The 112,140-nt window shown below is 61.1% G+C and carries 108 protein-coding genes, 14 tRNA genes and 3 pseudogenes (2 of these 125 only partly in view); 40 read left to right on the forward strand and 85 right to left on the reverse strand.

The window, feature by feature from the left end; translation table 11 throughout:
* The 5 genes and pseudogenes from ACN9MY_RS20890 to ACN9MY_RS20910 form a co-directional block, all read left to right on the forward strand.
* Positions 1-212, forward strand: partial view of a sensor histidine kinase gene (locus tag ACN9MY_RS20890; RefSeq protein WP_426336083.1) — the final stretch only. 919 nt of this gene lie to the left of the window's left edge; 212 of the gene's 1,131 nt are visible here — the last part of the coding sequence; the start codon falls outside the window, past its left edge; it ends in the stop codon at positions 210-212.
* 563 nt (positions 213-775) lie between these two features.
* Positions 776-1,831, forward strand: a pseudogene (locus ACN9MY_RS20895) (S49 family peptidase); the annotation flags it as partial.
* Positions 1,832-2,205: 374 nt separating this feature from the next.
* Entirely contained in the window at positions 2,206-2,391 is a 186-nt protein-coding gene (locus tag ACN9MY_RS20900; protein WP_426162447.1) for a transposase, read from the forward strand.
* A 78-nt stretch (positions 2,392-2,469) separates the two neighbouring features.
* Positions 2,470-2,736: pseudogene (tnpB, locus tag ACN9MY_RS20905) on the forward strand (IS66 family insertion sequence element accessory protein TnpB); the annotation flags it as partial.
* A 29-nt stretch (positions 2,737-2,765) separates the two neighbouring features.
* Complete coding sequence (locus tag ACN9MY_RS20910; RefSeq protein WP_426318512.1) at positions 2,766-2,945, forward strand: hypothetical protein; 180 nt, start codon at positions 2,766-2,768, stop codon at positions 2,943-2,945.
* 150 nt (positions 2,946-3,095) lie between these two features.
* Here the strand turns inward: ACN9MY_RS20910 and ACN9MY_RS20915 are convergent, their stop codons facing one another.
* From ACN9MY_RS20915 to ACN9MY_RS20940, 6 genes are all read right to left on the reverse strand, one after another.
* Positions 3,096-3,416, reverse strand: a complete 321-nt coding sequence (locus ACN9MY_RS20915) for a hypothetical protein (RefSeq protein ID WP_426318513.1) — start codon at positions 3,414-3,416, stop codon at positions 3,096-3,098.
* 492 nt (positions 3,417-3,908) lie between these two features.
* Entirely contained in the window at positions 3,909-5,093 is a 1,185-nt protein-coding gene (locus tag ACN9MY_RS20920) for a DesA family fatty acid desaturase (RefSeq protein WP_426162449.1), read from the reverse strand.
* A gap of 26 nt (positions 5,094-5,119) precedes the next feature.
* Positions 5,120-5,758 carry a hypothetical protein gene (locus tag ACN9MY_RS20925; protein WP_426318514.1) on the reverse strand — a complete coding sequence of 213 codons (639 nt, stop codon included), beginning with the start codon at positions 5,756-5,758 and terminating at the stop codon, positions 5,120-5,122.
* Between the two features lie 367 nt (positions 5,759-6,125).
* Positions 6,126-6,443 carry a hypothetical protein gene (locus ACN9MY_RS20930; protein WP_426162451.1) on the reverse strand — a complete coding sequence of 106 codons (318 nt, stop codon included), beginning with the start codon at positions 6,441-6,443 and terminating at the stop codon, positions 6,126-6,128.
* Between the two features lie 22 nt (positions 6,444-6,465).
* Complete coding sequence (locus ACN9MY_RS20935; RefSeq protein ID WP_426162452.1) at positions 6,466-6,642, reverse strand: hypothetical protein; 177 nt, start codon at positions 6,640-6,642, stop codon at positions 6,466-6,468.
* 137 nt (positions 6,643-6,779) lie between these two features.
* Positions 6,780-7,205 (reverse strand): SET domain-containing protein-lysine N-methyltransferase, encoded by a 426-nt coding sequence (locus tag ACN9MY_RS20940; RefSeq protein WP_426162453.1) that lies wholly within the window; start codon positions 7,203-7,205, stop codon positions 6,780-6,782.
* Positions 7,206-7,931: 726 nt separating this feature from the next.
* Between ACN9MY_RS20940 and ACN9MY_RS20945 the strand changes: the two are divergent.
* Positions 7,932-8,809: pseudogene (locus ACN9MY_RS20945) on the forward strand (slipin family protein).
* Positions 8,810-10,077: 1,268 nt separating this feature from the next.
* Here ACN9MY_RS20945 and ACN9MY_RS20950 read toward each other — a convergent pair.
* Positions 10,078-10,611: a DUF1003 domain-containing protein gene (locus tag ACN9MY_RS20950; protein WP_426162454.1), complete on the reverse strand. Its 534-nt coding sequence runs from the start codon at positions 10,609-10,611 to the stop codon at positions 10,078-10,080.
* 238 nt (positions 10,612-10,849) lie between these two features.
* Here ACN9MY_RS20950 and ACN9MY_RS20955 point away from each other — a divergent pair, with 238 nt between their 5' ends.
* From ACN9MY_RS20955 to ACN9MY_RS20975, 5 genes are all read left to right on the forward strand, one after another.
* Positions 10,850-11,005: a hypothetical protein gene (locus ACN9MY_RS20955; protein ID WP_426162455.1), complete on the forward strand. Its 156-nt coding sequence runs from the start codon at positions 10,850-10,852 to the stop codon at positions 11,003-11,005.
* A gap of 569 nt (positions 11,006-11,574) precedes the next feature.
* Entirely contained in the window at positions 11,575-11,808 is a 234-nt protein-coding gene (locus ACN9MY_RS20960; RefSeq protein WP_426162456.1) for a hypothetical protein, read from the forward strand.
* A gap of 202 nt (positions 11,809-12,010) precedes the next feature.
* Positions 12,011-12,361: a hypothetical protein gene (locus ACN9MY_RS20965; RefSeq protein WP_426336084.1), complete on the forward strand. Its 351-nt coding sequence runs from the start codon at positions 12,011-12,013 to the stop codon at positions 12,359-12,361.
* 31 nt (positions 12,362-12,392) lie between these two features.
* A complete protein-coding gene (locus ACN9MY_RS20970) occupies positions 12,393-12,884 on the forward strand; it encodes a hypothetical protein (protein WP_426336085.1) in 492 nt (163 codons plus the stop codon).
* A gap of 700 nt (positions 12,885-13,584) precedes the next feature.
* Positions 13,585-14,829: an IS256 family transposase gene (locus tag ACN9MY_RS20975; protein ID WP_426337652.1), complete on the forward strand. Its 1,245-nt coding sequence runs from the start codon at positions 13,585-13,587 to the stop codon at positions 14,827-14,829.
* A gap of 480 nt (positions 14,830-15,309) precedes the next feature.
* Here the strand turns inward: ACN9MY_RS20975 and ACN9MY_RS20980 are convergent, their stop codons facing one another.
* The 3 genes from ACN9MY_RS20980 to ACN9MY_RS20990 form a co-directional block, all read right to left on the reverse strand.
* Positions 15,310-15,495 carry a hypothetical protein gene (locus tag ACN9MY_RS20980; protein ID WP_426162459.1) on the reverse strand — a complete coding sequence of 62 codons (186 nt, stop codon included), beginning with the start codon at positions 15,493-15,495 and terminating at the stop codon, positions 15,310-15,312.
* A gap of 218 nt (positions 15,496-15,713) precedes the next feature.
* Complete coding sequence (locus tag ACN9MY_RS20985) at positions 15,714-17,924, reverse strand: ATP-binding protein (protein WP_426162460.1); 2,211 nt, start codon at positions 17,922-17,924, stop codon at positions 15,714-15,716.
* A 346-nt stretch (positions 17,925-18,270) separates the two neighbouring features.
* Positions 18,271-18,621, reverse strand: coding sequence for a PEP-CTERM sorting domain-containing protein (locus tag ACN9MY_RS20990; protein ID WP_426162461.1), 351 nt, complete (start codon positions 18,619-18,621; stop codon positions 18,271-18,273).
* 21 nt (positions 18,622-18,642) lie between these two features.
* Here ACN9MY_RS20990 and ACN9MY_RS20995 point away from each other — a divergent pair, with 21 nt between their 5' ends.
* Positions 18,643-18,909, forward strand: a complete 267-nt coding sequence (locus ACN9MY_RS20995; protein ID WP_426162462.1) for a hypothetical protein — start codon at positions 18,643-18,645, stop codon at positions 18,907-18,909.
* Positions 18,910-19,353: 444 nt separating this feature from the next.
* Here ACN9MY_RS20995 and ACN9MY_RS21000 read toward each other — a convergent pair.
* From ACN9MY_RS21000 to ACN9MY_RS21150, 31 genes are all read right to left on the reverse strand, one after another.
* Positions 19,354-20,921 (reverse strand): IS3 family transposase gene (locus ACN9MY_RS21000; protein WP_426336086.1). Its coding sequence is split into 2 segments (ribosomal slippage): positions 19,354-20,483 and positions 20,483-20,921, totalling 1,569 coding nucleotides; the frame shifts between segments, so codons are not numbered across the junction.
* A 378-nt stretch (positions 20,922-21,299) separates the two neighbouring features.
* Positions 21,300-22,430: a site-specific integrase gene (locus ACN9MY_RS21005; protein ID WP_426336087.1), complete on the reverse strand. Its 1,131-nt coding sequence runs from the start codon at positions 22,428-22,430 to the stop codon at positions 21,300-21,302.
* Between the two features lie 196 nt (positions 22,431-22,626).
* Positions 22,627-22,700 (reverse strand) — tRNA-Cys (locus ACN9MY_RS21010).
* Positions 22,701-22,749: 49 nt separating this feature from the next.
* Positions 22,750-22,825: transfer RNA gene (locus ACN9MY_RS21015), tRNA-Gly, on the reverse strand.
* A gap of 16 nt (positions 22,826-22,841) precedes the next feature.
* Positions 22,842-22,917, reverse strand: a tRNA-Gly gene (locus ACN9MY_RS21020).
* A gap of 39 nt (positions 22,918-22,956) precedes the next feature.
* A tRNA-Gly gene (locus ACN9MY_RS21025) sits at positions 22,957-23,032 on the reverse strand.
* A 91-nt stretch (positions 23,033-23,123) separates the two neighbouring features.
* Positions 23,124-23,199: transfer RNA gene (locus ACN9MY_RS21030), tRNA-Gly, on the reverse strand.
* Between the two features lie 80 nt (positions 23,200-23,279).
* Complete coding sequence (pgsA, locus tag ACN9MY_RS21035) at positions 23,280-23,870, reverse strand: CDP-diacylglycerol--glycerol-3-phosphate 3-phosphatidyltransferase (RefSeq protein WP_426336088.1); 591 nt, start codon at positions 23,868-23,870, stop codon at positions 23,280-23,282.
* 258 nt (positions 23,871-24,128) lie between these two features.
* Positions 24,129-25,982 carry an excinuclease ABC subunit UvrC gene (gene uvrC, locus ACN9MY_RS21040; protein ID WP_426162465.1) on the reverse strand — a complete coding sequence of 618 codons (1,854 nt, stop codon included), beginning with the start codon at positions 25,980-25,982 and terminating at the stop codon, positions 24,129-24,131.
* A complete protein-coding gene (gene acpS / locus ACN9MY_RS21045; protein ID WP_426336089.1) occupies positions 25,975-26,373 on the reverse strand; it encodes a holo-ACP synthase in 399 nt (132 codons plus the stop codon). Before acpS ends, uvrC begins: the two co-directional genes overlap by 8 nt.
* The gene (pdxJ, locus tag ACN9MY_RS21050) at positions 26,370-27,128 is read right to left on the reverse strand and encodes a pyridoxine 5'-phosphate synthase (RefSeq protein WP_426336090.1); all 759 of its coding nucleotides are present in this window, start codon (positions 27,126-27,128) and stop codon (positions 26,370-26,372) included. The genes acpS and pdxJ overlap by 4 nt, the downstream gene beginning before the upstream one ends.
* A gap of 9 nt (positions 27,129-27,137) precedes the next feature.
* On the reverse strand, positions 27,138-27,971 hold the full coding sequence (gene recO / locus ACN9MY_RS21055; RefSeq protein ID WP_426162468.1) for a DNA repair protein RecO: 834 nt from the start codon (positions 27,969-27,971) through the stop codon (positions 27,138-27,140).
* Positions 27,971-28,873, reverse strand: a complete 903-nt coding sequence (era, locus tag ACN9MY_RS21060; RefSeq protein ID WP_426162469.1) for a GTPase Era — start codon at positions 28,871-28,873, stop codon at positions 27,971-27,973. The genes recO and era overlap by 1 nt, the downstream gene beginning before the upstream one ends.
* Before the next feature lie 18 nt (positions 28,874-28,891).
* The gene (rnc, locus tag ACN9MY_RS21065; RefSeq protein WP_426162470.1) at positions 28,892-29,680 is read right to left on the reverse strand and encodes a ribonuclease III; all 789 of its coding nucleotides are present in this window, start codon (positions 29,678-29,680) and stop codon (positions 28,892-28,894) included.
* Positions 29,681-29,686: 6 nt separating this feature from the next.
* The gene (locus ACN9MY_RS21070; protein WP_426162471.1) at positions 29,687-30,064 is read right to left on the reverse strand and encodes a DUF4845 domain-containing protein; all 378 of its coding nucleotides are present in this window, start codon (positions 30,062-30,064) and stop codon (positions 29,687-29,689) included.
* A 21-nt stretch (positions 30,065-30,085) separates the two neighbouring features.
* Positions 30,086-31,015 (reverse strand): signal peptidase I, encoded by a 930-nt coding sequence (lepB, locus tag ACN9MY_RS21075; RefSeq protein WP_426162472.1) that lies wholly within the window; start codon positions 31,013-31,015, stop codon positions 30,086-30,088.
* Positions 31,012-32,805, reverse strand: coding sequence for a translation elongation factor 4 (gene lepA, locus ACN9MY_RS21080; protein ID WP_426162473.1), 1,794 nt, complete (start codon positions 32,803-32,805; stop codon positions 31,012-31,014). The genes lepB and lepA overlap by 4 nt, the downstream gene beginning before the upstream one ends.
* A gap of 148 nt (positions 32,806-32,953) precedes the next feature.
* Positions 32,954-33,208 (reverse strand): glutaredoxin family protein, encoded by a 255-nt coding sequence (locus ACN9MY_RS21085; RefSeq protein WP_426162474.1) that lies wholly within the window; start codon positions 33,206-33,208, stop codon positions 32,954-32,956.
* Positions 33,209-33,595 (reverse strand): hypothetical protein, encoded by a 387-nt coding sequence (locus ACN9MY_RS21090; protein ID WP_426336091.1) that lies wholly within the window; start codon positions 33,593-33,595, stop codon positions 33,209-33,211.
* A gap of 103 nt (positions 33,596-33,698) precedes the next feature.
* Complete coding sequence (locus ACN9MY_RS21095; RefSeq protein WP_426318523.1) at positions 33,699-35,180, reverse strand: DegQ family serine endoprotease; 1,482 nt, start codon at positions 35,178-35,180, stop codon at positions 33,699-33,701.
* Between the two features lie 106 nt (positions 35,181-35,286).
* Entirely contained in the window at positions 35,287-35,571 is a 285-nt protein-coding gene (locus ACN9MY_RS21100; protein WP_426318524.1) for a hypothetical protein, read from the reverse strand.
* Positions 35,572-35,580: 9 nt separating this feature from the next.
* A complete protein-coding gene (locus tag ACN9MY_RS21105) occupies positions 35,581-36,159 on the reverse strand; it encodes a sigma-70 family RNA polymerase sigma factor (RefSeq protein WP_426162478.1) in 579 nt (192 codons plus the stop codon).
* A gap of 24 nt (positions 36,160-36,183) precedes the next feature.
* Positions 36,184-36,567: a protein YgfX gene (locus ACN9MY_RS21110; RefSeq protein WP_426336092.1), complete on the reverse strand. Its 384-nt coding sequence runs from the start codon at positions 36,565-36,567 to the stop codon at positions 36,184-36,186.
* A 75-nt stretch (positions 36,568-36,642) separates the two neighbouring features.
* Complete coding sequence (gene fabF, locus ACN9MY_RS21115) at positions 36,643-37,887, reverse strand: beta-ketoacyl-ACP synthase II (RefSeq protein WP_426162480.1); 1,245 nt, start codon at positions 37,885-37,887, stop codon at positions 36,643-36,645.
* Positions 37,888-37,926: 39 nt separating this feature from the next.
* The gene (gene acpP, locus ACN9MY_RS21120) at positions 37,927-38,166 is read right to left on the reverse strand and encodes an acyl carrier protein (protein WP_028104092.1); all 240 of its coding nucleotides are present in this window, start codon (positions 38,164-38,166) and stop codon (positions 37,927-37,929) included.
* A 143-nt stretch (positions 38,167-38,309) separates the two neighbouring features.
* A complete protein-coding gene (fabG, locus tag ACN9MY_RS21125; protein WP_426336093.1) occupies positions 38,310-39,062 on the reverse strand; it encodes a 3-oxoacyl-ACP reductase FabG in 753 nt (250 codons plus the stop codon).
* Between the two features lie 6 nt (positions 39,063-39,068).
* Entirely contained in the window at positions 39,069-40,010 is a 942-nt protein-coding gene (gene fabD, locus ACN9MY_RS21130) for an ACP S-malonyltransferase (RefSeq protein ID WP_426318527.1), read from the reverse strand.
* 44 nt (positions 40,011-40,054) lie between these two features.
* Positions 40,055-41,041, reverse strand: a complete 987-nt coding sequence (locus tag ACN9MY_RS21135; protein ID WP_426162483.1) for a beta-ketoacyl-ACP synthase III — start codon at positions 41,039-41,041, stop codon at positions 40,055-40,057.
* Positions 40,995-42,095 (reverse strand): phosphate acyltransferase PlsX, encoded by a 1,101-nt coding sequence (gene plsX, locus ACN9MY_RS21140; protein ID WP_426318528.1) that lies wholly within the window; start codon positions 42,093-42,095, stop codon positions 40,995-40,997. Before plsX ends, ACN9MY_RS21135 begins: the two co-directional genes overlap by 47 nt.
* A gap of 83 nt (positions 42,096-42,178) precedes the next feature.
* The gene (rpmF, locus tag ACN9MY_RS21145) at positions 42,179-42,361 is read right to left on the reverse strand and encodes a 50S ribosomal protein L32 (RefSeq protein ID WP_028104096.1); all 183 of its coding nucleotides are present in this window, start codon (positions 42,359-42,361) and stop codon (positions 42,179-42,181) included.
* A gap of 133 nt (positions 42,362-42,494) precedes the next feature.
* A complete protein-coding gene (locus ACN9MY_RS21150) occupies positions 42,495-42,992 on the reverse strand; it encodes a YceD family protein (protein WP_426318529.1) in 498 nt (165 codons plus the stop codon).
* Positions 42,993-43,108: 116 nt separating this feature from the next.
* On the opposite strand from ACN9MY_RS21150, the gene ACN9MY_RS21155 reads away from it, so the two are divergent.
* Together ACN9MY_RS21155 and ACN9MY_RS21160 are read left to right on the forward strand one after the other, a co-directional pair.
* Positions 43,109-43,702, forward strand: coding sequence for a Maf-like protein (locus ACN9MY_RS21155; RefSeq protein ID WP_426323821.1), 594 nt, complete (start codon positions 43,109-43,111; stop codon positions 43,700-43,702).
* Positions 43,703-43,810: 108 nt separating this feature from the next.
* Entirely contained in the window at positions 43,811-44,536 is a 726-nt protein-coding gene (locus ACN9MY_RS21160; protein ID WP_426162487.1) for an SAM-dependent methyltransferase, read from the forward strand.
* 1 nt (position 44,537) lies between these two features.
* Here the strand turns inward: ACN9MY_RS21160 and ACN9MY_RS21165 are convergent, their stop codons facing one another.
* Positions 44,538-45,806 (reverse strand): EAL and HDOD domain-containing protein, encoded by a 1,269-nt coding sequence (locus tag ACN9MY_RS21165; RefSeq protein ID WP_426162489.1) that lies wholly within the window; start codon positions 45,804-45,806, stop codon positions 44,538-44,540.
* A 67-nt stretch (positions 45,807-45,873) separates the two neighbouring features.
* Positions 45,874-46,794 carry a 23S rRNA (adenine(2030)-N(6))-methyltransferase RlmJ gene (locus ACN9MY_RS21170; RefSeq protein WP_426336094.1) on the reverse strand — a complete coding sequence of 307 codons (921 nt, stop codon included), beginning with the start codon at positions 46,792-46,794 and terminating at the stop codon, positions 45,874-45,876.
* Positions 46,795-46,864: 70 nt separating this feature from the next.
* Between ACN9MY_RS21170 and ACN9MY_RS21175 the strand changes: the two genes are divergently transcribed.
* Positions 46,865-47,323, forward strand: a complete 459-nt coding sequence (locus tag ACN9MY_RS21175; protein ID WP_426318531.1) for a GNAT family N-acetyltransferase — start codon at positions 46,865-46,867, stop codon at positions 47,321-47,323.
* On the opposite strand, the gene aceA is transcribed toward ACN9MY_RS21175, so the two are convergent.
* From aceA to ACN9MY_RS21190, 3 genes are all read right to left on the reverse strand, one after another.
* Complete coding sequence (gene aceA / locus ACN9MY_RS21180) at positions 47,320-48,621, reverse strand: isocitrate lyase (RefSeq protein WP_426318532.1); 1,302 nt, start codon at positions 48,619-48,621, stop codon at positions 47,320-47,322. The two genes, ACN9MY_RS21175 and aceA, sit on opposite strands and share 4 nt — an antisense overlap.
* Positions 48,622-48,868: 247 nt before the next feature.
* On the reverse strand, positions 48,869-49,363 hold the full coding sequence (gene rraA / locus ACN9MY_RS21185; RefSeq protein ID WP_426336095.1) for a ribonuclease E activity regulator RraA: 495 nt from the start codon (positions 49,361-49,363) through the stop codon (positions 48,869-48,871).
* Positions 49,364-49,400: 37 nt separating this feature from the next.
* Positions 49,401-50,609: an MFS transporter gene (locus ACN9MY_RS21190; RefSeq protein WP_426162495.1), complete on the reverse strand. Its 1,209-nt coding sequence runs from the start codon at positions 50,607-50,609 to the stop codon at positions 49,401-49,403.
* Between the two features lie 99 nt (positions 50,610-50,708).
* Here ACN9MY_RS21190 and ACN9MY_RS21195 point away from each other — a divergent pair, with 99 nt between their 5' ends.
* Positions 50,709-51,503, forward strand: coding sequence for an AraC family transcriptional regulator (locus ACN9MY_RS21195; protein ID WP_426162496.1), 795 nt, complete (start codon positions 50,709-50,711; stop codon positions 51,501-51,503).
* Positions 51,504-51,571: 68 nt separating this feature from the next.
* Here the strand turns inward: ACN9MY_RS21195 and ACN9MY_RS21200 are convergent, their stop codons facing one another.
* Positions 51,572-52,150: an HD domain-containing protein gene (locus tag ACN9MY_RS21200; RefSeq protein ID WP_426318533.1), complete on the reverse strand. Its 579-nt coding sequence runs from the start codon at positions 52,148-52,150 to the stop codon at positions 51,572-51,574.
* Between the two features lie 46 nt (positions 52,151-52,196).
* Between ACN9MY_RS21200 and ACN9MY_RS21205 the strand changes: the two genes are divergently transcribed.
* The gene (locus tag ACN9MY_RS21205; RefSeq protein ID WP_426336096.1) at positions 52,197-52,712 is read left to right on the forward strand and encodes a hypothetical protein; all 516 of its coding nucleotides are present in this window, start codon (positions 52,197-52,199) and stop codon (positions 52,710-52,712) included.
* Between the two features lie 2 nt (positions 52,713-52,714).
* On the opposite strand, the gene clpB is transcribed toward ACN9MY_RS21205, so the two are convergent.
* The 7 genes from clpB to ACN9MY_RS21240 all read right to left on the reverse strand — a co-directional run bounded on the left by clpB (position 52,715) and on the right by ACN9MY_RS21240 (position 63,853).
* Positions 52,715-55,297, reverse strand: coding sequence for an ATP-dependent chaperone ClpB (gene clpB, locus ACN9MY_RS21210; protein WP_426162500.1), 2,583 nt, complete (start codon positions 55,295-55,297; stop codon positions 52,715-52,717).
* A gap of 54 nt (positions 55,298-55,351) precedes the next feature.
* Positions 55,352-55,804, reverse strand: coding sequence for a molybdenum cofactor biosynthesis protein MoaE (locus ACN9MY_RS21215; RefSeq protein WP_426318535.1), 453 nt, complete (start codon positions 55,802-55,804; stop codon positions 55,352-55,354).
* Entirely contained in the window at positions 55,801-58,398 is a 2,598-nt protein-coding gene (locus ACN9MY_RS21220) for a DUF349 domain-containing protein (protein WP_426336097.1), read from the reverse strand. The genes ACN9MY_RS21215 and ACN9MY_RS21220 overlap by 4 nt, the downstream gene beginning before the upstream one ends.
* Before the next feature lie 80 nt (positions 58,399-58,478).
* On the reverse strand, positions 58,479-59,150 hold the full coding sequence (locus ACN9MY_RS21225) for a hemerythrin domain-containing protein (protein ID WP_426162504.1): 672 nt from the start codon (positions 59,148-59,150) through the stop codon (positions 58,479-58,481).
* A 105-nt stretch (positions 59,151-59,255) separates the two neighbouring features.
* Positions 59,256-61,619 (reverse strand): bifunctional acetate--CoA ligase family protein/GNAT family N-acetyltransferase, encoded by a 2,364-nt coding sequence (locus ACN9MY_RS21230; protein ID WP_426318537.1) that lies wholly within the window; start codon positions 61,617-61,619, stop codon positions 59,256-59,258.
* A gap of 12 nt (positions 61,620-61,631) precedes the next feature.
* The gene (locus tag ACN9MY_RS21235) at positions 61,632-62,624 is read right to left on the reverse strand and encodes a DUF2804 domain-containing protein (RefSeq protein ID WP_426318538.1); all 993 of its coding nucleotides are present in this window, start codon (positions 62,622-62,624) and stop codon (positions 61,632-61,634) included.
* Positions 62,621-63,853 (reverse strand): winged helix-turn-helix domain-containing protein, encoded by a 1,233-nt coding sequence (locus ACN9MY_RS21240; RefSeq protein WP_426318539.1) that lies wholly within the window; start codon positions 63,851-63,853, stop codon positions 62,621-62,623. The genes ACN9MY_RS21235 and ACN9MY_RS21240 overlap by 4 nt, the downstream gene beginning before the upstream one ends.
* 144 nt (positions 63,854-63,997) lie before the next feature.
* Between ACN9MY_RS21240 and ACN9MY_RS21245 the strand changes: the two genes are divergently transcribed.
* From ACN9MY_RS21245 to ACN9MY_RS21255, 3 genes are all read left to right on the forward strand, one after another.
* Positions 63,998-66,643: a diguanylate cyclase domain-containing protein gene (locus tag ACN9MY_RS21245; protein ID WP_426336098.1), complete on the forward strand. Its 2,646-nt coding sequence runs from the start codon at positions 63,998-64,000 to the stop codon at positions 66,641-66,643.
* 67 nt (positions 66,644-66,710) lie between these two features.
* Complete coding sequence (locus ACN9MY_RS21250) at positions 66,711-67,961, forward strand: exonuclease SbcCD subunit D C-terminal domain-containing protein (RefSeq protein WP_426318541.1); 1,251 nt, start codon at positions 66,711-66,713, stop codon at positions 67,959-67,961.
* A complete protein-coding gene (locus ACN9MY_RS21255; RefSeq protein ID WP_426318542.1) occupies positions 67,958-71,695 on the forward strand; it encodes an AAA family ATPase in 3,738 nt (1,245 codons plus the stop codon). The genes ACN9MY_RS21250 and ACN9MY_RS21255 overlap by 4 nt, the downstream gene beginning before the upstream one ends.
* Here ACN9MY_RS21255 and ACN9MY_RS21260 read toward each other — a convergent pair.
* Positions 71,684-71,848: a hypothetical protein gene (locus tag ACN9MY_RS21260; RefSeq protein ID WP_426318543.1), complete on the reverse strand. Its 165-nt coding sequence runs from the start codon at positions 71,846-71,848 to the stop codon at positions 71,684-71,686. The two genes, ACN9MY_RS21255 and ACN9MY_RS21260, sit on opposite strands and share 12 nt — an antisense overlap.
* Positions 71,849-71,941: 93 nt before the next feature.
* Here ACN9MY_RS21260 and ACN9MY_RS21265 point away from each other — a divergent pair, with 93 nt between their 5' ends.
* From ACN9MY_RS21265 to dbpA, 8 genes are all read left to right on the forward strand, one after another.
* Complete coding sequence (locus ACN9MY_RS21265; RefSeq protein ID WP_426162513.1) at positions 71,942-72,439, forward strand: putative metalloprotease CJM1_0395 family protein; 498 nt, start codon at positions 71,942-71,944, stop codon at positions 72,437-72,439.
* A 307-nt stretch (positions 72,440-72,746) separates the two neighbouring features.
* Positions 72,747-73,754, forward strand: coding sequence for a hypothetical protein (locus ACN9MY_RS21270; protein ID WP_426318544.1), 1,008 nt, complete (start codon positions 72,747-72,749; stop codon positions 73,752-73,754).
* A 109-nt stretch (positions 73,755-73,863) separates the two neighbouring features.
* On the forward strand, positions 73,864-75,015 hold the full coding sequence (locus tag ACN9MY_RS21275) for a methyltransferase (protein WP_426318545.1): 1,152 nt from the start codon (positions 73,864-73,866) through the stop codon (positions 75,013-75,015).
* 48 nt (positions 75,016-75,063) lie between these two features.
* Positions 75,064-75,140, forward strand: a tRNA-Met gene (locus ACN9MY_RS21280).
* A 95-nt stretch (positions 75,141-75,235) separates the two neighbouring features.
* Positions 75,236-75,748 carry a hypothetical protein gene (locus ACN9MY_RS21285; protein ID WP_426336099.1) on the forward strand — a complete coding sequence of 171 codons (513 nt, stop codon included), beginning with the start codon at positions 75,236-75,238 and terminating at the stop codon, positions 75,746-75,748.
* A gap of 45 nt (positions 75,749-75,793) precedes the next feature.
* On the forward strand, positions 75,794-77,449 hold the full coding sequence (locus ACN9MY_RS21290) for an acid phosphatase (RefSeq protein ID WP_426336100.1): 1,656 nt from the start codon (positions 75,794-75,796) through the stop codon (positions 77,447-77,449).
* Positions 77,450-77,531: 82 nt separating this feature from the next.
* Positions 77,532-77,765 (forward strand): hypothetical protein, encoded by a 234-nt coding sequence (locus ACN9MY_RS21295; protein WP_426162519.1) that lies wholly within the window; start codon positions 77,532-77,534, stop codon positions 77,763-77,765.
* Between the two features lie 3 nt (positions 77,766-77,768).
* Positions 77,769-79,178 (forward strand): ATP-dependent RNA helicase DbpA, encoded by a 1,410-nt coding sequence (gene dbpA / locus ACN9MY_RS21300; protein ID WP_426318546.1) that lies wholly within the window; start codon positions 77,769-77,771, stop codon positions 79,176-79,178.
* Here dbpA and ACN9MY_RS21305 read toward each other — a convergent pair.
* The 21 genes from ACN9MY_RS21305 to apbC all read right to left on the reverse strand — a co-directional run bounded on the left by ACN9MY_RS21305 (position 79,175) and on the right by apbC (position 92,977).
* A complete protein-coding gene (locus ACN9MY_RS21305) occupies positions 79,175-80,752 on the reverse strand; it encodes an amidase (RefSeq protein WP_426336101.1) in 1,578 nt (525 codons plus the stop codon). The genes dbpA and ACN9MY_RS21305 overlap by 4 nt on opposite strands.
* 133 nt (positions 80,753-80,885) lie before the next feature.
* Positions 80,886-81,461: an elongation factor P gene (locus ACN9MY_RS21310; protein WP_130311408.1), complete on the reverse strand. Its 576-nt coding sequence runs from the start codon at positions 81,459-81,461 to the stop codon at positions 80,886-80,888.
* Positions 81,462-81,526: 65 nt separating this feature from the next.
* A complete protein-coding gene (gene earP, locus ACN9MY_RS21315; RefSeq protein ID WP_426318548.1) occupies positions 81,527-82,666 on the reverse strand; it encodes an elongation factor P maturation arginine rhamnosyltransferase EarP in 1,140 nt (379 codons plus the stop codon).
* 47 nt (positions 82,667-82,713) lie between these two features.
* A tRNA-Glu gene (locus ACN9MY_RS21320) sits at positions 82,714-82,789 on the reverse strand.
* Between the two features lie 29 nt (positions 82,790-82,818).
* Positions 82,819-82,894 (reverse strand) — tRNA-Glu (locus tag ACN9MY_RS21325).
* Between the two features lie 39 nt (positions 82,895-82,933).
* Positions 82,934-83,269, reverse strand: coding sequence for a cytochrome C oxidase subunit IV family protein (locus ACN9MY_RS21330; protein ID WP_426162523.1), 336 nt, complete (start codon positions 83,267-83,269; stop codon positions 82,934-82,936).
* Between the two features lie 9 nt (positions 83,270-83,278).
* Positions 83,279-83,935, reverse strand: coding sequence for a heme-copper oxidase subunit III family protein (locus ACN9MY_RS21335; RefSeq protein ID WP_426162524.1), 657 nt, complete (start codon positions 83,933-83,935; stop codon positions 83,279-83,281).
* A gap of 3 nt (positions 83,936-83,938) precedes the next feature.
* The gene (locus tag ACN9MY_RS21340) at positions 83,939-84,598 is read right to left on the reverse strand and encodes a cytochrome c oxidase subunit 3 (RefSeq protein ID WP_426336102.1); all 660 of its coding nucleotides are present in this window, start codon (positions 84,596-84,598) and stop codon (positions 83,939-83,941) included.
* Positions 84,595-86,406: a cytochrome c oxidase subunit I gene (gene ctaD / locus ACN9MY_RS21345; RefSeq protein WP_426318550.1), complete on the reverse strand. Its 1,812-nt coding sequence runs from the start codon at positions 86,404-86,406 to the stop codon at positions 84,595-84,597. The genes ACN9MY_RS21340 and ctaD overlap by 4 nt, the downstream gene beginning before the upstream one ends.
* A gap of 11 nt (positions 86,407-86,417) precedes the next feature.
* Positions 86,418-87,515: a c-type cytochrome gene (locus ACN9MY_RS21350; RefSeq protein ID WP_426318551.1), complete on the reverse strand. Its 1,098-nt coding sequence runs from the start codon at positions 87,513-87,515 to the stop codon at positions 86,418-86,420.
* Between the two features lie 81 nt (positions 87,516-87,596).
* On the reverse strand, positions 87,597-88,100 hold the full coding sequence (locus ACN9MY_RS21355) for a hypothetical protein (protein WP_057259100.1): 504 nt from the start codon (positions 88,098-88,100) through the stop codon (positions 87,597-87,599).
* Positions 88,101-88,214: 114 nt separating this feature from the next.
* Positions 88,215-88,290: transfer RNA gene (locus ACN9MY_RS21360), tRNA-Glu, on the reverse strand.
* A gap of 30 nt (positions 88,291-88,320) precedes the next feature.
* Positions 88,321-88,396: transfer RNA gene (locus ACN9MY_RS21365), tRNA-Ala, on the reverse strand.
* A gap of 26 nt (positions 88,397-88,422) precedes the next feature.
* Positions 88,423-88,498, reverse strand: a tRNA-Glu gene (locus ACN9MY_RS21370).
* A gap of 40 nt (positions 88,499-88,538) precedes the next feature.
* Positions 88,539-88,614 (reverse strand) — tRNA-Ala (locus ACN9MY_RS21375).
* A 26-nt stretch (positions 88,615-88,640) separates the two neighbouring features.
* Positions 88,641-88,716: transfer RNA gene (locus ACN9MY_RS21380), tRNA-Glu, on the reverse strand.
* A 46-nt stretch (positions 88,717-88,762) separates the two neighbouring features.
* Positions 88,763-88,838: transfer RNA gene (locus ACN9MY_RS21385), tRNA-Ala, on the reverse strand.
* A 75-nt stretch (positions 88,839-88,913) separates the two neighbouring features.
* Positions 88,914-90,308, reverse strand: coding sequence for a glutamate--tRNA ligase (gene gltX / locus ACN9MY_RS21390; protein WP_426336103.1), 1,395 nt, complete (start codon positions 90,306-90,308; stop codon positions 88,914-88,916).
* A 116-nt stretch (positions 90,309-90,424) separates the two neighbouring features.
* Positions 90,425-90,811, reverse strand: coding sequence for a DUF4399 domain-containing protein (locus ACN9MY_RS21395; RefSeq protein WP_426162529.1), 387 nt, complete (start codon positions 90,809-90,811; stop codon positions 90,425-90,427).
* A 10-nt stretch (positions 90,812-90,821) separates the two neighbouring features.
* Positions 90,822-91,895: a WD40/YVTN/BNR-like repeat-containing protein gene (locus ACN9MY_RS21400; protein WP_426336104.1), complete on the reverse strand. Its 1,074-nt coding sequence runs from the start codon at positions 91,893-91,895 to the stop codon at positions 90,822-90,824.
* A complete protein-coding gene (apbC, locus tag ACN9MY_RS21405; protein WP_426336105.1) occupies positions 91,895-92,977 on the reverse strand; it encodes an iron-sulfur cluster carrier protein ApbC in 1,083 nt (360 codons plus the stop codon). The genes ACN9MY_RS21400 and apbC overlap by 1 nt, the downstream gene beginning before the upstream one ends.
* An 82-nt stretch (positions 92,978-93,059) precedes the next feature.
* Here apbC and metG point away from each other — a divergent pair, with 82 nt between their 5' ends.
* Positions 93,060-95,225, forward strand: a complete 2,166-nt coding sequence (gene metG, locus ACN9MY_RS21410) for a methionine--tRNA ligase (protein ID WP_426336106.1) — start codon at positions 93,060-93,062, stop codon at positions 95,223-95,225.
* Between the two features lie 2 nt (positions 95,226-95,227).
* Positions 95,228-95,707, forward strand: a complete 480-nt coding sequence (locus ACN9MY_RS21415; RefSeq protein WP_426162534.1) for a GNAT family N-acetyltransferase — start codon at positions 95,228-95,230, stop codon at positions 95,705-95,707.
* A gap of 250 nt (positions 95,708-95,957) precedes the next feature.
* On the opposite strand, the gene ACN9MY_RS21420 is transcribed toward ACN9MY_RS21415, so the two are convergent.
* Positions 95,958-96,350 carry a TonB-dependent receptor domain-containing protein gene (locus ACN9MY_RS21420; RefSeq protein ID WP_426336107.1) on the reverse strand — a complete coding sequence of 131 codons (393 nt, stop codon included), beginning with the start codon at positions 96,348-96,350 and terminating at the stop codon, positions 95,958-95,960.
* A 178-nt stretch (positions 96,351-96,528) separates the two neighbouring features.
* A complete protein-coding gene (locus ACN9MY_RS21425) occupies positions 96,529-97,704 on the reverse strand; it encodes an RNA-guided endonuclease InsQ/TnpB family protein (protein WP_426318556.1) in 1,176 nt (391 codons plus the stop codon).
* A 21-nt stretch (positions 97,705-97,725) separates the two neighbouring features.
* On the opposite strand from ACN9MY_RS21425, the gene tnpA reads away from it, so the two are divergent.
* Positions 97,726-98,142: an IS200/IS605 family transposase gene (gene tnpA, locus ACN9MY_RS21430; RefSeq protein ID WP_426336108.1), complete on the forward strand. Its 417-nt coding sequence runs from the start codon at positions 97,726-97,728 to the stop codon at positions 98,140-98,142.
* An 80-nt stretch (positions 98,143-98,222) separates the two neighbouring features.
* Here tnpA and ACN9MY_RS21435 read toward each other — a convergent pair whose 3' ends face one another.
* Positions 98,223-98,384 (reverse strand): hypothetical protein, encoded by a 162-nt coding sequence (locus tag ACN9MY_RS21435; protein ID WP_426162538.1) that lies wholly within the window; start codon positions 98,382-98,384, stop codon positions 98,223-98,225.
* Positions 98,381-99,538, reverse strand: coding sequence for a PepSY-associated TM helix domain-containing protein (locus ACN9MY_RS21440; RefSeq protein WP_426336109.1), 1,158 nt, complete (start codon positions 99,536-99,538; stop codon positions 98,381-98,383). The genes ACN9MY_RS21435 and ACN9MY_RS21440 overlap by 4 nt, the downstream gene beginning before the upstream one ends.
* Before the next feature lie 87 nt (positions 99,539-99,625).
* Between ACN9MY_RS21440 and ACN9MY_RS21445 the strand changes: the two genes are divergently transcribed.
* Positions 99,626-101,773, forward strand: coding sequence for a TonB-dependent receptor (locus tag ACN9MY_RS21445; RefSeq protein WP_426336110.1), 2,148 nt, complete (start codon positions 99,626-99,628; stop codon positions 101,771-101,773).
* A 10-nt stretch (positions 101,774-101,783) separates the two neighbouring features.
* Here ACN9MY_RS21445 and ACN9MY_RS21450 read toward each other — a convergent pair whose 3' ends face one another.
* Genes ACN9MY_RS21450 through ACN9MY_RS21460 form a run of 3 tightly spaced genes read right to left on the reverse strand, consistent with a single transcriptional unit; the run spans position 101,784 to position 103,068 of the window.
* Complete coding sequence (locus tag ACN9MY_RS21450) at positions 101,784-101,921, reverse strand: hypothetical protein (RefSeq protein WP_426162541.1); 138 nt, start codon at positions 101,919-101,921, stop codon at positions 101,784-101,786.
* A gap of 35 nt (positions 101,922-101,956) precedes the next feature.
* Positions 101,957-102,859, reverse strand: coding sequence for a DMT family transporter (locus ACN9MY_RS21455; RefSeq protein ID WP_426318559.1), 903 nt, complete (start codon positions 102,857-102,859; stop codon positions 101,957-101,959).
* Positions 102,860-102,888: 29 nt separating this feature from the next.
* Entirely contained in the window at positions 102,889-103,068 is a 180-nt protein-coding gene (locus ACN9MY_RS21460; protein WP_426162543.1) for a hypothetical protein, read from the reverse strand.
* Between the two features lie 184 nt (positions 103,069-103,252).
* Here ACN9MY_RS21460 and ACN9MY_RS21465 point away from each other — a divergent pair, with 184 nt between their 5' ends.
* From ACN9MY_RS21465 to panC, 4 genes are read left to right on the forward strand one after another with little or no spacing between them, the layout of a single operon-like run.
* Positions 103,253-104,260, forward strand: coding sequence for a porin (locus ACN9MY_RS21465; RefSeq protein WP_426162544.1), 1,008 nt, complete (start codon positions 103,253-103,255; stop codon positions 104,258-104,260).
* Between the two features lie 50 nt (positions 104,261-104,310).
* Positions 104,311-104,520, forward strand: coding sequence for a DUF3460 family protein (locus ACN9MY_RS21470; RefSeq protein WP_426162545.1), 210 nt, complete (start codon positions 104,311-104,313; stop codon positions 104,518-104,520).
* Between the two features lie 20 nt (positions 104,521-104,540).
* The gene (locus ACN9MY_RS21475; RefSeq protein WP_426162546.1) at positions 104,541-105,461 is read left to right on the forward strand and encodes a segregation and condensation protein A; all 921 of its coding nucleotides are present in this window, start codon (positions 104,541-104,543) and stop codon (positions 105,459-105,461) included.
* A gap of 8 nt (positions 105,462-105,469) precedes the next feature.
* Positions 105,470-106,309 carry a pantoate--beta-alanine ligase gene (gene panC / locus ACN9MY_RS21480; protein ID WP_426162547.1) on the forward strand — a complete coding sequence of 280 codons (840 nt, stop codon included), beginning with the start codon at positions 105,470-105,472 and terminating at the stop codon, positions 106,307-106,309.
* A 14-nt stretch (positions 106,310-106,323) separates the two neighbouring features.
* Here the strand turns inward: panC and ACN9MY_RS21485 are convergent, their stop codons facing one another.
* On the reverse strand, positions 106,324-106,578 hold the full coding sequence (locus ACN9MY_RS21485; protein ID WP_426318560.1) for a hypothetical protein: 255 nt from the start codon (positions 106,576-106,578) through the stop codon (positions 106,324-106,326).
* Positions 106,579-106,785: 207 nt separating this feature from the next.
* On the opposite strand from ACN9MY_RS21485, the gene ACN9MY_RS21490 reads away from it, so the two are divergent.
* From ACN9MY_RS21490 to ACN9MY_RS21505, 4 genes are read left to right on the forward strand one after another with little or no spacing between them, the layout of a single operon-like run.
* The gene (locus tag ACN9MY_RS21490; RefSeq protein WP_426318561.1) at positions 106,786-107,985 is read left to right on the forward strand and encodes an exo-alpha-sialidase; all 1,200 of its coding nucleotides are present in this window, start codon (positions 106,786-106,788) and stop codon (positions 107,983-107,985) included.
* Positions 107,982-108,641 (forward strand): hypothetical protein, encoded by a 660-nt coding sequence (locus ACN9MY_RS21495; protein WP_426318562.1) that lies wholly within the window; start codon positions 107,982-107,984, stop codon positions 108,639-108,641. The genes ACN9MY_RS21490 and ACN9MY_RS21495 overlap by 4 nt, the downstream gene beginning before the upstream one ends.
* Positions 108,628-109,431, forward strand: a complete 804-nt coding sequence (locus tag ACN9MY_RS21500) for a hypothetical protein (RefSeq protein WP_426318563.1) — start codon at positions 108,628-108,630, stop codon at positions 109,429-109,431. Before ACN9MY_RS21495 ends, ACN9MY_RS21500 begins: the two co-directional genes overlap by 14 nt.
* 4 nt (positions 109,432-109,435) lie before the next feature.
* Positions 109,436-111,400 carry an LTA synthase family protein gene (locus ACN9MY_RS21505; RefSeq protein ID WP_426162552.1) on the forward strand — a complete coding sequence of 655 codons (1,965 nt, stop codon included), beginning with the start codon at positions 109,436-109,438 and terminating at the stop codon, positions 111,398-111,400.
* A gap of 103 nt (positions 111,401-111,503) precedes the next feature.
* Here the strand turns inward: ACN9MY_RS21505 and ACN9MY_RS21510 are convergent, their stop codons facing one another.
* A protein-coding gene (locus tag ACN9MY_RS21510; protein ID WP_426162553.1) for an EAL and HDOD domain-containing protein crosses the window boundary here: on the reverse strand, positions 111,504-112,140 show its 3' portion. The gene runs 575 nt beyond the window's last position; only the last 637 of its 1,212 coding nucleotides appear in the window; the start codon falls outside the window, past its right edge; its stop codon occupies positions 111,504-111,506.

Here is a 112,140-nt window from a genome sequence, read left to right on the forward strand (position 1 = left end):
GCGGCGGGCTAGGTGCCGAATTGGCCGAACGCATGTTCCAACCCTTTGAACAAGGCGGCGCCGATCGCTCGGGGCTCGGGTTAGGCCTGACGATCGCCAGGCAGTTCGTCGTGGCGAACGGTGGGCGCCTGAGCGTCCGCGATCTGCCCAATGTTGGCTGCGTGTTCACTGTCACACTGCCACGCCATACCATAACTGACAGCGTTAAGTAAGCGATGATCCAACTCGTGGACCCGGTTTCCCCTCGGACGTAAAACACTACATTCGCCTAGAAAATCCCCATGGCAGACACCGTGGCCAAACGGTGAATGATGTGCTCGCCACGAAGGCGCCATGACTCCGCTGACACACGCCAACACGCTCTATGTTCGTGCCACGGGATTCCAACTTCTAAGTTCCGCTTCGGGGCAACTGTCAGCTGAACGCGGTACTAAGGCGCTCGGCAATCGCTCGCTTTCCGACACAACGCAATGCAAAAATCGCCTGCTGATATTTCAGACGCGGAACGGCGCTCCGTGCACAGATGGAATCTGGCCTTGAAATCAGTTCTGATCATCGGACCGCTAGCGGGCGCCGCTATGTATTTCGCAACGGCGACCGGCTTTTCGTTCCCCCGTTTGCTGATGTCATCGGCGTTGTAGAAAGCTGCGTTTAAGAACACTCGCATAAAGCAGGTCGTTCTAAAAATCGACAGCCCTGGCGGAGCACCGGTCGAAGCAGAGCGGATTGTCAGCGCGTTCGTCACTTACAAACAGAAGTACCCAAACCAGTTACCGCGGTCATCGGGAATCTGGGCCCATCCGCAGCGTACATGGCGACCATGCACGCTGATCGTATTGTCGCGGGAAAGTACAGCCTGGTTGGCTCGATCGGTGCGATCCTCGCTCCATGGCAGCTTGATAAGGCGATCGCTCAACTGAAGGTATCGCACCGTGTCTATAGTTCGGGTCGCCTGAAGGCATTCTTGAATCCATTTACTCCGTTGACCAATGATTCGGACGCGAAGGCCACAGAGCTCGTAAACAAGGTCGGCGGCGCGTTTGTCCAGGATGTGCAGCAGCAAAGAGGGCGACATCTGAAGGCGGGGATAGACTTCGGTACCGGTGAAGTATGGAGCGGGATGGAAGCGAAGGCGCTTGGCCTCGTCGACGAGATCGGAACGATGGAGACGGTCGTTGGTGCACAGACAAACCTCAAGGAGTTCAACTTTGGCCCACGTGGTGAAGGGTTCGCTAGCCTCGGCAGCCGGTTCGTGGGAGCGATCTTTTCAGCCGTCAGCGACGCTCGAGTAGGCGCTGCCGCAGCCACAGAAGTCGTTGGCCCCAACGTTCTTGTGGCGCGACTTACGTGCAAGGAACTCATGGGCCTTGGAGGTACGGCCATGTTCGTGCCAATAGCCGGCGGATCCATGATTGGCCTGGCATATTGGCTGCAGGCTGGGAGGGCTGGCGTGCGCTTGTTCCCCAAGGATAAGGTAGTGTATGGTGGTCGACAAGTGCCGCGTACTGCGATTCACGAATGGGGCCCGAACAGGTGCTTCTTTGAGTACGATTTGTACACCACCCATTTCGGCTCGATCGTCAACGGCGAAGTGGAGAAGTTTTTGTTTGGTACCATTGACGACCAGGGGGCGAAAGCAGTCCGCGCGTTCGTGCGCGGGGATCACGCCGATGTACACGATTCGTTCCAGGAATTCTTTGAATACATGGCAGCGCAGAAGCTGCGCGCGCCCAAAGGCCTTGACTGGATCCGCTCATGCTACGGCTCTTTGGGCCAAGTCGACCTGATGGTCGAGATGCAGGCTTTGCGCCTGATGCATTGCACAATGTGAGTCGAGGGTGTGCGGGAGATCGTGTCGGCACATGACTCGGATGTGAAATTCATATTGACGGACCACCCCGTGACGGTCTACAACGCGGCGGTGGATCCCGCGTCTGAGCAGGGCACCTACCCACAAGATCCGCTGACAGCCGCCGTGGGCACCCAGACCGCGTTCGCGCTGCAAGCGTCTTGCCAGCACCGTCTGGACGCATCAATCACGCCCGACCATGATCCAATTTTGGCACAGCATTTGTGCCCACAAATTTGATCATGGACACAAATTTTCAACCAGTCATTCAGCGCGGGCCACGCGGCAAATATCGCCAGCACACCCTGGAGTTCAAGCGCGCACTCGTGGAGATGACCTTATAACCCGGCGTGTCGGTGCCGCGGCTGGCGCGTGAGCATGGCGTCAATGCGAACCAGGTGTTCACTTGGAGGAAGCTGTACGAAGCAGGCGCAGCTTGTAGCAGCTGCGCCTGCGCAGTCCAGCGAATTGCTGCCGGTGGTCGTAGCGACGCAGGAACGGGTGCCGGAATCGGAAGCTGCGACCGGAACAATCACTCTTGAAATTGGACGTGTGCGCTTGCGCATCGAAGGCCAATCCAACGCCGCCACACTGATACAAGTATTGAAGCGTGTGCTGCGATGATCGGCCTGCCAGCGGGTACGAAGGTCTGGCTCGCAGCAGGCGTCACCGACATGCGCAGCGGTTTCAACGGTTTGGCGGCGAAAATGCAAACGGCCCTGGAAGAAGACCCGTTCAGTGGCCACGTGTTTGTGTTCCGTGGCAGGCGCGGCGACTTGATCAAGCTGCTGTGGTGGACCGGCGACGGCTTATGCTTACTGGCGAAGCGTCTGGAGCGCGGTCGCTTCATCTGGCCGCAAGCGTGTTCCTCGACATTCAAATGCCTGACATGGACGGCTGTGAAACCGCGACTGCCATGCATGCCCTTCCTCAATGCGCAGAACTACCCATTGTTGCATGGACCGGTTGGGATGGCCCCGGTAGTCGAGAAGCCATGGCACACGCACGCATGGTATCCCGCCTGACGAAGCCCGTAGCACTGGAAGAGTTGCTAGCGATGTTGTCGCGCTTTGGCAGCAGAGACTCGCCCCGATAGAAATCGCATGCCGACACCTCCCGACGCACGTCTTTCGTCCGCAAACAGCGTTACGTCACGCCCCCTCTTCGCGCGATCGGTAACACCGGCAGGCCCGGAACACAGTGCTACCGCACTTCGCATTGACCAGGGCTGCGCCCTACAACCTGGTCACTGAACACGGGGAGGATCCCAAGCAGGCAATTCGATTCCGAGCGCATCGTCGATGCGTTCCTTCGCACGATGCAGGCCGAGCACACTCGCCGAGCGCATGGTCCAGGCAATCACTGTAACCTGGTATCGCGTCGGAATTGGATCACCGACTTTCCTGATGCTCAATCGGCAGTACCATTTTGCGCTAGGCTTGCCCAAAGTCGCCCTGACGGTCGAACAGTCAATTTCGTAACCACGATAGCGTTGCATATCCGGCTCCTTCGTGACGTCGCGCCCATTGCTGCGGGACTTCTGGCGCTCGTCGAACGCCACGCTCACACTATCGAGCACCTGCCCCCTGCGTCTCAGCGCAGCCGCCACGCGACTGCCACATGGGTTGAATGCATCCGTCACGGCACACGATGTACGTTAGGCCCGCGTACCTTGGAATCATTCCTTGTACGCTGGAGCACTGCGGGACCCATCTCACCAAGACATCGCCAGGCCGGCGCCAGCTGGCGTAAAAGATCGCATCAGCGTGTGGCCGCACCGGAGGGCGACCGGGACTTCGCAAGTGAGTGTTCCTGCATTTCAGCCTGCCTGCGTTCACGCGTACTGCGGACCTTTAGCCGTTTCTCCCACCAACCGTAGTCCGACAAGGTTTCCTTTGCCACGTCCACACACCGCTCGTAGTCGGTGGAGAGCCTGGTGCATGGCGGGACCGGTGGTTCAATGCCTTGGGCGATGCAATAGCGTACCGCATCCTCCAGGTCTCCTTCATTGAGCAATTCCCGGCACGCCGTTGAGTGTATCAATGCAAGATTCATATCACTACCCATAACTCGCCAATTGTCGGGCAAATCGCTGCAAGGGGCGCGGACCGGAGCGCTCCGCATCCACGCACCAGGTTTGCAGGACTGCCAGGAGTTCTTCCTGCGTTGCCGGCGAACGTTCCCATAACTTCTCCAGCGCCTGCCGCGCCACATGCATGGTATTGAGTCGTGTGCTGTGTACGATCACCTGTTCCAGCTCCACCTTCTGCGTTCTGGTGAGCCGACACGGTGCGCGCCGCAGCAGACGCTTCGTCTGGACCAACGCCGCGTGGGGGATCAACTGCGCCAGTCCCATGCGTTCAGCCCGAAACACGTCCAAAGTCAGGACTGTCAGCTCGCGCATCAATACCGCACGATTGCCCAGGACCAGCTTCAAGGTCACCCGAGTCGGCACGAACTGCCCCGCGCATCGCCTCAAGCGCTCTGGTGGCCGGCGCAGCGTTGCCAGGCGCAACCACCGCAACAGGCTGATATAGGCCCAGCCGATATCGAGTTCAAACCAGCGAACCGAGAATTTTGCAGACGTCGGAAACGTGTGATGGTTGTTATGCAGCTCTTCCCCGCCAATCAGCAGGCCAAACGGAACGATATTGGTGGCGGCTTCCTTGCAGTCGTAATTGCGGTAGCCGGCACAGTGCCCTAAGCCGTTGACAACCCCGGCGGCCAGGAACGGAATCCACATCATCTGGCAAGCCCACAGCGTCAGGCCTGGCGCCCCGAACAAGACCAGTTCGATCAGTAGCAGCAAGCCGACGCCTTGCCAGGTGTAGCGGCCATAGATCCGTCGTTCCAGCCAATCAGCCGGTCCCCCACCGCCGTAGCGATCCACCAGCGTGGGGTCACTTGTCGCGTCCCGGTACAGTTCTGCCCCGCGCCACAGAACTTGGTTGATCCCGACCACCACCGGGCTGTGCGGATCCTTCTCGGTTTCACAATGGGCGTGATGGCAGCGATGCACCGCCACCCACTCCCGCGTTACCATCCCTGTCGTCAGCCATAGCCAGAAGCGGAAACAATGGGCCACGAGCGGGCGTAAAGTCAGCGAGCGATGCGTCTGGCACCGGTGCAAATAGACCGTCACCGCGACGATCGTCACATGCGTCGTCACCAGCCCGATCAGCAGCAGCTGCCACCAGCTCAGCGCAAGCAATCCTTCGGCCATCCATTGCAGATACTGCTCCATACCGGAGCTCCTTCGCGACCACGGCCCTACAAGTTCGGATGTTCGGCGGCAAACGCGACCGCGTCACACAGTTGACCGTATCGATAGCCGCCGTAAAGGAAGTGGCCCTCGATAAAGTCAATACCATGCAGTCTCATCGTGCTTTCGTCTTCGTCAGTGGGTCGGTATGCGGCCACCCAGCTCGGTTGGAACGCCTCGTCGCGCAAGAAGCCTTCTTTGGCGTGTTCCGCGACCGCATAGCGCAAGGCATCCTGGAACACGACGTAACGGTGCTGCCGGAATGCGTACCTTTTCCCATCGAACGAGATCTCATATTGCGCAGCCAAGCTCTCATCGGACTGCTGGCGCGCATCTGTATTGTCCGCACTGTCCATAATCTTTCTCCCACGGCTATCCGTGCTCCCGTTCATTACCAGAATCTGACGCTGGGCCTTCGCCATCGCATCGGTATTGGCGTCTTCACAGGAGCTGAATGCGTCTTCCGGAAAAACAATCGATCGCGTCACCTTGTCCGGCCATTGCAGGCTCGTGCAATCCACCATCGGCGCCCTATGCTTGAGGATGGCGGTTGACGCGAACTTCAGCGAGCCGTCCTGGCACCTGAATTCGGCCCACCTCAGCAGGATTTTCCACCCCTGGAACCGGGAAGTTGAATGTTGGCGCATGGTACACTCCTTCGCTCGCGTTCAGGAACAGACTCCGGAAGGCGGTAGCAACGAGCGGGCCCACCTTTCCGGCGCGGCACACCGACAGCGTGCCAGGCGCAGGCATAACACCACTTCACGGCGTTGAGGGGCTTTGACGCGATTGCGCTGTCACGCTGCAATGCTGAGGAAGACCGGCACAAATTGGGAATGTTGGCTGGGTACCTGTTCCCCACTATACGCTCACAAGCGACGTTCACCTAATGATTTAGGCATCGCCCGCACCAATACACATTGCTTGCAATACTAGTCGACACTCTCATGCACCATCGGTGTGTCGACGGCGGAACATTACTGTCTCTCCACCGAGCAGTACCCGCAGCCCCCCTTACGATGTTGAATGCTTCATCGCTTCGGCCTCATGGGCAGCCGTACGTTCTTCGCGCGCGGCGATCGGGTCGCCGCCGTTATCGACCAGGCCGGCTGCGCGTTCGGCGTCGGCATGTGCGCCTTCCGCTTCGGCTCGCTCACCTGGGTTCTCGCTAGCGGGGGGGGCCAGCATGTCGTGCACCATGGCGCGCAGTTCTTCAACGTCTGGCTGCAAGCCGCGCCTTTCCCGTTGATGAATGTAGTGTTGAATTTCAGATTCCTGTTCGGCGCTCAAAGGTAGGCCGCGGAAGGAGAATTCCGGAACAGAGTCTTTCATGACGGATCTCCTTCTTGGTGACTCACACTGAGTGTACGCTTAAACGGGCGCAGGCGTCGGCCTCTTGGAGATAGTCGTCGATCCACTCCCGCCCCCATGCCTTGGCGAAGGACACCGCGTCCGCCGCCGCACTCGCCACCCAGAGGTCATGGAATGCATACTCATCCAATGCATGGCCACATTCCTGCATCGCCAGCATGAATTTGCCAGCATACCGCCCGAGTTACCATATACATCAGAAGTCGGGGACGCCAGCGAGACGCCTGTCCGACAGCTAAGTTACAGTTCGCGCCTAAAATTTAGGCATCTGCGTTGATGCGACGACCGCATGGCTGACTAAGAAATCAATGCCACACCATGCTTGCGAAACCAAACGTCATCCGTCGAGCTGACATTGCCGCCAGTATGATTGTAATTAATGGTCAGTTCTTCATGGATTTCGATGTCTCGGGCGGCAATGAAATGGAGCTGCTGCTCTTCAGCAAGCGCAACGTACCTCAGATTTGCGGGATTGGCGTGGTTGTACATGCTGCCCCAACCAAGGGCTAAGCAACCCGCGGGTTCCCCCTTTGTCAAATGTCCCCAATTGAACAACAAACGCTTTACCTCCTCGGGAAACTGAGCCCAGTACGGGGAAAGCAGCACAACAGGGCAAGCTTCCACGAGTTCACCAGTCGATATCCGCCGACTAGCGAACACGCCCCTGCCTTTTGAGGAGCCCGTGTCCTTGATGTAGCCGAGACAAGCCTTGATGTTCGTCATACCTACAGAACCTCCCGCTTTCCATGCATCGCGCGTGCAACGGCCAGGCTCCGCCGTAGAAAACATCACAATGTTCGGCGGTAATGCTGCAGCACCATGGCACGCCTATTATGGGCCTTTCGATCGACGGCGCGTTGTGCGCTTCTCTTGAAGAATCAGTTTCCTTCGCTGCACCACACGAATCTGACTGCAAAGTTGCTGCCAGAAAGTGGATTGTAATGTGTCATCGCGATGGTGAAACGCTTGTCTAACCGCTGCCGGCCGAATTCCCCTGCTTGGGCATCTCCACCTCCCGAAAGAATCGGGATGGTCCGGTTCAAGCGGTTTGCGCCCTACGATATCTGGCACAGAATGCCAGTGTGATGCGTGAATATCGATGACATGGGTGCGCGTGCGTACTGACGACTTCGACCATTCGGCGCATAGTGAATTCATTGCATCTGAGCGAAGTATTCGCCCTGTTGAATACACAGCCCGATTGGCTCTGCATATTCTTAGAAGGGAGTTTCGTATGGACGAATATTTGTCAGCGCAAGCTTGTGGCGACGCCGCATTGCACTGCAATGATAGGGACATGTCCGAACAGGTTCGTCTTGATGCTGCACTGGACGAAGCATTGTGTTGTACTTTCCCGGCGGGCGATCCCGTTGCTCTGGACTTCGCCATGACCTCGCATGTCTCAACGCGAGCCGAACTCATTAGGCGGGCATTCCCGCGGAGATCATCATGAACCCGGTCACATCATTCTTAGTCGGCGTCTGCCTGCTGGCGAGCACCGGCGCCCTTTACTGGGGGCGCCATACGTTGCCTTGCTCTTCTTCGCCCTCGGCGTTCTCATCGCACTATCGCTGAAGATGGCCAATGCGTGGGAAAAGTTTGTGATTTTGAGGCTGGGTAAGCTGCAGAGCGTCAAGGGGGCGGGCCTGTTTGCCGTCATTCCGATCATCGATAGCGTGGTTGCGATCATCGACGTGCGTATTCAGACCACTGCCTTTAACGCCGCCGAAGCGCTCACCCGAGACACCGTTCCCGTCAATGTCGACGCGATCATTTTCTGGCATGTAGACGACGCGGAAAAAGCGGCGTTGGCGATCACTCATTATCGGGAAGCAATCGATCGCGTCGCACAAACGTCGTTGCGCGAAATGATCGGTGCATCGATGCTGGCGTCACTGTTATCTGAACGCAAAGAGGCTGATGCGCTGCTAAAGGATGTCATTGCGCGGAAGACGGCGGCATGGGGTATATCGGTCAGTTCCGTCGAGATCCGCGACGTAGCAATTCCCGTCGCTTTGCAAGACGCAATGTCTCGTCAGGCACAGGCAGAGCGCGAAAAGCAGGCTCGTGTCATTCTCGGCTTTGCCGAAGTAGCGATTGCCGGCAAGTTTGTCGAGGCGGCAGAGATGTATGCAGGGCATCCTGCAGCATTGCAGCTGCGGGCGATGAATATCATCTTTGAGACAACAAAAGAGCGCGGCGCCACAGTCCTGATCCCCAGCACGATGATCGATAGCTTGAATCCGCCTGCAACCATGGAGCGGCCAGCAAGGTTTGAACGAAGGGCATCGGGTCCAGAGGTAGCTATGAGCAAAGTTGCGGCCTGATTTAATTCTATTGATCCCCAGGAACACTCAGTACAAGTTCCTGAAGGCGCATGACTCGGTGAATGGGCGCCAACTGCCCTCCGCCCCCAAAGTATCGCCCAAGGATCATTGCGCGGCGTGGCATCAGCAAGCCCACTTACCACGCACGTTGCTGCCGCCGCCAAGTAAGCGCCAATTCATTCGTCAGACCGAAACGAAGGGATGACGGCGTCATCTACCGCGCGCTGGAAGGCCTGCATCAAGCTCAATGTCAGGCCTGTTTGGACAATGTGGCCGCATGTGCCGTGTGCCGTCCACTTCGCAAGAGCAAGCGCCTCACACTGCTCCTTCGTGTGCACTACGGTTTAGCGAAGGCGCGCTCCTTTGGTCCCGCGCTTATACTTGAGGAAGCCTAAGTACCGTTCATCGGATCGGTGCAATCTATTCTGGTTGACGTGAGCAACCAGAAAATCCGGCTGTGGGTGTGCGCCGTGAGCACGCTGCTTCGCAGTAGTGGTCTGCCCCTCGCGTAGCTAACTTTAGGTCAACCAATTATCGAGGCCCGCGCGCCGAGAACCGCAACGTGCATAGCATTTGAAGACCATGACTATCGTGTCGCCGAATCGATCCATATATATGCTTAGGCGATGGGGTGTCCCCATGCTATCGTCAATGGCTGCCCTGACTATAGCGATTCCAGTCCGCAGCAGTGTAATCACTGAAGCGGAGGCTATATGAAAGATTTCACTCGCCCTGACCAAGGCATGGCCTTGGCCGTCGATACAGCGATCAAAATGGCGACATCTTCCGGATGCTTACTCACATGGCAATACCTGCAAATGCACTCAGTTCCAAATGGTGTGGCGACGCGGGTACTCTCCCAGAGTGGCCCACGGCGCACATCAACCACCAATGGCCGAGACATGTTACGGGAGCAAGGCCCAGCGAACGGCGAGAAAGTGCCGAACAGGCGACAAAACTGGCTGCGACAGGATTGCGAACCGTCCTAAAGTTCCGAGTACCAAGGACAAATATCACGCTTTCCGAAACGATCGATCAGGCTATCGAGATGGTGGGGGTTCACAATCGGTTCTACGCTGAAGCACTATTGCGCATCCATGCCGTCAAAACATCAGTCATCATGGGGGGGTGCTATTTGACGTGGCACGCCGACGGAGCATTGGCTCTCCAACCATTCCTCTAGCGCCGGCACGTGGCATTCGATTGCTGCACTCAGTCCGAAGCAAACTCCCCACAACGGGACGCGATAGTAACAGAAGCGCAACTCGTCAATCTCTGCCTTTTCGCGTGGCGTCCTGAACAAGGTGACGGTGGATTTCGGCCGTCAACGTTTCGATTCGCTCTGCCATCGCCCTGGTGATTTCTGTCAGCTCAGTGTTCTGACGGAGCAGCTCCAACGTTTGTGCGGAATGCTTGGTCGATGCGACGGCGATCGCCTCGCGGTGCTTGGCGTCGGCTTCAGAATGCGCCTTGTCCCGCGCCGCCTGGCGCGTTTGTGCTAACAAGATAAGCGGTGCAGCATAAGCCGCCTGCAAGCTAAATGCCAGATTCAATAGGATGAAAGGGTAGACGTCAAAATGAACCAGCCCAAAGACATTGGCTGCGATCCACGTGGCGACAATGATGGTTTGCAGGCCAAGAAAAAGTGAGGTGCCGAGGAAGCGCGCGAAGGTTTCCGCCTTCAGCCCGAACGCGTCACTCCCAAACGTCTTGGATAAGTGTTCGTGCTGGCGATGAAAACGCAAATGATCGACATGTGATTCACCTGTCGAAGACAAGTTTTCGGTTTGAGATGAGTTCATACAACCTCCCAACATGCCCGGAATGATTCGCCCACTATAGCTCAACTTGGGATCGCAATTCCCAACTCGCTACCGTGGTGGGCATCGACGATCACTGCGCCAACGCGCCAGCGAGTTAAGGCGTACACTGAATACGAGTCATGACGTAGAAGCGCGGCCAAGGACGTCACGCGCCAGGCTTTCCATCGCCAGTCGACCAGTGCACGCACGATGTCCTAATACGTTGACGGAGAACATCATGAACAGTACAAAGAAAGTCCAGGACCCAACGCCTCACAAAGCGTTCCCTGGCAAAACAGGCGACATCAACAAGCAGCAGCAGAAAGCAACCCAGAATGAAGTCGCAGGTCGACATAAAAATGACGGCATCATGGGGCATCGTGGCACACGCTGAGGAGGTCCATGGGAGACATCTTTTCCAGTCCGACGATCTCATTGACGTAACGCTTTTTCCCTCACTCCTGAGGCTGCTGTGCAGCTATGCGCCATCCTCAGCGAGTCGCTGCATGTTGACTGCCGGCAGTCTGGCTGCAAAAGTATTGAAGTCAATCTTACTTTTGCTTCGAAGTGGTGGAAGTCCTGCCTGAAAACAGTGAGGAATTCACGCTTCATTTTGGTTTCCCTAGTAGACGCCACATTCCTCGTGCCGTTCGCCTGCTCACCGAATTTGCTATCAGTGATGCTGGAACAAGGCATGATGGTCCCACCGAAGCCTACGCCGCCAATCGGTACGTAGCAATGGAGGTCAGACGCGCCAATGAGTAGTCCCATTTCTGCGTGGGATTGCCCTAAGCGACTCCCAATGGTCGCGAAGCCTTTGGCCGTGAAGCGCTGCCGCGCAGTTTTCTGTACAAGCAACTGGACGCTTGGTTCAACGCTTATCTCCGACTGGAACACTGAGATACAGCGGTACCAGCCACATCGTTCGGGAAGCGATCCATTGAAAATTCCACCAACCGCTTCATGGCGCTTTACCTCGCAGAAGCCTCGCACTGCCGATCCAGCGCCAAGGTCTCCGACGACGCTGATGGTGCGTTCGACGCGCAGCACGAGCTGCAGTTCATGGCGATGAAGCGCGAAGTGCTGCGAATCGGGGGCTACACTCAGGAATGTTTCATTTCTCATGCACCTGAACTGAGCGCGATGGTCTATGCCGTCATTGATCTGATCAATATGTATCGACCGAGGTTCAGTTAGCTTAGGTTGAGCATTTGGCGCTTCCTGCGTTTGAACTGGACAATGCCGGGTTACCCTGCGTACCGCGAACGGAGCTGTAGCACAGCGCCAACACTGCATATGAAGATCGCGAGCACGACTCGCATGGCGAACACGAGCGTGCTAAGGTGAGTACATCACCTGTTGTGGCATTGGCCAACCGAAGCCAAGCCTTTGAGTGAACATGGAGACAACCGTGCCATTTTATCATCCGGAACGCCGAACGGGCGTTCGCATGGCAAGCGTCGTGGACGCAGCGCTTGACTTGGCAGAAAAATTCGGGTGGCGCTATGCCATCGCCTATCTCATTGGCGAACGCGTTCCTTCGCAGATCATCCAGCGTCTCCTCTCTGGCGACGGAAAAGTCAGAAGTCACTCCCCCGTTCTTCACGATTCTCCGTCCTGGCGGGGTTCCAACGTGGACGGTCTGCACAGCCTGTTTGAATCGCTGCGGCAGCGCGAGGCGACGACCGCGTACTGCAACGCCGACATGGCTCGTGCCCCGCGCGCCGACGCATACTACGAACTCGACTAAGAATCTGACTTCTTCTTGCAGGCCTTGCACGATGTCGAAGGCCGACTGCTCGCGATTCCATCTCGCGAATCGTTCGCCATTGCCGTCCATAGCCCGCTTGCGCAACAATGCCAATCGTATTGTCCATCGCGCCGAAAGACAGGAAACCAATGGGTGTGCTAAGGACAACGAGTCGGCGGCGGGCTTCCCTATCGGGTACTTGAAACGATCGATCCGCACCAAGCTCTTTGGCAGCGTCTTTGCCTTTGTCCTTCTGTCGGCCATTGTTGTCGCCCTTCTCGCCGCCAACGTCGTGCGCACGAGCATGCAGCCGCAGATCGGCATGCAGCATGAATTACTAGTGCGCGGCGTAGCCGACGTGGTCTCGCCCGCAATCTCCGGAGACTCCGCCGCCCTGCGCCAACGCATCTTGATCGTTCCGTCGCTCACGAAGCACTTCTGGAACGTCGGTGTGATCGACCGACAAGCAAGGCAATGCGCTCACCAATGTCCGCGGCATAACCTCACGCAATGTGAACATTAGCTCCCGCGCGCATTCTAGCGTGCACCGGCCTCCAAACTGCCGGTTTTCTCGATACCGATCAAGACCAGCCCTGAACGACGCTTTTGAACTATTCGTCGACCAGGTTGGGCACCGGGTGTCCAGCGCGGTGCAGCGTCCGCCGCAACCCGATCGACCACTCCGGACACCGCCCTCTCAGCCTTCCTATCACTGGTGCGCGCGCACGATATCGCGGCAATCACGCAGTTCAGGAAAGTAAAGGAGAAGATGGGCGCCGCAATGTCCGTCGACACCGTTACGGCGATTCAGGAGGCATTAAACAAATTTGATTTTGATAAACCTTATGAGCTGCTGCAGGCATTCGGTGCAGACGCCAATTCATGACAGCGTGACCGATGCGCAAGCAAAGAGTGCATGGAGTTTAATATTTCGCAATCCATCGGTGGAAAAAACCACTAGCCTCAATCCATGGTTTACAAGAAGGCAGACCCTTTACCGCGTCGATCTCATTCCGGAACACACAATTGTTTCTATGGCGAGCCGCCGAGGGCGCTTGCTGGGCGGCGCGGTTGATCCCGTCCGTACAAATGATCCTGCCAATTGCGTGGGATGTGAGTACAGGAACGAATGCCATAAGCGCAAATGATCGAGCCTGTCAGAATTTTAGTGTGAAACCGGGGTCATGAAATAATACCGAAAGGGATTGTCCATGACCGACGTAATGACCACTAAAAAGCCAAAGACCAAGAAGCAGTACCCATTCCCCGTTGAACTGATCGACCAGTTGCTGGCCCAGGTCGAGAACAAGGACGCCGAGTCCATTCTGGGTGAATCGGGCCTTGCCGGCCAGCTGAAGAAAATGCTGGCCGAGCGCATGCTGACGGCTGAATTGACCCACCATCTCGCCACCGAAGGCGACGCCAAGAACCACCGAAACGGAAAAAGCCGCAAGACCGTGCTGGCACCGGGCGGCGAGCTGGAACTGGAGATCCCGCGTGACCGACTTTCCAGCTTTGAGCCTAAGCTGGTAGCCAAGCATCAACGCCGCATGCCGGGTTTTGACGACCATGTGATCGGCATGTATGCCCGAGGCATGACAGTGCGCGAAATCCAGGCACATTTACTGGAGCTGTACGGCACCGAAGTGTCGCCAGACCTGATCTCAACGATCACCGACGAGGTCATGGACGAAGTGACGCAGTGGCAGCAGCGTCCACTGGAAGCGATGTACCCAATCGTGTACTTCGATGCATTGCGCCTGAAGATCCGCGACGAAGGCACCGTCAAAAACAAGGCCGTGTACCTGGCGCTGGGCATTCGTGCCGACGGCCGCAAAGAAGTGCTGGGGCTGTGGATCGAGCAAACAGAGGGCGCCAAGTTCTGGCTGAAGGTCTTTAACGAGCTGCGCAACCGCGGCTTGGAAGACATTCTGATCGCCGTCGTTGATGGCCTTCGCGGCTTCCCTGAGGCGATTGAAGCGGTGTTCCCACAGGCGCATATCCAAACCTGCATCGTGCACCTGATTCGCAACTCGATGACGCTGGCCTCCTGGAAGGATCGTAAGGAGCTTGCGGCAGCGCTCAAGCCAATCTACCAGGCTTCTAACGCCGATGCGGCGGCAGCGGCGCTGGATGCCTTTGCGGCAGGCCCTTGGGGCCAACGCTTCCCGACAGTGGTAGCCATGTGGCGCCGGCAGTGGGAGCAGGTAATTCCGTTCTTTGCCTACCCACCGGAAGTACGCTCGATCATTTACACAACGAACGCCATTGAGAGCCTGCATATGCGCTTGCGGAAGATCGTCAAGAATCGCGGACACTTCCCGAGCGACGAGGCAGCGACGAAATTGCTCAACCTGGCCTTGCGCAATATCGAAAAAGATTGGAAGATGCCGCAGCGGACCTGGAAGATGGCCGCCAATCAGTTTGCCATCCTGTTTGGGGAACGTTTTACCAACGCGCTCAATTAACTAACAGCGACCCCGGCACACAAAATTCCTGACAGGTCCAAATGATCGCGCTCAAGGGAATTGCCACGACGCAAAAACACGAATGTATTTATCCTTAGTACGACCACTACCGAGTTTTTGATCTCGACCTAGTGGCAGCCCCAATTACAAACATCCCTGCGAAAAGCATTAGATAGGTTTCCGGCTCCAGAACTGCCGATATAGTGAACTGGGTTTCGGGTATGAACATCCAATCACGGCCTTCATAAAACTGCTGTGCGCGACCGATCATCGAAAAGAAACCGGCCGTGGTGTCCATTGAAATCTCATTCCAAGTCCAGTTCGGACCACCGTTGTCGTCCCAGTAGTCCACGTAATTTCCACGAAGCGTCAATACGCCCCCAGGAGTATATGAAAACTCCGAAACGCCGCAGGTCACAGTTGGAATCGAAACGCAACCTAGCGCGTCTCGTCCCTGTAGCACGAGGGACGTCAACTCATTCAATTCATCTGACCATCGGCATCGGAGTCAGTAGCTTCAAAAGAGCCGCTTACCGTGGCATCGATAAATCGGAGGGTTAGCGTGTCAAAGAAACCCGACCAGGAAAAGTCCCAGTGGGTAGGGGCCGCGCGAGCTGATGTGATCGAGGAAATCAAGAGACCGCAGAAAACGAGCGCTTTGAACATCGCAATCCTCCAAGTCGTGTGGTTCCTGGCTAGCCAAACTCGGATATCATCATACGCAAACTGCCCCCCGCAAGTGCACGGAACTGCGATGGTCCGTGAAGTAGTAGTATGGCTTCGCGTCGGACGCGCATCTATTGCGCGATTCTGACTCAAGGTATCTCAGGGCAGCTATGGCGAACCGCCAACAGTTTTCGGCCATGTGTAACCTGAAGCCAAGTTCACTGGGGGCGGACCGTATCCTGAGTCGGCGCGCGCCCGCGATTCATTAGCGCTAGTAGCTCTTCGGAATTGACCGGCTTAACGACGTGGTGGTCAAAACCAGCCGCCAGCGACGTGCGTTTATCTTCGGCCTGGCCGTAGCCTGACACCGCGATTAACTGCGCGTCGGCCACGGCAGGTGTTTGCCGCAGCCTGCTCGCCAATTCTCGGCCGTCCATATCAGGCAATCCTATGTCCAGCAAACAGACATTGGGCCCTTCATTTGTAGCGACCTGGAATGCCTCAGCGGCCGTATGCGCGAGCACGACGCGATGGCCGGCGGTTTCCAGCAACATGCCAAGCATCCTCGCCGCGTCCACATTATCATCGACGATCAAAACACGCAGACCGGCGGTCTCGCCGACTGCATGCTGACCATCGCCGCTGACCTCAAGGGCTTGCTCCACGTGCTGTTCGAGAATCGGCAGTTTCACGGTAAATCGACTGCCCTTACCTGGCCCCGCGCTCTCGGCACGAATCGTTCCACCGTGAGCGTGCAGCAGCCTGCGCACCAGCGCAAGCCCGACGCCTAGCCCGCCTTCCGACCGGTTAGAAGTCCGCGCTCCCTGGATAAAGAGTTCAAACACTCTTCCGACGAGCTCCGGCGCCATCCCAATGCCGTTATCCGTCACGACAAGCTCCACTTCACGGAGCACCACGGAGAGGCGAACAGCAATTCGCCCGCCCGGCGGCGTGTATTTCGCGGCGTTAGTCAGCAAGTTGGTAATGATCTGCACCAGCCGCTTTTGATCACCGCAAACCCAAACCTGCCTAGGCGTCGCAGTCGCGGAAAGAGAGTGCGACAGGCGCTCGAAAAGCGGCGTGACCTGCTCGATCGCTGCCGCCAACACGTCGTTCAGATCGACTGGCTCATGAACCATATTGATTTGCCCACGCGTAACGCGTGCGACATCAAGCAAATCGTCGAGCAGGATTGCAAGGTGAGCAGCTTGTCGTTCAACGACTGACGCCACCTCCCTGACGCGGACGGCATCCGAATCAGCACTCAGAAGGGTTCTTGCTGCCGCAGTGATCGGCGCCAGTGGATTGCGCAACTCATGCGCCAGCATCGCGAGAAACTCGTCTTTCGCGCGATTCATACTAGTCATCTCCGACAGCAAATCTTCGCGTTCGCGGTACGCCTGCTGAAGCAACATCCGCTCGGTGGCATCACGTGTAAAGCAACGCGTATAGCGTAGTTTGCCATCTACGAAATAGGCATTGGAATGGATCAGAACGTGCTTGGTCGCGCCACTTCTACAGAGCAGTTGAGCAGGTTGGTCGCAGATGGTTTCGCCGGCTTGGAGGCGCAATAGTATAGTCGCGATCAATTCCTGATCCACATGGAATTCGGCGATATGGTGGCCAACATATTCCTCCCACCGGTAGCCAAGCATGGCCAACTCAGCCTTATTGGCCCAAACGATCGTGCCATCACTTCCGACGCGGTGAAGGCCCTCGGCCGCATTATTGACGAAATCAGCCAGCTCCTGCTCGCGGTGCCGCAAGGTGTGCACAGCATCGAGGGCACGAGTCAGTTCGCTCTGCAGGATGCGATTGTCCTGTTCCAGCTCAAGCGTGCGAACATCGCCCGCTTCCTCCCGCCCATGCGCGTTCGAACGGGCATGATCATGGACCCTGCATACTTGCTGAAACTTAGTCAACAGCTCGCGCGACGTGAAGACACTCCAGGGATAGGCGCAAAAGAGCAGAAAGTCGAATCGCTTCTGCAATTCGTTCCACAGTTGTTCAAGTCGAATAGCTGCTTCATACAGTCCACGATCACATAGGATGGCGACCATTTCGCCAAAGGCATGGACCAAGCGTCCATTGTGACATGCATCGCGTACGATCGTACCGACACTCAGATTGAAAAGTTCGGGATCGGGCCAGTCATTCACCATGAATTGGTCGAGGACAAGTTCGGCCTCGAGTACAACTAGCTTGCCCATCGTCCAGGGTCCCTGGTTAGCGGAAGTTCCGAAACCAGCCAAGCTTCGGCGCAAGATGGCAATATGCTCCTTCGTCGCGATAACGATTGAGACGCCGCCGGAGCGTAATGGGACGTCCAGGAACTCCGCCACCTCTTCGAGCAATTGCTCGTCCTGATCATAAAACCGAACGACATGGCGTTCCTTGCGCTGCTCTTGTATGGGTGGATCAAGTTCCAACTTACCTCCTTCCAGCCCATGCGGCGCGTTAGTTTAGACACCGCCTCGAACTCTAAGCTTCTCAAACGACATCGGAGGCCAGTCTAGCACGGCACACCCTGCGTTCGATTGCCGCACGCGACTAAACAGCTAAATAGCGAACTGTAAGTGACAGATCGTTGCGGTATCGTACGCACCGCTGCTATTGAAGTTCGATAGTTGCCCGCGCCGGGGCATCACTAATAGCCGAAAACAACGCATCTGTGATACAGCCGCCAAGGCGCCCTCTTCATCGCGCGGCCCGAAGTTGAAATTCTTGAGCTTAGATCGTGTCCCGATATAGCTTTCAAAGGTGCCAATTTCATCGTCAGCTTGGCGATGGACGCGACATGTATCCGGTGTTCCGCAACAGCGAAAAGGCGCCTAGCAGCACCAATCCTGCGGCGAACAGGAAGGGATGTGCCGGCTCGGGCACCGCCGGCGGCAACTCGGGGCCAGATACCTGCATCACATTGACGATTGTGTCATCGGTGATCCGGTAATCGGGGACATTCGAACTACCAGCAGCTACAAACACGGAACGTGTAAGCCGGTAGTTAGTCATTGGGGAAAGGTCACAAACCGAGTCATCTGTTGCGCCTCCAGATAAAGAAACTGCGCCCACCTCACCACAGGAAACGATAAGCAGAGCCGCGATACACTTCGAAGTGAGCCTCATACGACCTCCTATCCTCACGAAATGAAAACACTACTCCAACTGCTAGTAACAACAATCGTCGGCTTTGCTTTGGGCTGTGCGCTCCTGCGTGATGACGACGAACTGATGCTGGTCGCCGGCGCGATGACCGCCTCAGCATTCTTTACTCTCTATCTGATTCTATTCGCCGCCCACTCCATCTTCAAACGCCGCCCACAAAGTGCTTCCTACGCCGACTACTGCGAGGAGTCGTTGCTTGGCTTCGACTCACGTGGCGAGTTAAAAATCGAAAGCAAATATCCGGTCTAAGCGATCTATTCGTCCTTCCCGAGTTTTGCTTTTGCCGCCTTTACCAACTCACGTAGCTTTCTCGCGACTACATCCGGACCGCTAGTTACCTGCCTGTTCGCATTCTCGAACAATGACTGTTCCGATCGCAACGGCTCGTTTGGCATCGAGTGAATGCCTTTCGCTTCAAACCGCTCAATGCGTTTGTCAAACTCAGCGCTTATACCGATCCCCTTTTGGGCAACATCATCTCGCACCTTCGGAACGTGACCTTGGTCGGTCGTCTCAGAAGGCGAACCGCCTGCAGCCTGGCGCGAACCGCTGTTACTCGTTCCGAATCTCGACTTGAATGCGTCAAAGTCCTTCTGTACGTTCCTTTCAATCTTGGGGTCTTGGGATATCGTCCGAAAACTGTCCTCAACATCCTGGAACGACCGGCGCGTGTCAAGGTAGTTGTCGCCTGAATCAAGCAGCAATTTGCTGAGTTTGAATCTCCTTCGCAGCGACGGAAACGACGAGATCCCGTTCGGGGTTCAACGTGACCGCGTCGCATGGCGTCCAGTTGCGGGTATGGCCCGACCAGCGAGCCGGGTGGCGAGCCTGGGCGGACAGATACAGGCGATGCCGCGCTGCCAGAATGGCAGTATCCAGTCCCGCATGTCGCTGCGCCGGACCAACATAGCGAATGCCACTATGCCGGTGGTCGAAGTTGTACCACTGCACAAAGCGGGCTGCCCAGTCTCGTGTGTCGGCCAGATCTGCGAAGCCACTGGAAGGGAATTCCGGACGGTACTTCGCGGTACGGAACAACGCTTCGGCGAAGGCGTTGTCGTCGCTCACACGTGGGCGCGAGTACGATGGCTTAATGCCCAGCCAATGCAGCATGGCCAGCACCGTGGTCGCCTTCAGCGTGGCGCCGTTATCGCCATGCAGCACCGGCTTGTTGTGGCGCATAGCGACACCCTCGACCAAAGCCGTGCGCCGCACCAGATGACTGGCGTGGTCGGCATCATCCTCGGCATGCACCTCCCAGCCGATGATCTTGCGGCTATAGAGATCCAAGATCAGGTAAAGGTAGAACCAGCGGCCCGCCACTACAGCCGGCAAGTAGGTCATGTCCCAGCACCACATCTGGCCGGGTGCAGTAGCGACATGGGTGGTCGGCGGCCGTTGTTGACGAGGTGCTTTGGCACGGCCGCGATGACGCACTTGGCCATGGGCACGCAAGATGCGGCTGAACGTCGATTCGCTGGCCAGATAGATGCCCTCATCGGCCAACATGGGAACAATGCGCGCCGGCGGCATGTCGGCAAAGCGTGGTTCATTCGCAGCTGCCAACACCGCCGCGCGCTCATCATCCGTCAGCGCATGCGATGGCATGGGGCGTACCGCCGTCGGGCGACGATCGCCGCTTACCAATCCACCGCTTGCCTGCCAGCGCTGCAGCGTGCGAGCGCTCAGCCCGACCGCCGCGCATGCCTCGCTCAAGCGGGCACCGGCTTGGCAAGCTTGTTGGATTTCCAGGGCCAGAGCCTGGCGATCTTCGAGGCCGATCATTCGTCCTCGGCCTTGTACTTGCTGAAGATCGCCTCGGCTTTTTTTGATAGCACCAGCAAGGCTGCAGTTTCGGCCAATGCCCTGTCCTTACGGCGCACCTCGCGCTCAAGCTCCTTGATGCGGCGCTTGTCCTGCTTGGCTTCCGCTGCGCTCAAACGTTTTTCTCCCGGCTGGCCCAGCGCATTGATCGCCTGCTCGCGCCATACCGCCAGCTCGTGCGGATATACGCCGTTGCTGCGGCACCAGGCACCCTTGCTGGCCTCGTCCATGGCAGATGTCGCCAGCACCGCTTCAAACCGCGCGGCGGGCGTCCATTCGCGGCGTTGCGCTGGATTCGCCAACGCCTCGCTGCGCCAGCGCTCCAAAGTCGATTCGCTCACGCCCACCGACAAGGCCGCATCCTTGATCGATGCACTTTCCGGTGGCAGCAATCGCGCCACCGCTTTGTCTTTGAATTCTTGTCCGTACCGTGCCACTTCTCACTCCTGTTATCGCCCCCATTTTCTCAGATCTATCGGAGCGACAACTATTTTGACACCGGGGGCTCATTTCCGAAACAGCTTCTCGAATAGCTGAATATTCTGGGGATCTTTAGCCAAGTCTTTACTTAACAACTCGCCGCGCTGATAAGCGTCCGATACTGGCTATCAACTACGGCCGCTCATGGCGCTTTCCTGTCGACGCATTACACCAATATCTGCATCAGGAGGCAAACGCGCATTTGAACTCCAGCGTGACCACCACTTCAAAATTGCCTGGCCCACGATTGCGGCGGAGCCTCCCTGACCTGACTCGTACGGTTAAGGTGGCGTAGTCCAGAGGCGCTCTGCAAGGTCGGATCCACGCAAGGAAACCTAGCGCATGAACACGCGTGGATCTTTGTGCCCCGTAATACGCATGACTTCCTCCGTACGAAATAACCAACTCCCCCGCCCGTCCTTCATCAGCACCCACCGGCAAGTAGCTTCGTGTCGCAGATCGTGCGCGGTCAAGTCATTGCACTCGGCGAACGCGAAGGCACGCCCCAGCGCGCGGCTTAACAGCGATGTCACGCGCGCCAATTCTTTGCTGTCTGCCCCATCAATCCACCAAGGGAAAATCGCCGCCTTGGCGCCGGCACCCTTGACTTCTTCGACGCGACGCTTCAGCAAGGCGTAAACATCAGGCAGCAGAGGGACATCACGCGCGGCACCAGTCTTGCTCCTGCGGATGTGCACGGTACGCATGTCCAGGCGTACATCCTGTACGCGCAAGGTGTACGCTTCGCGCAGACGCAAACCGGTGTTCACCAGTAAGAGGAAGAGGTCCATCAACGCAGCACCATCTGGCAGCTCAAGGGCGCGTTCGCGCCCCTCCCGCTTATCTCCGCGTAGCGCAGCGACAATACGCGCCTCTTCATCGGCCTCCAATCGCCGGTCGCGGCTCACGTCCTTCTTCGACGCGATGTTGTCGCGCGCTTCCAAGAGCAAGCCCTCATGCGCGTTATACGTCGAATAATTCTTCGGCAGCAGCCGCAATGGATTGGCAATGGGCTGTTCGCCGGCCTTGGCTTCTCGTTTTAAGAACCAGTCCAACAGGCGCGCAACAGCACCAACACGCTTACGGATCGTCCCAGGCGCCAGGTGATGCTCGAGTTTTAACGAACGCACCCAGTCTTCTGCCCACTCATATTTCAACACCCTGTCTGCCCGTTCGGCGCCGATTTGAAGCCGCAGCAAATCGAGAATGGCGCTATCCAACGCACTGACCGGAACCGCGGCCTGGTAATCTCGCATCAGTTTAGCCAACGTCTCGGAGCTGACGCGAACGCGCTGCGTCACCAAGTCGTGCGGCAAATGACCTTGCGCCAGCAACGCTTCCACCTGCTCGCCATAATTGCGCGCGTCCACTTCATTCGCAAAGGTTGAGTAGAAAATGCCTTTGGGCAGAGGCCGGTGCTTGATTCGCAGTTCGTACTTTTCGCCCCGTTTCCTGACCATCGCCATAGTTGCCTCCATGACATTGGGTGGCAAAGTGGCAGAAGACTGGCGTCGACGGCCAACTCGCGTAGACGGCCAACACAGGCCGTATCAGGGTGGTTTTGCCACCCAAATGAGGTGGCAGAGAACCATTATGAGGCATTTGGACGCAAAAAAGCCGGGAAGTTCCCGGCTGATTCGCAAGCTAAGTGCTTGATTTGTTTGGAGGCGAGGGCCGGAATCGAACCGGCGTACACGGCTTTGCAGGCCGCTGCATAACCACTTTGCTACCCCGCCGTAAGGCTGGAAGAAACAACCGGCGAGGCCTGGTTCTTTCTAAGAATTCTGGAGCGGGAAAAGAGTCTCGAACTCTCGACCTCAACCTTGGCAAGGTTGCGCTCTACCAACTGAGCTATTCCCGCATGGGTTTGAAAAACTTGGAGCGGGAGAAGAGTCTCGAACTCTCGACCTCAACCTTGGCAAGGTTGCGCTCTACCAACTGAGCTACTCCCGCATGGAGTTATTTCATTTTACTACTGCTGCTCCAGTGAACTGGAGCGGGAGAAGAGTCTCGAACTCTCGACCTCAACCTTGGCAAGGTTGCGCTCTACCAACTGAGCTACTCCCGCATTTCAGAGGAACCGCATTATCGCAGAAACATTCTCATATTTCCAGTGCGATTATTACTGCTTCGTTACCGCTTTGTTGCCGATGACTTTTTGGAGCGGGAGAAGAGTCTCGAACTCTCGACCTCAACCTTGGCAAGGTTGCGCTCTACCAACTGAGCTACTCCCGCTTCGCATCGCTGCGTCGTCATCAACAGCAGGCCAGCATTATAGATGATCCAATGACGCTGTCAAGGGGCAATATTGTTATTTACGATAAGTTGCCCGACCGTTCCTTGATCATGGGCCACGCCTTTTTCAGGTAATAGAACATGGACCATACGGTCAGCACGCTGGCCAGCCACAGCAGCAGGTCGCCCCAGAAGCGGGTATCGATCGCGCCCCACAGCACGTCGTAGTACAGCAGCATCGGGATGGCGCTCATTTGCGCCGCCGTCTTGATCTTGCCGATCGAACTGACCGCCACCGATTTGGAGGCGCCAATCTGCGCCATCCACTCGCGCAGCGCCGAAATCGTAATTTCGCGGCCAATGATGATGAACGCGACAATCGGGTGGCAGCGGCCGCCGTCCAGGTTAAGCAGCACCAGCAAGGCGCCCGCCACCATCAGCTTGTCGGCCACGGGGTCGAGGAAGGCGCCGAAGGCCGATGTCTGCTGCCAGCGGCGGGCCAGGAAGCCGTCGAACCAGTCGGTAACGGCGGCAACGATGAAAATCAGGGTGGCGGCCAGATTGCGTTCGTGCGGGCTAAGCCAGGTGACGGGGAGGTAGAACACGCCTACGACCAGGGGAATCAGCGCGACGCGCAACCAGGTCAGAAGGATCGGGATGTTGAAAGGCATATGCGGTGTATAGGAATTGTAATGACGCGCCGCTAGTGTATAACGACGGCGCGATCAAAGCCAATTTGACTGCGAAAACCGGTAAACCTGGGTACGACCCGGAGGGTCGGACCCTGTCTGCGCTGCGGTGAGGGGATGGGTCTAGGCCTTTGAATTTCTCAGAACGTCAAAGGCCCAGAACCAACCCCGCGACAGTCGATCAGACAGGGTTAGACCCATGCCGGATGGCCGTCCCGTCTGACCCTGGTTTACCGGTTTTCAGTGGAGCTGCCGGTAGATTTCTTCGGCCAGCGTGTCCGAGATACCCTCCACCGATTTCAAGTCCTCGATACTGGCGTTCATCACGCCTTTCAGCCCGCCAAAGCGGGACAGCAGCTTCTGGCGGCGCTTGGCGCCAATGCCTTCGATCTCCTCCAGGCGCGAGGTCTGGCGGGCCTTGGCTCGCTTGGCGCGCATGCCGGTGATGGCAAAACGGTGCGCTTCGTCGCGGATCATGGCCACCAGCATCAGGGCTGCGGACTCCTTGCCCAGTTCCTGCGGCTCGCGGCCATCGACGAAGACCAGTGTCTCCAGGCCGACGCGCCTGCCCTCGCCTTTCGCCACCCCGACGATCAGGCTGATGTCCAGTCCCAGCTCGACAAACACCTGGCGCGCCATTTCGACCTGCCCCTTGCCGCCGTCGATCAGCACCACGTCCGGCATGACGCCGTCGCCGCCCGCCACTTTTTCGTAGCGGCGCGTCAGCACCTGGCGCATGGCGGCGTAATCGTCGCCCGGCGTGATGTCGTTGATGTTGTAGCGGCGGTACTCGCCGTTCTGCATCTGGTGATGGTGGAACACCACGCAGGACGCTTGCGTCGCCTCGCCGGCCGTGTGCGAAATGTCGAAGCACTCCACGCGCAGGGTGTCGAGGTCTTCGTTTTCCAGCCCGAGCACTTCGGCCAGGGCGCGGGTGCGGGCCTGCTGCGAACCCTGCTCGGACAGCAGCCGGGCCAGCGATATCTCGGCGCCCTTCTGCGCCAGCTCCTGCCACTGGCGGCGCTGGCCTTGCGGCTGGAATACAAGGTGGATGCGGTGCCCGCACTGTTCCTGCAGCGCCAGGATCAGTTCCGGCTGGTCGAATTCGATATTCAGGATCAGGGTGCCGGGAATCGACTTCTCGGTGTAATGCTGCACCAGGAAAGCGGCCAGCACTTCCTGTTCGATCGGGCGTTCGGCCACGACCTCGGCATCCATCACGTGGGTCGGGAAGTATGCCCGGTCGCCCAGGTGGCGGCCGCCGCGCACCATCGCCAGGTTGACGCAGGCACGGCCGCCCTGCACCACCACGGCCAGGATATCCACGTCCTGGTCGCCGGTGGTTTCCATCGACTGCTGGTGCAACACCTTCGACAGCGACTGGATACGATTGCGCACCACGGCCGCCTGCTCGAATTTGAGATCGGTGGCGTAGGCGAGCATCTTCTGCTCCAGCTCCTCGAGCACTTCCGTCTGCCGGCCGCGCAGGAAGCGCGCGGCGTTGTTGACGTCATTGCGGTAATCCTCCACCGCGATCAAGCCCACGCAGGGTGCGCTGCAGCGCCCGATCTGGTGCAGCAGGCAGGGACGCGTACGGTTCATGTAAACGCTGTCCTCGCAGGTGCGCAACATGAAAACCTTTTGCAGGATCTGCATCGATTCCTTCACCGCCCACGAGGAAGGGAAAGGACCGAAATACTGGTGCTTGCGATCGACCGCGCCGCGGTAGTACACCATGCGCGGCACGTCGCCGCCGGTGATTTTCAGGTAGGGATAGCTCTTGTCGTCGCGGAACAGGATGTTGTAGCGCGGCTGCAAGGCCTTGATCAGGTTGTTTTCCAGGATCAGGGCCTCGGCTTCGCTGCGCGTCACCGTGGTTTCCAGGCGCGCGATACGCTCGACCATCAACGCTATGCGCGGGCTCGAAAGATTCTTCTGGAAATAGCTCGACACACGCTTTTTCAGGTCGCGCGCCTTGCCCACGTAGAGCACTTTGTCTTCGGCATCGAAGTAGCGGTACACGCCAGGCAGGTTTGGCAGCTTGGCAACGGTGGCCAGCACCTGTTCGCGCGGGTCTGGGGTTTCTTCAGTCATTCGCTCGTTCGACGATCGCATAGGCGACCGCGTAATCCTCTTCATCGCTCACGGAGATATGGGCGACCAGCGCATTCTGCAACATGAATTCGCCCAGCGCGCCGCTGCAGGCCATGTACGGCTTGCCTAAATCATCATTGAGCAGCTGCGCGGTATGCCAGGTCATCGGTGGGCGCAGGCCCAGGCCTAGGGCCTTCGAGAAAGCTTCCTTGGCTGCGAAGCGGGTCGCCGCATAGCGTACGCCGCGCAGCGGGCTGCGGGCGCAACGCTCCTGGTACACCGCGAATTCTTCAGGACCGAGGATCTTGCGCGCAAAGCGCTCGCCGCTGCGTTCCAGCGCGGCGGCAATGCGGGGAACTTTGCTGACGTCCGTCCCGATCCCGTAGATCATTTTGCGCCCAGGCGGGTCGACACCATGATGGCCTTCATTTCGCGCACGGCATTTTCCCAGCCGGCGAAGATCGAGTGCGCCACGATGGCGTGGCCGATATTCAGCTCCGCGATTTCCGGAATGGCGGCAATGGCCTGAACGTTGGTGTAATGCAGGCCATGGCCGGCATTGACCTTCAAGCCGTTCTGCACGCCCCAGCGCACGCCGTCCCTGACGCGCTGCAGTTCGTGCGCCTGCGCTTCGCCTTCAGCATCGGCATAGGCGCCGGTGTGCAGTTCGATCACCGGCGCGCCGACTGCGGCGGCAGCCTTGATCTGCTCTTCGTCGGCGTCGATGAACAGGGACACGCGAATGCCCTCCCCTTGCAGCTGTTTCACGGCAGCCTCCACTTCCTTGTGGAAGCGCACCACGTCCAGCCCGCCTTCGGTGGTGATTTCGGTGCGTTTTTCCGGCACCAGGCAGACGTCGGCCGGCTTGATGCGGCAGGCGAAGTCGATCATCTCCTGGGTCACGGCCGCTTCCAGGTTCATGCGCGTCACCAGTTGCGGCGCCAGCGCAATTACGTCGGCATCCTTGATGTGGCGGCGGTCTTCGCGCAGGTGCAGGGTAATGCAATCGGCGCCGGCCTGTTCGGCCAGCAGCGCCGCGCGGATCGGGTCCGGGTACACGGTGCCGCGCGCATTGCGCAGCGTGGCGACGTGGTCGATATTCACGCCAAGGTCGATGATGGTGCCGGATGGTGACAGGAAGCTCATGTTCTTTTCTTAGAGTTGCAGCAAATCGATCAATATCTGGCGCGTATTCAATGGCGCGCCGCCAAGGTGCCAGGACAACAGGTAGCGCATCAGCTGCTTGCTTTGCGCCTGCGTGGCCGGGTCGCTGTAATCTTCGCGCTCGATATCGAGCAGCGTCTTGCCTGCGACACGCGGGGCCGTGTCCTCATCGCGCTCCGGGCGCGGCCCGCGATCCGGGTCCACCACATAATGTACATCGGCCAGCACTTTCGTGCGCGAGGCGGTGCAGCGCGTCAGGTCGGCCGCCACGCCGGTCTCCTTCAGCAGCGCCATTTCGAACTTGCGCAGCACGATCGGCGCCGGTTCATTGTGGGCCAGCTGGTTCAGCGTGGAGACGTAATGGTCGAACAGCTTCGCATGCGCATCGTCGCGTGCGGTCAGCTTGACCAGCAGTTCATTCAGGTAGAAGCCGCACAGCAGCGCGGTCTTTTCAAGGGGCAGCATGCCGCCGACCCAGTCGGCATCGGTCAGCGTGCGCAATTCGTTCTTGCCGGTCCAGCCGGTGGTCAGGGGCTGGAAGGTTTGCAACACGCCGCGCAGCTGCGAATGCGGACGCTTGGCGCCCTTGGCGATCAATGCCACGCGCCCGTAGTCGCGCGTGAACAGCTCGACGATGAGCGAGGTTTCCTTGTACGGGTAGCTATGCAGCACAAAGGCCGGCTGTCCCGTCACGCGGGTGCCGACAGTGCGCTGCTGCCCTGGTGGGCGGCGCTTCTGCGCCGGCGGGGCTGGTACGGCCGCGCTCGTGTCCCGGCTGGGGTCAGACCCCAAATGGGACACGGGCTCGGCTGTCAGGACAGGCATTATTCGTAGCCGTATGCGCGCAGGCCAGCCTCGTTGTCGGCCCAGCCGGATTTCACTTTCACCCAGATCTCGAGGTAGACCGGGCCGCCAAACAGTTTTTCCATGTCCTGGCGGGCCTGGGTGCTGACTTCTTTCAGGCGCGCGCCCTTGTTACCGATGATCATGGATTTGTGGCTGTCGCGCTCGACCAGGATGGCGGCAAAGATGCGCCTCAAATTGCCTTCCTGCTCGAACTTCTCGATCAGCACCGTGCTGGTATAAGGCAGCTCGTCGCCCACAAAGCGGAACAGCTTCTCGCGCACGATTTCCGACGCCAGGAATTTCTCGCTGCGGTCGGTGATATCGTCCTCGCCGAAGATCGGCTCATTCTCCGGCAAGTGCTTCTTGATCTCGTTTTGCAGGCCATCCAGCTGGAAGCGCAGCTTGGCGCTCACCGGCACGATCGCCGTGAACTGGAATTTCTCGGCGATCTGCTGCGCGAATGGCATCAGTACCGCCTTGTCCTTTACGCGGTCCGACTTGTTGATCACCAGGATCACCGGCACATTCTTCGGCAGCAAGTCCATCACTTGCTGGTCGGCCTGGCCGAAGGTGCCCGCCTCCACGATGTACAGGATCAGGTCCGACGATTCCAGCGTATTCGTCACCGTCTTGTTCAGCGTCTTGTTCAGCGCATTCGAATGGCGGGTCTGGAAGCCGGGCGTATCGACGTAAATGAACTGCGCGTCGCTGACAGTCTGGATGCCGGTGATGCGGTGGCGCGTGGTCTGCGCCTTGCGCGAAGTGATGCTGACCTTGGCGCCGATCAGCGTATTCATGAGGGTCGACTTGCCAACGTTCGGGCGGCCGACAATGGCGATGTAACCGCAGCGGAAGCCGGCGGGAGTGGGTGCACTAGTCATGATGCAAACTCAATTCAGTTATTGTTTGGCGAGCTTCTTGTCCGCCGCCGTTTCGCCCTGGACCGTGGCGATGCCGGCCAGCTTGAGCTGGGCCGAGCGCTGGCGCGGCTTGCGGCCGGCCGATGGCGCTTTCTTCAGCGCTTCTTCGGCCACTTCCAGCGCCAGCTTGGCCGCAGCCTGCTCGCCGGCGCGGCGGCTGCCGCCCCGCCCGAACACCTGGATGCCCAGCTTGGGTACCAGGCACTCGATCTCGAACTCCTGGCTGTGCGCGGCGCCGTGGGTGGCGACCACGTTGTACAGCGGCAGCGAGATCTTCTTCGACTGCAGGAATTCCTGCAGCAGGGTCTTGGCATCCTTGCCCAGCGTCTGCGGGTCGACCGAATCGAGGATCGGGATGTAGAAGGCGCGGATCACCGCTGCGGCCTGGTCGAAACTGCCGTCCAGGTAGATGGCGCCCAGCAAGGCTTCCAGCGTATCGGCCAGGATCGACGGGCGCCGGAAACCGCCCGACTTCAGTTCGCCTTCGCCCAGGCGCAGGAACTGCGACAGTTCCAGCTTCTGGGCGATTTCGAACAGGGATTGCTGCTTGACCAGGTTGGCGCGCACGCGCGACAGGTCGCCCTCGTCGAGGGAGTTGAAACGTTCGTACAGGATGGAGGCGACTACGCAGTTCAGGATCGAGTCGCCGAGGAATTCCAGCCGTTCGTTATGCAAACTGCTGTGGCTACGGTGCGTCAGGGCCTGCTGGAGCAATCCAGCATCCTGGAACGTGTAGCCCAACCTGGTTTGCAATAACTGTAAATTCATCACTTATTATTCAACCTTCTTCTTTGCGCCAGCCTTTGCTGTCGTGCCCTCGTATTCCAGCAGGATGCTGGCCGGGCCAACCAGGGGAATCTTTTTCTCATACGCAAAGCTGATGTCGAAATCAGTGCCATTGCGCTCCAGCATCAAATCGTGGCCGGTAATCGACGTGATATAACCCGTTTCCGCACTCCTGGCGAAAGATCCCTGGATGGCCGAGACATTGTCGCCACCGTCCTTCTTGGCACGCTCGATCGCGTTCACGATGGCGCGGTACTCGATGTAGGTCGGCAGGATTTGCGCAGCAATCAGGCCGACGCCCGCAAGGATTGCAATACCAAAAATCAGGCCAATTAGGCTGATACCACGTTCATGCTGCTTGCGCATAAGTTCTACTCTCCTGTCTGCTTAGCGGATGCCGCCAAGACGATCGAAATTGAAATTACCCAGGTTCATCCAGACAAAGAAGGCTTTGCCCACGATATTTTTGTCCGGTACGAAACCCCAGATTCGGCTGTCGGCACTATTGTCCCGATTGTCGCCCATCATAAAGTAATTTCCTTCAGGAACTACACACGAAAACCCTTCGTAGTTGTAAGTGCAGGCCTCACGGTGCGGGAAATTGTCGTCCACCTGGCCGATCAGGACCGGTGGCGCCTTTTCGTTGTTCAGGATGCGGTGCTGTACGTTGCCGAGCTGTTCGGTAAATTGTTTCTGGTAAGTAAGAGTGCCTTCTTCCAGATAATCTTCCATCGGGGTATAGCCAACTGCCTGGCCATTCACCGTTAAGCGCTTGTTTTGATAAACAATTTTATCACCCGGCACACCAATCACCCGCTTGATGTAGTCCTGGCTCATATCCTTCGGATATTTGAACACCATCACATCGCCGCGCTGCGGATCGTTGACCTGCACCACCTTCCTGTTCAGGATAGGCAGGCGAATGCCATAGGTGTATTTGTTCACCAGGATCAGGTCGCCCACCAGAAGGGTCGGCACCATCGACGAGGATGGGATCTTGAACGGCTCCCACAGGAAAGAGCGCAGGAAGAACACCAGCGCGATCACCGGGAAGAAGCTGCCCGAATATTCGATCCAGGTCGGCTGGCGCAGGATGTCCGCTTCCAGCTTGGAGCGGGCATTGCCCTGCTCGTCCATGCGGATGCCGTTGGCAGCCGAGCGCGCCATGCGCTCGTCATATTCAACCAGCGCCTTGTTGGCGGCAGCGCGGCGCTGCCTGGAAAACACCACCAGGTCGAGGACCCAGATGATCCCCGTCACCACCATCAGGACGAACAGGATTAAAGCGAAATTGCCCAGGATGGATTGCAGTGTCATTTCTCTTCCACTTGAAGGATTGCCAGGAATGCCTCTTGCGGGATCTCCACGGAGCCCACTTGCTTCATGCGCTTCTTGCCTGCTTTCTGCTTCTCGAGCAGTTTCTTCTTACGGGTGATGTCGCCGCCGTAGCACTTGGCCAGCACGTTCTTGCGCATCGCCTTGACGTTTTCACGCGAGATGATGTTGGAGCCGATCGCTGCCTGGATCGCCACGTCGAACATCTGGCGCGGGATCAGTTCGCGCATCTTGGCCGCCACGGCGCGGCCGCGGTATGGCGCATTGGCGCGGTGCACGATGATGGCCAGCGCGTCGACCTTTTCGCTGTTGATCAGCATGTCGACCTTTACCACGTCGGCAGCACGGTTTTCCTTGAACTCGTAGTCCATCGACGCGTAGCCGCGCGAGGTGGACTTCAGCTTGTCGAAGAAGTCCAGCACGATTTCGGCCATCGGCATCTCGTACACCAGTTTCACTTGGCGGCCGTGGTAAGCCATGTCCATCTGGATGCCGCGCTTGGCGATGCACAGGGTGATCACGGAACCGACATACTCTTGCGGCATGTACAGGTTGACCGTCACGATCGGCTCGCGCACTTCGTTGATGTGGCTCGGGTCCGGCATGCGCGACGGGTTGTCGACGTGGATCACGGTGCCGTCGCGTTTCTCGACTTCATACACCACGGTCGGTGCGGTGGTGATCAGGTCCTGGTCGAATTCACGCTCCAGGCGCTCCTGCACGATTTCCATGTGCAGCAGGCCGAGGAAGCCGCAGCGGAAGCCGAAGCCCAGCGCCTGCGACACTTCAGGTTCGAACTGCAGCGCGGCATCGTTCAGTTTCAGCTTTTCCAGCGAGTCGCGCAGCGCATCGTACTGGTTGGCTTCCACCGGGAACAGGCCGGCGAACACCTGCGGCTGGACTTCCTTGAAGCCTGGCAGCGGGGCCGGAGCGCCGTTTTGTGCATGGGTGATGGTGTCGCCAACACGGGCGGCTTTCAGTTCCTTGATGCCGGCGATGACGAATCCCACCTGGCCTGCGGTCAGCTGGGACAGCGAGACGGAACGCGGCGAGAAGATACCGATGTCTTCCACCAGCTGCACCGAGTCGGTCGCCATCAGGCGGATCTTTTCTTTTGGACGCAGGGTGCCGTTCACCACGCGCACCAGCATCACCACGCCCACGTAGGCGTCGTACCAGGAGTCGATGATCAGGGCTTGCAGCGGCGCTTCCGGGTCGCCTTTTGGCGGCGGCACCTTGGCGATGATCGATTCCAGCACGTCTTCCACGCCCAGGCCGGTCTTGGCCGAGCATTGCACGGCGTCGCCGGCTTCAATGCCGATCACGTCTTCGATCTCGGCGATCGCGGTTGGCGGGTCGGCGTTCGGCAGGTCGATCTTGTTCAGTACCGGCACCACTTCCACGCCCAGGTCGAGCGCGGTGTAGCAGTTGGCCACGGTCTGCGCTTCCACGCCCTGCGACGCGTCCACCACCAGCAGCGCGCCTTCGCAGGCGGACAGGGAACGGCTCACTTCATAGGAGAAGTCGACGTGGCCCGGGGTGTCGATCAGGTTCAGGTTGTAGATTTCGCCGTTGCGCGCCTTGTACTTCAGGGCTGCGGTCTGGGCTTTGATGGTGATGCCGCGTTCACGTTCCAGGTCCATGGAGTCCAGGACCTGCGCTTCCATCTCGCGGTCGGACAGGCCGCCGCACAGCTGGATGATGCGATCCGCCAGCGTGGACTTGCCGTGGTCAATGTGGGCGATGATGGAAAAGTTGCGAATGTTGTTCATTAAAAATCGAAACGAGCTATAACAAAAAGGCGCTTGAGCGCCTTTTTATGGAATTCAATGCAAGGGTAACCCCCGGCATTTTACCGGATTTCAGAGGGGAAAGCCGGATTTCTAGAGGGAAGACTGTGAAATAGTGCCATTCCGGCAATCATTTCGACAACACGGCCCGTACTTTGGCCTCATCCAGGAAGTAATGGCACAGCTCTGGCTCAGCCAGATCGGCGAACAGCACCGGTACCAGCTCGTCGAAGCGCGCCACCAGGGCTTCGTCGGCATCAACGTCGATGACTTCGACAGTGAACGGCTTTTCCGGGGTTTGCAGGGCATTCAGGGCTGCCAGCATGTCTTCGCACAGGTGGCAGTAGGAACGGGAATAAAGGGTAAAGTGCGGAGTGGCGTGCATTCAGGGCTTGCGTGGGCTGGTCTGCGCCCCCTCGGGCGCGGGCTGCCATTGTAGCGCGCCGGGCGGGATGGTGATGATGATAGCCTGCGGCTGAACGGGCGCAGTCGCCACCGTTGCGACGGGTTCCTGTCTGGCGAACCGTCCCTGCGGCGGCACATAGTTCATGACGAACGTCATGACAGTAATCATGAGTGCTATCGATCCTAGCGTCGCGCCAACCGTCCATTTCACAACTGTCGCAACGGCACGCTCGAGGTCAGCTTTAGTTGCCATCTCCCTGTCGAGGCGCGCCAGGATGGCTTGAGAATCACGCTCCACGATGGTTACCCTTGTGCGAATAACTTCATCTTCGGCGTGCGCGTCGTAGTTGCCAAACTCATGCGGCATGGCGTCCTCCTGGCGCGCAGGGCGGAGAACCAAACGTAACGCCGCCGCGGGCTTGCCGCCTTGAGGGGCGACAAACGCGCGGCGGCGTCGGGTCGAGCGGTGCTTACTTGGAGGCGGGCGCCGGGCGCAGCGAGAAGTGCTGCGCCTGGTTGCCGCGGCGCACCAGCACGGCGGCGGCCCGCTTCGGATCGAGCTTGGCCACGGCAGCATTGAACTGCTTGGCGTCCACGATGTCCTGGTTGTTCAGCATCAGCAGGATATCGCCCTGGCGCAGGCCGGCAGCCTCGGCCGGACCGTCGGTATCCTCAACGATCACGCCTCCGGACACGCCCAGTTCACGCTTCTGCGCCGCAGTCAGGTCGCTGACTACGAAGCCCAGCGCATTGACCGCACTGGCTGGCGCCTCGTCCCTCTTCTCGCCCTTCTTGCCGCCCGAACGAGCAGCCACCTTGTTGTCCGGATCAGCCTCGCCCACCGTGACATGCACATCCACCGGAGCGCCCTTGCGCCACACGGTCAAAGTCGATTTGCTGCCTGGCGCAGTGCCCAGCACCATGCGGGTCAGGTCGGCAAAGCGGTCGATATCCTTGCCGTTGTACTTGATGACGACATCGCCCACGCGCAGGCCGCCCTTGTCGGCCGGGCTGCCCGGTTCGACCTGGGTCACCTCGGCGCCCTTGTTGTTCTTCAGGCCCAGCGACTCGGCGACGTCCTTGTTCAGCTCGCCAATCTGCACGCCCAGGCGACCGCGGGTCACCTTGCCGGATTTCTTCAATTGGTCGGCCACGCGCATCGCCTCGTCGATCGGGATCGCAAAGGAAATGCCGTTATAGCCACCGGACAGCGTCGCGATCTGCGAATTGATGCCGATTACTTCGCCCTTCAGGTTGATCAGCGGCCCACCCGAGTTGCCCGGGTTGACCGCCACGTCGCTCTGGATCAGCGGCAGCAGGTCGCCGGTATCGCGCGCCTTGGCCGAAATGATGCCGGAGGTGACAGTGTTCTCGAGATTGAATGGGGAACCGATCGCGATCACCCATTCGCCGACGCGGGACTTGTTCGGGTCGCCAATGGTCAGGTAGGGCAGCTTGCCGCCGCTATCGATCTTCAGCACGGCCACGTCGGCGCGCGCATCGGCGCCCAGCACCTTGGCCTTGAATTCCCGCTTGTCGGTCAGGGTGACGTACACCTCGTCGGCGCCATCGACTACGTGGGCATTGGTCAGCACATAGCCGTCAGCCGACACGACAAAGCCGGAGCCGATGCCGCGCTGGATCTCCTGGCCCGGGGTCGGCAGGTTACGGCGGCGCGGCGCCTGGCCGCGCGGCATTTGCCCGCCGAAGAAGCGGCGCAGGAATTCCTGCATTTCATCGGCCTGGCCAGCCGCGTCGACGTCGCGCTGGGTAATGCGTTCGGTAGTACGGATATTCACGACAGCCGGGCCGACTCGCTCAACGAGGTCGGCAAAGTCCGGCAAACCGGCCACGGCGGGAGCCGCCGCATAGGCGGGCGCGAAACCGGCAACGGCCGGCAGGCCGAGGGAGGCTGCACTGAGTACCAGCGCAGAAATCATGGTTTTTTTCATGGTTGCGTTCAGTGAAAGTCAATGAAGAACAAGCAATATAAATCAGCTTCGTGTTAAACGGGAGCCGGATATTGTGACGATATGTTGCGGGCAACCCCTCGCGGTTTCAAGAGGCCGCTTCGGCAGCTTCCGACCCTTGCCCCGCTCCCTCACCCTCGCCCGCCTGCTTGCTCTCGCCCGGCACGGCCTCCTGGCACGCCGGCTCGCCGGCCACCGCCTGCGTTCGCACCAGATGACTGTCGCGCTCCGCCTCGTCCAGCGCCGCCGCCAGCCGCGCCACGAAGCCTGCACTCGGCTCGATGTCGGCAACACTCAGGCGCAAGGCCTCCCCGATCACCGCATTGACCTGGGCGCCCACGGGCAGCTCATCCTCATCCGGCAGCAAAATCATTGCTCCTCCTCACCAACGCTTATCGACAGGCAAATCCAGTAAAGGCCGCAAGCGCCGTGCAATCGCTTCGCGGGCGCGAAAAATCCGGCTGCGCACGGTTCCCAGCGGACACTCCATGATTTGCGCAATTTCCTCATAACTCAAGCCCTCGATTTCCCTCAGCACGACGGCAGTTCGCAACTCCAGCGGCAAAGCCTCCATGGCCGCATCGATGGCCAGCATCACCTGCTTGCTGAGCAACATCGACTCCGGCGTCCCGATTTCCGGCACCGGCGCCGGAAGCTGGGACGGCGCCACGCCCTGCGGTGCGCTTCGCTGCCGCCGCCGCAGGATTGCATTGCGCGCCCCATTCAAGGCAATCCGGTACAGCCAGGTGTAGAACGCCGCCTCGCCCCGAAAGCGCGGCAAGGCGCGGTACGCCTTGAGGAAGGTCTCCTGCACCACATCCTCCGCCTCGGCCGGATCGCGCAGCAGCCGCAGGACCAGGCGCAGCAGGCGCCGCTGGTAGCGCGCCACCAGCTGGTCAAACGCGGCCCGCTCCCCTGCCCGGGCCCGCTCCACCAGCTCACGATCTGGGTCCACCTTCATAAGAGCAGTCCCGCGAAGATTGGTTCACATTTTTTGAAGCTGGGCCCGCACTGCCGCCTGCAGCCGGCGCCACTCGCCGCGCGCCACCGAATCCGGCAGCAAGGCCAGCCACAGGCGCAGCCCTCCTTCCAGCTCGAGGTGGAGCAGCAAGGCGGCCGGCCACGCGGTGCAACCATCGAGCAAGCGTGCCCGGCACTGCTTCCGGTATACCGTCAGCCGGATTTCTCCGACACCGGAAATATCAATGTGGCTGCAATTGACTTCGCGCCGCAGGCTTGCCAGGGCTGCCACCGCCAGCAAGGGCTGCCCGCCCCATGCCCCGACAGCCAGCACGGACGCAACAATCCCTGCCCGCAAAACGCGCAGGCATGGCGACGGACGAACAGCGACAGATGCCGCGATCGACATAGGAATAAATGAAGGGGGGTACAGCGGGAGCGCTCGCCCCGGTACTGAGACCGGGGCGAGGCTTGGAAGTTCCGTTTAGACTTTAGCGAACAGCAGGCTGCCGTTCGTTCCGCCGAAGCCGAAGGAGTTCTTCAGCGCATAGTTGATCGTGGCATCACGCGCGGTATTGGCGCAGAAGTCCAGATCGCATGCCGGATCCTGGTTGAACAGGTTGATGGTCGGTGGGATCACCTGGTTGTGGATTGCCAGTACGGTGAACACAGACTCCAGGCCGCCAGCGCCGCCCAGCAGGTGGCCGGTGGCCGACTTGGTGGAGCTGACAACCAGCTTCTTGGCGTGGTCGCCGAAGGTGCGCTTGACACCCTGGACTTCCGCCACGTCGCCCTGCGGCGTCGAGGTGCCGTGCGCGTTCACATAGTTCACCTGGTCAGGGTTGATGCCAGCGTTGCGCAGCGCGTTCTGCGCCGACTTGCTGCCACCAGCGCCATCTTCCAGCGGCGAGGTCATGTGATATGCATCGGCGCTCATGCCAAAGCCCAGCACTTCTGCATAGATCTTGGCGCCGCGCGCTTTCGCGTGTTCGTACTCTTCCAGGACCATGACGCCGGCGCCTTCGCCCAGCACGAAGCCGTCGCGGTCCATGTCCCATGGGCGGGACGCGGTGGCAGGATCATCGTTGCGTTGGGACAGCGCGCGAGCCGAAGCGAAACCGCCCAGGCCCAGCGGCGACACGGTCGATTCCGCGCCGCCGGCGATCATGACATCCGCATCGCCATATTCAATGGCACGGGCTGCCACGCCGATCGAATGCAGGCCGGTGGTGCAAGCCGTCACGATGGACAGGTTGGGACCGCGCATGCCGTACTTGATCGACAGGTTGCCGGAAATCATATTGATGATCGAGGCCGGCACGAAGAATGGGGAGATACGGCGCGGACCGCGCTTGTCGTAGTCTTCCTTCTGCGCTTCAATCATCGGCAGGCCGCCGATGCCGGATCCAATGATCACGCCGATGCGATCGGCATTTTCTTCGGTGACGGTGATGCCGGAATCCTGGATTGCCTGGATGCCAGCGGCCATGCCGAAGTGGATGAATTTATCCATGTGACGCGCTTCTTTGGCGTCGAGGTAGTCCTCGACGTTGAAGCCCTTCACTTCACCCGCGAAACGGGTGGAGAAGGCCGACGCGTCAAAACTAGTAATGTTTGCGATCCCGGACTTGCTCTCGGTGATTGCTTTCCACGCGTCGGCAACGCTGTTGCCGACGGGGGAAATAACACCGAGGCCGGTGACCACTACACGACGGTTTTTAGAACTCAAGCGAGTCTCCCGGAGTGGATCGGAGAGTCAGGGCTTTGATTAGGCCTTGACGTGTGCAGTTGCGTAGTCGATCGCTTGCTGCACGGTGGTGATCTTTTCAGCTTGTTCGTCTGGGATTTCCATTTCGAACTCGTCTTCCAGTGCCATTACCAGCTCAACGGTGTCGAGGGAATCGGCGCCCAGGTCGTCGACGAAAGAGGATTCGTTCTTGATGTCTGCTTCAGCGACGCCCAGTTGTTCAGCGACGATTTTCTTAACGCGTTGTTCGATATCCGACATGTTATGGCTCCAATATGTTGTTACGGAAAGCGCGCATTTTAGCAGGTTTGCGCGCCTATAAACTAATTTCGACGTTTGATTTGATCTACGTTGAAATCACTATTAAATGATGCGATCGTGCGGCATTATGCCGCATAACCGTATCAATTCATATACATACCACCGTTCACGTGGAGGGTGGTACCGGTAATATATGCGGCCGCTGGCGAGGCCAGGAAAGCGACGGCTGCCGCGATATCTTCCGGCTTGCCCAGGCGGCCCAGTGGAATCTGGGTGAGCAGGGCCGTATGCTGGTCTTCGCCCAGCGCCTTGGTCATATCGGTATCGATAAAGCCGGGGGCGACGCTGTTGACGGTAATGTTGCGGCTGCCGATTTCACGGGCCAGGGCGCGGGTCATGCCCTCGACGCCAGCCTTGGCGGCAGCGTAGTTCATCTGGCCAGGGTTGCCGGCCGATGCCACCACGGAGGTGATGTTAATGATACGCCCAGCCTTCGCTTTCATCATGCCGCGCAGGACAGCGCGCGACAGGCGGCCCACCGAAGTCAGGTTGGTGGCGATCACGTTGTCCCACTCCTCGTCCTTCATGCGCATGGCCAACTGGTCTTGCGTGATGCCCGCGTTGTTGACCAGGATGCCGACGGCGCCGTAGGTTTTCGAGATATCGTCGATGACGGCAGCGCACTGCTCGGCATTGGTGACGTTCAGCACCATGCCCTTGCCTGCTTCGGCGCCGATGTCGGCCAGGTAGGCCGAGATCGCTTCTGCGCCGGCCCCGGTGGTGGCGGTGCCGATCACCTTGGCGCCCTGGCGGGCCAGTTCTTGCGCGATTGCCTTGCCGATGCCGCGCGAGGCGCCGGTCACCAGTGCTACTTGATTAGCTAGAGTCATTGTCATCCTTGTTTATTTCAGGGTTTCCAGCATGCGCTCGAGGGTTGCCTGGTCGTAGATGGCCTCGCCAACCAGGACCGGATCGATACGCTTGGCCAGGCCCATCAGGACCTTGCCCGGACCGCATTCAACCACATTCGTGATGCCGTCCGCAGCAACTTTCTGCATGGTTTCCACCCAGCGCACCGGGGAAGCGGCCTGGCGCACCAGCGCGTCCTTGATCGAAGCCGGGTCGTTCAGCACGGCCACATCCACATTGTTGATCAGCGGGATTTGCGGCGCGTTGAAATGGATCGAAGCCATGTACTCGCGCAGGCGATCCGAAGCCGGCTTGAGCAGCGAGCTGTGGAACGGCGCGGAAACCGGCAGGCGCATGGCGCGCTTGGCGCCTTTCGCCTTGGCGATTTCACAGGCCTTGTCGACCGCGGCAGCGTGACCGGCGACCACGACTTGCGCTGGCGCATTGTAGTTAACCGCTTCCACCACTTCACCAGGAACGGCAGCCGCCGCTTCGGCGCAGGCTGCACGCACGTCTTCATCGGAAAGGCCCAGCATCACAGCCATGGTACCCTGCCCGACTGGCACGGCTTCCTGCATCGCTTGGGCGCGGAAGCGCACCAGCGGCACCGCATCCTTGAAGGAAATCACGCCTGCAGCAACCAGGGCCGAGTACTCGCCCAGCGAGTGGCCGGCAACCACGGTTGGCACCGGGCCGCCAGCGGCGATCCAGGCGCGGTAGGCTGCCACGGCAGCGGTCAGCATGACCGGCTGGGTATTGGTGGTCAGGTCGAGTTCTTCTTTCGGGCCTTCAGCAATCAGCTTGGCCAGGTCGAACTGCAATGCGTCGGAAGCTTCGGCAAGGGTCTGTGCGACCACTGGATTGCCGGCAAAACCTTCCATCATGCCCACGGCCTGGGAACCCTGGCCCGGGAATACGAACGCGAATTTATTCATCTTTCAACCTTTAGACTTCTTATTCTAAAAAGGACTGCATTTTATTACATTCGGGCCAGTACGGCACCCCACGTAAAGCCACCGCCTACACCTTCCATCATCACCACATCGCCCTTCTTGATGCGGCCATCGCGCACTGCGACGTCCAGCGCCAGCGGGATCGAAGCTGCGGAAGTATTGCCATGCTGGTCGACGGTCACCACCATCTTTTCCGGCTCCATGCCCAGCTTCCTGGCGGTGCCGTTCATGATGCGGATATTGGCCTGGTGCGGGATCAGCCAGTCAATCTGGCCGGAAGTCATGCCTGCCGCGTCCAGTGCCTCGTAGGCCACCTTCTCCAGCACCGACACCGCCAGCTTGAACACCGCCTGGCCATCCATGTACAGGAAAGCGCTGCCGTCGATCGCGCCGTTGGACAGGCTGCCCGGCACGCGCAGCACATCGGAATGGCGGCCGTCAGCATGCAGCTTGCACGCCAGGATGCCAGGCTCTTGCGACGCGCTCATGACAATGGCGCCAGCGCCATCGCCAAACAGCACGCAGGTGGTGCGATCTTCGAAATTCAGGATGCGAGAGAACACTTCCGCACCGATCACGAGCACATTCTTGTGCATGCCGGACTTGATGAAGCTGTCCGCCGTCGCCACCGCGTAAACGAAGCCGCTGCAGACGGCCTGCACGTCCACTGCCGCGCAGTTGTTGGTCATGCCCAGCTTCTTCTGCACGATGCAGGCCGTGCTCGGGAAGCTGCCGTAAAAGTCCGGCGTGGAACTGGCAACGATGATCAGGTCGATATCGTCCGGCTGCATGCCGGCCATTTCCAATGCCCGCTTGGCCGCGATCACACCCAGGTCGGACGAAGCCTGCTCAGGCTCCGCATAGTGGCGGGCGGAAATGCCGCTGCGCGACACAATCCACTCGTCCGAAGTCTCGATGCCCTTGGCAGCCAGCTGGGCTGCCAGTTCATGGTTGGTGACGCGTTTCTCAGGCAGGTAGCTGCCCGTGCCTACGATCTTGCTGTACAGGGTCATGCGTGTCTCTCGTTTGTGGTGTCGTCTCTTCCTGCGGCATCAGTTCGGCAATCATGGCCGACAGATGCTCTTGCAAATCATGATGCGCCGCCTCGTAAGCGCGGCGGATTGCCCATTCAAAGGCTTCCACGCCCGCCCCACCATGGCTCTTGAATACCAGGCCGCGCAGGCCCAGCAGGCCGGCGCCGTTAAAGCGGGCAGGATTCAGGCGTTGGGTGATCATGCGCAGCGCACCGCGCGCGATCAGCGCACCCAACATGGTGATCGGGTTACGCTTGAATTCTTCGGTCAGCACCACCTTGAACAAGCTGGCCAGGCCTTCGATGGCCTTCAGCGTCACATTGCCGACAAAACCGTCGCAAACGACGATGTCGGTGGTACCTTTGAAAATATCGTTCCCTTCCACGTTGCCGTAGAAGTTCAGGGCGCCGCGCTCGTGGTCGGCGCGCAGCAAGGCAGCGGTGGCTTTCACCACTTCATTGCCCTTGATGTCTTCCGTGCCCACGTTCAACAAGCCGATGGTCGGGCGTTCGATGCCCTCCATGGCCTGCACCAGCACATAACCCATGATAGCGAATTGGTGCAGGTGGTGCGGTTCGCAATCCACGTTGGCGCCCAGGTCCAGCATATAGGTTGGCTTGCCCAGCTTGTTGGGCATGATGGTGCAGATGGCCGGACGGTCGACGCCGGCCATGGTCTTCAGCACGTAGCGCGAGACAGCCATCAGGGCGCCGGTATTGCCAGCCGAAACACAGCCGGCAACGGCGCCGCTCTTGACCTGCTCAATGGCCACGCGCATCGACGAATCCTTCTTGCGGCGCAAAGCGACCTCGAGCGGGTCATCCATGGTGACCTGTTCGGAAGCGTGAAGGACGGTGAGGCGCGGCTCGGCCTCGGCGTGGTGCTTTTTCAGTTCAGCGCGAAGGACGTCTTCCAGGCCAACAAGGACCAGCTCGGCATTCGGTTCGTGCTTGAGGAAAGAGAGTGCTGCGGGGATCGTAACTGAGGGGCCGTGATCGCCACCCATGCAGTCGATAGAGATTTTAATTGTCATTGTATAACTCAAAGAAAAAGCGGCGCGACGTCAGAAAATCCTGCGTAGCACCGCTTTGTCTTGTCGCTGAAGCGAAACGTCGATTACTCGTCGTTCTTGGTCTTCAGCACTTTGCGACCACGATAGAAGCCGTTAGGCGAAATGTGGTGACGCAGGTGGGTTTCACCGGTGGTTGGCTCAACGGCCAGGTTCGGTGCTACCAGAAAATCGTGCGAACGGTGCATGCCGCGCTTCGACGGGGATTTCTTGTTCTGTTGAACAGCCATGATGACTCCTAATACTAAAGTTCTAAGATTTTAACACATCCGATGCGCAAAAACATGCGAATCGAGCTTTTACATCCATGCCAAACTCGATTACTGCACGCGTTTTGACACGTTCTTTGCTACTACAAACTGATTAATTCGTTTTCAGGCCTTTCAGGCCGGCGAAGGGCGACGCCTTCTCATTCTTCGCAGAGTCGACCAGCGAGGTATCAGGACACACTTCGTGCTTCGGCGACTGCGGCAAGGCAAGCAGGGCCTCATCTTCCACCAGGTCCATGAGATTCATGGAGCGCGCACCGACGATCACGTCAATGCTTTCATCATCAATGATTTCCTCGATCTCGTCCGCATCCTCGTCGTCCTTGCCGAGCATCAGGAGCGTCGACGAATCGATGTCGTAATCAAACGGGGTCAGGCAGCGCTGGCACACCAATTGCACTTTGCCGGCAACGGTCAGGCGCATCTGCGGGAAGCCCTGTTTGCTGGAACCACCCTCCACCTTCCAGGTCAACTCACCGGAAGTGTTAGCGCATTCCTTGCTAAGCCGGGTCATTTCAGCGACGGGCGTTACCCCTTCCTTGCTGCTGTTGGTCCGACAGAATTCAAAGGCGTCGATCTCAAAAGCATTCATTGGCTAAAATTTCCCTCGAAAACCTGCGATAATAACAGGATTTTCCACGCCGCGTCAAAGACTTGCGAGACTTTCGCTGTTTTTCTACGGCGCAGAGAGCATATAACATTTCCCTGATGAAAACAACCAACATCATTCTTGCTTCCAGTTCGGCCTATCGGCGGGAACTGCTGGCGCGGCTGCATTTGCCGTTCTCGGTCGATGTGCCGGATATCGACGAAAGCCCACTGCCGGGCGAAACTCCCTCTGCCACCGCCCTGCGCCTGGCCCGTGAAAAGGCTGCCGCAGTAGCTGCCCGCCACCCTGGCGCGCTGGTGATCGGCTCCGACCAGGTCGCCACTTTGGACGATGAGCAAATCGGCAAACCTGGCAATCATGCCAATGCCCTCGCCCAGCTGCAAAAAATGCGCGGGCGTGAAGTGGTGTTTCATACCGCGCTTTGCGTGTGGGATGGGCGCAACAATACGCACCAGCTTGAAGACATCCAGACCGTGGTCAAGTTCCGCGATTTGCCGGACGAGGAACTGGATGCCTACCTGCGCATCGAGCAGCCCTATGATTGTGCCGGAAGCGCGAAAAACGAGGCGCTGGGAATTGCGATCCTGGAGCGGATCGATTCCAGCGATCCGACGGCACTCACGGGCTTGCCGCTGATCGCCTTGACTGGCATGCTGCGCGCCGCGGGCGTCAGCTTTTTCCAAAACCGGTAGACCGGTGTCCGACCCACAGGGTCAGACACCAACGGCGCACCGGCCAACACAGTATGCAGACCGGTGTCTGACCCTGCGGGTCTGACACCGCATCACCGGTTTAAAAACATGAACGGCACCCTATACCTCATCCCCAACACCCTCGGCCCCACCGACTCCCTGGACCAGGTCATCCCCCAGCACGTGCAGCAACTGACCTCCCATCTCACCCACTTCGTCGCCGAAAACGCCAAAACCGCCCGCGCCTTCCTGAAGCAAGTCGGCACCGCCAAGCCCATCCAGGAAATCGCGATCAGCGAACTGAACATCAACACGCCGCAAACCGCACTGCAAGCCTTGCTCGAACCCCTGAAAGCTGGCCACGACGTCGGCCTGTTGTCCGAAGCCGGCGTCCCTGCAGTCGCCGACCCGGGCGCCGACCTGGTCCGCCTGGCCCACGCCAACAGCATCCCGGTCCGTCCGCTGGTCGGCCCCTCCTCCATCCTGATGTCCGTGATGGCCAGCGGCCTGAACGGACAAAGTTTCGCCTTCAACGGCTACCTGCCGACCGACGCTGCGCAACGTGCCAAGCGCCTGAAAGAACTGGAAACGCGCTCCCGCCAGGAAAAGCAAACGCAGCTCTTCATCGAAACACCCTACCGCAACGCAGCCATGCTGGAAGCACTGGTCAGCGCATGCACCGGCAGCACGCTGATCTGCGTGGCCACCGACATCAGCCTGCCAACGGAAACGATTCGCACCCGCACGGGCGCGCAATGGAAGGGCCTGCTCGACTCCGGCAAGGCGCCGGATTTCCACAAGAAGCCAACGGTGTTCCTGCTACTGGCCCAATAAGCTATTGAACCGAGTGGGCATACTCATTGACCCACTCAAACGCCTCGCGCTGCAGCGCATACAGCGCCGAAGGCGCCAGGTCCAGCTTGTGCAGGATGCCGGTCAGTTCCCGCCCCTCCTGCGCCCGCTCGATCAGCTCGATCAGGCGCAGCACATCGCCATAATCCCCCTCGCGATGCAACAGCGCATCGCGCACCTCGTCCAGCACATTGACGCTGTCGAGGATTTCGCCCATGCGCACCGAGAACAGCGCATCCATCAGCGACATGATGCCGACCGTAAAACCAATGTCAGCCGCCACCCGTTCCGACGGCCGCACATGCCCCATCACCAGCTCCATGGTCTTGCCGCGCGTGGTCGCCATTTGCAGCAAGGGCGAGTCGAATTCCGAGCCTTTCACATACAGCAGGATCTGCAGCCAGCGCTGCAACTGCCGGCGCCCCAGCACGATCAGGGCATGCCCGACGGAATTGATGCGGAAGCGCGCACCCACCGCCGGGGTATTCACCAGGCGCAACAGGTTCAGGGAAATCAGGGGGTCATGCTTGACGCTGCGCTCCACTTCGCGTTGGTCCGCATCCTGGTTCAGCAAATCGAGCAAGTGCATGATGGAGAGCTGAGATGGCGTAATCTTCTTCCCGCTCAGGATCACCGGCCGCGCGAAATAATAACCCTGGAAGTATTCAAAACCCAGGTCCATGCACTCGCGGAACTCCTCGACCGTCTCCACCTTCTCGGCCAACAGCTTCTGGTTGGGGTTGCGCAAGTTGCGCGCCAGGGCCGGCAGGCTGCCGCGCTCGATCTGCTTGATGTCGACCTTGATCACATCCATCAAGGGACGTAACGCCGTCACGGCATCACTCTCCCCCGCCACATCGTCGAGGGCGAACTTGTAGCCCGCCTGCTTCAGTTCCTGCACCCGCTTCAGCACGTCCGGCGTCGGCTCGACCGACTCCAGCACCTCGAGGATGACCTTGTCATTCGGCAGGAAGTGAATGAAATCGCTCATCAATCCCGTCGTGTCGACATTGACGAAAGCGAGCTGGTCGCCCACGACCTGCTCCATGCCCAGCTCGGAAGCATGGGCAATCACGGAGGCAGTGGCATGGGTTCCGTCCGTCACACGGGCTTCGTGGACTTCGGCATTTCGGTAGAGCAGCTCGTAGGCCACGAGCCGCTGGCTGCGGTTGAGGATGGGTTGCCGTGCCAAGAAGAACTGATTGGCATACGGCATTGGGATCTGCACTTCACTTTCAACCACGGCTGTCATGGGTTTCCCCATTGTTAAGACTCATGGTGTCAAGACTATACCCATTAGTGCAGTCCTGGCAACATTTTTATGTTGTGCGCTGCGGGACCTTCTTGCTTGTGGCCGCCTCGCCACTCTCCAGCGTGAACTGCGCACCGGCATCACGGCCCAAAACCTGCACCAGGTAGGGCATCACCTGGCGCAGCATCGGCTCCAGCGTGTACGGAGGATTCAGCAGGAACATGCCGCTCGTATGCAGCGCGATGCCGTCCGGGGTTGGCGTGCTGATGCACAGGGTCACGTTCAGCCAGCTCTTGGCCGGCAAGTGCTTCAGGCGCTCGGCGAAGTTGCGCGCCTCAATGCGCTGCAGCACCGGATACCAGACCGCATACGTGCCGGTCGGGAAGCGCTTCAGCGCATCGTTCAGCATGTCAGTGACCTTCTTGTAGTCCTGCTTGTCCTCATAGGGAGGATCGCACAGCACCATGCCGCGGCGCGATGGCGGCGGCAGCAACGCCTTCACGCCCAGGAAACCATCCGCCTTGTTGACGATCACACGCTTGCCGCGCGCAGCAGGCCGGCGGCCATTGGCCGCCTGGTGCTGCTCCAGCTTGTGGAAATTGTCGGCCAGGATCTTGGCGTCCGACGGGTGCAGCTCGAACAGGCGAAGGCGGTCTTCTTCGCGCGCCACGATTTCGGCGCAGTAAGGCGAACCAGGGTAGAAGCGCAGTTTGCCGCTTGGGTTCAGGTCCTTGATCAGTTGAACGTAGTCGGCCAGCGGTTCCGGCAGGTCATCACGATCCCACAATGAGCCGATGCCGGTCTCGAATTCAGCGGTCTTGGTGGCTTGCGCGCTATCCAGCGAATAAACGCCGGCGCCGGCATGCGTGTCGATATAGGTGTAAGGGACGTCCTTCTGGTTCAGGTATTCGAGGACCTGGACCAGGACAAAGTGCTTGAGGACGTCGGCGTGATTGCCGGCATGGAACGCGTGGCGGTAACTGAACATAGGAGAGGCGGGTCAATAAGATTTGCCGGCATTATCTCATGCGCATGATCGCCTGCGATACACTGGCCAAATGATCACCCTTCTTCCAGTGGCCAGCACCGACATCCCAGCCCTGTGGGAATTGCGCACCCGCGCGCTGCGCAGCCAATGCGCCGGCCACTACGATCCCCTCACATTGAGCACGTGGGCCGCAGCCCCGGCGCCCTCGACCTATCCCGCCTTGCTGGCCCAAGGCGGCGGCATCAAGGCCTATATCAACGGCGAACTAGCCGGATACGCCATCCTCGACCTGGAGAGCAATGAGGTGGATGCGGTCTTTGTCGAACCGCGATTTGGCGGCCAGGGCGTAGGCAAATGCCTGTTGAAAGCCCTGGAGCAGATGGCCGGCGAACCCGCCGCCCTGCACCTCTATGCTTCGCTGAACGCAGTCCCCTTCTACGAAGCGGCCGGCTATCGAGCAATGAAGAACACGCAGTACCAGCATCCCTCGGGAATCCTGCTGGACTGCGTGTTCATGACCCGCACTTAAGCGACTTTCTTCTTCTCGTCGAAGAACTGCTCGTCTTCGGTCGATCCATGCAGGGCCGTGGTGGAACTCTGGCCCTGCTGGATGGTTTGAGTCACGGCATCGAAGTAGCCCGTACCGACTTCGCGCTGGTGCTTGACCGCGGTGAATCCTTTGGCGGCCGCGGCGAATTCGGCTTCCTGCAGCTCCACGAAGGCGGACATCTGGCGGCGCGCATAGCCATGGGCCAGGTCGAACATGCCGTAGTTCAGGGAATGGAAGCCGGCCAGCGTGATGAACTGGAACTTGTAGCCCATCGCCCCCAGCTCTTTCTGGAATTTGGCAATGGTCGCGTCGTCGAGGTTTTTCTTCCAGTTGAAGGAAGGCGAGCAGTTATAGGCCAGCAGCTTGCCGGGGAATTTGGCATGCACGGCTTCGGCGAAGGCCTTGGCGAATGCCAGGTCAGGCTTGCCGGTTTCGCACCACACCAGGTCAGCGTAAGGAGCGTAGGCCAGCGCGCGGGAAACCGACTGCTCCAGGCCATTGCGCACCTTGTAGAAGCCTTCCACGGTGCGTTCGCCGGTGCAGAAAGGCTTGTCGTTGTGGTCCACGTCGGAGGTCAGCAAGTCCGCCGCTTCAGCGTCGGTACGGGCGATCACCAGGGTCGAGGTGCCCATGACGTCAGCCGCAAGGCGCGCAGCGGTCAGTTTTTCGACGGCTTCGCGGGTTGGCACCAGCACCTTGCCTCCCATGTGGCCGCACTTTTTCACCGAAGCCAATTGGTCTTCGAAGTGCACGCCCGAAGCGCCGGCTTCGATCATGGCCTTCATCAGTTCGAAGGCATTCAGCACGCCGCCGAAGCCGGCTTCCGCGTCCGCAACGATAGGCGCGAAGAAGTCGATATCGTCCTTGCCCTCAGACCACTGGATCTGGTCGGCGCGCTGGAAGGTATTGTTGATGCGGCGGACAACCATCGGCACCGAATTGGCAGGATACAGCGACTGGTCCGGATACATCTCGCCCGCCAGGTTGGCATCGCCAGCCACCTGCCAGCCTGACAGGTAGATCGCCTTCAGGCCGGCCTTCACCTGCTGCATGGCCTGGTTGCCGGTCAACGCGCCCAGCGCATTGACGAAGGGTTCGTTGTTCACCAGGTCCCACAGCTTTTCCGCGCCGCGCTTGGCCAGGGTGTGCTCGATGGCCAGCGAGCCGCGCAGGCGCACCACGTCTCCGGCGGTGTATGTGCGAGTGACTCCCTTCCAGCGTGGATTGGTATCCCAGTCGTGCTGCAGGGCAGCGATTTGTTCGGCGCGAGTAGCCATGATGATCTCCTACGAAAGCGTTAGAAAACGAAAACCGTTAGAGATATCTTAGGCGTGATTGTTCTGGTGCAACACGTCTTATATAAGACATATAAGCGCCTTTTATTCGCGCAAAATCAAACACTTGAGGCGCATGTTCCATGATGCGGAACGCCATTTCTCCTTTCGAGAGAAACAAGGTTTCTTGATTTGACGCACTTTCCATCGCATGAAATGATGATTTCACATGGTGGAAAGCGCACCAGTATCAGGCGAGCTTTTGCTTGGCCACCAGCACACCATCCGCATCCGCATAGATCCAGTCGCCGGGGCACACTGCGACGCCAGCAATCTGCACATTCACATCGCGCTTGCCGACGCCGTCACGCGCACTACGCTGGGGATGCGTCGCCAAGGCCATGATGCCGACGTCGCACTCCGCCAGCTCCGCGCTATCGCGCACGCAGCCATCGACAATCACGCCTGCCCAGCCGTTGTTCTGCGCCAGCAGGCCAAGCTGGCCGCCGACAAGCGCCCGGCGCAGGCTGCCGCCGCCATCGATTACCGGCACCCTGCCCCCGCCCTGGGTTTCGAGGGTCGCACGCACCAGCGCATTATCCTCATGCACTTTCAGCGTCGCAGCCGGCCCGGAAAACTGGGCTCGCTTGCCGAAGTGGCGGAAGAATGGAGACAGGACTTGCAGGCTGCCGTCGTCCAGCATCGCAGGATTGTCGTCACAAAGGTCTGTCGTGGCAAAACTCATGGCATTACTCGCGGTTATGGAAGATGACACGACTATATCAGGCTGCAACGTTGGCGGTGGCGCGGGTACGGCTGCCAACGCCGGTCGCGGTAGCGATGGCCAGCAGCAGGAAAAAGGCGATGCCGGCGAAGACGTACTGCGGCTTGCCTGCGTCCATCATCAGGCCGAATAGCAGAGGCCCGACCGACAGGCCGCTATCCAGGCCGGAATACACCACGCCGTACACGCGGCCCGTGGCATTCTTCGGCGCTGCGGCGCGGATCATCAAGTCGCGCGATGGTCCTGCAATGCCGGAGAAAAAGCCGACCAGCGCCATCAAGGCTACGGCACCCCAAGCGGGAACCACCGCCATGCCAAGCAGCAGGGCCAGGACGGCGGCCAGCGCGAAGGCGGCGGCAATGGTACGGTCGTGGTTCTTGCGCCCAGCACCGAGGAAGCCGCCCAGCATCATGCCAACCGCGGACGCCAGCATATAGGCCGTGAAGGCGCTGGTCGCCATCGCCAGCGACATGCCGTACAGCTTGACCAGTCCGGTCGAGGCGAAACTCTGGATGCCGCCCAACGCCAGCGCAGTCAGGAAGAAGAAGCCAAAGCACATCCACACCGAAGGCAGTCGCAGGAAATCAAACGAGCCGCCCTGCCGCGCGCCGGCGGCGTGATGAATGACAGGATCAGGGCGCAAGGCTGCGCGGTTCCACCACAGGATCGCCAGCACGATCGCGGGCAGCGCTGCAGCCGACAGCAAGGCGGTACGCCAATCCGTGGCACTGGCCACGCCAGTCAGGAACAGCGGCGCGGCAGCCCAGCCAATGCTGCCGCTGATGCCATGCACGGAAAAACCATGCGCCAGGCGGTCGCGCGACACGCGCTGGTTGAGGATCGTGTAGTCCGCCGGGTGGAAGATGCTGTTGCCCATGCCCGCCATCAGCGCGCCCGCCACCAGGCCGGCATAATTCTGGGCATTCGACAGCACCAGCGCCGATACCCCTAGCATCGCCATGCCTGAAAACAGCACGCGGCGCGCGCCGACCCGGTCCACCACAAAGCCGGCCAGGGCCTGGCCAATGCCCGACACCACAAAGAACACCGTCATCAGCAAGGCCAGCTCCGAGTAGCTCAGGCCGAAAGCCGTCTTCAGCCAGGGAAACAGGGCAGCCAGGATCAGGTGATAGAAATGCGAGACGCCATGCGCCAGCCCGACCAGGCCGATCACGCGGGCATCCGTGCGTAAGGTTTGCTTATCCATTCTGTGCCTCATTCGTATAAAGAATGGAAACATTTTAGAAAAACATCGCCCGTCTGTTTTGAGCTAGGATGACATCATTTATCGCAAAACCGCCATCCCATGCCGATCAAGATCGTCACCCATACCGGCCCGCACGAAAGCCGCCGTGAGCCGAGCGCCGTGCAGCCTGTCACCATGATCGCCCGCGACCTGGTCAGCGAACGGTCACTGCAGGCGCATACCCACGACTGCGCCCAACTGACCCTGGCGCTGGAGGGCGTCATCCGCGTGAATGCGATGGACAGCAGCTGGATCGTGCCGCCGCAGCGCGCCATCTGGACCGCCGCCAATGTCGAGCACTCGCTGAGCGTGATCGAAACCGCGCGCCTGCGCCCGGTCTACGTCGTGTCGTCTTACGACCCCTTCCCCGGTGAACCGTGCAAGGTGCTCGAAGTCTCGCCGCTGCTGCGCGAGCTGGTCGTGGCACTGGAGCTGGAAGATCCGGAGGTCCCGACCCACCGCTCCCAGCTGCTCTGCAAGCTGATCCTGGACGAATTGCCGCACCTGGCCACGCGTCCGATCCGCGTCCCCATGCCGCGCGACAAGCGACTGAAAAGCCTGTGCGATGCCCTGCTCGCCGATCCGGGCGCAACGCACACTCTGGAAGAATGGGCAAGCAAAGCTGGCGCATCGGAGCGCACGCTGGCGCGCCTGTTTGAAAAGGAACTGGGCATGAGTTTCGGCCAGTGGCGCCAGCAGGCCCGGCTCGCACATGCCGCGCCGATGATTTCCAGCGGCATGCCCTTGTCGCAGGTCGCCGATGCGCTGGGCTATTCAAGCCAGTCCGCCTTCACCGCCATGTTCCGCAAGACCTTCGGCTGCCCGCCTACCGAGTTTTTCAACACCCGCATCTGATAAAAATCAAACCTGCTGTCGATGGCCTCCCGGCCGCGCTTGCCTGCCCGCGTTTGCGCTGCCTACACTCACTTCGGAGACGCGGACTGGTGGCGCGACGCGGTCTCGGCGTCGAGCATCTCCCGCAGCCTCACGAACAAAGGCGCCGTAGCTGTGTGCTTGCGGCCGTACCCCAGGTTGAAGGCATAGTCGAAATCGGGCGGATTATCGCCCTGGTTGTGCTGGAGGATGGTTTCCAGCTTGTCGAAGGCTTTCACCGCCTGGGCTTCTGGCGTGGCGGCGGCTTCATACTCGTCCCACAGGGCAATGATTTCCGCGCGCAGTGGCGGGTCGAGGTCGCGCGTCAGGGTATGCAAGTCTTCGCGTTCCTGCGCTGACTTGCCGGGATGGGCGTGTTGGTGGATCGCAGGAATGTCGCCATGGATCGCTTCGCCGAGGTCGTGCACGATGCACAGCTTCAGCACGCGGGCGAGATCCAGCCCAGGCAGTTCGTCGGCGAACACCAGCGCCATCAGCGCCAGCCGCCAACTATGCTCGGCGGTGCTTTCCGGCCGTCCGGTCGAAGTGAAACCGCTGCGCAGGACGCTCTTCAGCCGTTCCGCTTCGCGCAGGAATTCCAGCCGGCCCGCCAACATTGACTCATTCATGGTGTGCTCCTGTCAGAGCCACGAGTTTACGCAATTTGGAGGTTGTATGTCACCAGGATTCAAGCTGCTAGATAAATGGTGGCAATGGCTGCTGGTCTATCCCGGACTGGCCATTGCCCTTATCCCTGTCGTCACCGATTATCTCAAGTCCAGTGAAGGCGACAAACAGTTCGCACTCTGGACCAGGAATATCAGCTGCGTCGAGGCGCCCTTCGCCGGCGTCGTGAACGAATTCAATGTGCAGACCTCGGCCACGATCTGCAAATCGGGCGATGTCCTGGTCCGGTTTATCGGCCCCGGCGACAAGCGGGCCTACCGCTGGGTGCCGGTGGAGCTATTCGGCCTGCGCAGCGCAGGCAGCTTCAGCCTGATCGGCAATGCAATGGCCCAGGCGCCACGGGCGCGCCAGCGTGAAGAGATCATCTGTCAATGGACGCTGCCCAACGGCTGGGTCATTCGCAGGGTGAAGATCAACGACAGCTGTTTTGAAGAACAGATATGGGGCGCCACGGGTGAAGTCAAGGGGCGGCGGTCAGTCGACTGCCGCGCCCCTTGCCGCTGAGCTCAAGCCTTGCGGAAGGCCAGCTCGTTGCCCTCGGCATCGATGCGGATCGTGTCTTTCGGCCCAAAGCGGCCTTCCAGGATCAGCTTCGACAACGGATTTTCGATCTGCTGCTGCACCGCGCGCTTCAGCGGACGCGCACCGTACACCGGGTCGTAGCCCGCCTCGGCGATCTTCTGCAGGGCCGCGTCGGTGACTTCCATCCCCATGTCCATGCGCTTCAGGCGCTGCTCCAGGATCTGCAGCTGGATGCGGGCAATCGAACCGATATGCTTGTCGTCCAGGCCGTGGAACACCACGATCTCGTCGATCCGGTTGATGAACTCCGGACGGAAGTGGCCACGCACCTCGGCCATCACCGCCAGCTTCACCACTGCCGGATCGGATTCGTCCAGCGACTGGATCTTCTGCGAGCCCAGGTTCGAGGTCATGATCACCACCGTGTTCTTGAAGTCCACGGTGCGGCCCTGCCCGTCCGTCATGCGGCCGTCATCCAGCACTTGCAGCAGCACGTTGAACACGTCCGGGTGCGCTTTCTCGATCTCGTCCAGCAGGATCACGCTGTAAGGCTTGCGGCGCACGGCTTCGGTCAGGTAGCCGCCCTCGTCGTAACCCACATAGCCTGGCGGCGCGCCGATCAGGCGGGCCACCGAATGCTTCTCCATGAATTCGCTCATGTCGATGCGGATCAGCGATTCCTCCGAATCGAACAGGAAGTTCGCCAGCGCCTTGGTCAGCTCGGTCTTGCCGACGCCGGTCGGGCCGAGGAACATGAAGGAGCCGTACGGACGGTTCGGGTCCGACAGGCCTGCACGCGAACGTCGGATGGCGTCGGCCACCGCGCTGATCGCTTCGTCCTGTCCCACCACGCGCTCGTGCAGCTTCTCTTCGATGTGCAGCAGCTTGTCGCGCTCGCCCTGCATCATGCGCGACACGGGAATGCCGGTCGCGCGCGATACCACCTCGGCGATTTCCTCCGCCCCGACCTGGGTGCGCAGCAGCTTCGGCTTGTCGCCCGCCTGCTCGGCGGCGCCGGCGGCTTCGGCCTGCTTCAGTTGCGACTCCAGCTCCGGCAGCTTGCCGTACTGGAGCTCGGACACGCGCTGCCAGTTGGAAGCGCGGGTCGCCTCTTCCATCTGCTGCTTGATGCGTTCGATTTCCTCCTTGATGTGGGTAGTGCCTTGCACATTGGCTTTTTCAGCCTTCAGCACTTCCTCGTAATCGTTGTATTCGCGCTGCAGCTTGGCGATTTCATCGTCCAGCAGTTGCAGGCGGGCGCGCGAGGCTTCGTCCTTTTCGCGCTTGACCGCTTCCTTCTCGATCTTGAGCTGGATCAGGCGGCGTTCGAGCTTGTCCATCACCTCCGGCTTGGAGTCGATCTCGATCTTGATCTTGGACGCGGCTTCGTCGATCAGATCGATCGCCTTGTCGGGCAGGAAGCGGTCGGTGATGTAGCGGTGCGACAGCTCCGCCGCCGCGATGATCGCCGGGTCGGTGATCTCCACCTTGTGGTGCAGCTCGTACTTGTCCTGCAAGCCGCGCAGGATGGCGATGGTGGCCTCCACGCTTGGCTCGTCGACCAGGATCTTCTGGAAGCGGCGCTCCAGCGCGGCATCCTTTTCGATGTATTTGCGGTATTCGTCAAGCGTGGTCGCACCGAGGCAATGCAATTCGCCGCGCGCCAGCGCAGGCTTCAGCATATTGCCGGCGTCCATGGCGCCTTCGGCCTTGCCGGCGCCGACCATGGTGTGCAGCTCGTCGATGAAGACGATGGTCTGGCCCTCGTCCTGCGCCAGCTCCTTCAGCACGGATTTCAGGCGCTCCTCGAACTCGCCGCGGTACTTGGCGCCGGCCAGCAGGGCCGCCATGTCGAGCGACAGCACGCGCTTGCCGCGCAGGGAGTCCGGCACCTCATTGTTGACGATGCGCTGGGCCAAGCCCTCCACGATGGCGGTCTTGCCCACGCCCGGTTCGCCGATCAGCACAGGATTGTTCTTGGTACGTCGCTGCAGTACCTGGATGGCGCGGCGGATCTCGTCGTCGCGGCCGATCACCGGGTCCAGCTTGCCCATGCGGGCACGCTCGGTCAGGTCGAGGGTGTATTTTTTCAGCGCTTCGCGCTGGCCTTCCGCTTCCTGCGAATCGACCTTGGCGCCGCCGCGCACGGCGTCGATGGCGGTTTCCAGGGCTTTGCGCTGCAGGCCGTTCTCACGTGCCAGCTTACCGGCGTCGCCCTTGTCTTCCGTGATCGCCAGCAGCACCATTTCGCTGGAGACGAACTGGTCGCCGCGCTTCTGCGTTTCGCGGTCGGCCTGGTTCAGCATGTTGACGAACTCGCGGCTGACCGTCACGTCGCCGCCGGACACCTTGGGCATGCGCTCCAGCGCATGCTTCAACGCCTGCGCCAGCCCGCCGACATTCACGCCGGCGCGCTGCAGCAGCGAGCGCGCGCCACCGTCTTCCTGGTTCAACAGGGCCAGCAGCAGGTGCGCGGGTTCAATGTATTGGTTGTCGTTGCCGACGGCCAGGCTCTGGGCATCGGCGAGTGCTTCTTGCAGTTTTGTTGTGAGTTTGTCTTGGCGCATTTCAAACGCTCCTGATGAATTGTCAAGGACAACATGAGGATGCGTTGTTACATTTCAAGACCACTTCTTTAACGCATCGTCGTCGCTCGTGCGTGCATCAACCCAGCGGGCGCCCTCGGGCGTCTGTTCCTTCTTCCAGAACGGCGCCTCGGTCTTGAGGTAATCGATAATAAATTCACAAGCCGAGAAGCCCTCGCCCCGGTGCGGTGAAGTGACCGCCACCAGAACGATCTGGTCCATGGGCTTGAGCGGCCCGACGCGATGAATGACCAGCGCACCATAGATCGGCCAGCGGGCCTTGGCCTGGTCGATAATGGCCTGGATCGACTGCTCGGTCATGCCCGGGTAATGCTCCAGCTCCATTTCGGCAACCGCGGCGTCCTCGTTCAGGTCGCGCACCGTGCCAACGAAACTGACTATAGCGCCAACCTTGGCGTTCCCGGCGCGCAGTTGCGCCACTTCATGCGACAGGTCGAAATCTTCTTCCTGGATCCTTACTTCGCTCATTTACCCTCCGCCCCGGTCTTGCGGAACAGCTGCTCGATGCGGCTGGCAGTACGTGCGTCCACCAGTGCGGGCATGGCACACAAGGCAAGGAACTGGGCGGCGTGGCTGGCCGGCTTCTGGCCGGACTTGAGGGAGGATTGCAACACTTCTACCTGCATTTTCAATCGGTCTTTCGCAAATTCGGCGCCGCTGTCGATGCCGGCCATGATTTCGAGGCGCAGCACTTCGGACAGCAAGCGTTGACGGTTGGTTTCCAGTTGGCCGGCGTAGTCGGAGCGCGCAGCAGCGCCCTCCCCGGCTGCTTTCAGCGCGGCGTCGAAGCGGGCGCGCAAGGTGCGCTCCTGCTCGGCCGGCAGGGCTGCCAGGGCTTGCCAACGATTGTTCCAGTCGGCGCAGTCGATTTCGCCGGCTCCGGCCAGCGCGCTTTCCAGTGCCTGTGCCAGGCGCAGCTTTTCACGCAGGGCGCTGGCTTGTGCCGCGCCGGCGCGCTTGCGGATGGCGTCAGCCTGCGCTTGCAAGGCGCCGACGGCGGCGCGGTAGCGCTGGTCGATCTTCTGCTCGCTGGCGCGCGGCACCACGCCGGAAGCATGCCATGCGGCGGCAGCATCTTTCAGGGCCTTGCCGATGGCCGCCAGGGCGGCCTTGTCGTCGCCTTCGAAGGCCGCCGACTCGAGGCCGGCGCAAATCGCTTCGCGCGCGTGCAAGTGGGCCTTGCGTTCGTGGTCCGCCGCGTGGGCGTGTTCCTTGCGCCTGGCGAAAATCTGGTCGCAGGCGGCACGGAATTTCTGCCACAAAGCCTGCTCGGTCTTGCGCTCCAGCGGCAAGGCGCGGGCATGGCCCTGCCAGGACTCCTGCAGGCGGCGCAAGGTGTCGATGGTGTGGCGGTCCAGCGGATTGAGCTTGCCCACCTCTTCGATCAATTGCTCGCGGCGCGCCACTTCGATCTTGCGCTGCGAATCGAGGGGCGCCATCAGCGCGTCCATCGCCTTGCTGAAGGCCGCGTCCAGCCGTTTCTTGTCCTTGCGGTCGATCGTACCCAGGCGGCTCCAGGCCTGGCGCAGGCGTTGCGTCGACGATGCCAGGGTGCGCCAGTCGTGCGTGTGCGGCAGGTTGCCGGAGGCCGATTCCTCGCGGTCGACCTGGGCGCCGCCCGCGGCCTCCAGTTGCGCGCTGTCCTTGGCGATCAGGGCATTTGCCTCGTCGACCAACTGTTGCGCTTTCGCTGCATTGGCGTGGCGCTCGTCGGCCAGGTGCTTGAAGTGGGCGGCGGCTGGAGCGTATGCGGCGGTGCAGGCGGCGTCGAATTTCTCCCACAAGGACTTGGGCGCGGCCCCGGAGACGCCGTCCAGCGCCTTCCAGCGTTCGCGCATGCTGCCGACCTTCTTGGCCAGCTCGCTCATCCCCAGGCCCTCGGCGGGCAGGCTTTCGACGGCGTGCACCAGCTCTTCACGCGAGACATTGCCGCCCCAGCGCGCCCAGTCGCCCAGGCGCTTGAAGTCGGCCCGCACATGGGCCAGGCGCTCGGCCTGGGCTGCCGACAGGCGGCCGGTCTTGCTTTCCTTCAGGGTTTTATCGTGCTCTGCGGCAATGTGGAGCTGGCCTTGCGCCAGTGCGGTTTCCATCGCTTCGACCAGGTCCATGAACTGGCGGTTGGCTTCCTGCTCGGCGGGCGATGGCTTGTGTTTTTCCTTTGGTGGGCGCGGCGGGCGGGCGGCCAGCGCATCGTGGCCGTCGGCGTGCGTGACGGCGTCGCCATGCGGCGGCGCCGGCGGCGCGCTGGCGCCAGGCGCCGGAGCGGCATCGTCCACTGCGCTTGCTGCGGCGCCCTTGGCGGGGACGCGTTCGGCCTCGGCGGCCTCGGCGGCCACTGCTGCCGCTGGCGCGGCGGCGGGCGGTGCGGCCGGCTGCTGCGCGGCGCGTTCCGCAGCCAGGGCAGCATCGAAATCGTTCAGCAGGTGGCGCGGCAGAGATCCGCGCTCGGGCGAGGCCAGGTGTGCCGCATGTTCGCTGGCCAGGCGCTCCAGTTCGACGGGATCGGGATGCTTGCGCAAGGCTGCCAGCGCATCAATCATCGCGCGCTGCAGGGAGACCTGTGCTTCGAGGCGTTCGCCCAGCGCATCGCGGATATGGGTAAATTCAGCCGCAGCGGACGGCGCGGCATCGACCACCTTCCATTGACGGTCCAGGTCAGCCACCAGATTGGGCGTCAACTTTTCATCAGCCAACAAGCGCTGCGCCAGAGCAATACAGGCCTGCGCCTGCTTCTGTTCGGCCTGCACATGGCGGATGGCGTCCAGGCGTCCTTGCACCAGCTTGGCCACCCGGCGGTCCGAGTTGCGCACCGCCTGCTGCACTTTCTCCAGCGCCGCCTGCGAGACGACGTGTTCGGCTGCCGCCAGCCGCACGTCGGCAAATTCACTGTTCAGGATGAGCTCGACCGCAGCAGCCTCGTCGCCCGCAAGGTTGCGGGCCAGCTCGGCTTGCGCCGCGCGGCGTTCTGCGGGAGTGCCGAGCGGCGCCTGCGACCCGCCCGGGCTCGGCTGGCCGGCAACGCTGGCCTGGCTGGCCTGCTGCTTGAAAAGGAACTCAAACATAGTTGTGCTATGAATGGATCAAAACCACCATCATAGCGCAGCGCCGCCCGGCAGGGGCGGCGAATGCAGGCATGGCGTGTTCAGGCCGTGTCCGCAGCGGCGCGATGGGCCAAACGCGTGCGCCGGTGGTAGCGCAGCTTCGGCACAGGAACCACGAGCTCGTCTTCGCTGCGCAGGGAGGCACGCACCTGCTTGGCTTCCAACAAGGCTTTCCTGTCTTTTTCGGCGGAGGCCGGCACGCGGCGCGCTTCCACCACTTGAGCATCATGGGCCAGGAATTTGTTCGCGATATCGAACCAGGCTTCGCCGCCAATGGTGGCGCGGGCAATCGCAAACAGTTCCTTTTCCTCTTTCTCCAGGCGCTGCAACAGCACCGTGCAGAAAGTCTCGATCGATTCGCAGATCTCCGTCACTTGCTGTTCGCTGTACTCCACCGCCGAGTCGAGTTCAGCCTGCAACCGCCGGATCACCGACAAGGCAGACTGGTTCAGCCGGCTCAGCTCGTCGAGCAGCTGGTTGGCCTGTTCCGTCGCATTTTGCAGGGCCGGAATCAGGTACAGCTCGATCTTGCGCCAATGGCAGGCCTGGTACAGGCGCTCCAGGGTTTCGCAAGCATATTCAAGCTGGGAGAGCGTCAGGCGCTGTTGCCGCAACAGCGTCGATTGCACGTATTTTTGAAACGACAGCAGGCTAAGGCGCACGTTAGCCTGTTCAACGGAAAGCGCAACTAATGTATATGTGGCCGTTAACATTCTTGCTCCCAAATATCGCTACGCGGAAACGGAAGTACAAGTGTAAATTAGCCCGACAGGTTCACTTTGACGTACATCAAGGTAACGCCATTCGCCCTCCACAATTTAGGAGGTTTTCAAATCCAGCGCAAGGCGAAGATCAACCATACCAGCTTCTCGCGACGCCGTCACTGTTCCGCCAAATCTTCGCATCAGTTGTTGCATTCCGATATTCTCCGACAGGGCTTCGCCCGTGATTTCGCGCGTTCCGCGGCTGCGGAAATAGTCAAACAATTTCTGGAACAGGATATTTCCCAATCCTTTGCCTTTCAGATCGGAACGCACGATGATCGCGAACTCCGCTTTCTGGTTGTCCGGGTCGGCTACCGCGCGCACCACGCCCAGCGTCTCCGGCTGGCCATCGGCGCCGGTGCGGGTGGCAATGAAGGCCATGGCGCGGTCGTAGTCGATCTGGGTCAGGCGCGCAAGCTGGGTCGGCGGCAATTCCTTCATCGCCGAGAAAAAGCGCAGGCGCACATCGTCGGGGTCGAGCTGGCTGAAAAAGCGCACGTGGGCCGGGGCATCTTCCGGCCGGATCGGGCGCAGCAACAGGGCGGCGCCCTGCCACTGGATTTCCTGCTCCAGCTCTTGCGGATAGGGGCGGATCGCCATGCTGCTTTCGGCGCGGCGCGGGCCCAGCGCGGCCCGTGCGGCATGCACCTGCAGCACGCCGTCCACCACGGTGACTGGGTCGATTTCCAGCGCGGCGATTTCGCCGATGTCGGCCACCAGTTCGGCCACATGCACCAGCGCGCTGCACAGGATTTCGCGTTCGTCGACCAGGGCGCGGCCGACGCCCGTACGCCGCAGCATGTCGCGCGCCAGCACGGTATTCAAGGGCGGCAGGCCGACGGCGCGGTCGTCCACCACGCGCCCGGCGCTGCCGCCCAGGCCAACGCTGATGGCGGGCCCGAAGACAGGGTCGACCTGCATGGCGATGCGCAGCTGCTGCACATTGCCGCCGGCCGGCTCGCTTGCCAGCGGCAGGCCGTAGGCCGCCAGAACGGCGGCCAGGTCGGCGCGCGCCAGCTCGGCCTGGCCGGCGGCGCGCGCCGCTTCCACCAGGTTGCGCGCCGCCTGCCGCTCCGGCACCGAATGCGCGGGCACCTGGGCCGGAACCTCGATCAGCAAGGCCTGGTTGCGCGAATACTGCACCACCTGGCTGTAGGCGCGCACGGCTTTTTCGGGCGTGTCGTAGGTCGGCAGGCCGGCATCGGCGAAGACCTGCCGCGCGCCGGCCACCGAGGCGCCGCCCAGCCAGCAGGAGAGCACGCTGCGGCCGCTCTGGCGCAGCAAGGGCGCCAAGGCCTGCGCCACGCCGGTGCTGGCTGCGGCCGACGATGGCGCGTGCACCACCAGCAATGCATCGGCGCCCGGGTCGGCCAGCAAGGCGCTGGCTACGGCGGCATGGCGTTCGGCACTGGCTTCGCCGCCGATGTCGATCGGGTTGGCCAGCAGCAGCCCGGGCGGCAGCTCGTTGCGCAGGCGCTTGCCGGTATCGGGCGAGAATTGCGCCAGCTTGCCGTGCACGTATTGCAGCGCGTCGGCGGCAAGCTTGCCGGTGCCGCTGCCGTTGCTCATGATGGCCAGGCGCGTGCCGCGCGTGGGCCTTGCGCGCGCCACCGTTTCGACCGCGTCGAACAGGTCGGCCGAGGAATACACGCGCAGCATGCCGGCGCGGCGGATCACGGCGTCGTACACCTTGTCGTCGCCGCTACGGCCGGCCTTCAGCACCACGACCGGCTTGCCGCGCGCCGCCAGCCTGGCGGCGGAAATGAATTTGCGGGCGCAGCTCACCGATTCGATGTGCATGATGATGGCGCTCGTGTCATCGTCCGCCGCCAGGTAGTCCAGCATGTCGCCCAGGTCGATATCGCCGCCCTCCACCACCGATACCACGCGCGAGAAGCCGATGCCGTGCAGCTGTGCCCAGTCCAGCACCGCCGTCATCACGGTCGCCGACTGGGAAATGAAGGCGGTCTTGCCCGGCTTGGCGCCGGCGTGGGCGGCACTGGCGTTCAGGCCTGCCAGCGGCGCGAGCAGGCCGATGCCGCCAGGGCCGAGGATGCGCAGCAGGTATGGGCGCGCCGCCCGCATGATCTGCTGGCCGATGGTAGCGCTGACCGGCGTCAGGATGATGGCGCCGCGCGTGCCGCGGGCGCCCAGGTCGGCGATCAGGGCCGGCACAGTTTCGGGCGGCGTGCAGATGATGGCCAGGTCCGGCGCGCGCGGCAGGGCCGACAGGCGCGGGTAGCATGGAATGCCGCGCAGCTGCTCGTATTTCGGATTGACGGGCCAGATCGCGCCGGCAAAGCCGCTTTCCGCCATGTTGTTCATCACCTGGGTACCCATGCGGTCGGGCCGCAGCGAGGCGCCGAAAATGGCCACCGAACCGGGGTCGAACAGGCTGTCCATATTCCTGATGCTCATGGCGGCTTTCCCTTACCAGCGTGAATAGTGGTCCTCGGTCACGCCTGCCAGTTGCGTGACGATGCGTTTCGGCCCTTCCGGCTCGCTGCGTACCCAGCCGCTGAAGTGGCCCACCGGCTGGATGTAGCGGCTGGCCGCTACCAGCAGGTTGCGGTCCTGGCGGCGCGCGCCGTCGGGGGTAAAGAACAGCTCCAGCTGGTCGTCTTCGGTGAAGATGTGCCAGCGCTGCATGGGGTCGTGCGGGTCGAAGATGAAATGCGCAGGAGCCAGCGGCACCACTTCGCCATCGATCCAGAGCGCATTTTCGTGGCCGCCGAAATAGCCCGATTGCAGGTTGAAGCCCATTTCCAGGTTGTGCCCGGAGGCCCAGCGCCACGAAGTTTCACGTGCCAGCAGGCCGTTCGAATAATCGAAGCTGGCCACGCCTCCATCGAGCTTGTATTCGTCGCGGAAGGTGCGTATTTCACCGTTCAAAGGCATGCCGGGCGACTTCTGCGTGCCGTGCAGCGCCCCGCCCGCCACCGGCCCTGTCGCCAGCAGCAGCGGCGCGATCGGCGGCCCGAATTCTGCGTCGATCTCCATGTAGGGGCAGCGCAAGGCCAACTGGAAGCGTTCGCCTTCCAGCGGTTCGATGCTGACCTGGGCGCTGCGCGTGCGGAACCAGCTTGCCGCGCCGGCGTGCTCGCCGACGCCGACCGACATCCGGCCCGGCAGGCCGTCTTGCGAGAAGTTGGCCATCATATCGTTGTCGTTGCGATCGAAGGCGTAGGCGAAGCAGGTGCTGGTCCAGCCCAGGTCGACGATGGCAACTGCCGCCATCACCTGCTCCGAAACCAGCGAGACGTAATGCCATTTCTTGTGATGGAAGCGGCGCCACAGTCTGCCGCGCGCATGCTCGCCAGCCAGCAAATGCCAGTCGAAAGATTGCGTCGCGCCGGAAAAGCGGCCCAGCAAGGGCTTGCCGTCGGTGCCCACCACGCGTTGCGGCGCCGGGGCGAGCTTCATTGTTCGACTCCCTGGCCGTCCAGCTCCGCCTGCAGCGTGGCGGCGAATCCGGGCGGCTCACTGGCCTGCACCTGCACCTGCGGGCAGCCATGCCAGTTGGCCAGGCGCTGCACCGCGCCGGCAACGTCGCGCACGAAGCGCTCGCTGACGCGGGCGTCCGGCTCCAGCACCAGGTTTTTCAGTTCGAACGTGCCGCCGCGGCGATGCGCCTTGGCGTCGATGCGGCCCACTAGTGCGCCGCGGCGCAGGATAGGCAGCGTGAAGTAGCCGTAGCGGCGCTTTTCGGCTGGCGTATAGCACTCAAGCCGGTAATCGAAGTCGAACAGGTCCAGGGCGCGGCGGCGGTCCCACACTACCGGGTCGAAAGGCGACAGGATGGTGGTGAGCGTCGGCGACAGGCTGCCTTCGGCTGCCGCTTGCGCCAGGTCCGCCAGGTCGTGGTGGATGTACACCGGGTCTTTCCAGCCGTCGACGCGGGCGCGCAGCAGCAAGCCTTCCTCGGCCAGCGCTTCGAGGTCCGGACGCGGCGGCTTGGTGCGGTAGTAATCGGCCACCCAGGCGCTGCGCGCAAGGCCCAGGGCGCGCACCGATTTCAGCGCCAGTTCGCGCCGGGTTTCATCCATGCCGGGCATGCGGCTGTCGTCCCAGTCCGGCAGCACGCGCTCGGCCAGGTCGTACACGCGCTGGAAATTCTGGCGCCGCGCGATCATCAGCTCGCCGGCGGTGAACAGCACTTCCAGCGAGCGCTTCTCCGGCTTCCATTCCCACCATCCGCCGGCCTTGCCGTCGGTACGCTCGAAATCGGCGGAGCGCACCGGCCCATTGCTGCGGATATGCTGCAGCACGCGCTCGACGTCGGCGCGCCGTTCCTTCATCCACTGCGCCGAATACTTCCATCCCATCGCGCCCGGATCGACCATGCGATGGCGCAGCAGGCGGTAATCTTCGATCGGCACGAAGCACGCCTCATGCGCCCAGTATTCGAACAGCGCCCCTTCGGCCAGGTGCTCTTCCAGCCAGGGCTGGGGATAGTCGCCCAGGCGGCTCCACAACACCAGGTAGGGGCTGCGCGCCACCACATGGATGGTGTCGATCTGCAGCACGCCCATGCTGCGGATCGCTTCCAGCACGTCGCCTTTCTGCGCCTTGCGCCGGCGCGGTTGCAGCAGGCCTTGCGCAGCCAGGTGCAAGGCACGTGCCGCGGCGAGGGAGAGATTCAGTTCGGTCAAGACTCGGTTCCCGTAGGGTGTGAACGCCTATTCTAATAGCGAATTGACAGTATTTCTTGGCATTTTGCGAATGATGGTGGCTGCCAGGCAGCATTGATCCGTTTTTTTGACCCCGCTGCCGGGGTTTGAGTGCAAAATAAGCCTGTGCCAACATCCACCGCCCGTCAGATTTTCCGCAAGCTGTATCGCATGATACTGCTGCCCTCTTTCACGCTGGTTTTGCTGGTTGTAATGTGGGCCGACGTGTTCTACCAGCTCAGGCAGGACGCTGAAAGCGCGCATTACGACGCCGTCCAGCACAGCCATTCGCTGGCGCGCACGCTGGCCGAGCACTCCGGCCATTTGCTGCGCCAGGCGGACCATGCCACCCAGCTTTTCAAGCTCAAGTTCGAAGAAACCAACGGCGCCCTGCGCCTGCCCGAATTCAGCAAACGCGGCGGCCTGCTGGACTCCGTCATGCCGGCCCGCCTCGAATTGCCGATCGCCCTGATCGACGCCAACGGCAAGCTGGTGGAGAGCATGCACGGCGTTTTCCCGGCCAATTCGGCCAACCTGGGATTCTTCAAGGCCCTTGCCACGACAGCCGGCGACGCAGCCCTGGTCACCAACCCGATGGTGGAACCGATCACCAGGAAGTGGCAAATCCAGATCGCACGCCGGCTGGACGACAAGGCCGGCAAGTTCGCCGGCGTGATCGTGCTGATGATCGACCCGGCCTATTTCGTCGAGGACTACGACCGCCTGCACGTGGACGAAGGCGGGCTGGTCATGCTGATCAGCCGCGACACCGCCCTGGCCACCGGCCGCGTCGACGAAAAGCTGTTCATCACCGACACCATCGACTACGTCGCGCCGTCCGACCCGGTCAACCTGCCGGAAGAACTGCTGCTCAAGACCCCTATCGACAAAACGGAGCGCATCTACGGCTTTCGCGACATGCCGCGCTACTCGCTCACCGCCGTGGTGGGCGACGCCAAAGAGCACGCGCTGGCCAAGTACTATAGCCAGCGGCGCCTGTACTTTGGCGTCACCGCCATCGTTTCGGTGGTGGTGCTGGTATTCAGCCTCCTGCTCACGCAGCAGGCGCAGCGCCTGCGCGAGAGCACCCGCGAAGCGACCTACGCGCGCGAAAAGCTGCACGCCGCCGTCGATGCCAGCCTTGACGCCCTGTTCCTGATCAAGGCCTGCCGCGCCGGCGGCAACGCCGGCGCGATTACCGATTTCATCCTGGTCGACGTGAACGAGCGCGGCGCCCGCATCCTCGGCCACGCCTCCGACGACGCGCTGGGCAAGCGCATGGGCGACATGCTTCCCCTCTGGCATAGCGAGGGCATGTTCGACAAATGCATGGGCGTGATGCGCACCGGCGAGCCGCTGGAAGAGGAATTCGAATCGGCTGTATTCGGCGAACCGCTCTGGCTGCGGCACCAGATCGTCGCCATCGAGGACGGCGTCGCCGTCACCGCGCGCAATATCACCGAGCGCAAACGTTCGGAAATGGCCGTGCGCCAGAACCAGGCCGAGCTGCAGGCCGTCAACGATGCCTCGCCGCTTGGCCTGGTACGCGCCGACAAGGACGGCAAATGCACCTACGTCAACCGGACATTCGAAGCAATCACCGGCATGCCGCGCGACGCGGCGCTGGGGGACGGCTGGTTCGACGCCGTCCATCCCAACGACCGCGACATGCTGCGCGCTTCGCTGCGCCACCTGAATACGACCCAGCAGGCCTTCCAGGAAACCCTGCGCTGCGTGCACCCGGACGGCAAGATAGTCTGGACCTCGATCAAGGTGGCCCCGATCGTGATCGACAATGCAATAGCCGGCTATGTCGGAACGCTGGACGACATCACGCTGGTGCGCAAGTCCGTCATGGCCCTGCGCGAAAGCGAGGCCCGCCTGCGCACCATCGCCGATACCCTGCCCGCCATGATCGCCTACGTCGACTTCGAAGAGATCTATCGCTTCCACAACCTCGCCTATGAGCGTGAATTCAGCAAGACCGGCCTGCAGGTCACGGGCCGCACGGTGCAGGAAACGGTCGGCGAGAAGCGCTATGCCTTGCTGCAACCCTACATCGCGCGTGTCTTGCGCGGCGAGACCCTGACCTTTGAGGAAGAAGACGATACCGGCGACCACCTGCGCACTTACGACGTGGTCTACATTCCGCAGCTGGACGAAGACGGCATCACCGTGATCGGCTTCCACGTGATGCGCCAGGACGTGACGGCGCAAAAGCGCGAGAAACAGCGCCTGCTCAAACTGTCGCAAGTCGATGCGCTGACCGGGCTCACCAACCGTGCCGGCTTCCTGCAAAAATTGAGCGAGACCATGGCGGCCTGCCGCGAGGGCGGAAGCCTGATGGCGGTGATGTACCTCGACATCGACCGTTTCAAGCCGGTCAACGATACCTACGGCCATGCGGTTGGCGACGCGCTGCTCAAGGCGTTTTCGGCGCGGCTGTCCAATACCGTTCGCGCCAGCGATACCGTGGCGCGCCTGGGCGGCGATGAGTTCACCATCATCATGGACCATATCTCCAGGACCGAGGACGCCGCCGTCACCGCGTCCAAGATCGTGCACGCCATGCAGCAACCTTTCGAGCTCGATGGCATCCTGGCCAATGTCTCGACCAGCATCGGCCTGACCTATTACCGCGATGAAGATCTCAGCCCCGCAGAATTGCTGAAACGCGCCGACCTGCTGCTGTATGAAGCCAAGCAGGCCGGCCGCAACACCTTCCGCAGCGGCGAGCCGTTGCCGGCAATGCGCTCTCCGAACGCGGCCTGACCGGGATCAAGACACCGGACAGCCGTTTGCGCTATATTTGCGCTTCCCACGCCCAGCTTTACATTTCATGCGCCTGCTGCACACTTCCGACTGGCACCTTGGCCAGTCGCTGCATAATTTTGACCGCCACTACGAGCACCAGCGCTTCCTGGACTGGCTGCTGGACACCATCGTGTCCGAACAAGTCGATGCCTTGCTGGTGGCCGGCGATATTTTCGACAACGCCAATCCGTCTGCGGCCTCGCAGCGCCAGCTTTACGGCTTCCTTCAGCAAGCCCGCGCCCGCGCGCCGCAGCTTGACATTGTCGTCATTGCAGGCAATCACGACTCTCCCGGCCGCCTTGAAGCTCCCGGCCCTTTGCTGGAGGTGCACGGCACCACCGTGGTCGGCTACCCGCACCGCGACGCGGACGGCAATATCGACATGGAACGCATGCTGGTGCCGCTGACAGGGAAAAACGGCGCCGTGGCGGCCTGGGTTCTGGCCGTTCCCTTCCTGCGCCATGGCGACGTGCCGCGCTTGCCGGCCGTGCAAGCCGCCACCGGAGAGGACGCCGCGCCGCAGCCCGATCCCTATCTTTCCGGCATCGCGGAACTGTACCGCCAGGCGCTGGAACTGGCCAGCGCCCGCGCCGCCGAAGGCCAGGCGATTGTCGCAATGGGCCACTGCCATATGGTCAACGGCACCATGTCGGCCGAATCCGAGCGCCGCATCGTCATTGGCGGCACGGAGATGCTCCCCACCGGCATCTTCCCGCCGCCGATTGCCTACGCGGCACTGGGTCACCTGCATCTTGCCCAGCAAGTCGGCCCGCATGCGCATATCCGCTACTGCGGCAGCCCGATTCCGCTGTCCTTTGCCGAAACGGGCTACCAGCACCAGGTCCTGCGTATCGACCTGGAAGGCGCCCAGGTGGCGGAAATAAGCGTCCTGCCGGTCCCGCGTGCCGTGCAGTTGCTGCGCGTGCCGGAAAAGCCGGCCACGCTGGAAGAGGTGAAAGCCGCACTGGCCGCCATCGACCTGCCGGAAGCGCCATTGGAACAGCAGCCGCTGCTCGAAGTACGCATCAAGCTCACCGCGCCGGAGCCCGGCCTGCGCGCCGCCGTCGAAGAAGCGCTGCAAGGCAAGCCTGTCCGCCTGGCGAAAATCGAGACTTCGAGCGCCGCCCGCGCTTCCTTTGAAGAAGCCGCCTTGTCGCTCGACCAGTTGGCTACCCTGCAGCCGGACGAGATCTTCAGGCGCCTCTACCAGCAACGCTATGGCGCCGAAGCGCCCGCCGAACAACTGGCAGCCTTTGCGGAACTGGTGCAGCCATGAGAGTCCTGCGCATCGCCGGCAAGAATCTTGCCTCGCTGGCCGACGAGTTCTGCGTCGACTTCACCGCCCAGCCGCTCTCCGACGCGGGCCTGTTCGCCATCAGCGGCCCGACCGGAGCCGGCAAGAGCACCCTGCTCGACGCCCTGTGCCTGGCGCTATACGACGACACCCCGCGCCTGCATAAGGCGGACGGCAAGACGCCCGACGTCGGCGACCCGGTGTCGTCGCAAGACCCGCGCACCTTGCTGCGCCGCGGCGCCGCCGAAGGCTGGGCCGAAGTCGACTTCGTCGGCAACGATGGCGCATCCTATCGCGCGCGCTGGAACGTCTGGCGCGCCCGCACCAAGGCCGCCGGCGCTTTGCAGCCAACGAGCATGACGCTGCACAAGCTGCCGGGACTGCAGCCGCTGGGCCACAAAAAGACCGAGGTCATGGCGGAAATCGTGCAGCGCATCGGCTTGAGCTTCGAGCAGTTCACGCGCGCCGTGCTGCTGGCGCAGAACGAGTTCTCGGCCTTTCTCAAGGCCCGGGACGACGAGCGCGGCGCCCTGCTGGAGACCCTGACCGGCAGCGGCATCTATAGCGAAATCTCAAAGCGTGCTTTTGAACGCTGGCGTGCCGAGGAACTGGCTTTGAAGGCCCTCAGCGCAGGACTGGCGAACCAGCAACCATTGTCGCCGGATCAACGCGCCGCAATCGTCACCCAGGCCGAAGCTGCCGAAACAGCGCTGCACGCCGCGGCCCGGCGCGTCGCAACGCTGGAAGCCGAACTGCGCTGGCACCAGCAAGCCGAACGCCTGGCCGCGGCGGCACAGCAGGCTCGCGAACAGCTCCAGCAACGACAGCAGGATTCCGACGCCGCAGCGCCGCGCCGCGCGATGCTGGCGCAACTGGATGCCGTGCAACCGGCGCGCGCACTGGACGATGAAGTGGTCCGCCTTGCAGCCGAACGCGCCGCCACTCAAGCGGCGATTTCCCTCGCAGAGCAGGAAGCCGAACGCACTCGCCTGGCACTGGAAGTGCTGGGCGGCGATGTCCATCAGGCCGGCGCCGCGCTGGCCGCGGCCGAAGGCGCGCAGCAGGACGCGGTGCCGCTGCTGGACCAGGCGAAAGTACTCGATGTGCGCCTGGAATCGTTGCAGTCGGCCGTCACCCAGGCTGCCAGCGCCCGCGACGCCTCAGCCCAGGCCGACGCCGCGGCACGCACCGCCCTGGCCGCACGCGAAGCGCAGCAACAGGCCCTCGCCGACGAGCAGCACGATTGCGAACAATGGCTGGCCGCGCACCAGCACTGGTCGGCGCTGGCCCGCGACTGGGCGCGCTGGGATGTGCTGTTTGCGCAGGCCGGCCAGCAAGCCGACCGCGCCGATAAACACTCGCAAGCGCTGGCCGCCGTGCAGCAAACCGCCGCCCGCCAGCGACAGGACGAACACCAGGCGCGCAACGGCTTCGCTGCCGCCACCGAGCGTTTGCGCCAGGCCGAATCGCAGCGCGAGCTGGCCACGAAAGCGCTGGCAGGCATCGATGCCGACAGTAACGCCCGGCAGCGCCAGCACCTCGACCGGCGCCGCATGCTGCTGGCCGAAGCAAACGCCGCCTGGCAAGAGCTGGCGCAGCTCGGCACCCGCCAGCAGGACCTGGCGACGCGCAGTGCTTTACTGCAGGCTGCCCGCGACAGTGCCGAAGCCGAAGCCGCCGCTGCCCGCCAAGCCAACGCCGCATTGTTCGCCGCCTCGGCGCAGGCCGAACGCTCGCTGAAACTGGCCGAAGCGGCCACCGGCGAAAGCGTCGAAAAGCTGCGTGCCACGCTGCAGGACGACTGCCCCTGCCCGGTTTGCGGCTCGCATCAGCATCCATACCGGAACGAGGATGGCCCGCTGCACGCCATGCTGGCGCAACTGCTGGCCGAAGTGCACGACTGCCGCGACAAGCTGCAGCGCAATGTCAAGCACGAGGCCGAGCAGCAGGCCCGCCTCCAGTCCAGCATTGAACAGTTGGCGGCTATCGGCGTCGAGCAGCACAGCATCGGCAACACGCTGGCCAACGTCCAGCCCCGCTGGCAAGCTGCGCGCGCCGCCCTGGCGGAACACGCCGGCCAAGCTGGCGGCGACGAGGACAATACCGGCTGGCTCGCCGCGCATGCGGAGGCGCTGCAATCGGCATTGCACGCCCTGGAAGGCCAGGAACAGTCCCACCGCCAGGCCGCCCGCGTCCGCGAGGTCGCGCAAACTGCCTGTGAACAGGCAAACGCCGATTGCAGTCGCCACCAGCAGGCCCTGTCCGCAGCCCAAGCCGCCCTGGCCCAGGCCGAAGCGCAGCACAAGGCCCTGGACCAGCAGCGTATCGACACCGCCCTGCAAATTGCCGACCTGCTCGACCAGCTTGACGCCCCGTTGGCACGCGACGGCTGGCAAGACGAATGGAAGGAAAGCCCGGCGCGCTTCCACGAGCAGCGCGCGCGCGAATGCAGGCAATGGCAGGCGCAACGCCAGTCCGCGGATGAGCGCAGCAGCGCAATTGCCGCCCTGTCCATCGAGGTGCAGTCCTTGCGCGCCGCCCAGGAACGCTGCGCTGCCGAAGCCCTCGCCACGCAGGCCGCTGCCGAAGCAGCGTGCGCCGCACGCGACGCCGCGGCCGCCGAACGCCAGGGGCTCTGGCAAGGCCGCCCAGTGCGCGAAGTGGAATCCGAATTGCGCGCGACAATCGACGCCGCCCGCACCGCCCTGCAAGCGCGCCAGGAATCGGCCCAGCAGGCCGCCCAGCAGCGTACCCGCGCCGACGAAATCCACGTGCAGGCCAGGCAACGCCTCACCGCACTGGACGCCGCCGCGGAAAATGCCGCCGCCCGCCTGCAAGCCTGGCTCACCGACAACCAGCCCCTGGGCATCGAAAGCCTGGAAGCACTGCGCGCCCTGCTCGCCCACTCCCAGCAGGCGATCCGCGACGAACGCATCTTCCTGCAGGCGATCGACCAGGCACTGGCATCCGCCAATGCAGTGCAAGCCGAACGCGAAGCGCAACACGCCGAACACCTGGCCGGCGCGCCCGAAGGCGAGCAACGCAGCGCTGCCGAACTGGAACAGGCCCTGGCGGCCCTGCAGGAACAGCGCAAGCGAGCGCACGACCATGCCGCCGCCCTCAAGCTGCAACTGGCGCAGGACGACGACCGCCGCCAAGCCGCAGAAGCCCTGCTGGCCGACATCGCGCGCCAGCAGGAAACGGAACGCCGCTGGGCGCAACTGAGTGAGCTGATCGGCTCGGCCGACGGCAAGAAGTTCCGCAACTACGCCCAGCAATTCACGCTGGACGTGTTGATCGGCTACGCCAACGCCCACCTGTCGCAACTGGCGCCGCGCTACCAGCTCGAACGCATCGACAACCCCGCCCAGCCTTCGCTTGGACTGCTGGTGCGCGACCTGCACATGGGCGATGAAAAACGCTCCGTGCACTCGCTCTCTGGCGGCGAATCGTTCCTGGTATCGCTGGCCATGGCGCTCGGCCTGGCTTCGCTCTCGTCCAACCGCGTGCGGGTGGAATCGCTGTTCATCGACGAAGGCTTCGGCAGCCTGGATGCGGAAACCCTGCGCGTCGCCATGGACGCGCTGGATGGTTTGCAATCGATGGGGAGAAAAGTGGGCGTGATCTCCCACGTGCAGGAAATGACCGAACGGATCTCTACCCGGATCGCGGTGCAGCCCGCAACCAGCGGCCGCAGCGCAGTCTCAGTCAGCTAAGCGCAAGGTGCGCTGGTCCTGCTTGACGCGCACCATTTCCCAACCGAGTTCGCGGCGGATCTGTTGCGGGTCGGGCAAGGGACGGCGTTCCTCCTGGCGCGACTGCAGCCAGTTGCGCACTGCTTCCTTGCTTGGTTGCCTGGACTTTTCCATCGTAAACCTCCATCGGCATGACGGTCACTCCTTCAACGCAAGAAGTGGCCGCCAGTTGACGGAAAGCGCCTGCCAATTTGTTATGATGTGTAAATGGGAATCGGCGCCATATCATCGTCGGGCAGCTACGCGCCGCAGGCAAGCGCACCTGCGCGCAGCGCTACGCGCAGCGAATCGACCCAGCAGCAATATTCCCCCGAAGACCAGGCAAAAATCGACCAGCTCAAGGCGAGCGACCTCAAGGTGCGCCAGCATGAGCAGGCCCACCTTGCCGCCGCCGGCAGCCTGGCCACCTCAGGCGCCACTTACACCTACCAACGCGGTCCGGACGGCGTGAATTATGCCGTGGGCGGCGAAGTCAATATCGACACCTCGCCCGGCCGCACGCCCGAAGAAACCATCGACAAGGCGCGCCAGGTGCAGGCGGCGGCGCTGGCACCGGCCGACCCGTCCGGCCAGGACCGCAGCGTGGCCGCGCGCGCCGGCCAGATGGCGCTGCAAGCCCAGGCCGAGCTTTCGGCGAAGCAACAAACAGTCCAGCATGCCTACGGTCTTTCCGAAAAGCAAGCAACGATTGATATCTTTGCCTGATAAAATCGTTCTTTTGCCCGGAGTCTAGGCCATGTTCCTGAAAGCCCCACGCACCCTCACTTTCAAATGCGCAAAATGCAGCAAAGCAGTTAAGGTTGCATTGCAGAAAACTTCTGCGTGCTCGCACATTACGCCGTACTATGGTGTCTGCACCTGCGGGGAAGTGAAACTGCACGCCACCGGCGCCCCGGAAGCGGTCAAGTCCTACCTGGAGTCAAACGGCTTGTGGACTCATCACCATTGATAATCCTCAAGAAATCCAGAAACTTGCCGTATCAGGGGTAGTACCCCTAAAAGGTTTCCTATCATGAACCCTCTCAACTCCATCGGCCCACGCCAGTACCAGAACACTTCCTTGTCCCCTGCCACTTCGCAGGCGGAAAGCAAGCCTTCGCGCGCCAATGCTGTGAGGGACGTGAATGCAGATAGCGCGGTTTCGCTGTCCAGCAACGCGGTCGACCTGCAAAAGCGCGTCGACCAGTTGGGCAACAGAACCGTCGACATGGCACAGAGCCTGATCGGCAGCTTTGCCAAAAATTTACTCGGCGACAATGCCAAGGGCGCCAAGATTTCCTTCGACTCCGTCGCGCTGGAATCGAATGCCAGTTTCGCTGCCGGCGCACTGCATGCCGAAGGTGCCGATGGCGTAGCCGATGCCCTTGGCTTCAGCCTGAACGAAAACTCCCACTTCCTCGGCAAAGGCACCATCACCACCGCCGACGGCCGCAAGCTGAGCTTTGAAGTGGAAATCCAGTACGAAGCCACGATGACCGCCGGCGCGGCATCCAACGTGCCATCGCGCCGCAAGGATCAAGCCGACCAGAACCCTGCCATGCCATTGCCGGAAGTAGAATTCCCGGACATCGACTTCCCTGGCAGCCTGGCCGACCTGTTCCGCCTGATGGACCGCAATATCAGCGCCACGCTCAAGCAGCAGAACGAACAAGGCCAGGAGAGCGACGCCGGCAACCTGACCATGCGCCTGCTCAAGCTGGTCGATGCGGAATCGCCACTGGATACCTACCTGCCAGCTAACGCCAGCGAAAAGGCCAAGGCTTACGGCCGGCTGCAATCCGAGCCGGGCCAGGCTGCGGAACTGGCGCATGCCGCCAACGCCGCCCGCCAGGCCGCGCGTAATGGCGAAATCGACCCGCCGAGCGACGACATCGATCCACCGGCGACCGACATTGACCCACCTGCGACCGACATTGACCCACCGGCAACCGATATCGATCCACCGGAAGCCGCCGCCGCCCCGATTGACCCGCCAGCGCCAGCCATCGCCCCGGCCCCTGAAGAACCGCCAGCAGCCTGAGCCCGCGTATAATGGCTGCCTCCTGAATTGAAATTCGGGGTCAGGTCTGGCAATCGGACAAAATGTCCGATTGCCAGACCTGACCCCGAATTTCATTAGAAAAGCCACTATGCAAGAAATCCACTGGACTGAACAAGGCGAGACGCGCTCTGCGCGCTGGCATTCCGAATCGGGCAATCCGCCGCCCAAGCGCGTGCAGGTCGCAGACGACACCATGAACGCCGACGTCGCCTATCGCCTCGCCTGCGAAGGCACCGCCCTGCTGTGGCGCGGCGATTTCCAGAACGCGCGCCAATTGCTGCAAGCGCTGGCCCGTCGCGCCGACCATAAGAAAGCCAAAGGCGGCAAGGGCCGCAAGGTCGCCCCCGCAAAAACACCGGCCAGCGCCACCGAGGCCTTCCACCTGCACCGCCAAGCCCAGTCGCAGCGCGCCCGCACGCTGGCCATGCTACTGGTCCCTTTCGAACCCGGCTACCGCATTCCCTTGCGCCGCGCACCTGACGTGGCGTTGGCCTGCAACGAGGCTTATGGCCGTGGCGAAGATGCCTTCGTGATTTCCCTGCGCGAGCTGCAAGGCCTTATCGGAGCCCACGAGTGGCGCAAGGCTGGCGTGCCGGTGGCTGCGCTGGGCGAACGTATCCACCCGCATTACGGCGTGTTTTCGCCTGTGCGCGGGGAGTATGTGCAGCTTGTGGCCGATGCTCCGCTGCCGAAAGGCGCTTTGGAGCTGGCTTTCGATATCGGCGCGGGTACCGGCGTGCTGTCCGCTGTGCTGGCCAAGCGCGGTGTGAAGCACGTGATCGCCACTGATATGGACAAGCGTGCCCTCAGTTGCGCCCGCGACAACCTTTCCCGCCTGATGCTGGACGACCAGGTCGAACTGCTGGAGGCAGATTTGTTCCCTCCCGGCCAGGCGCCGCTGGTGGTCTGTAATCCGCCTTGGGTGCCGGCCCGCCCTAACTCCTCGGTGGAGCATGCTGTCTACGATCCTGACAGCCGCATGCTGCGCGGCTTCCTGTCCGGCCTGAAGGCCCACCTGGCGCCAAACGGCGAAGGTTGGCTGATTCTGTCCGACCTGGCCGAGCACCTCGGCCTGCGTTCGCGCGCGGAACTGGAAGAATGGATCGCCGCTGCCGGCCTGATAGTGCTGGGCCGCCTCGACGCGCGCCCAGTCCATCCGAAAGCCAGCGACGCCAGCGACCCGCTCCATGCCGCCCGCTCGTCAGAGATTACTTCTCTCTGGCGCCTGGGAATCGCATAAATCGACCTTGCGGAACCGAAATGTGTGAGCTATAATGCTTGCCTCAGACGCGGGGTGGAGCAGTCTGGCAGCTCGTCGGGCTCATAACCCGAAGGTCACAGGTTCAAATCCTGTCCCCGCAACCAGATTCAAAAAGCCGTTGCCTTTGCAACGGCTTTTTTCATTTCCGGGTGCGCCAATGCAGATGTCAACGTGCTTACGCTGGATCCCAGTCCTCTTCTTGGCTGCCTGCGCCAGCCCTGGCAAGCAGGCCGACATTCTCGCCCAAAAGCTCAGCGCCGATATCCTGGCCGCCGACAGCGCCACGCTGACCCTGGAAAAATGGTGTGCCGACCATGCTATGGCGGCCGAACCGAAGATCGTGGCCCGCCTGGTGCGCGGCACGGATAAACCTGCGGCCGCAGAAACCATTGCCCGGCTGGGCGTAACGAGCGCCGAAATCAAATATCGCCGCGTACAGCTTTACTGTGGCGCACACCTGTTTTCCGAAGCGGATAACTGGTACGTTCCCAGCCGCCTGACGCCGGAGATGAATCGCCTGCTGGACGAAACCGACGCGCCGTTCGGCAAAGTGGTGCGGCCATTGGCTCCTTATCGCCGCACCTTCTCCAGCACCATGCTGCATTCGCCAACCGCGCTGTTTGAACATGCCGCGGTACTGTACTCCGCCTCCCGGCAGCCCATCGCCGAAGTGCGCGAAACCTACCAGCGCGGGGTTCTCGCATTTTTGTAGTCGAGCTGTCACAATTGCACGCGACAGAACCGCAAGGAGCAACGCGTGAACCAAAAAGACACTTCAAAAGACCTGCCAGCCAGCCCTGCGCGCCGCCGCATCTTCCAGGCAGCCGGCGCCGCCGGCCTTGCCGCCAGCCTGCCCGGCGTGACTGCAGCTCCGGCGGTGAAATCGACACAGCCAGCCAAGGCCATGTCGCTGGACGACAAGCTGCAGGCCAACGTCAAGAACGTGGTGGTGATCTACCTGGAGAACCGCAGTTTCAACAACCTGTTCGCCGATTTTCCCGGCCTTGCTTCGCCAATGTCGGCGCTGAAGCCAGCCGACTACCAGCAGCGCGACTACGATGGCAGCATCCTGCCGACACTCCCGAAAGTCTGGGGCGGCCTGGTGCCGGTACCGCAGGATATCGCCGGCAAGCGTTACGAACTCAAAGAGGACCAGCTGACCGGCCTGCCGAACGCACCATTCAAGCTGGTCGACGCCGAAGGCAAGCCGCTGCCGGAATCGGTCATCACGCGCGACCTGTGGCACCTGTTCTACCAAAACCAGATTCAGATCAACGGCGGCAAGAATGACGGCTTTGTCGCCTGGGGCAATACCGGCGGCATGGTCATGGGCTATTACAGTGAGACGGAAAAGAATCTCGGCCTGTGGCAAGTGGCGCGCCAATACACGCTGTGCGACAACTTCTTCATGGCGGCTTTCGGCGGCTCCTACCTGAACCACCAGTTCCTGGTCTCGGGCCGCTGCCCGGTGTACCCGAATGCAGCCAGCAGTCCGGCCAAGCGCAAGATCGCGGTGCTGTCCGATGGCCCGACCGGCCACACCCTGGCCCTTGATCCAAAGAGTCCGAAATCCGCACTGGAAGGCCGGCCGCATTACGTGAATGACGGCGCTATCACCCCGGATGGTTTCGCTGTCAACACCATGGCTCCGCCGTACCAGCCAAGCTTTGTTCGCCCCGCGCCCGGCGGCGATCCCCTGCACGCCAATCCGGAAGACCCGGCCTACCTGCCGCCGCAAACATACGACACCATCGGCGACCTGCTTTCGCGCAAGGGCGTGAGCTGGGCCTGGTACGGCGGCGCATTCCAGGCTGCGCTCGACCACAAGGGCGGCGGCACCAAGCCGAATTTCCAGTACCACCACCAGCCGTTCAATTACTTCGCCAGCTTCGCGCCTGGCAGCGCGCAACGCGCCGCCCACATCCGCGACGGCGGCCTGGGTGACAGCCCGATTTCGAACAAGTTCCTGGCCGATGTGGTGGCAGGCAAGCTGCCGGCGGTAAGCTTCTACAAGCCGCAGGGCAACCTGAACCTTCATGCCGGCTACTCGGATATCGAGTCCGGCGACCAGCACATCGTCAACGTGCTGGAGCACCTGAAGAAATCGCCGCAGTGGGAAAACATGGTGGTGGTGGTGACATTCGACGAAAACGGCGGCTGGTGGGACCACGTGGCGCCGCCGAAGGGCGACCGCTGGGGCCCGGGTTCGCGCATCCCGGCCATCATCGTGTCGCCGTTCGCCAAGAAGTCGACGGTGGACCACAGTTTCTACGACACCACGTCGATCCTGCGCTTCATCACCCGCCTGCATGGCCTGCCGTTGCTGGAAGGCCTGGCCGAGCGCAACAAGGCCTTCGCCGATCGCGGCGCCTTGCCGCCGGGTGACCTGACGGGAGCCCTCGCCTTCCGTTGACATGGTTGCCCGTGTTACAATTCGCCGGTTCTAAAAGGAAGCCCGACTGTTTCAGCCGGGCTTTTGTTTTCTGCGACGGATAATGAGAGATAAAAAAGACAACGCGACAATCGACCTGCCAGGCTTCGAGCCTGCCGAGCCGATGGCGCCGGAAGCCAAGCTTCCGCCGCCGCCGCGTGTGCGCCGCTCTCCGCGCAAACAGGAACAACTCGACTTGCTGGGCGAACTCGGGCCAACCGACGCCAGCGGCCTGCCAATCTGGCAGAATGATCCCAACCTGGACCTCACCGGCCTGCCGATTTGGCGGCGCGACTAAAAAATGACCTCTTTCGCTACCCTGCCACTGTCCGAAAAACTCCTTGCCAACCTGGACTCGCTGGGCTACCGCGAAATGACCGAGGTCCAGGCGCAAAGCCTTCCATCCATCATCGAGGGCCGCGACCTCATTGTACAAGCCAAGACCGGCAGCGGCAAAACCGCAGCTTTCGGCATCGGCATGCTATGCAACCTGAATACCGCCTGGTTTGCCGTTCAGGGACTGGTGCTCTGCCCCACCCGCGAACTAGCCGACCAGGTAGCCAATGAACTGCGCCGCCTGGCGCGCTGCGTGCCGAACGTGAAGGTGGTGGTACTGACCGGCGGCACGCCAATGCGCCCCCAAATCGCCTCGCTGGAATTCGGCGCCCACATCGTGGTCGGCACCCCGGGCCGCGTGCGCGACCACCTGTCGCGCGAATCGCTCGACCTGTCCAATGTGCGGATGCTGGTGCTGGATGAAGCCGACCGTATGACGGACATGGGCTTCTATGACGAAATCGCCGGCATCGTGCGCGCCTGCCCGAAACGCCGTCAGACCTTGCTGTTCTCGGCAACCTACCCGGACGACATCCGCCAGGCGACAGAAGCCTTCCTCTACGATCCGGTCGAAGTGACTGTGGAAGCACAGCACAGCGGCGGCCAGATCGAGCAGCGCTTCTACGAAATCGGCTTCGACGACCGCGACCAATCGGTCGGCAAACTGCTCAAGCACTACCAGCCGGCATCCGCCATCATCTTCTGCAACACCAAGGTGCACTGCAAGGAATTGCTGGATGAACTGCATGCAGAAGGCTTTTCAGCGCTGGCTTTGTACGGCGAACTGGAACAGCGCGAACGCGACGAAATCCTGGTGCTGTTCTCCAACCGCAGCTGCTCGATCCTGATCGCCACCGACGTCGCCGCGCGCGGCCTCGACATCGCCAATTTGGAAGCGGTCATCAACGCCGACGTATCGCGCGATACCGAAGTCCACATCCACCGCATCGGCCGCACCGGCCGCGGCGGCGAAAAAGGCTTGTCGCTGACACTGTGCGCGCCGAACGAGAAGAAGTGGGTCAAGCTGATTGAAGACTACCAGGGCGCGCCCGTCGAATGGCACGACATCAAGGAGCTGGCTGAAGACGAATTCGTGAACGCCGAACCGGCGCCGATGCTGACGCTCTGCATCGCAGGCGGCAAGAAGGAAAAGCTGCGTGCCGGCGACGTGCTGGGCGCGCTGTGCGGAGACGGCGGCCTGACCAAGGAACAAGTCGGCAAAATCAATGTCACCGAATTCCAGACTTATGTCGCGCTGGACCGCCGCATCGCCCACGACGCCTTCGCGCGACTGAAGGCCACCAGCACCATGCCGGGAGGCGACTTCGGCAGCTTCAAAGGCCGCAATTTCAAGATGCGATTTATCGAAGTTTAAGCACGGACCGAAACGCTGGCGGGGAATTGCGGCGCGCGGCGGACCATCGTCGCCTGCTCGAAAGCGTAGGCCATGCCGATCAATGCCGCCTCACTGAAGGCTGTGCCGACGAAAGACAAGCCGACTGGCAGGCCCCGCACGTAGCCCGCAGGCACGGTGATGTGCGGATATCCGGCCACCGCAGCTGGCGAAGAAAAACTCTTGCCGTAGTGGTCGCCGTTAATGAAGTCCGTCAGCCATGCAGTGCCGTCGGTCGGCGCAACCAGCGCATCCAGTTCGTGCGCTTTCAACACCAGGTCGATGCCCTCTTTTCGCGAATAACGGTGATTGTTGGCCAGCGCGTCCTGGTAGGCCTGGCTGTCGAGGCCCGGCTTGGCTTCCGCGCGCTCCAGGTACTCCTGGCCGAAGTATGGCATTTCAAGCTTGGCGTTCTGCTTGTTGAAAGCGATCAGGTCGGCCATGTTCCTGACCTTCGCATTTGGCGCGTAATCCCGCAAATAGGCCGCGAGGTCGACCTTGAATTCATGCAGCAGCACTTCGGTTTCGCTGTCGCCGTACTTCTCCGTGTTGGGCACCTGCACGTCGACCAGGATTGCACCTTGCGCCTTCAACGCTTCCAGCGCCTTTTCGATTTCAGCATCGACGCCATCGCTGCCGCCGAAGAAATTGCGGGCAACGCCGAGGCGCTTGCCGCGTAAGGCATCGCGCTTCAGGGCCGACGAATAATCGGCAGCCCTGCCGGCGCCATCCTGCGTGACCGGATCCTTTGGGTCGATGCCCGCCATCGCGGCCAGCATCAATGCGGCGTCCGAAACGCTGCGCGCCATCGGGCCCGCTGTGTCCTGGGAGTGCGCGATGGGAATGATGCCGCTGCGGCTCACCAGGCCAATTGTCGGCTTGATGCCGACCAGGCCGCAGATCGATGCGGGCGATACGATGGAGCCGTCGGTCTCTGTGCCTACGGCCAGCGTCGCCAGCCCGGCGGCAATCGCTGCGCCGGAACCGGAACTCGAGCCGCTGCAGTTGCGGTCCAGCGAATACGGATTGCGGGTCAGGCCGCCGCGCGCACTCCATCCGCTGACGGAGTGGCTGGAGCGCATATTTGCCCATTCGCTCAGGTTGGTCTTGCCGATGATGACCGCGCCCGCTTCGCGCAGACGCGCCGCCACGTGCGAGTCGCGTGCTGCCCGGACACCGGCAAGCGCCAGCGATCCGGCGGTAGTGCTCATGCGGTCTGCCGTCGCGATATTGTCTTTCAGGAGCACCGGAATGCCGTGCAGCGGACCGCGCACGCGCCGCTGATGGCGCTCACGATCCATTTCGCGCGCAATCTTCAACGCCTCAGGATTGATTTCGATGATGGAGTTAATGCGGGGGCCCGATTTGTCGATCGTATTGATCCGGGACAGGTATTGCGAAGTAAGCGCATGGGAGGTCAGCTTGTTGGCGGCCATCAGGCCTTGCTGATGCTGGACTCCGGCATCAAGCACGGACGGCACCGCCGCCTGCGCACGCGGCAAACCAGCTGCCCCGCCGGCAGCCAACCCCAACTTCACGAACCCCCTTCGATCCATCTGGTACGCCCTCAGTCAAGAAAAGCACAAACCAGTAGAATACCAGCATGTTGCAAGCAATTAATACTGTTAAAAAGTAAAAAAGCCCGCATCAGCGGGCTTTTTATTGCGCATTTGCAACAGTTTGCTGCAATTAGGCGCGCACGACCTTCTTGAACTCGTGGGTACGGGTGTCGATTTCGACGACGTCGTCCTGGGACACGAACAGCGGCACCTGGATCGAGAAGTTGCGGCCTTCGATGGCGTTTTCCAGCTTGGCTTCCTTCAGCACGTTACCGGAGGTGTTGCCTTTAACAGCTGGCTCCGAGTAAATGATCTGGCGAGCGATGGTGGTTGGCAGTTCCACGGAGATTGCCTTGCCGTCGTAGAAGACAGCTTCGCATTCCATACCGTCTTTCAGGTAGTTGACTGCTTCGCCCATGTTCTCTTCTTCGATTTCGTACTGGTTGTACTCTTCGTCCATGAACACGAACAGTGGATCAGCGAAGTACGAGTAGGTCACTGGCTTCTTGTCCAGAACGACCACGTCGAACTTGTCATCGCCGCGGAACACGTTTTCCAGCGGGGCGCCGGTCAGCAGGTTTTTCATCTTCCACTTGTAGGTGAAGCCAGTGCGCGACGAGCCGTTGACGTCGGAACGCAGAACGATGAATGGCTTGTCTTCAACCATGATGATGTTGCCGACACGAATCTCTTTTGCGAATTTCATAGCGAATATATACCGGTTAAGGGGAGTTGCAGTAACCGTGCATTATAGCACGGGGTTGTGATGTATTACCTGAGCGATGCACAAAAATTAGTCAAATTCGTGGCCAGATCGCCGTTTGCCAGGATTTTTTGTTGCCATTCCGACGACTTTGCCGAAATTTCAGGCATTGCCGCTGCGAGGGCTTTCCACAAGGTTGGCCAGTCGCCCTGAGCCGCGCCGTTCCAGCACAGCGAAAACTCGTCGAACGCACTGCCTGCCGAATAGCGCTGCAGGAAAGCGCGCAACTTCTTATGGTGCAGGTTTTCATCTTGCGCGTAAATATGCCAGATGAAGGATTTGCCAGCCCATTGCGCCCGCACCCAGGAATCCTCGCCACGCACGAAGTTCAAGTCGCAGGACCAGAGCAGCTTGTCGTAATCCTGTTGCGGCACAAACGGCAGCACGCGCACAGTCAGCGCGCCTTCACTGCGCACCGTACCCGGCACGGCTGGCTGGCCAAGGAAGTTTGCTACAGCTTCACTCGCCACGCCTTCCGGCACCAGGCAAGTCACTTGCTGCTCGCCGCCGCGCCACGCCGCGAACAGCTCCAAGACCGGCGCGTAGGGATAGCAGAACAGCGACACCTTCATTGCTGCCGCCTCGGCGCCCGTTACGCCTAGCGAGGACAAGAAAGCCGGTACGGCAGCGGGATCGGAGATATAGGCGCGGCGCTCGGCTTCAAGGTCTTTTTCGTACAAGAGCCCGCCTGTTTTTTCAGTAAAGCCCGGGAAGAAGAAATACTTGGTCAGCGGCAGGCGCGGATGCTTGGACGGCAGGCTATGGCAGCCTTCCACCCACTCTTCCGCGCTCAAGCCTTCAAGGTTCAGCCACACCGGGCGCTCCGGGCGCTGCGCCATCGCGGCAATATAGCCAGGCGGGATGTCACAGGCAAAGAATTCGATCACGATGTCCGCCACATCGTCCGACGCAAACTCACCCTCTTGCGTAGCCCAGTGACGCACGGCGATGCCGTCAATATGTTGCGACTCGGCGGTTACGTCGACTTGCGGACAGATGCGTTGGAACGAACGCAAGTCATCAACCCACAGCCGGACGGCGATGCCGTGCTCGCGCTGCAGTTGGCGCGCCAGGCGCCAGCAAATACCGATGTCGCCGAAGTTATCGACAACTTTGCAAAACAGATCGAGGGACAAGCTAGTTGACATAGGCCGGAAAACGAAAAAGCCGCACTAGGCGGCTTCATTCTAATCTGTGGCGTCCCCACGGGGATTCGAACCCCGGTACTCACCGTGAAAGGGTGATGTCCTAGGCCTCTAGACGATGGGGACCCTGGACTTGCACTACGCTTTGAATGACTTGGCGTCCCCACGGGGATTCGAACCCCGGTACTCACCGTGAAAGGGTGATGTCCTAGGCCTCTAGACGATGGGGACGTCGTAAAAGCGTGCGCGAATTATATCAGCGTGCAAGCCTCATTTCAAGGGCGCAACGGCGAAGTGTTCGATGCGATTGGTGTTCACGTAATGTGACTCCGCCGACATCATCCCCACCAGCACGAGAATCGCCAATGGCGGCAAGGTGATCGCGAAGATCAGCGCCAGCCTCTCCCACTTCATGTGCATGAAAACCGCGACGATAAAGCCGGCTTTCAGCGTCATCAAAATCAGGATCAGCGACCAGCGCAGCATGCCCTGCAAGTGGAAGAAGTCCACCAGGTAGGAGAAGAAACTCAATACGAACAGCAATATCCAGACTTTGACATACGTCCCAATCGGATGCTGTTGATGGGCGGCGGTAGCTTCGGACATGGCGGCCTCCTACCAGAGATAGAACAATGCAAAGATGAATACCCAGACAAGGTCGACAAAGTGCCAATACAGACCGGTGATCTCGACGATGTCATAACCCTTTTTCTCATAATGCCCATTCAGCACACGCCGCGCGATGATCGACAAATAGATCACGCCCGCCGAGACGTGCAGCCCGTGGAAGCCGGTAATCATGAAGAAACACGACCCGAATTGCGCCGCCCCCATCGGATTGCCCCATGGCCGCACACCTTCGTGAATCAGCTTGCTCCACTCGAAAGCCTGCATGCCCACGAACAGCAGGCCGAAGCCTGCAGTCACCAGCATCAGCGTTGCGGCCATTTTTCGGTTGCGCTGATAGCCATAGTTCACCGCCATCGCCATCGTGCCGCTACTGGTAATCAGCACGAAAGTCATGATCGCGATCAGGATCAGCGGGTAGCTGGTTCCGGCAATGGTGAGCGAAAATACTTCGCTGGGATTCGGCCACGCTGAAGTGGTGGCCATGCGCACTGACATATAGCCTGTGAGGAAGGTGCCGAAGATGAAGGTATCGCTAAGCAGGAAGATCCACATCATTGCCTTGCCCCATGGGACGCGGAACGCGACGCGGTCTCCCGCCCAGTCGGACACGAAGCCTTTCAAGTCATTGGTGCCGGTATCCATACCTCACCTCACTGGAATGCCTATCGTTGTGCAGAAGGCCCTGACCAGATCCGGCGTCACCAGGTACAGCAAGGCGAACACCGCCAGCCAGAGGACAAACAGGAAATGCCAGTACTGCGCGCACAGGCCGATCGCCTCTCCCGCCCTGCGCACTGCAAACGCCCCGGCAACCATGCCGCCCAGTACGTGCGCGGCATGCAGGCCGGTGATCAGGTAGAAGAAGCTGTTGGCCGGATTGGCCGCCACGCCATAGTCGGCGGCGGTCATCGCCTGCCAGGCATAGAGCTGGGAAAGCACGAACATTGCCGACAACACCAGCGCGCCAATCGAAGTGCTGCGCGCCGCTTCGCGCCGGCCGGCAGCGACATGCCGCCGCGCCAGCTCCCAGGCCAGGCTGCACGACACCAGCAATGCGGTGCTGGAATACAATTGCCACGGCACGTAGGCGATGGGACGCCAGTCTTCATAAGCGGCCCGCATCATGTAAGCCACGCCGAACAGGCCGAACAAAGTAGTGACCACTACCATGAAGACCCAAAGCCCGATGCGGCGCGCGCCATCCGGCCAGGCCGGGCCGCTGTCGTGAGCACCGTGCGGACCGCCCTCGCCTCCTGGTTGGCCAGGAATCCCGCCGCCTGCCCTCAACGTTGCATTGGCGCTCATTTCGGCACCTCCGCCGGGTCATGGTGCGGCGTCAGGTGCGCCTTCGGATGCGGCGGCGGAGCGTGCGGATCCGGACCGTACTCCGGACCAGCGTTCTGCGGAATGTAATCGCCGCCGGCACCGGGGCCGTCGACGCCATATTCGTAGGCGCCGCGATGTACGGACGGAAGCTCTGGCCCCCAATTTCCATGTTCCGGAGGAGTTTGCGGCGTATACCATTCGAGGCTGGCGGCGCGCCACGGGTTGCCACCTGCCACGGCGCCCTTGCGCGCGCTCCACGCCAGGTTGAACAGGAACAGCAACTGCGCCACGCCGACGATCAACGCCGCCACTGAAATAAAGGCGTTCAGCGTATGCGCGGACTCGGGGATGAAGGCGTAATTCTCATAGGCGTAATAACGGCGCGGCATGCCCAGGATGCCGAGATAGTGCATCGGGAAGAAGATCGCATAGGCGCCGATAAACGTAATCCAGAAATGCGCCTGGCCCAGCGTTTCGCTATACATGCGACCCGTCACTTTGGGGTACCAGTGATACAGGCCGCCGAACACCGCCAGCACCGGCGACACGCCCATCACCATATGGAAATGCGCCACCACGAAGTAGGTGTTCGACAGCGGAATGTCGACGCTGACGTTACCAAGGAACAGGCCAGTCAGCCCGCCGATCAGGAAGGTACTGATAAAGCCCAGGGCGAACAGCATCGGCACCGTCAAATGAATGTCGCCGCGCCACAGGGTCAGGGTCCAGTTATAGACCTTCAGCGCAGTCGGCACCGCGATGATCAGGGTCGTGGTCGCAAAGAAGAAACCAAACCACGGATGCATGCCGCTGACGTACATATGGTGCGCCCACACCACGAAGCTCAAGCCGCCGATGATGACGATGGCCCACACCATCATGCGGTAGCCGAAAATGCACTTGCGGGCATGCACGCTGATCAGGTCGGAAATCACGCCAAAGGCAGGCAAGGCCACGATGTACACCTCGGGGTGGCCAAAGAACCAGAACAGGTGCTGGAACAGCAGCGGACTGCCGCCCTTGTAATCGAGCTGTTGCCCCATCGAGACCAGGGCAGGCATGAAGAAGCTGGTGTGCAGCGTCTTATCGAACAGCATCATTACCGCGCTGACGAACAGCGCCGGGAATGCCAGCAACGCCAGGATGGTCGCCACGAATATGCCCCACACCGACAGAGGCATGCGCATCAGCGTCATGCCGCGCGTGCGTGCCTGCAGCACGGTGGTAACGTAATTCAGGCCGCCCATGGTGGCCGCGACGATAAAGATCGCCAGCGACACCAGCATCACGATGATGCCCCACTCCACGCCCGGCGTGCCCGGCAGGATCGCTTGCGGGGGATACAGCGTCCAGCCTGCGCCAGTCGGCCCACCGGGCACGAAGAAGCTCACGCACAGCACGACCACCGCCAGCAGGTAGAACCAGTACGACAGCATGTTCAGGAACGGGAACACCATGTCGCGCGCCCCGACCATCAGCGGAATGAGGTAATTGCCGAAGCCTCCGAGGAACAATGCCGTCAGCAGGTACACCACCATGATCATGCCGTGCATGGTAATGAACTGGTAATAGCTGTTCGGGTCGATGAACTTGAATTGGCCGGGGAAACCAAGCTGCAGCCGCATGAGGTCCGACAGGATCAGGCCAACAGTACCGATGAACAGCGCCGTCAGCGTGTACTGGATCGCGATCACCTTGTGATCCTGGCTCCAGACATACTTGGTCCAGAAGCTTTGCGGGGCGTGATGGCCTTCGTCGTCGTGGCCGTGCTCTTCACCATAAGACATGCGAGGTCTCCTCAGCGTACAGTCTTGATGTAGTCGATCATCGCCGCCATTTCTTCATCGCTTAGCTGGTTAGGTGGCATGATGTTCGGGAAGCCCTTGACCACTTTGGCCTTGGGGTCGTTGATGGATTGCTTCAGGTAGGCTTCATCCACTGCGACGGTAGTGCCGCCTTCCAGCGTCTCCTGCTTGCCAAACAACCCTTTCCAGGTCGGGCCGACGCTCGGCGCCCCGTCTACGCTGTGGCAGGCTACGCAGCCTTTCGATTGCGCGATCAGCCTGCCCTGCTTGCCCGGCTCCGCAGGGCCGCCGACACCGCCCACGGCGCCTTGGCCACTGAAGGTCGGCTGTTTCGCCAGCCAGGCATCGTAGACGGCCTGCTCCTCAACCACGACGGCGCTGCGCATATTCGAATGCCCAACACCGCAAAGCTGGGCGCACAGCACTTCGAAGCGCCCGGTTTGCGTTGGCGTCAGCCAGAAATGCGTCACCAGGCCTGGTACCATGTTCATGCGGGTGCGGAATTGCGGCACGTAGAAATCGTGCAGCACGTCCTGCGCACGCAGCATGACCTTGACCGGCTGGTTGAGCGGAATATGGATCTCGCTGCCGTCGACCAGCACATCATCCTGCCCGGCCGGATCTTCCGGGTTGATGCCGAAGGGATTGGTGGCATTGATGAAGCGCACGTCCGTCGCGCCGAGTTTATTGTCCTTGCCAGGCAGGCGGAAATGCCAGTCCCACTGCTTGCCCATCACTTCGAACACGCTGGCATTGGGCGGCGGCGAAATCAGTTTGGCATAGACGTTCAGGCCCGGCGCCAGCATCGCCACGATGCCGAGCGAGGTGGCGCCGATCAGCCACCACTCCAGCTTGCCGTTATGCGATTCCGCCGCGGCGCGATGGCCCTCGCGGTGGCGGAACTTGACCACGGCGTAGGCGACAAACAGGTGGATGATGATGAAGAGAGCGGCGCAGATCACGAGCGTGATCATCAAAGCATCGTCCATCGCCTGCCAGTTGGAGGCTATGGGAGTCAGCCACCATGGGCTGAGCCAGTGAAAAATAATCGCGCCAAGAACAATCAGGATAAGGGAGATTGCCAACGCCATAATGATAAGCCCGGTTAGTTATGGGGAAACTACACACGGCTACGCCCCGCTCACTGGCGGGGCGACCTTGCCAAGGCTTATTCACTCGCGTTTTTCTGGCCTCTCAAGCATGCGGTAAAACACGGCACAGCAGGCGCCGAACACGACATGGGCGCCAAAGGTTGTCCATCCTCGCAAATCGGCAAACCAGGTAAAGGCGCCTGACATGCCGTAGAAATTCAGTACATAAAGAAGTACGCCAAACGCGGCGCCGGTCAGCGCTACCAGGCCCATGCTCGAGTCGAGCTGGAACGGCGCGATGATGGCCGCCAGCATCATGGCGAAGGTAATGCCGAGGATATAGTGGACTGCCAGCGCCGCAATCACGACGGTCAGATCGTAGCCGGAAGTTTGCAGCACCTCCCAGCCCATGACCATCGCCGCTACCATCCGGGTTGTCAGCCATCGGTCACCGCCTTGCACGGTGGCCCATAACAACTCCATCAACATCAGGATACCGCCGGCTCCGAAACCGGCGATGGCTGCGGCGGTCCAGTCAGCCTGGCGCGCCACCCAGCGATGCGATTGCAACACGCGAAGTTCCATGACTTCCTCCTGTGCAGGGTCCGTAACTCATATTAGTACGCAAACCACGAAGATGCAAAGGAGTTAAGCTTGCACGCTTTTTAGGCTGTTTTGGATGGAAGTAAGAAGAAATGCTGGCGTCCCCACGGGGATTCGAACCCCGGTACTCACCGTGAAAGGGTGATGTCCTAGGCCTCTAGACGATGGGGACCTGTTGGACTATTGCTACGTTGTGCCTTGTTGGTGGAGGTAAGCGGGATCGAACCGCTGACCTCTTGCATGCCATGCAAGCGCTCTCCCAGCTGAGCTATACCCCCCTGGGCACAACATAATGCGAAAAGCTTGGCGTCCCCACGGGGATTCGAACCCCGGTACTCACCGTGAAAGGGTGATGTCCTAGGCCTCTAGACGATGGGGACCATATGGACTTTCCGTTACTACTATCAATCTCTGCCGCGTTGGTGGAGGTAAGCGGGATCGAACCGCTGACCTCTTGCATGCCATGCAAGCGCTCTCCCAGCTGAGCTATACCCCCATGCTGGCACAGATTGTTACTGCTCTTGGCGTCCCCACGGGGATTCGAACCCCGGTACTCACCGTGAAAGGGTGATGTCCTAGGCCTCTAGACGATGGGGACCCTGGACTGCCTTTACTACCGTTTTACTGCTTTTCCTTCGCTAAACTGGTGGAGGTAAGCGGGATCGAACCGCTGACCTCTTGCATGCCATGCAAGCGCTCTCCCAGCTGAGCTATACCCCCGTTTTCGAAGGAGACAGAAGTATAGCAGCCCTTCTTTAAATTGCAAATGCTAATTTGCAAGATTGTCGAAATTATTTACGCAAACTTGCTCAGGCGGGCCGCCACGGTGTCGCGTCCAAACAATTGCAGCACTGCATCGATAGCAGGCGTCTGCAATTGGCCGGCCACCATCAGGCGCAGCGGCATGGCCAGCTGAGGCATTTTCAGGCCGTGTGCAGCCAGCACTTCCTTGATCATGGCGGCGATGGCTTCCTTGGTCCACTCGACAGTGGCGATGCGGGCAGCGAAGTCGGCCACGGCAGGCTTGACGGCATCGGTGTAATGCTGGGTCATCAGGGCCGCATCAGGGTTTGGCGCGCGGTAGAACAGCATTGCAGCGTCGGCCAGTTCGACGATGGTGTTGGCGCGGTCCTTCAGCAGGCCGATCACGGTGGCCAGTTCAGGCGCGCCCTCGAAGACGGCGCCGGCAGCCAGCAGCGGCTTCTTGGCGAGCTCGGCCAGGCGGGCGTTGTCGGCTTGCTTGATCCAGTAGTTGTTGACCCAGGCCAGCTTGTCGAAGTCGAACTGCGCCGACGACGCGGTCAGGCTCTCCAGGTTGAACCATTCGGTGAACTGCTCCATCGAGAACAGCTCATCGTTGCCATGCGACCAGCCCAGGCGCGCCAGGTAGTTCAGCATGGCTTCCGGCAGGTAGCCCTTGTCGGCATAGTCGATCACGCTGACGGCGCCGTGGCGCTTGGACAGCTTGGACCCATCCGAGCCCAGGATCATCGGCAGGTGGCCGTACTCCGGCAGCTTGGCGCCGATGGCGCGCAGGATGTTGATCTGGCGCGGGGTGTTGTTCACGTGGTCGTCGCCGCGCAGCACGTGGGTGATCTGCATATCCCAGTCGTCCACCGCAACGCAGAAGTTGTAGGTTGGTGTGCCGTCCGGGCGGGCGATAACCAGGTCGTCCAGCTCCTTGTTGGAAATGGTGATCGGGCCCTTGACCACGTCAGTCCAGCTCACATCGCCATCCAGCGGATTCTTGAAACGCACCACAGGCTTGCGGTCAGCCGGCACCGGCGGCAGGGTCTTGCCCTCTTCCGGACGCCAGGTACCGTCGTAGCGCGGCTTTTCGCCGGCGGCAGTCGCCTTGTCGCGCATGGCCTGCACTTCTTCCGGCGACGAATAGCAATGATAGGCGGTACCGGCAGCCAGCATCTGCGCCACCACTTCGCGGTAACGGTCCATCCGCTTCATCTGGTAGAACGGGCCTTCGTCATGCTGCAGGCCGAGCCACTCCATGCCATCCAGGATCGCCTGCACCGCTTCCGGGGTCGAACGCTCCAGGTCGGTATCTTCGATACGCAGCACGAAAGTACCGCCGAAGTGGCGTGCGAAAGCCCAGGAATACAGCGCAGTGCGCGCGCCGCCAAGGTGCAGGAAACCGGTCGGGCTAGGTGCGAAACGGGTACGGACTTGAGTCATTTCGAGTGGAAAGCGAAAAATATAAAGGCGTAATTCTACCTGTAATGAAAGTCGGGGTCAGGTCTGGCAATCGGACAAAATGTCCGATTGCCAGACCTGACCCCGACTTTCAACAGTTACTTGACTGTGACGGTGATGCTCTTGGACAGGCCGGGGCCGTAGCTTTGATGGGCGCCGTTGGCGAATTGCATCGTCAGTTTGTAGGTGCCCGGCGGCAGCGTGACTTCGGTTTCGGTCTGGCCTTTGCCAAAGTGCAGGTGGGTTTCGTCGAAGGGGATCGATTCGCCAACCTTCATGCTGTCGCCATTGATCAGCAGGTGGTGGTGGCCGGTGTTGCTGTCCATGGTGCCGGCTGGCTTCACTTCCATGCCGGTGACCGCAAATTTGACCTTGAATGGGCTGCTGACAACCGCGCCGTTCTTGGGCTCGGTGAAATCCACCGATTGCGCTGCCACTGTGCCTGCAACCAGGGTCATTGCGAGGGCCGCCAGGATCTTCTGCATATCTGTCTCCTTATCTGAGAGGGGGTCCAACGTACTTGACGATCAAGCCTTTCGGCCCGACTGCCCATCCGGCGCCGGAAGCTGAAAAGCCAACGGCGTTCAGTTTCGTTTCCTTTTCGATAATTGTCCAGCTTTTGCCTCCGTCGCGGGTATAGCCCGAGCCGGCCAGGCCAACGGCCACGAAAGTGCTGCTTGTCCCGGGCACAGGCACCACTGCCGACATGAAGCCGGCAGGCAGGATTTGCGCTGGCGACCAGCCTGCCCCGCCATCGAGACTGATGGCACCATTCAGCGTTTCCAGCGATGGCTCCTTGTAGTCGCCTCCTGCAACGATGCCGCGCCCGTTGCCGGCAAACCCGACCGAGAAGGCGCCCTTGCTAGTCGCAGCAGCCGGAATCTGCAGCGTCGCGGCCTGCCAGCTTTGTCCTCGGTCGACCGAGCGGAACACCCGTGATTGGGCTCCCCCACCGGTGACAAACCACGCATCGGCCCTCCCGCCCACGCTCAGGCAGGTTCCACTGGCGGCGAACGCGCCCTCCTGCGGAAGCGCTGCCAGGCCGCCAGGGTCGCTCACTGGTTGCCAGCTTTCGCCGCCGTCGCTGGTCACGAGGATCTGGAAGACGCCGCGCACTGGATCGCCAAACACGATGCCGTTACGGGCATCCCAGAACGCCATGGCATCCCAGAAGCCTTCAGCATCCTTGTTCACGATCAGCAGTTGCCAGCTGGCGCCTCCGTCGCGTGTGCGATACATGCGTGAGGCCGCACCGGGGCCGGCGCCCAGCACGATGGCCGTGTTGGCGTCAAATGCTTCGATATCGCGGAAGTCGAAAGCTTCCGCGCCGGGCACCGCAAGTAGCGTCCAATGCTCGCCATCCACTGTACGAAGCACGGTACCCTTGGCGCCACTGGCCCACGCCACCTTATCGCTCAGGACGGACAGGCCGCGCAGCTCAGTGGTGGCTGCGTGCTGCTGCGGCACCCATGCTGCCGCACGAACTGGCGCAGGCGACTCGGCAACCGGTGGCAATGCCGAGCAACCGGCCAGTGCGGCAAGTACCGCGCAAGGGATGGCGCGCAGCATCAGTCGTGCTTGATGACGATGCTAGGGAACTTGCTGCTCATATCCTTGGCCTTTTCGGCCACCTTCACCGCTACCTTGCGTGCGATCGCCTTGTAGATTGCCGCTTCGGCGCCATCCGGCTCGGCAACCACAGTCGGTTTGCCCGAATCGGCCTGCTCGCGGATCGCCAGCTTCAAAGGCAGCGCGCCCAGGAAGTCCACGCCAAAGTCGACACACATCTTCTCGCCGCCACCATGGCCGAAGATTTCTTCCACATGGCCGCAGTTCGAGCAGATATGGGTGCTCATGTTCTCCACCACGCCCAGGATCGGGATGCCGACCTTCTCGAACATCTTCAGGCCCTTGCGCGCGTCCAGCAGCGCGATGTCCTGCGGCGTGGTGACGATCACGGCACCGGTCACCGGCACCTTCTGGGACAGGGTCAACTGGATGTCGCCAGTACCAGGCGGCATATCGACAATCAGGTAGTCCAGGTCGCGCCAGTTGGTCTGTTCCAGCAACTGCTGCAGGGCCTGGGTGACCATCGGACCGCGCCATACCATCGGCTCGTCAGGGTCAATCAGGAAACCGATCGAGGAAACCTGGATGCCATGGCCTTCCATCGGGTCCATGGTCTTGCCGTCGGAAGTGGTCGGACGGCCGGAAACGCCCAGCATCATCGGCTGCGACGGGCCGTAAATATCGGCATCCAGCACGCCGACGGACGCGCCTTCGGCAGCCAGCGCCAGCGCCAGGTTGACAGCGGTGGTCGATTTGCCGACGCCACCCTTGCCCGAAGCAACGGCGATGATATTCTTCACGTTCGGCATCAGCTTCAGGCCGCGCTGCACGCTGTGGGAAATGATCTTGCTGGCGATGTTCAGGTTCACTTTCGCGCCCAGCGGCTGCAAGGCAGCCAGCACATTGGCGCGGATCGATTCGATTTGCGACTTGGCCGGGTAGCCCAGTTCGATATCCAGATTGATTTCGCCGCCCTCGACCTTCAGGTTGCGGACCGATTTGGAGGAAACAAAGTCCTTGTTTGTATTAGGGTCAATTACTTTGGACAGTGCTGATTTGACGTCATCTACGGTGATACTCATGCAATTCTCCATTGGTGATGGCGCAGTCTAGCGCATCCGCTGGTAAAATGCTCTTTTTATCCACCTTACAAGCGCATCAATTATGACTCGCAAGCTGTTCGTCACCACTGCCCTGCCATACGCAAACGCTGCCTTCCACATCGGCCACATGATGGAGTACATCCAGGCCGACATCTGGGTCCGTTTCCAGCGAATGCAGGCCGAGGGCGACGGTTTGCGCGAAGTGCACTTCGTGGGCGCCGATGACACCCACGGCACCCCGATCATGATCGCCGCTGAAAAAGAAGGCATCACCCCGCAGGAATTCGTGGCCAAGATCGCCGCCGGCCGCCCGCAGTACCTGGACGGCTTCCATATCGCTTTCGATAACTGGTACTCCACCGATTCGCCGGAAAACGTGGAACTGTCCCAGGGCATCTACCGCAAGCTGCGCGACGCTGGCCTGATCCAGACCAAGACCGTTGACCGCTTTTTCGACCCGGTCAAGGGCATGTTCCTGGCCGACCGCAACATCAAGGGCGAGTGCCCGAAGTGCCACGCCAAGGACCAGTACGGCGACAACTGCGAAGTGTGCGGCGCTGCTTACCAGCCGACCGACCTGATCAACCCGTACTCGGTGTTTACCAACGCCACCCCGATCCTGAAGCCTTCGGAACAGTACTTCTTCAAGCTGTCCGACCCGCGCTGCTTCGAGTTCCTGCGCGACTGGCTGAACACCCCGGGCCGTTTGCAGCCTGAGATGGTGAACAAGGTCTCCGAATGGCTGGGCGAAGCCGGCGAAAAGCTGGCGGACTGGGATATCTCGCGCGATGCGCCCTACTTCGGCATCCCGATTCCTGACGCGCCGAACAAATACTTCTACGTCTGGCTGGATGCGCCGGTCGGCTACCTGGCTTCACTGAAGAACTACTGCGGCAAGAAAGGCATCGACTACGACGCGCTGCTGGCCGATCCGGGCACGGAACAGATCCACTTCATCGGCAAGGACATCGTGTCCTTCCACCTGCTGTTCTGGCCTGCGATGCTGCAATTCGCCAAGCACCCGACCATTGACCGCATGAAGGTTGCCGTGCACGGCCACCTGACCGTGAACAACGAAAAGATGTCCAAGTCGCGCGGCACCGGCATTTCGCCGCTGCGCTACCTGAACCTGGGCATGAATCCGGAATGGCTGCGCTACTACCTGGCCTACAAGCTGAACTCCCGCGTCGAAGACCTGGACTTCACCGGCGACGACTTCGTGGCGCGCGTGAACTCTGACCTGATCGGCAAGTTCGTCAACATCGCCTCCCGCTGCGCTGGCTTTATTGCCAAGAAGTTCGAAGGCAAGCTGGCTTCCGAACTGTCCGCATCCTCGCAGGAATGGATCAAGAAGGCTTTGGTTGCCGAAGACGGCGCCGAGCGCCAGGCCTCCATCGCCGCCAACTTTGAAGCACGCGAATTCGGCAAGGCCCTGCGTGAAATCATGGAAATCGCCGACGTGGCCAACCGTTTCGTCGACGAGAACAAGCCGTGGGTGCTGGCCAAGGACGACACCAAGCTGGCCGAACTGCACGACGTCTGCACCACCGCCCTGATCCTGTTCCGCCAGCTGACCATCCTGCTGTCGCCAGTGCTGCCGGGCGTTGCTAGCAACGTGCGCACCTTCCTGAACGATGCCGCTTACACCTGGGCCGATACCTCGGTGGCATCGGGCGCCGCATGGCAGCCGCTGCTGGGCCGCACCATCGGCGCCTACAGCCACCTGATGACCCGCGTGGACGCCAAGATGATCGAGGACCTGTTCGACGCGCCTGCACCGGCCGCGGCCGCTCCCGCAGCCGCCGCAGCCAAGCCTGAGAAAGCCGCCAAGTCCAAGGCTCCTGCTGCCCCTGCCGTCACCGAAACCGGCATCGAAGTCATCGCCCCTGAAATTTCGGTCGACGATTTCTTCAAGGTCGACCTGCGTATCGCCAAGATCGTCAACTGCGAACACGTGGAAGGTTCCGACAAGCTGCTGCGCCTGACGCTGGACGCGGGCGAAGGCCGCCACCGCAACGTCTTCTCCGGCATCAAGTCGATGTACCAGCCGGAAGACCTGGTCGGCAAGCTGACCGTCCTGGTTGCCAACCTGGCGCCACGCAAGATGAAGTTCGGCGTCTCGGAAGGCATGGTGATGGCAGCATCGGCGGTTGATGAAAAGTCCAATCCAGGCATCTACATCCTCAACCCATGGCCGGGCGCCACGCCGGGCATGCGCATCAGCTAAGCATGGACATAATCGTCCGCGAAGCAACTGCTGAAGATGCACCCCTGATCGCCGAGCTCACGCGCAAAGCGTGGGCCGGCAAGGTCAATGTCACCTCCAGCGGACACCGTGAAACCGCCGTCTACGTCGCCGACCACCTGCGCGACGGCGGCGGTTTTATTTTGCTCGACGGCGACACGCCGATCGGCTCCGTGCGCTGGCTGCCGCTCGATGCGGAGCCTGATGTGTGGGAAATCCTGCGCATGGGCGTGGTAGCCGACTACCGCGGCACCAACCTGTCGCAGCACCTGCTGGAAGCCGTGATCCATCACGCCCTGGCCGCCGGCATCGAAGAACTGCGCCTCGCCGTGCGCAGCGACCAGCCCAAGCTGATCGACTTCTACACTGCCTACGAATTCACCCTGGCCGAGGAACTCGAATACTCCCACGCCAACCCGCTGGAACCGGCCCCACTGGTCATGCGCCGCCTGCTACGCCACTGACAGCGCTATACTCTAATCATGGTTGGAGAAAGGCGAACGGGCGATCTAAGCACCTCTGCGTCCGCATTACTTTGCCTGGCAACTTTCCATCACCTCGTGAGGTAGGCTGCAATGTTGAATTATTTGGTGTTTGCAATCGGAGCCATTGGCGTTACGGTCGGAGTTTCCGTTTCAATCTGGTCGTTCCTGTACACGCGCCGCCAGTGCCCTCCCGCCCGCAGAGCCGGACGTGAGTAACAGGCCGGCCGGGTCAGAACTTGGCGTTCAGGGACAGCTTGTAGCTGTGCGGGGCGCCGGGCATGATGTTGTTGTCACCGTGCGCTGAAGCGTAGTACTTCTTGTCGAGCAGGTTCTCGACGTTCAGTTGCAGGCGGTAGTCGCTGCCGAAGCTGTAGAACAGCGCGCCATCCACACGCGTGTACGATGGCAGGATCACGGTATTGGCCGTCGAGGTGTAAATGCTGTCGCGATACACCACACCCAGCTTGGTGGCGGTCGAAGTCGACTGCTGGGCATAGCCCTGCTCCGCCGCCGCATGCACATCCACTTGCGGCAGTACTTGGGAGTCATCGGCAAAAGCGGAGCAGGCGGGGAATGCGGCGGCAACGGCCAGGGAGATCTGGGTGGGGCTGAAACGGGTCATGGCTTTCAACGCAAATGAGAATGAATCTCACTCTAGTTTTAAGCCGCCACTTTCCCGCTTAAGCTGGTTGACCTCCTCCCCCTCTCACTAACGTTCGCCGGCCATACGGCCGGGAAGGGGGGGATTCCTACGTCGCCTGAACGCAAAAGCACTCAGGTCGATTCGGCGGGTTCCTGCTTCATCGGGCGGCCTGACTGCTCCGCTCTCCACAGGCTAACAAGCGGAGTCCCCGCTCTAAAATATTGATCGCGCCAACCATATCGGCGTGATTTTCATAAGCACATGCGACACATTTAAATTTCGCTTGCGTTCGCCGGTTCTCTGGCGACACATGTCCGCAGCTCGGGCAAGTCTGGCTTGTATGCCGCGGCGGCACGACCTGCAATATGCCGCCCCGCCAGGCCAGCTTGTATTCCAGCTGTCGCCTGAATTCCCCCCATCCCTGGTCCAGGATGCGACGATTCAGGGCGCTTTTCTGAGCAACCATTCGTCCAGGCTGCTGCAATGTCCCTTTGGCCGAACGCACCATATTGCCAATCTGCAGATCCTCGATGCAGACGATCGCGTGGGTTTTGCTGATCGTCGTGGAGGCCTTGTGCAAGACGTCTTTACGAAGGTTGGCAATGCGGGCGTGGAGCTTCTGCACACCGGCTTTCGCCTTTTGCCAGTTGCTGCTGAATTTCACCTTGCGGCTCATGCGACGCTGGAGCAGAGACAGGCGTTTTAGATGCTTCCTGTAGCTATTGGCTGCCTCGACGAATTTCCCGTCGCTCGTGGCAGCGAGATGAACAATGCCGACGTCCACGCCGATGGCTGTTTTACCGGCAGGAAGACACTCTTCGACCTCACGCCGGGTCTGGATAGCGACAAACCATTTACCGGCTGCGCAGCAGACCGTGACATTGCGCACTTCCCCCAGGACTTGACGGCTGTTCCTGTAGCGCAGCCAGCCCAGCTTGGGCAGGAAGATGCGGCTATTGCCCTGATCGAGTTTGATCTGTTTCGGATCCGGGTAGCGGAATGCATCACCGCAGCCTTTGCGCTTGAAGCGGGGGCAGCCCGTGCGCTTGGCAAAGAAGTTTCGAAAGGCTGCGTCGAGATGTTTCAACGCATGCTGCAACGGGTGACATGGCGCATCCCGCAGCCATGGCGTTTCCTGGTCATGACGCCATGCCGTCAAATTTCTCGCCATGGCCACGTAACCGATATAGCCGTTGCCGGCCGCGTAATTCTCCTGTTGCAGTGCCAACGCCTTGTTGAAGACGTAGCGGCATGCGCCGGCGAAGCGGCGCAAGAGAGATAGTTGGCCACCGCTTGGCTTCAGCTCGAATTTGTAGGCTTGAAGACGCTCCATGGATTCAGTATATTTTGGTCTATGGCCATTTCAAGCGACCTCAGGCACGGTAGGCATTGCGTCTTCATGATGCATGTCCATTTGGTCTTTGTGACAAAATATCGCCGCGATGTCTTTACCAAGGATATCCTGGAAGACCTGCGGCCGATCTTCGCCAACGTCTGCGCAGACTTCGAGTCCGAGCTGGTGGAATTTGACGGCGAACACGATCATGTGCACCTGCTGGTGAACTACCCACCCAAAGTCGCCGTCTCGCATTTGGTCAACAGCCTGAAAGGCGTCTCGAGCAGGATGATCCGCAAAAAGCATTATCCAAGTATCCGCCAGAAGCTATGGGGCGGCACCTTGTGGTCACCATCCTATTTTGCTGGCAGTTGCGGTGGTGCGCCGATAGCGGTGATTCGCCAGTACGTCGAACAGCAAAAGACACCACACTAAGTGTGCAGGACGGCTTCGCCGTCCGCGCTCTTGACCCCGGCCTGAACGGCGGGCTTTGCCGCGCCCTGGATCAAGGAATTTCAGCTACGACGCCAGCCGTACCAGATGCCGGCCGCGACCGGTGCCCCGAGGGTGACGGCGGAGATGGCGTCCAGCCATCCATCCCCTACCAGCGCGGAAACCAGGCCGATGGTGGTCGAGACACCGAGCGCGATCGGGGCGCCCCAGAGTTTCCAGTTCATTTGCCGGCTCCTTCCAGCGCGACTGCCGGTACCTCCGCCATATCGGCGGGGGCCGCGTTGGCGCCCGCAACAACGCCGCGCTTGAGCCACAGGTAGAGGCCGCTGCCCAGCACGATGATCGTGGCGATGTCGAGCAAGGCCCACAGCAATTTCATGGCCTGGCCGCCGTAATCACCGAAGTGCAGCGGCTGCGAAATCAGTAGCGCGGTCAGGTACCACGGCAAGTCGCGGTTATCGGTGACCTGCGCCGTTTGCGCATCGACCAGCACCGGCTTGTACAGGCGCGACGTCAGCGCCTGGTCGCCGCGCATGAAGATGCAGTAGTGATGCGCGCTGGTAAATGGCGTCCCCGGGAAGGCGATAAAGCCGATCTTCATGCCCGGTTCGGCCGCCAGGGCGCGCTGCATGGAATCCTGCATCGACGCCAGCGTGGACGGCGGTGGCAGGTTCTTGTAGGGCGCCACCATTTCCGCCATTTCCGTGACCTGCCAGTACTTGAGCAGCAAGTCGGCCCAGGTATTGATCATGCCGGTCGCGCCCACCACCAGCGCCCAAACCAGCGTCACGATGCCCAGCAGGTTATGCATGTCCAGCCATTTCAGGCGCGGAGCACGGTCGCGCCGCACCGTGCCGAAATCGAGCTTGCGCATGAACGGCGCGTACAAGACCACGCCGGAAATGATTGCAACGACCAGCAGCAAGCCCATGAAACCGAGGAAGAGCTTGCCCCACAGGCCCGCATACAGGTCCACGTGCAGATGGAACATCACGCCCAGGAAGGTGTCCTCGAAATTGTGTTGCGCCAGGACTTTGGCCGTGCGCGCATCGACCGCGACCGGCTTGAAGTTCTCGTCGGTCGGATGGTCGCCCAAGGTCAGGTTCCAGATGTTCGGTTCATCGGCCTCTTGCGACATGTACATCATGATCTTGCCGGGGTACAGGGCCTTGCCTGCCGCGATGATGTCGTCGATGTTGGCTTTCGGGGTGTTTGCCGGCATTTCCGGCGCTTCCGTCTCGTAGCCCATCACATGGCCGATCTCGTGGTGATAAATCAGCGGCAGCCCGGTCAGGCAAAGCAGCAGCATGAAGACGGTGCAGACCAGGCTGCTCCATTTGTGGATCCACGCCCAGCGGCGGGTAATTTTCGGGCTCATCGGGGCAATTGTTAAACTATGCAAATGCGAACGATTCGCATTTCGTCTAAGATATTACATTCAGCAACTAATTTTGGCTAGTCTTCCATGTACAAACTCACTCCCCTCGCCTTCGCAGCCGCCATCCTGGCAAGCAGTCCAGCAACCGCCGAGGACATGCAGACCGTGGTCGTCAGCGCCTCCGCCGACGCCTCGGCCGAAGGCCTGCCCAAGGCGTATGCCGGCGGCCAGGTCGCTCGCGGCGGCCGCCTCGGCCTGCTGGGCAACATGGACATGATGGACACGCCGTTCAATACCACCAACTACACCCAGGCCCTGATCCAGGACCAGCAGGCACGGTCGGTGGCCGACGTGCTGCAGAACGATCCGTCCGTGCGGGTGGCGCGCGGCTTCGGCAATTACCAGGAGCTGTACGTGATCCGCGGCTTCGCCGTCAATTCTGACGACCTGGCATATAACGGCCTGTACGGCATGCTGCCGCGCCAGTTTGTCGCCTCCGAGTTGTTGGAGCGCGTGGAAGTCTTCCGTGGCGCGAACACTTTCATCAACGGCGCCCAACCGGGCGGCGGCGGCATCGGCGGCACCATCAACCTGCTGCCCAAGCGCGCCGGCAACCGCGACTTGACATCACTGACGATTGGCGCCGAGTCGGGAGGCCAGGGCTATGCAGCACTGGACCTGGGGCGCCGCTTCGGGCCCGAGCAGCGCACCGGCCTGCGCATCAATGCCGTACGCCGCGATGGCGGCACTGCGATCGACCGCGAGGGCCGCGAGCTGAGCGTGCTGTCAGCGGGCCTGGACTATCGTGGCAATGGCTATCGCCTGTCGGCAGACATCGGCCACCAATCGCACGAATTGACCGGGGCACGTCCAAGTGTGACCGTGGCGCCCGGCATTGCCCTGCCGGTCGCTCCCGATGCCTCGTCCAATTTTGCGCAAAACTGGACCACTTCGGAAGAGCGCGACACCTTCGGCACCCTGCGCGGCGAAATCGACCTGGCCAAAGACGCCGTGGCCTGGGCCGCCTTGGGTGTCCGCAGCGGCAAGGAATTCAATATCCTCGCTTCGCCGACAGTCAGCGCCAGCGACGGCAGCGCCACCATGTACCGTTTCGACAATGCCCGCAAAGACAGCGTGCGCACGGGCGAGGCCGGCCTGCGCGGCAAGCTGCAAACCGGCGCCATCAGCCACAGCCTGAGCGCGACTTTATCCGGCTATTGGCAGGAGTCGAAGAACGCTTACGCAATGAGCAACTTCTTCCCCGGGTTTGCGACCAATATTTACCGCCCGGTGGACGTGGCAGCGCCAGCCGCCAATTTCTTCACTGGCGGCAAAATGGATGAGCCGCTGGTCACCAGCAAGAGCATCCTGTCCAGCTACGCCCTTGCCGACACCATGTCGCTTGACCAGGGCCGATGGCTGCTGACCGCAGGTATCCGCCACCAGTCGATGAAGGTGTTTGGCTACGACTACAACACAGGCGCCGAAAATGCGGCCTACGACGCAAGCGCCGTCTCGCCGATGGCCGGCATTGTTTTCAAACCGGCCAAAGGGATGTCGCTCTACGCCAACTACATCGAAGGCTTGCAGCAGGGCCCGGTCGCCTCAGGCACCGACATCGATAATGTCGGCGAAACTTTCGCACCCTACACGTCGCGGCAGAAGGAACTGGGCGTGAAATTCGATACCGGTTCGCTGGGATTCAGCGCCGCGGTATTTTCCACCGGCATGCCGTCGGCTTATGTCGAAAACCGCCATTTCGGCGTTTTCGGTGAACAGCGCAATCGCGGCCTGGAATTATCGGTATTCGGCAATCCGATGCGCGGCGTGCGCCTGCTGGGCGGCCTGACCCTGCTGGATGCCGAACAGCGCCGCACCGCCGGCGCCGTTAACCAGGGCAAGGACGTCATTGGGGTACCGAAAACCCAGCTGAATATCGGCGGCGAATGGGATTTGAATGCAGTGCCTGGCCTGACATTCAATGCACGGGCGGTTTATACGTCCAAGCAATTTGCCGATGGCGCCAACCAGCAGCAATTACCGTCGTGGAACCGCATTGACCTGGGCCTGAATTACACAACCCGTATTGCCGACCGAGACGTGACCTTCCGTGTCCGCCTTGATAATGCCTTCGACCATCATTACTGGGCATCGGCGGGCGGTTATCCCGGCGCCGGCTACCTGGTTGCCGGCGCGCCGCGCACAGCAACCGTTTCGGCCAGCATCGATTTCTGATATACGCCAATTATTGGCTTGATTGCGCCAATAACTGGCCGCCCCCGACTTCCAGCGCTGCTATGGGCTTGGGCGGCTTGGGCGGCGGCTTCTGGCAGGCGGAAACGAGGAGTGCCGCGACCAGCGCGGCAGGAGCGAGGATACGCATGGCAACCTCCGGCGGAAAATTTGAAATTATCAGATTCAACGCCGGGCTGGCGCACGGCCGGAGGAAACAATAATCCCGCCGATAATCAGGATAAATGCGATGGCGTGATAAATTTTCGGCGCTTCCCCGAGAATCAAGGACGACAGCAATGCAGTAAATAATGGCGTCAGGTTGACAAAGAATGCCGCGACTGCCGGTCCAGCCTGTTGAACGCCGGCGCCCCAGCACCGAAAAGCGATAATCGCCGGCCCGATTGCGACATACAGCAGCGCGGCGAATAAAGGCCAGCTCCAGTGAATAACAGCCGCGGAAATGACAGCCTCGCCGGCGGCAAATAATCCAGACCAAGCCGCGCCAAATGCCACTTGCGCCAGCAGGAAACTCGCCCAATGCCCGCGAATATCAGCAGGTCCCGTAGTGCGGGTTAGCAGCCAGCTATATAAGGACCATGCAATCGTTGCCAGGATCATGAATATATCGCCGGCCACCAGGCGCAACTCCATTAAATGGGTCCATTCGCCGCGCGCCAATACCAATAACACCCCGGCAATGGACAACACAGCACCGGCGACCGGGCGCCGCGAGACGCCAGCACCGAAAAACAGCCAGCCGGTCAGCATCATCCAGACCGGCATGCCTGACGCCACCAGTGTCACATTGATTGGCGTGGAACTTTGCAGGGCGAGGTATTGAAGCGCGTTGTAGAGCCCGATGCCGAGCAAGCCCAGCCACGTGAAGCGCCGCCAGTTGGCCCAGAGGCCACTGCCGCGGCGGAAAATCGGCCCGGCGAATGGCAGCAGCAAGATAAACGCAATTGCCCAGCGCAGGAAGTTGAGCAGGATCGGCGGCACGTCGTGTGCCACCAGGCGCCCGACGATCGCATTCCCTGCCCAAAGCAGTGGCGGTATGGTCAGGAGTATCGCTGTGCGGGGTTTCATTGTGCCCGCAAGGATACGCTATTTCTGAACTAACCGCGCTTGGCCTTCTGTTTTGCCCCGCCACCCGCGCCCTCGTCGCTACCGGCCTTGGTGCGGGACTGCTCGTTCTTCGTGTTGCGCTTGGCGGTGTTCCTGTTGCCCGTCTGGTCGGACTCGACGTTCTGCACCGCTTGGCGGTTCTGTTTGCTGAGTTGTTTGCTCTGGGTCATGGCGGTCTCCTTTGCCGAATCGAGCCGTCACTGTCGCTTGCGCACAGTTGCAAGTCTGTGCGCTGGCAAACCGGCGCGTGGTTCCGCGCCCACGCCCGGGGAAGATTCACTTGTCGGCGGACTGGGCAGCAGTGACAATGGGGGCGCAGCACGAGGCCTAAACAACAATATTAAGAAGGTATCCATGAAACGACTGCTCCCAGCCATCACCCTCATCCTTCCCTTCGCCGCTTCGGCGCAAACCCAGGTCACGATCTACGGCGTGGTCGACGCCTTCGCCGGCCGCACCGCGACTGCCAGCGCGCCGCAGGCCGTGAACGCGGTCAACAGCGGCGGCATGATCACCTCCTATTACGGCTTTTCCGGCACGGAAGCGCTGGGCGGCGGCCTGAAAGCCCAGTTCCAGATCGAAGGCTTCTTCCGCGGCGATACAGGCGAGGCAGGCCGCTTCCCCGGCGAGGCAATATTTGCACGTAATGCCAACGTCGGCCTGGCCGGCGATTTTGGCCTGGTGCGCCTGGGGCGCATTGCCAACCCCCTGTTTGTCGCCGCCGGCCAGATCAACCCGTTCGGGCCCTCGACCCGCTTTTCGCCGCTGATCAACCAGATTTATACCGCGGTCGGCGGCAACGCGACCCTGGGCGATACCGGCTGGAGCAACTCGATCCAATATGCTTCCAACCCGGTATATGACACTACGTTCGTCGCCCAGTACTCGCTTGGCGAACAGCCCGGTGCCCATAACAACAACTGGGCGGCAGTCGCCAAACATGCCGGCAAGGAACTGGCTGTGACGGTGGGTGCAGTGAACGTGCGCTTTGGACCAGGCCTGAGCGCTGCAGTGCCGGAACAACGGACCTACCTGGCCGCGGCTTCCTATGACTTCAAGGCAATCAAGCTGTTCGCTTCCTATTCCGACCACCAGGCCAAGGTCAGCGAACGCGACGCCCATTCGGTGCACGCCGGCTTCACCATCCCAACCCATGGCGGCGCGGGACGCTGGATGGTGGCCTGGTCACGCCTGACGGAGAAAGCCAAAGTCGTGCCGGAATTCCACCGCGACACCGGCGCCGCCGGCTACGATTACAACGTTTCGCCGCGCACCGACCTGTATGCGGTGCTGATGTACGACAAGATTAGCAACGCTAGCAAGGGAAATACCTACGTAGCTGGCATCCGGCATCGTTTCTGACGAGAAAAGACGGTAAAATGTCCGTTGCTGAACCCAGTTATTTTCACAATATGAAATTCCTCAAGCAGAATCACAAATACGAGTCCGACCATACCTTGTTCATCAAGGACCTGAAGGCCAAGAACCCGCAAATGGAAGCTGGCCAGCAAGCCGGCCGCGCCATCCTGTGGGACAAGCCAATGACTTCGCTGGACGAACAGGCCCGTAACAAGGCTTCGACCGTCAAGCAACAGGCTTACGTGTACCAGAACAAGGTATAAGAGCCGGGACGGCACACAGCATGTCGCCAAAAGACGCGGTGGACGAACAGGCCGAACAGGCAGAACTGGCCGTCGCCGCGGATTTGCCGCCTGATGCAGGCGGACCAGGCAGCGGCGCGGACGACGCGCCACCCGACGCGAGCGCCCCGGCGGAAGCCGAAGGCGCCGCATTTGCACGCCTGTACGGCGAGCCGGTGCTCAAACTGCCGAACGACCTCTACATCCCGCCCGATGCGCTGGAAGTCATCCTCGAAGCGTTTGAAGGCCCGCTGGACTTGCTGCTGTACCTGATCCGCAAGCAGAACTTCAACATCCTCGACATCCCGATGGCCCAGGTAACGCTGCAATACCTGAGCTACGTGGAGGAAATCCGCAAGTCGAACCTGGAGCTGGCCGCCGAATACCTGCTGATGGCGGCCATGCTGATCGAGATCAAGTCGCGCATGCTGCTACCGCAGCGCCAGCACGACCTCGACGTGGAGGCGGAAGACCCGCGTGCGGAACTGGTGCGCCGCCTGCTCGAATACGAACAGATCAAGCTGGCCGCCTACGACCTGAACACCCTGCCCCAGGTCGGCCGCGACTTCGTGCGCACCCAGATCTTCATCGAACAAAGCCTGGTGCCCACCTGGCCGGAAGTGGCCGTGGTCGACTTGCAGGACGCCTGGCGCACGCTGATGAAGCGCGCCACGCTGAAGCAGCACCACAAGATCACCCGCGAAGAGCTATCGGTGCGCGAGCACATGACCTCCATCCTGCGCAAGCTCCAATCGAGCCGCTTCATCGAATTTACCGAGTTGTTCAACCCGGAATCGCCGCCGCCGGTGGTGGTGGTGAACTTCGTGGCGATGCTGGAGCTGGCCAAGGAAACCCTGATTGAAATTACCCAGGCGGAGCCGTTCGCACCGATTTACGTGCGCCTTGCTTATTCGCCTGCCTGAAAAAAACTATGAAAATCATCTCCAATATCGAAGAACTGCGCGACCAGCTGAGTGGCCAGTTACGTACCGCTTTCGTGCCAACCATGGGCAACCTGCATGAAGGCCACCTGTCGCTGATGCGCCTGGCGCGCAAGCACGGCGACCCGGTGGTGGCTTCCATTTTCGTGAACCGCCTGCAGTTCGGCCCGAACGAAGACTTCGACAAGTATCCGCGCACCTTCCAGGCCGACGTGGAAAAGCTGGAGAAGGAAGGCGTGTACGTGCTGTTCGCGCCAACCGAAAAGGATATGTATCCGGAACCGCAGGAGTACCGCGTACAGCCGCCAGACGGCCTGGGCAATACGCTGGAAGGCGAGTTCCGCCCGGGATTCTTCGGTGGCGTGTGCACCGTGGTGACCAAGCTGTTCTCCTGCGTGCAGCCAAAAGTGGCTGTGTTCGGCAAGAAGGACTACCAGCAACTCATGATCGTCCGTAACATGGCACGCCAGCTTGGCATGCCGACCGAGATCGTCGCTGCCGAGACCTACCGCGCCGACGACGGCCTGGCCCTGTCCTCGCGCAATATGTACCTGTCGGCCGACGAACGCGCCGAAGCGCCTGCGCTGTACCGCGCGCTGAACCAGGTGGCAGATGAAGTACGCGGCGGCCACCTCGACGTGTTCCAGCTGGAGCACAAGGCGATGGACGAACTGGCAGCGCGCGGCTGGAAGCCTGACTACATCTCGATCCGCAAGCGCAACGACTTGCAGCCGCCAAACGCCGGCGACCTGGCGCAAGGCGAAAAGCTGGTGGTGCTTGCCGCAGCCAAACTCGGCACCACCCGCCTGATCGACAACCTCGAAATCTGAACCGGCACCGCCGGTCAGCGCAAGGCTTCGGCGACCTGGTCGCCGAATTCCACTCCGCGCAACTGCGAAGCGAGCTGGACTGTGCGCAGCGCGCATAGTTCGGCCGCTGGCAAACCAGGCTGCTGCATGCAGCGTGCCTGATGCAGTGCTGCAAACTCATCAGCCTGGGCATTGCTGCCATGCGCCGACGCCAGCGCCGCCAGCAGCGCGATGCCGATTGCCAATTGCGCTTTAAGCGACAAGGTCCAGCAGTATCGGATGAAGAACATGGCGCCTCCTGTAAGCCAGCCTGTTCCCGATGCTACGCAGTCAATATTTCCGCTTAATGACTCCGAATGTTGATTTAACACAACTAAGTTTTTGCTAGCCGGGAACCGATCTTTCAGAAAATTCCCACAAAAGCTTTCTTTATTGTAGGATGCTCCACTTGTGAATTTTCACTTGCAGACCGAACCTTAGCAAATAGGAATATCAGGATGGAATTCCGTTTGGGCGCTAGCGCCATCACCAGGGCTGATAGCACCCAAGACAGAACCGGCAACGCATCCCTTTATTTCAAGGTGATGTGCGTGGCCATCCTGGTCATTGCTGCCGGAGTCGAGGCAAGGCGCTGGCTCAACGTACGCGTTGCCAACCCGGCCATGCTGGTCGCCCCGGCCCAACACGGCAAGGTCAGCTTCATTCCGCGCAGCGCCACCCTGCTGCCAACTCCGCCTAACGCTCCCATGGCGCATTCCAGTGCCATGACCCCCCTGCCCGGCGGCCGCATGGCCGCATTCTGGTGGGCCGGCAGCCGCGAAAGCGGGCCTGACGTGAAAGTCTATGCCTCGCACTGGAACGGCGAGACCTGGGCCCAGCCGTGGGAAGTGGCCAGCCGCGAGTCTCTGTCGGCCGCCCTGGGCTATGGCGTGCGCCGCGTTGGCAACCCGGTTGCCTGGGCCTCGCCCGAAGGGCACCTCAACCTGTTTGTAGTGGCCACGGGCCTAGGCGGATGGGCCGCATCGCGTGTAGTGCAGATGGTGTCCGATGACCAGGGCAAGAGCTTCACGGTCAAGCGCGTGCTGCCGATGTCGCCACTCTTCAACACCAGCATGCTGGTCCGCACCACTCCAGTCGGCCTGGCCGATGGCGGCTGGCTGCTGCCGGCCTATTTCGAAATGGGCATCAAATACCCGCTGATGCTGGCCTTCGACCAGAACGGCGACCCGCGCTGGATTTCGCGCATTGGCAGCCGCATCACGACGCTGCAGCCGACCATCGTGCCCTTCTCCCCGTCCGAGGTGCACGCCTGGATGCGCGATGCGAGCCGTGAACAGCGGGTCCAGCACGCGCGCAGCAACGACGGTGGCGTCAACTGGGACGACCTGCCGGCGCTCTCCCTGCCGAACCAGAGTACCTCCCTCAGCGCCCTGCGCCTCAGCAACGGCAGTATCGCCCTGCTGCATAACCATGTGCTGCCCGGCGGTTCCGACCGCAATGTGCTGCGCCTGTCGACCACCAATGACGGCCGCCATTGGACGCATGTGACCGATATCGCCCATGGCAGCGCTGGCGAGGAATTTTCCTACCCCGACCTGCATCAGGTCGGCGATGAACTGCATATCACTTACACCTCGCGCCGCGAAGCGATTGCCCATCATGTCATCGAGCTGGATTTCGACGGGGGTTCGGAGTGACCCTGCCTGACCTGCTGCTGCAAATCGCGTATGGCAAGCTGGCCTGGGGCGTCGTGCTGGCAACCCTGGTTGCCGCGCTGCTGCCAGCTTCCCGCCAACTGTCACGCCGCGCCACCGCCTTGTTGCTCGGCTCCATGGTTGTGCTGACGCTGCTGCCAGGGCAGTTCTCGCCCGCCTATTGGATTGCGCTGGCGCTGCAGTGGCCGAGCGGCTTGCTGGTTGGCCTTTGCCTGGCGCGCCTGGCCCAACCCTGGTGGCCGGGTTCCGCCAGGGCCGTCCTGCCGCCCACCCTCGCCAGCGCGATCGCGCTGCTTGGTACAATCCTCTATCTCGACGCGCTGGGACTGGTTTCGTTGGGCCTGTATTTCTGGGGTTTCGGCCCGCGCGGCGCGCCGCTGTTCGCGCTGGCTGCCATGGCGCTGTGCGTAGCCTGGATTATCCAGGGCCGCTCGCGCCCGCAAGCCTTTGCTACACTTGGCGCCCTCACGCTGTTCACTTTATTGCGCCTGCCCACGGGGAACCTGTGGGACGCACTGCTCGATCCCATGCTGTGGATCTGGGCCGTGCTGTCGCTGGCGATCGAGGCCTGGCGTAAACGGGAACGCAATCTTGCAACAAACAATATCAATCAAGGAGTAGTCAGTGGTAAATCGTAAGTGGTATTCGCATCCGGTCCTGGTGACCGGCATTGCCATCAATATCTTCGCGCTATTGCTGGCAGTGTCGGTAAGGGGTTCGAGCGAACAACTGATGCGTGTCCTGACCGAAGACGGCATCGTCGAATGGCTGCAGTTCCTGTGCTTCGCCATGACTGCGGGCCTGCTGGTATTTGCCGGCGTCGAACGCTGGAAACGCAGCGGCTTTGACCTGGCCACCCTCGGCATGCTTGGCCTGGGCCTGCTGGTGGCGGCCGCGGCAATGGAAGAGATCAGCTGGTTCCAGCGCATCCTGCACGTTCAGTCTTCCGAGTTCTTCGCCCACAACAACCGCCAGGGCGAAACCAACCTGCATAACCTGGCCATCGGCAAAAGCGGCAGCATCCACAAGACCATCATGCTGAAGATGATCCTGCTGGCCGGCCTGACCCATAACGTGATCCTGCCGCTGCTGGCACGCACCCGCCCTGCCGTGCGCAACTTCGTGGAAAAATTCGGCGTGTACCTGCCGCCGCTGCCGGTCTCCCTGGTTTACCTGGTGCTGGTGGCCCTGTCGCATGTGCTGATCGACCATCCGCGCAAGGGCGAACTGGGCGAACTGTTCGGCGCCGTGCACTACATGTCCACCATCTTTGCCGCCTACTTCCTCGGCTTCGGCTACAACCAGCCTGCAGTGTTCCAGCAGACCGCGGAAGCGCGCCTGGTGGACAAGCTGTTCAGCTGCGTGATGGTATTCCTGCTGCTGACCGCCTGGCTGCTCAGCGCCGGCGCCGGCGCCATGATGGGCTAAGAATATGAACCGGACTGCAGCCCGCCTCGCGCGCCTGACCCAATGGGCAGGTCCTTACGCCACCCTGGTGCAGATGGTGTTCGCCGGCCTGGTGATCCTGTCGCTGTCGCGCATTGGCCTGGTGGCCTGGCAGTGGGAGCGCGTCAGCGCCACCGGCATCCTGGGCGAAATCCTGGTGCAAGGCGTGCGCGCCGACCTGATCCTGCTCGGCTACCTGCTGGCGCTGCCAGTCGTGCTGGCGCCCTTCCTGGCCCAGCGCTATTCGGCGCGCGCGTGGCAGCTGTTCAGCGTCACCTGGGCCGGCCTGGCGCTGCTGTTCATCATCTTCATGGAACTGTCCACGCCGCAGTTCATCATGCAGTACGATTTCAGGCCCAACCGCCTGTTCATCGAATACCTGTCCTATCCAAAGGAAGTCGCCGCCACCCTGTGGAACGGCTTCCGCCTGGCGGTCATTCTTGGCATCGGCGGTACCGCCCTGCTGACCGTGCTGGTATTCCGCATGCTGAAGTCGGCTTCCGCCGGCACCGGAATGTGGTCGCCCAAGCTGGTGCTGCTGACCTGGCCGCTGCTGGTGCTGCTGGTGGGCTTCCAGATCCGCTCCACCACGGAGCACCGCCCCGCCAATCCGGCCACGTTCGCGCTGACCGGCGACGCCATGGTGAACTCGCTGATCATCAACTCGCCGTGGTCGGTGATCGATGCGATCACCTCGATGCGCAAGGAAGCCAACTCATCGGAAATCTACGGCAAATTCCCGCGCGAGAAGGTCTTCCCGATCGTGACGTCCGCACCATGGCTGCACGACTACCAGTTCACGCAGCCGGAGCTGCCCACCCTGCATGCGCAGCAAGCCGCCATCCAGCGCGCCAAGCCGCTCAACCTGGTGATCGTGCTGGAGGAAAGCCTGGGCGCCACCTTCGTGCAATCGCTGGGCGGCCTGCCCGTCACGCCGGAGTTGGAAAAACTGAAGAATGAAGGCTGGTGGTTCGAGCAGCTGTACGCCACCGGCACCCGTTCCGTGCGCGGCATCGAGGCGGTGGTCGCGGGCTATGCGCCGACGCCGGCGCGCAGCGTCGTCAAGCTCTCGCTGGCGCAGCAGAACTTCTATACCCTGGCGCTGGGCCTGGGCAAGCAGGGCTACCACACCGAATTCGTGTATGGCGGCGAAGCGCACTTCGACAATATGCGCAGCTTCTTCACCGGCAACGGCTTCCAGAACGTGGTGGACCGCAGCGAAATGCAGCCCAAGTTCGTCGGCAGCTGGGGCGCATCCGATGAAGACCTGTTCGACAAATCACTGGAGCGGCTCAAGCACCTGCACGCGCAGAACAAGCCGTTCTTCAGCCTGATCTTCAGCTCCTCCAACCACGAGCCATTTGAATTCCCGGATGGGAAGATCGAGCTGCACGACCCGGCCAAGCAAACCGTCAACAACGCCGTCAAATACGCCGACTACGCACTGGGCAAATTCATTGCGGAGGCGAAGAAGCAGGACTACTGGAAAGATACGGTGTTCCTGATCGTGGCCGACCATGACAACCGCGTGTACGGCAACAGCCTGATGCCGATCAAGAAGTTCCACATCCCGGGCCTGATCCTGGGCGCGGACGTGGCGCCAAAGCGCATCACCACCCTGGCCAGCCAGATCGACCTGGGCCCTACCCTGCTGTCGATGATCGGCGTCTCGAGCACCCACCCGATGATCGGGCGCGACTTCGTCAAGGACAGCACCACGCCGGGCCGCGCGATCATGCAGTTCGATAATTACTTCACCTGGCTCGAAGGCGATACCGCGACCATCCTGCGTCCGAGCCAGGAGCCGCTGATTGGCCGTTACGACTTTGCCAAAGGCGAGTTGCAGCTGAACGAGACCAGGCCGACGCAAGCCCAATTCGAGCAGGCAATGGCGCACGTGATCGCACCTTCGCTGCTCTACCGCGAACAGCGCTACCGCCTGGCCAAATAAGCACAAACAGGTAGCAAGCAAGACAACGAGGGGCAAGCAACAGCTTGCCCCTCGTTGCATGGATCGTATCGAGGGACGCGCCCGCCAGCGGGCGCCGGGATGATCAGGTGGTGACGTTCTGGGTCCAGGCCAGGGCCGACAGGTGGGCCTTGTTGACGTCTTCCGGCGACAGGGACAGCGAATCGGCCAGCGAGCTGACCAGGTTCGAATTCAGTTCGCAGGCCTCGGCCAACGCCAGGAACGGGCCGTATTTGCCGCCGCGCGTGAGCAGCGCCTTCACCACTTCGTCATTCAACTGGATCTCTTGCAGCACATCCTTCATCGGGATGCCCAGCAGGCGGTCCAGCAGCGAGAACATGCCGGCCACGAAGATATTCTCCGCATCGGCCTTGCCCAGCGCTTTCTGGCCCAGCAATTCAGCCAGGCGGCCGCGCACCACGGCAGTTTCCAGCAGCACCGGCGAGAAGCCGGAGGTGGAAGCGGTTGCCAGCAGCAGGGTCAGCCAGCGGTACATCGGCTGGTAGCCCAGCAGCTGGATGGCCTGTTTCAGCGACTGCACTTCACGCCCGGCGCCGAAGCCGGCCGAGTTGATGTACTTCAGCAGCTTGTACGACAGGGCAGCATCGCGCTTCAACACGCTTTCCAGCTGCGCCACGTCGGCATTGGCGTTCACCATCTGCATCAGCTGCAGGATAATGGTTTGCGAGGGATTCAGCCCCTGCCCTTCGCTGCCCGGACGC

Source organism: Pseudoduganella sp. R-31 (genome assembly GCF_049913235.1).
Lineage (GTDB): Bacteria > Pseudomonadota > Gammaproteobacteria > Burkholderiales > Burkholderiaceae_D > Rugamonas.

What these genes read in the sequence shown, in the direction of transcription:
- ACN9MY_RS20990 (WP_426162461.1), bottom strand. Translation starts at nt 18,621, where the DNA reads ATGAGGCTCACTTCGAAGTGTATCGCGGCTCTGCTTATCGTTTCCTGT.
- ACN9MY_RS20910 (WP_426318512.1), top strand. Translation starts at nt 2,766, where the DNA reads ATGCATGCCCTTCCTCAATGCGCAGAACTACCCATTGTTGCATGGACC.
- earP (WP_426318548.1), bottom strand. Translation starts at nt 82,666, where the DNA reads ATGTCAACTAGCTTGTCCCTCGATCTGTTTTGCAAAGTTGTCGATAAC.
- panC (WP_426162547.1), top strand. Translation starts at nt 105,470, where the DNA reads ATGAAAATCATCTCCAATATCGAAGAACTGCGCGACCAGCTGAGTGGC.
- ACN9MY_RS21155 (WP_426323821.1), top strand. Translation starts at nt 43,109, where the DNA reads ATGAAAACAACCAACATCATTCTTGCTTCCAGTTCGGCCTATCGGCGG.
- rraA (WP_426336095.1), bottom strand. Translation starts at nt 49,363, where the DNA reads ATGAGTTTTGCCACGACAGACCTTTGTGACGACAATCCTGCGATGCTG.
- ACN9MY_RS20965 (WP_426336084.1), top strand. Translation starts at nt 12,011, where the DNA reads ATGGAGACAACCGTGCCATTTTATCATCCGGAACGCCGAACGGGCGTT.
- ACN9MY_RS21100 (WP_426318524.1), bottom strand. Translation starts at nt 35,571, where the DNA reads ATGATTTTGCTGCCGGATGAGGATGAGCTGCCCGTGGGCGCCCAGGTC.
- ACN9MY_RS21090 (WP_426336091.1), bottom strand. Translation starts at nt 33,595, where the DNA reads ATGCCGCATGAGTTTGGCAACTACGACGCGCACGCCGAAGATGAAGTT.
- ACN9MY_RS20980 (WP_426162459.1), bottom strand. Translation starts at nt 15,495, where the DNA reads ATGTTCAAAGCGCTCGTTTTCTGCGGTCTCTTGATTTCCTCGATCACA.
- ACN9MY_RS20975 (WP_426337652.1), top strand. Translation starts at nt 13,585, where the DNA reads ATGACCACTAAAAAGCCAAAGACCAAGAAGCAGTACCCATTCCCCGTT.
- ACN9MY_RS21505 (WP_426162552.1), top strand. Translation starts at nt 109,436, where the DNA reads ATGAACCGGACTGCAGCCCGCCTCGCGCGCCTGACCCAATGGGCAGGT.
- ACN9MY_RS21445 (WP_426336110.1), top strand. Translation starts at nt 99,626, where the DNA reads ATGTACAAACTCACTCCCCTCGCCTTCGCAGCCGCCATCCTGGCAAGC.
- ACN9MY_RS21350 (WP_426318551.1), bottom strand. Translation starts at nt 87,515, where the DNA reads ATGGCGTTGGCAATCTCCCTTATCCTGATTGTTCTTGGCGCGATTATT.
- rnc (WP_426162470.1), bottom strand. Translation starts at nt 29,680, where the DNA reads ATGAATTTACAGTTATTGCAAACCAGGTTGGGCTACACGTTCCAGGAT.
- ACN9MY_RS20940 (WP_426162453.1), bottom strand. Translation starts at nt 7,205, where the DNA reads ATGACGAACATCAAGGCTTGTCTCGGCTACATCAAGGACACGGGCTCC.
- ACN9MY_RS20960 (WP_426162456.1), top strand. Translation starts at nt 11,575, where the DNA reads ATGGCGCTTTACCTCGCAGAAGCCTCGCACTGCCGATCCAGCGCCAAG.
- acpP (WP_028104092.1), bottom strand. Translation starts at nt 38,166, where the DNA reads ATGTCGGATATCGAACAACGCGTTAAGAAAATCGTCGCTGAACAACTG.
- ACN9MY_RS21295 (WP_426162519.1), top strand. Translation starts at nt 77,532, where the DNA reads ATGAGAGATAAAAAAGACAACGCGACAATCGACCTGCCAGGCTTCGAG.
- ACN9MY_RS20920 (WP_426162449.1), bottom strand. Translation starts at nt 5,093, where the DNA reads ATGGAGCAGTATCTGCAATGGATGGCCGAAGGATTGCTTGCGCTGAGC.
- ACN9MY_RS20930 (WP_426162451.1), bottom strand. Translation starts at nt 6,443, where the DNA reads ATGAAAGACTCTGTTCCGGAATTCTCCTTCCGCGGCCTACCTTTGAGC.
- ACN9MY_RS21175 (WP_426318531.1), top strand. Translation starts at nt 46,865, where the DNA reads ATGATCACCCTTCTTCCAGTGGCCAGCACCGACATCCCAGCCCTGTGG.
- ACN9MY_RS20925 (WP_426318514.1), bottom strand. Translation starts at nt 5,758, where the DNA reads ATGCGCCAACATTCAACTTCCCGGTTCCAGGGGTGGAAAATCCTGCTG.
- rpmF (WP_028104096.1), bottom strand. Translation starts at nt 42,361, where the DNA reads ATGGCTGTTCAACAGAACAAGAAATCCCCGTCGAAGCGCGGCATGCAC.
- ACN9MY_RS21190 (WP_426162495.1), bottom strand. Translation starts at nt 50,609, where the DNA reads ATGGATAAGCAAACCTTACGCACGGATGCCCGCGTGATCGGCCTGGTC.
- ACN9MY_RS21110 (WP_426336092.1), bottom strand. Translation starts at nt 36,567, where the DNA reads ATGTCGATCGCGGCATCTGTCGCTGTTCGTCCGTCGCCATGCCTGCGC.
- ACN9MY_RS21330 (WP_426162523.1), bottom strand. Translation starts at nt 83,269, where the DNA reads ATGTCCGAAGCTACCGCCGCCCATCAACAGCATCCGATTGGGACGTAT.
- ACN9MY_RS21440 (WP_426336109.1), bottom strand. Translation starts at nt 99,538, where the DNA reads ATGAGCCCGAAAATTACCCGCCGCTGGGCGTGGATCCACAAATGGAGC.
- ACN9MY_RS21270 (WP_426318544.1), top strand. Translation starts at nt 72,747, where the DNA reads ATGAACCCTCTCAACTCCATCGGCCCACGCCAGTACCAGAACACTTCC.
- ACN9MY_RS21420 (WP_426336107.1), bottom strand. Translation starts at nt 96,350, where the DNA reads ATGACCCGTTTCAGCCCCACCCAGATCTCCCTGGCCGTTGCCGCCGCA.
- ACN9MY_RS21275 (WP_426318545.1), top strand. Translation starts at nt 73,864, where the DNA reads ATGCAAGAAATCCACTGGACTGAACAAGGCGAGACGCGCTCTGCGCGC.
- lepA (WP_426162473.1), bottom strand. Translation starts at nt 32,805, where the DNA reads ATGAACAACATTCGCAACTTTTCCATCATCGCCCACATTGACCACGGC.
- uvrC (WP_426162465.1), bottom strand. Translation starts at nt 25,982, where the DNA reads ATGACTGAAGAAACCCCAGACCCGCGCGAACAGGTGCTGGCCACCGTT.
- lepB (WP_426162472.1), bottom strand. Translation starts at nt 31,015, where the DNA reads ATGACACTGCAATCCATCCTGGGCAATTTCGCTTTAATCCTGTTCGTC.
- ACN9MY_RS21395 (WP_426162529.1), bottom strand. Translation starts at nt 90,811, where the DNA reads ATGCAGAAGATCCTGGCGGCCCTCGCAATGACCCTGGTTGCAGGCACA.
- ACN9MY_RS21150 (WP_426318529.1), bottom strand. Translation starts at nt 42,992, where the DNA reads ATGAATGCTTTTGAGATCGACGCCTTTGAATTCTGTCGGACCAACAGC.
- ACN9MY_RS20950 (WP_426162454.1), bottom strand. Translation starts at nt 10,611, where the DNA reads ATGAACTCATCTCAAACCGAAAACTTGTCTTCGACAGGTGAATCACAT.
- ACN9MY_RS21415 (WP_426162534.1), top strand. Translation starts at nt 95,228, where the DNA reads ATGGACATAATCGTCCGCGAAGCAACTGCTGAAGATGCACCCCTGATC.
- ACN9MY_RS21400 (WP_426336104.1), bottom strand. Translation starts at nt 91,895, where the DNA reads ATGCTGCGCGCCATCCCTTGCGCGGTACTTGCCGCACTGGCCGGTTGC.
- tnpA (WP_426336108.1), top strand. Translation starts at nt 97,726, where the DNA reads ATGGCCATTTCAAGCGACCTCAGGCACGGTAGGCATTGCGTCTTCATG.
- gltX (WP_426336103.1), bottom strand. Translation starts at nt 90,308, where the DNA reads ATGACTCAAGTCCGTACCCGTTTCGCACCTAGCCCGACCGGTTTCCTG.
- recO (WP_426162468.1), bottom strand. Translation starts at nt 27,971, where the DNA reads ATGCCTGTCCTGACAGCCGAGCCCGTGTCCCATTTGGGGTCTGACCCC.
- ACN9MY_RS21265 (WP_426162513.1), top strand. Translation starts at nt 71,942, where the DNA reads ATGGGAATCGGCGCCATATCATCGTCGGGCAGCTACGCGCCGCAGGCA.
- ACN9MY_RS21305 (WP_426336101.1), bottom strand. Translation starts at nt 80,752, where the DNA reads ATGGATCGAAGGGGGTTCGTGAAGTTGGGGTTGGCTGCCGGCGGGGCA.
- ACN9MY_RS21095 (WP_426318523.1), bottom strand. Translation starts at nt 35,180, where the DNA reads ATGAAAAAAACCATGATTTCTGCGCTGGTACTCAGTGCAGCCTCCCTC.
- acpS (WP_426336089.1), bottom strand. Translation starts at nt 26,373, where the DNA reads ATGATCTACGGGATCGGGACGGACGTCAGCAAAGTTCCCCGCATTGCC.
- ACN9MY_RS21250 (WP_426318541.1), top strand. Translation starts at nt 66,711, where the DNA reads ATGCGCCTGCTGCACACTTCCGACTGGCACCTTGGCCAGTCGCTGCAT.
- fabG (WP_426336093.1), bottom strand. Translation starts at nt 39,062, where the DNA reads ATGACAATGACTCTAGCTAATCAAGTAGCACTGGTGACCGGCGCCTCG.
- ACN9MY_RS21005 (WP_426336087.1), bottom strand. Translation starts at nt 22,430, where the DNA reads ATGGCGATGGTCAGGAAACGGGGCGAAAAGTACGAACTGCGAATCAAG.
- era (WP_426162469.1), bottom strand. Translation starts at nt 28,873, where the DNA reads ATGACTAGTGCACCCACTCCCGCCGGCTTCCGCTGCGGTTACATCGCC.
- ACN9MY_RS21425 (WP_426318556.1), bottom strand. Translation starts at nt 97,704, where the DNA reads ATGGAGCGTCTTCAAGCCTACAAATTCGAGCTGAAGCCAAGCGGTGGC.
- ACN9MY_RS21255 (WP_426318542.1), top strand. Translation starts at nt 67,958, where the DNA reads ATGAGAGTCCTGCGCATCGCCGGCAAGAATCTTGCCTCGCTGGCCGAC.
- ACN9MY_RS21475 (WP_426162546.1), top strand. Translation starts at nt 104,541, where the DNA reads ATGTCGCCAAAAGACGCGGTGGACGAACAGGCCGAACAGGCAGAACTG.
- metG (WP_426336106.1), top strand. Translation starts at nt 93,060, where the DNA reads ATGACTCGCAAGCTGTTCGTCACCACTGCCCTGCCATACGCAAACGCT.
- ACN9MY_RS21340 (WP_426336102.1), bottom strand. Translation starts at nt 84,598, where the DNA reads ATGAGCGCCAATGCAACGTTGAGGGCAGGCGGCGGGATTCCTGGCCAA.
- ACN9MY_RS21335 (WP_426162524.1), bottom strand. Translation starts at nt 83,935, where the DNA reads ATGGATACCGGCACCAATGACTTGAAAGGCTTCGTGTCCGACTGGGCG.
- ACN9MY_RS21355 (WP_057259100.1), bottom strand. Translation starts at nt 88,100, where the DNA reads ATGGAACTTCGCGTGTTGCAATCGCATCGCTGGGTGGCGCGCCAGGCT.
- ACN9MY_RS21435 (WP_426162538.1), bottom strand. Translation starts at nt 98,384, where the DNA reads ATGAACTGGAAACTCTGGGGCGCCCCGATCGCGCTCGGTGTCTCGACC.
- ACN9MY_RS21160 (WP_426162487.1), top strand. Translation starts at nt 43,811, where the DNA reads ATGAACGGCACCCTATACCTCATCCCCAACACCCTCGGCCCCACCGAC.
- ACN9MY_RS21260 (WP_426318543.1), bottom strand. Translation starts at nt 71,848, where the DNA reads ATGGAAAAGTCCAGGCAACCAAGCAAGGAAGCAGTGCGCAACTGGCTG.
- ACN9MY_RS21105 (WP_426162478.1), bottom strand. Translation starts at nt 36,159, where the DNA reads ATGAAGGTGGACCCAGATCGTGAGCTGGTGGAGCGGGCCCGGGCAGGG.
- ACN9MY_RS21235 (WP_426318538.1), bottom strand. Translation starts at nt 62,624, where the DNA reads ATGAAGCTCGCCCCGGCGCCGCAACGCGTGGTGGGCACCGACGGCAAG.
- fabD (WP_426318527.1), bottom strand. Translation starts at nt 40,010, where the DNA reads ATGAATAAATTCGCGTTCGTATTCCCGGGCCAGGGTTCCCAGGCCGTG.
- ACN9MY_RS21455 (WP_426318559.1), bottom strand. Translation starts at nt 102,859, where the DNA reads ATGAAACCCCGCACAGCGATACTCCTGACCATACCGCCACTGCTTTGG.
- ACN9MY_RS20995 (WP_426162462.1), top strand. Translation starts at nt 18,643, where the DNA reads ATGAAAACACTACTCCAACTGCTAGTAACAACAATCGTCGGCTTTGCT.
- pdxJ (WP_426336090.1), bottom strand. Translation starts at nt 27,128, where the DNA reads ATGAGCTTCCTGTCACCATCCGGCACCATCATCGACCTTGGCGTGAAT.
- ACN9MY_RS21070 (WP_426162471.1), bottom strand. Translation starts at nt 30,064, where the DNA reads ATGCGCAAGCAGCATGAACGTGGTATCAGCCTAATTGGCCTGATTTTT.
- ACN9MY_RS20935 (WP_426162452.1), bottom strand. Translation starts at nt 6,642, where the DNA reads ATGCTGGCGATGCAGGAATGTGGCCATGCATTGGATGAGTATGCATTC.
- ACN9MY_RS20970 (WP_426336085.1), top strand. Translation starts at nt 12,393, where the DNA reads ATGTCGAAGGCCGACTGCTCGCGATTCCATCTCGCGAATCGTTCGCCA.
- ACN9MY_RS21215 (WP_426318535.1), bottom strand. Translation starts at nt 55,804, where the DNA reads ATGAGCGAAGTAAGGATCCAGGAAGAAGATTTCGACCTGTCGCATGAA.
- ACN9MY_RS21200 (WP_426318533.1), bottom strand. Translation starts at nt 52,150, where the DNA reads ATGAATGAGTCAATGTTGGCGGGCCGGCTGGAATTCCTGCGCGAAGCG.
- clpB (WP_426162500.1), bottom strand. Translation starts at nt 55,297, where the DNA reads ATGCGCCAAGACAAACTCACAACAAAACTGCAAGAAGCACTCGCCGAT.
- ACN9MY_RS21465 (WP_426162544.1), top strand. Translation starts at nt 103,253, where the DNA reads ATGAAACGACTGCTCCCAGCCATCACCCTCATCCTTCCCTTCGCCGCT.
- ACN9MY_RS21470 (WP_426162545.1), top strand. Translation starts at nt 104,311, where the DNA reads ATGAAATTCCTCAAGCAGAATCACAAATACGAGTCCGACCATACCTTG.
- plsX (WP_426318528.1), bottom strand. Translation starts at nt 42,095, where the DNA reads ATGACAATTAAAATCTCTATCGACTGCATGGGTGGCGATCACGGCCCC.
- ctaD (WP_426318550.1), bottom strand. Translation starts at nt 86,406, where the DNA reads ATGTCTTATGGTGAAGAGCACGGCCACGACGACGAAGGCCATCACGCC.
- ACN9MY_RS21135 (WP_426162483.1), bottom strand. Translation starts at nt 41,041, where the DNA reads ATGACCCTGTACAGCAAGATCGTAGGCACGGGCAGCTACCTGCCTGAG.
- ACN9MY_RS21165 (WP_426162489.1), bottom strand. Translation starts at nt 45,806, where the DNA reads ATGACAGCCGTGGTTGAAAGTGAAGTGCAGATCCCAATGCCGTATGCC.
- ACN9MY_RS21450 (WP_426162541.1), bottom strand. Translation starts at nt 101,921, where the DNA reads ATGCGTATCCTCGCTCCTGCCGCGCTGGTCGCGGCACTCCTCGTTTCC.
- ACN9MY_RS21195 (WP_426162496.1), top strand. Translation starts at nt 50,709, where the DNA reads ATGCCGATCAAGATCGTCACCCATACCGGCCCGCACGAAAGCCGCCGT.
- ACN9MY_RS21490 (WP_426318561.1), top strand. Translation starts at nt 106,786, where the DNA reads ATGGAATTCCGTTTGGGCGCTAGCGCCATCACCAGGGCTGATAGCACC.
- ACN9MY_RS21205 (WP_426336096.1), top strand. Translation starts at nt 52,197, where the DNA reads ATGTCACCAGGATTCAAGCTGCTAGATAAATGGTGGCAATGGCTGCTG.
- ACN9MY_RS21310 (WP_130311408.1), bottom strand. Translation starts at nt 81,461, where the DNA reads ATGAAATTCGCAAAAGAGATTCGTGTCGGCAACATCATCATGGTTGAA.
- ACN9MY_RS21220 (WP_426336097.1), bottom strand. Translation starts at nt 58,398, where the DNA reads ATGTTTGAGTTCCTTTTCAAGCAGCAGGCCAGCCAGGCCAGCGTTGCC.
- apbC (WP_426336105.1), bottom strand. Translation starts at nt 92,977, where the DNA reads ATGAGTATCACCGTAGATGACGTCAAATCAGCACTGTCCAAAGTAATT.
- ACN9MY_RS21230 (WP_426318537.1), bottom strand. Translation starts at nt 61,619, where the DNA reads ATGAGCATCAGGAATATGGACAGCCTGTTCGACCCCGGTTCGGTGGCC.
- ACN9MY_RS21170 (WP_426336094.1), bottom strand. Translation starts at nt 46,794, where the DNA reads ATGTTCAGTTACCGCCACGCGTTCCATGCCGGCAATCACGCCGACGTC.
- aceA (WP_426318532.1), bottom strand. Translation starts at nt 48,621, where the DNA reads ATGGCTACTCGCGCCGAACAAATCGCTGCCCTGCAGCACGACTGGGAT.
- ACN9MY_RS21085 (WP_426162474.1), bottom strand. Translation starts at nt 33,208, where the DNA reads ATGCACGCCACTCCGCACTTTACCCTTTATTCCCGTTCCTACTGCCAC.
- ACN9MY_RS20955 (WP_426162455.1), top strand. Translation starts at nt 10,850, where the DNA reads ATGAACAGTACAAAGAAAGTCCAGGACCCAACGCCTCACAAAGCGTTC.
- ACN9MY_RS21225 (WP_426162504.1), bottom strand. Translation starts at nt 59,150, where the DNA reads ATGTTAACGGCCACATATACATTAGTTGCGCTTTCCGTTGAACAGGCT.
- pgsA (WP_426336088.1), bottom strand. Translation starts at nt 23,870, where the DNA reads ATGCCTTTCAACATCCCGATCCTTCTGACCTGGTTGCGCGTCGCGCTG.
- ACN9MY_RS21460 (WP_426162543.1), bottom strand. Translation starts at nt 103,068, where the DNA reads ATGACCCAGAGCAAACAACTCAGCAAACAGAACCGCCAAGCGGTGCAG.
- dbpA (WP_426318546.1), top strand. Translation starts at nt 77,769, where the DNA reads ATGACCTCTTTCGCTACCCTGCCACTGTCCGAAAAACTCCTTGCCAAC.
- ACN9MY_RS21485 (WP_426318560.1), bottom strand. Translation starts at nt 106,578, where the DNA reads ATGTTCTTCATCCGATACTGCTGGACCTTGTCGCTTAAAGCGCAATTG.